Here is a 115343-nt window from a genome sequence, read left to right on the forward strand (position 1 = left end):
CGTGAACCCGCCGGACGGGTTGAAGATCGGCAGCGTGGGCCGGGCCATGGGCGACCTGGAGTGCCGGATCGACACCGACGGTGAGGTCCTGCTGCGCGGCAAGCCGGTCATGCGCGGCTACCACAACCTGCCCGAGGAGACCGCCGCCGCGTTCACCGAGGACGGCTTCTTCCGCACCGGCGACATCGGCACGCTCGACGCCGACGGCTACCTGCGCATCACCGACCGGAAGAAGGACCTGGTCAAGACGTCCGGCGGCAAGTACGTCGCGCCGTCGCACATCGAGGGCATGTTCAAGGCGGTGTGCCCGTACACCTCGCAGGCGGTGGTGATCGGGCAGGCGCGCAACTACTGCACCATGCTCGTCACGCTGGACCCGGACGCGATCAAGGGCTGGGCCGCCGGTACCTCGCTGGAGGGCAGCGACTACACCACGATCGTCACCTCACCGCAGGCGCGGGAGATGGTCGAGGGATACGTCGCCGAGCTGAACGCCAAGCTCAACCGCTGGGAGACGATCAAGAAGGTGTCGATCCTCCCTCGCGACCTCACCATCGAGGACGGCGAGGTCACGCCGTCGCTGAAGATCAAGCGCCGCAGCGTGGAGACGAACTTCGCCTCCGAGATCGACAAGATGTACGAGGGCACGCTCGCCGAGCTGTAGCCCGCACCGCCGTACCGTCGCGCCGGCCGTGCCCCACCGTCCCGGGGCACGGCCGCGCGCCGTTCACAGGTGCTGCTGCCGCCAGTGGCTCTGCTCGGCCTCGGCGGCGATCTGCTCCTCCAGCGCGAGTTCGCGTACCCGGCGCCGGTGGCCGTCCTCGCCCCGCGTCTCCCAGGCGATGCCGGCGCAGGTGAGCACCGCCAGCGCCATCAGCGCGATCAGCTCCGGGATGCGGAACACGAACGGGCCGGCCACGGCCAGCGCCGCCACCGTGACCAGCAGCCGCCAGTGGACCTCGCGCAGGGCCACCCACCAGCACCCGGCGACGCTGAGCAGGTGCAACGCGACTCCGCCGAAGAGGATCGAGCCCCAAAAGTCGCCCAGCGGCAGCCCCCAGGAGGGCGTGTTGGGCTCTACGGCCTCGGCCAGCAGGTCCTTGAGGCCGAGCGCGTAGAGGATGATCCCGGCGACCATCGGCAGGTGCAGGAACGTGTAGGCGGTGCGGGCCAGCCGCAGCCGTGCGGCCCGGTCCCGGGCGTGGTGCAGGGCCTGTTCCATCGCGAACGCCAGCGTGTCGAAGTACGCCCACCACAGCGCCGCCACGATCGTGATGCCGAGCAACGCGGCGATCACCACCGGGCCGGTGAGCGGCAGCCCGCGCTTCGGACCGAGCCCGAGCGCGATGATCGACTCGCCGAGTGCGACGAGCACGATCAGCGCGTGCCGTTCCGCCCAGTGCCCGGCCGAGAGCACCACCCACCACTGCTGGCCCAGGGTCGTCCCGGCGACGTACTCGACGACCAGCGCCGTCGTCCAGAGCGCCAGTTGCAGCCACACCGCGAACCGTTCCTCCGGCACCCGGCCGGGCAGGGTGCCGGCGACGACCAGCAGCACCGTGGCCACGATCGGGGCCACGAAGCGCAGCCGCAGCCCTCGGCGCCGGGCCGGGTCGGCGCGGTCGGCCCACGCGAACACGGTGAGCTGTGCGGTGCGGATCACGAAGTAGCACCCGGCGAAGACCAGCGGCCCGGGCAGCCAGCCGCCGCGGTTGGCGAACGCGCTGGGCACGCTGAGCACGAGCAGGAACGTCGCTGCCACGGTGACGAAGCCGACCAGCGGCAGCATCCCCTGGTCGGCGCGGAACGCGTTGCCCATCCGGGCGAAGCCGGTCCACGACCACCAGAGCAACGCCAGCACCAGCAGGAAGCGGTAGAGGTTGACCGGCGTGAGCACCGTGGCGGTGAGTGTGGTGACGCTCAGGAACGCGAAGACGAAGACCAGGTCGTAGAAGAGCTCCAGCCGGGTGGTCCGGGAGCCCGGCGCGCTGCGCCGCACCGTCCACGACCACCGGACTCCCCTCCCGTTCCCCACTCGGGCAGTCTGCGGGCACCCGCCCGTCCGGAGCCGCGCTTCGGGCCGATCACCACCGGATCGGGCAGCCGGGCCGGGTCAGGCGATGACGCTCGGCTCGCGCCACTGCGGGCGGCTGGTGCGGTCCAGGTCGTAGCGGACCGCCGCGAGCCGCCCGACCGCCTCCACCAGCTCGTCGGCGGGCAGCGTGAAGGGCAGCCGCAGGAAGCGCTCCAGCGTCCCGTCCAGGCCGAACCGGGGTCCGGGCGCCAGCCGTACGCCGACCTCCTCGGCCGCGCGGGCCAGCGCGCTGGAGATCGGACCGTCCAGCTCGGCCCAGAGCGTGACGCCGCCGCTCGGCACGCGTACCCGCCAGTCGGGCAGCCGGTCGGCGAGCGCCGCGACCAGGGCGTCCCGCTGGGCGACGAGCTGGGCCCGGCGGGCCGCCACGATGGCCGGCGCCTCGGTGAGCAGGTGCACAGCGACGAGCTGGTCGAGCACCGGGCTGGCCATGTCCACCCCGACCCGGGCCGCGGCGAGCCGCTGCACCTGGGGCGCGGAGGCGCGGACCCAGCCGATCCGCAGCCCGCCCCAGTAGGGCTTGCTCATGCCGCCGATGCTGATCACCCGGGAGTGCCTGTCGAAGACGGCCACCGGCGGCGGCAGCGTGGTGTCGTCCAGCGGCAGGTCGACGAAGGACTCGTCGACCACCAGGTCGGTGCCGGCCGCGTGGGCCGTGCCGACCAGCCGCTCGCGCAGGTCGGCGGCCATCAGGTGGCCGGTCGGGTTCTGGAACTCGGGGATCACGTACGCGAGCTTCGGCCGGGTCTGCCGGAGGCTGCCGAGCAGCAGTTCGGCGTCCCAGCCCTCGTCGGACAGGCCGTGGGTGGCGATCCGGGCCCGCCGGGCGGACAGCGCGGCCAGCGCGTTGGGGTAGGTGGGCGACTCGACGAGCACGCCGCCGCCGGGCGACAGGGCCAGCCGCAGCACCAGGTCCAGCGCGTGCTGGGTGCCGCTGGTGACCATGATCTGCTCCGGGCTGGTGGGCAGGCCCCGGTCGGTATACGCGCGGGCCACCGCCTCGCGCAGCTCGATGATGCCGGTCGGGTGGTAGCCGGCGCCGCCGAGGTAGCGGGGCAGGTCCTCGGCCGCGGCCCGGGCGGCCGGGACGAGCTGCGGTGGCGCGGACAGCGCGGCCACGCCGAGGTCGATCATGTCGCGGTCGTCCAGCGGCGTCCAGAGCCCGGTGCTGGCCACCCGGTGCCCGCCGGGCAGCATGGTCCAGCTCCCCGCGCCCCGGCGGCTGGCCAGGTGGCCACTCTCCCGCAGTTCCCGGTACGCGGCGGTGACAGTGGTCCGGCTGATCCGCAGCGCCTCGGCCAGTTCCCGCTCGGCCGGCAGGCGTACCCCGAGGGGCAGCCGCCCGTCGGCGAGCAACCCGCGGACGGCGCCGGCGAGCGCGGCGTAGTCGGGGCTGCGCCGGCGGCCCGGCAGTGCGTGCCACTGGCCGAGGAGCCGCGCCAATTGGACGCCGCGCACCTGACTGGTCATAGCCACACCCCCGAAATTGGCACGCTTGAGGACCACGATTGGCCCCTAGGGTGGCATGCATGGCACAGCTTGGCAATCTCCGGCACCGGCCGGCGCGACGGCTCACCCAGCTCTACGCCGGGCTGGTCCTCTACGGCGTGAGCATGGCGCTGATGATCCGCTCGGAGCTGGGGCTGGACCCGTGGGACGTGTTCCACCAGGGGCTGGCCCGGCAGACCGGCCTGTCCTTCGGGACCGTCACCATCGCCGTCGGCGCCCTCGTGCTGCTGCTCTGGATCCCGCTGCGGCAGCGGCCCGGCCTCGGCACGGTCAGCAACGTCGTGGTGATCGGACTGGTCGTCGACGCCACCCTGGCCGTGCTGCCGCCCGGGGAGGGCATGCCGGCCCGGGTCGCGCTGCTCGTCGCCGGGATCGTCGCCAACGGCGCCGCCACCGGCCTCTACCTGGGCGCCGGGCTCGGCCCCGGCCCGCGCGACGGGCTGATGACCGGCTTCGTCGCCCGCCACCCCCGGTTCTCGGTCCGGCTGGTCCGCACCGTCATCGAGGTCACCGTGCTGGCGCTCGGCTGGCTGCTCGGCGGCACCGTCGGCCTCGGCACCGTGGCGTACGCACTGACCATCGGCCCGCTGGCCCAGTTCTTCATCCCGGTCTTCGCGCTGCCCGCACGACCGGCGGCCGGCGCCTACGCTACGTGACCACGGCCGGGCCGACCGCCACGGCCCGGTCCGACCCGCAACGCGCTGAGCTGCGACGACACACAACCGGGAAACCAGGTGTTTCCTCCGCCGTCGCGGCCGGGCATCATTCCTGCATGGGGGAGAACGGATGGCGTTGGAGCGACGCCTGGATCTTCGTCGCGCTTGTCATCGCCAGTGGTGCCGGCCGGCACCGGCGGGCCGCCGCGACACGCCGCCCCGAAGGCGTACGGCTGGCCGACGTCCTCTCCACCGCCGACCACCTCAACCAGGCCATCCCGGAACGGCACGAGGTGGAGGGCGCGGTCCGGCGGCTGGTCGGGGCGGGCCTGGTCAGCGTCGCCGACGGCTGGTTCCGGGTCACCCCGGACGGTGAGCGGCTCTGGCGCACCCGGCCCAGCGCCGGGCTCGGCACCACTGTGGACACGGTGCAGGGCGTACTGACCCGGCGGCACCCGCCCGCCGAGTCCGAGTGGCACCTCGGCGAGGACGACCACGCCGCCGCCGTGCAGGAGTACGTGGTCCGGTCGATCCCGATGCCGCGCCGCTCCCCCGAGGGGCACTCCGGCCGGCAATGAGCGCCGGCTCAGCGCACCGGGTGCCCGGCGCCGCGCAACGCGTCCTTGACCTCGCCGACGGTGAGTTCGCCGAAGTGGAAGACGCTCGCCGCGAGCACCGCGTCCGCCCCGGCGCCGACGGCCGGCGGGAAGTGGGCCACCTCGCCCGCGCCGCCGCTGGCGATCACCGGCACGTCGACCACCTCGCGGACCGCCTGGATCAGCGGCAGGTCGAACCCGGCCTTGGTGCCGTCGGCGTCCATCGAGTTGAGCAGGATCTCGCCCGCGCCCAGCTCGGCGCCGCGCGCCGCCCACTCGACCGCGTCCAGCCCGGTGCCCCGGCGACCGCCGTGCGTGGTCACCTCGAAGCCGCTCGGCGTCGTGCCGGCCGGTGCGCGGCGCACGTCCAGCGAGAGCACCAGGACCTGCCGGCCGAACCGGTCGGCGATCTCGGCGATCAGCTCCGGCCGGGCGATGGCGGCGGTGTTCACGCCGACCTTGTCCGCCCCGGCGCGCAGCAGCGTGTCGACGTCGGCGACCCGACGGACGCCACCGCCCACGGTGAGCGGGATGAAGACCGACTCGGCGGTACGCCGCACCACGTCGAGCATGGTGCCCCGGTCGCTGGACGAGGCGGTGACGTCGAGGAAGGTCAGCTCGTCCGCGCCGGCCCGGTCGTACGCCGCCGCCAGCTCCACCGGGTCGCCGGCGTCGCGCAGGTCGAGGAAGTTGACCCCCTTGACCACGCGCCCGGCGTCCACGTCCAGACACGGGATGACCCGTACCGCCACCGTCATGCCCCGAGCCTAACGAACGCGCGGGCGGTGGTGACCCGCCGGTGAGGCCGGTCACCACCGCCCGCTGTGGTGCGCGTCCGCGCCGGTCAGAGACGGACCAGCATCTTGCCGAGGTTCTCGCCGCGCAGCAGGCCGAGGAACGCCTCGGGAGCCTGCTCGATGCCGTCGACGATCGTCTCGTCGTACGACAGCCGGCCCTCGCGCAGCCAGCCCGCCACCTCCTGCACGAACTGCTCCCGCAGGTGACCGTGGTCACCGACGAGGAAGCCGCGCAGCGTCAGCCGCTTGCCGATCACCAGCGCCAGGTTGCGCGGCGCGGCGGGCGGCTCGGTGGCGTTGTACTGCGCGATCATGCCGCAGATGGCGGCCCGGCCGTGCAGGTTCATCGCCCCGATCGCGGCCTCCAGGTGGTCGCCGCCGACGTTGTCGAAGTACACGTCGACGCCGTCCGGGGCGGCGGCCTTGAGCTGCTTGGACACCGGGCCGTCGTGGTAGTCGAAGGCGGCGTCGAAGCCCAGCGCGGTGAGCCGTTCCACCTTCGCCGGGGAGCCGGCGCTGCCGATCACCCGGCCGGCGCCGCGCAGCTTCGCGATCTGGCCGACCATGCTGCCCACCGCGCCGGCCGCGCCGGAGACGAACACGGTCTCCCCCGGCTTCATCGCCGCCACGTCCAGGAGCCCGGCGTACGCGGTCAGCCCGGTCATGCCGAGCACGCCCAGGTACGCGGTCACCGGCGCCAGGTCGGGGTCGACCTTGCGCACGCCTCGGGCGTCCACCAGCGCGTACTCGCGCCAGCCGAGCCCGTGCAGCACCGTGTCGCCGGGCTTGACGCCGCCGGCCTCGCCGGCCACGACCTCACCGATCGCGCCGCCGTCCAGCGGGGCGTCGAGCGCGAACGGCGGCACGTACGACTTGACGTCGTTCATCCGCCCGCGCATGTACGGGTCGACGGACATGAACCGGTTGCGGACCACCACCTGTCCCGGGCCCGGCGTCGGCACCTCGGTGGTGACCAGCCGGAAGTTCTCCGGCGTCGGCCAGCCCTCCGGCCGGGACGCCAGGTGGATCTCCCTGTTGACGCTCGCCTCGCTCACCAGACCTCCTCGGTTCGCACTGCGGGGCTCCGCTGCGCTGCACTCCTCGTGCTCACAGGGCCTCGCGGACCGTACGGGTCACCTCGACGTTGCCACGGGTCGCGTTGGAATAGGGGCAGACCTGGTGGGCCGCGTCAACGAGCTGCTCGGCGGCCGCGCGCTCGACCGCGGGCAGGTCCACCACGAGCGTCACGGCCAGACCGTAACCGCCGCTGCCGTTCGGGCCGATGCCCACCTCGGCCTCGACGACGGAGCCGGAGACGTCCGCCTTGGCCTGGCGGGCCACCACGCGCAGCGCGGAGTGGAAGCAGGCCGCGTAGCCGGCCGCGAAGAGCTGCTCCGGGTTGGCCGCGCCGCCGGCGCCACCCATCTCCTTCGGTACGGCGAGGTCCAGCTCGACCGTGCCGTCGGAGGTCCGGACGTGACCGTCGCGGCCGTCGCCGGTGGCGCGGGCGGAGGCGGTGTAGAGCACCTGCATGTCACTGCTCCTTCTGTCGGTGGATCGTCTCGGTGACCCGGGTGAGGATGCCGTGGAGGAAGACCAGTTCGTCCTCGGAGAGCCCGGTGGCGGTGGCCACCCGGCGCGGCACGTCACCCATCCGCTCCCGCAGCGCCCGGCCCCGGCCGGTGAGGCCCACCTCGACCCGGCGCTCATCCGCCGCCGAGCGGGTACGCACCACCAGACCGGCCGCCTCCAGCCGCTTGAGCAGCGGGGAGAGGGTGCCGGAGTCGAGCCGGAGCGCGGCGCCGAGCTCGGAGACCGTGGGGGCGTCGTCGTCGCGCTCCCAGAGCACCAGCAGCACCAGGTACTGCGGGTAGGTCAGGCCGTGCTCGTCGAGGATGGGCCGGTAGACGTCGGTCAGGGCGCGCGACGCCGCGTAGAGCGCGAAGCACACCTGCCGGCGCAGTACCAGATCATCGGTCACGCCCAGAACGGTAGCGTGCAATTAAGTTGTGCACAACTTATCGGGGCGCGGAGCGGGACGGCGCCGGTCACCCGGGCACCGGTCAGCGCTCCGGGAGGTACGCCTCCATCTCGACCTCGACCAGGAGATCCGGGTCGATCAACCCGGCCACCACCACCATCGTGGCGACCGGACGCACCGGGCCGAACACCGCGTTGTGCGCCCGGCCCACCTCGTCGGCGTAGATCCGGTCCGTCACGTACATCCGGGTCCGCACCACGTCCCCCGGCCCGGCGCCGACCTCGGCCAGCGCGTCCAGGCCGATCCGGATCGCCTGCGCGGTCTGCGCCGCCGCGTCACCCGCGTGCGCCACCCGGCCGTCCACGGTGGAGGTGCAGCCAGCGGTGATCGCCAGCGAACCGGCCCGGACCACTCGCGAGTAGCCGTACAGCGCCTCCCACGGGCCGCCCGAGCCGAGCCGGGTCACCACCCCGGCGTCGGCGGACGGCTCCGCCGTCACGCGCCGGCCCGCAGCGTCGCCAGCGCCTCGGCGACGGTGAACGCGCCCGCGTAGAGCGCCTTGCCGGCGATCACGCCCTCCACCCCCACCGGCTCCAGCGTGGCGAGCGCCCGCAGGTCGTCCAGCGTGGACACACCACCGGAGGCGATCACCGGGGCGTCGGTGCGGGCGCACACCTCACGCAGCAGGTCCAGGTTCGGCCCGCGCATCGTGCCGTCCTTGGTGATGTCGGTGACCACGTACCGCGCCGCGCCCGCGGCGTCCAGCCGGGCCAGCACCTCGTACAGGTCACCGCCGTCGCGGGTCCAGCCACGCGCCGACAGGGTACGGCCGCGCACGTCCAGCCCGATCGCCACGCGGTCGCCGTACTCGCCGCAGATCCGGTCGCACCACTGCGGGTCCTCCAGCGCGGCGGTGCCGATGTTGACCCGGGCCGCCCCGGTGCCGAGCGCCGCCCGCAGCGACTCGTCGTCGCGGATACCGCCGGACAGCTCCACCTTCACGTCCAGCTTGCCGACCACCTCGGCGAGCAGCGCGGCGTTGGAGCCCCGCCCGAACGCGGCGTCCAGGTCGACCAGGTGGATCCACTCCGCACCGTCGGACTGCCAGGCCAGAGCCGCGTCCAGCGGGTCGCCGTACGCGGTCTCGCTACCGGCGGCGCCCTGCACGAGCCGAACGGCCTGGCCGTCGGCGACGTCCACGGCGGGCAACAGGGTGAGGCTCAACGCTTCTCTCCTCGGATCCTCAACGACGGTCCAGCGCGATCACCACGATCGCGGGCAGGACCAGCAACAACAACACGACCAGCACCAGCCGCAGCGCGAGGTCGTCCACCAGACTCCAGATGGCGACCACCGCCACCGCGGTGAGCACCAGGATCGTCGCCCGCTCACGGCGGGTGTGCCGGCGCAGCCGGCCGGTACGGCCGCGCCGCAGCGGCGGCGTCAACCGGCGTACCAGGGAACGACGCCGTTCCCGGCGTGCCACCCGGCGGGCGCGGACGGCGCGCGCCCGCTCCTGCTCGGCCTCGCGCGCCGCGCGGCGGCGGGCCCGCTCCTTGCTCACGCGAACACTCGCGGACGCCCTGCCCGCGTGCCCCGGACCGGTCCGGTCACAGCGTGCCGAGCCAGTTGCGCAGCAGCGCGGCCCCGGCATCGGCGGACTTCTCCGGGTGGAACTGCGCGGCCGAGAGCGGCCCCCGCTCCACCGCCGCGACGAAGTCCGCGCCGTGGTGCGCGGTGGTCACCGTGGCGCCCGCCTCGGTCAGCGCCGCCGGGTCGGTCACCCCGTAGGAGTGGACGAAGTAGAACCGGGTGCCCTCGGGCAGCCCGGCGAACAGCGTCGAGCCGGCCGGCGGCCGCACGGTGTTCCAGCCCATGTGCGGCAGCCGCCGCGCGGGCAGCCGGGTCACCCCGCCGGGCAGCAGCCCCAGCCCCTTGGTGACCACGCCGTGCTCCTCGCCGTGCCCGAAGAGGATCTGCATGCCGACGCAGATGCCCAGCACCGGCCGCCCGGCGGCGACCCGGTCGGCGATGACCGGCCCGGCGCCCAGCGCCTCGATCCCGGCCATGCACGCGGCGAACGCACCCACGCCCGGCACCACCAGGCCGTCCGCGGACGCGGCGGCGTCCAGGTCGTCGGTGACAGTCACGTCGGCGCCGGCCCGCGCCACCGCGCGCTCGGCCGACCGCAGGTTGCCCGAGCCGTAGTCGAGCACCACCACCCGTGCCATCAGCTCTCCCCCGGCAGCAGCCAGAGCACCCCGGCGGCGGTCGCCAGCAGGGCCAGCAGGCCGGTGATCACCACGGCGGCGCGCGGCGCGCCCTGCTTGAGCAGCGACCACGTCCCGCCGACCAGCAGGCCGGCCACGATCAACAGAAGGGTGGGCAGCACCTTCATCAGAGCCGCCTTCCATTCGCGACTGCGGGACTCCGCTGCGCTGCGTTCCTCGCGCTCATCAGAGTGCGCCCTTCGTCGACGGCACCACACCAGCATTACGCGGGTCGATCGCGGTGGCCTCGCGCAGCGCGCGGGAGACGGCCTTGAACTGCGCCTCGACCACGTGGTGGGCGTCCGGGTGGCCGCCGGGCCGGGCCGCGCGCAGCACGTCCACGTGCAGCGTGATCCGGGCCGACTGGCCGAACGACTCCCAGATGTGCCGGGTCATGCTGGTCGGGTAGACCGGACCGATGTACGGGGCCAGCGCCGGCTCGTCGTGCACCACGTACGGGCGGCCGGACAGGTCGACGGCGGCCCGGACCAGCACCTCGTCCATCGGGACGGTGGCCGAGCCGTACCGCCGGATGCCGGCCTTGTCCCCCAGCGCCCGGTCGAACGCGGCGCCCAGCGCGAGCGCGGTGTCCTCCATCGTGTGGTGCGCGTCGATCTCCAGGTCGCCGACGGTGTGCACGGTCAGGTCGAAGCCGCCGTGCCGGGCGATCTGGTTGAGCATGTGGTCGTAGAAGCCGACGCCGGTCTCGATGTCGGCCTTGCCGGTGCCGTCGAGGTCGATCTCGACGAGCACCTTCGTCTCGCTTGTGACCCGCTCGATCCGGGCGATCCGGCTCATGAAACTGTCTCCATCGCGGTGAGGAAGGCGTCGGTCTCGGTCGGGGTACCGGCGGTGACGCGCAGCCAGCCGGGCAGGCCGACGTCGCGCACCAGCACGCCGGCATCGAGCAGGGTACGCCAGGCCACCGCCTGGTCCCCCTCGACGGCGAACAGCACGAAGTTGGCGTCGCTGTCGGCCACCCGGTGACCCCGGGCGCGCAGCTCGGCGACGATCCGGTCCCGCTGCCGCATGATCGCGGCCACGGTGCCGAGCAGGGCGTCCCGGTGCGCCAGCGCCGCGCGGGCGGCGGCCTGGGTGAGCGCGGACAGGTGGTACGGCAGCCGGACCAGCTGCACCGCGTCCACCACCGCCGGGTCGGCGGCCAGGTAGCCGAGCCGCCCGCCGGCGAAGCCGAACGCCTTGCTCATGGTGCGGGTCACCACCAGCCGCGGGTGACCCGGGAGCACCGCCAGCGCGCTCACCGTGCCGGGCCGGGCGAACTCGGCGTACGCCTCGTCCACGATCACCATGCCTGGCGCCTCGTCGAGCACGGCGGCGACCACGGCCGGGTCGAGCGCGGTGCCTGTCGGGTTGTTCGGCGAGCAGAGGAACACCACGTCCGGCCGGTGCTCGCGGACCTGGGCCACCGCCTCGCCGGCGGTGAGCCCGAAGTCCGCGCCGCGCCGGGCGGGCACCCACCGGGTGCCGGTGCCGAGCGCCAGCAGCGGGTGCATCGAGTACGCCGGGGTGAAGCCGAGCGCGGTGCGCCCGGGACCGGCGAACGCCTGGAGCAGCTGCTGCTGGATCTCGTTGGAGCCGTTCGCCGCCCACACGTGGTCGGCGGTGAGCCCGTGACCGAGGTACGCGGCCAGGTCGGCGCGCAGCGCCACCGCGTCCCGGTCCGGGTAGCGGTTGAGGTCGCGCAACTCGGCGGCGACCGCCTTGCCGATCGCCTCGACCACCGGCTCGGGCACCGGGTAGGAGTTCTCGTTGGTGTTCAGCCGCACCGGCACGTCGAGCTGCGGGGCGCCGTACGGCGTCCGCCCACGCAGGTCGTCGCGGATCGGCAGGTCGTCGAGCGTGGTCACGACGCGCCGCCCTCGGGGAACCGGACGCTGACCGCCTGGCCGTGCGCGGGCAGGTCCTCCACGGTCGCCAGGGTGACCACGTGCGGGGCCACCTCGCGCAGCGCGTCCTGCGTGTATTCGATCAGGTGCACGCCGCGCAGGAAGGACTGCACGGACAGGCCGGAGGAGTGCCGGGCGCAACCGCCGGTGGGCAGCACGTGGTTGGAGCCCGCGCAGTAGTCGCCGAGCGACACCGGCGACCAGGCGCCCACGAACACCGCTCCGGCGTTGCGCACCCGCAGCGCCCACTCGCGGGCGTTCTCGGTCTGGATCTCCAGGTGCTCGGCCGCGTACGCGTCGACCACCCGCAGGCCCGCCTCCAGGTCGTCGACCAGGACGACGCCGCTCTGCTCGCCGCGCAGCGCGGTGCCGATCCGCTCGGCGTGCTTGGCCGCCGGCGCCTGCCGGGCCAGCTCGGCGTCGACCGCGTCGGCCAGCGCGGTGGACGGGGTGACGAGCACGCTCGCGGCGAGCGGGTCGTGCTCGGCCTGGCTGATCAGGTCGGCGGCGACGTGCGCCGGGTCGGCCGTGTCGTCGGCCAGGATCGCGATCTCGGTCGGGCCGGCCTCGGCGTCGATGCCGACCACGCCGCGCAGCAGCCGCTTCGCGGCGGTGACCCAGATGTTGCCCGGGCCGGTGATCATGTCGACCGGCTCGCAGCGCTCGTCGCCGCCCGGGTCGACGCCCGCGCCGTACGCGAGCATGGCGACCGCCTGGGCGCCGCCGACCGCGTACACCTCGTCCACGCCGAGCAGCGCGCAGGCCGCGAGGACCCGGCGGTCCGGCAGGCCGTCGTTGTCCTTCTGCGGCGGGCTCACCACCACCAGCGAGCGCACCCCGGCCGCCTGGGCCGGGACCACGTTCATCACCACCGTCGACGGGTACATGGCCAGGCCGCCGGGGACGTACAGACCGACCCGGTCGACAGGCACCCACCGCTCGGTCACCGTGCCACCGGGCACCACAGTCGTGGTGTGGTCGGTGCGGCGCTGGTCGGCGTGGACCTTGCGGGCCCGGGTGATCGACTCCAGCAGCGCGGCGCGGACCTGCGGGTCCAGCTCGTCCTCGGCGGCGCGGATCGTCTCGGCCGGCACCCGCAGCCGCTCCGGCGAGACGCCGTCGAACCGTTCGCTCGCCTCCCGGATCGCCGGGTACCCATGGTCCCGGACCGCCTCCACGAGCGGGCGGATCCGCTCGACCGCCACGGAGACGTCGAGCTGGGCACGGGGCAGCAGGCGGCGCGGGTCACGGGTCCCGCCGCGCAGGTCGATCCGATTCAGCACGCCTGCGAGTCTAGGCCGCCGCCGGTGTCACCGGCCGGGCCCGCCCGCACGCCGGGACGGTGAGCCGGGACACGCGCGGGCGGGCGGGTTGGCGATACGCTCGATCACGTGAGCGCACGGCTGCCGGTGTTCCCGCTCGGGACCGTCCTCTTCCCCGGGCTGGTCCTTCCGCTGCACATCTTCGAGGAGCGCTACAAGGCGCTGGTGCGCCACCTCGTGGGGCTGCCCGAGGGCGCGCCGCGCGAGTTCGGCGTGGTGGCGATCCAGGCCGGCTGGGAGGTCGCGCCGGCCGGGCCGCCGGGGCGTTCCGGGCCGGCCGGCGGCGACGTCACGCTGCACGAGGTCGGCTGCACCGCCGAGCTGCGGCAGGTCACCGAGCTGGCCGATGGCGGCTTCGACATCGTCACGGTCGGGCGGCGGCGGTTCCGGGTCGCCGAGGTGGACGCCTCCGCCGAGCCGTACCTGACCGCCGAGGTGGAGTGGCTGCCCGAGCCGGACGGCCCGGACGAGGTCTCCGACCTGCTGGCGGCCCGGGTGATCTCGGTGTTCCGGCAATATCTGGGCCTGATCCGGCCGGACCAGCAGGAGATCACCGAGCAGCTGCCGGAGGATCCGACGGTCCTGTCGCACCTGGTCGCCGCGACCGCCGCGCTGACCGTCGCCGACCGGCAGCGGCTGCTCGCCGTCGACGACACGGCCGGGCGGCTGCGCGCCGAGCTGCGCCTGCTCAACCGGGAGACGGCGTTGCTGCGCCAGGTGCGCGCGGTGCCGGTGCCGCTCAGCGAGCTGGCTGGTCCCCCGGCGCCGAACTGAACCCGGGCGGGGGCGGCGGCCAGGCCGCGTCGGACTCCGGCTCCGGCCGCAGCGACGGCCACCGCGACCAGCCCGCCAGCAGCGTGTACGTGACGGCGGCGCCGAACGCGGCGAGCAGCAGGTTCCCGTGCGGCACCGGCAGCGGGCCGTACCAGTCGACGCCGCCGGCGCGCAGGTCGACGGGCTTGGTGAAGGCGGTGCCCGGCGGCGCGGTCTCCACCAGCCGCTGGAACGTCGACAGCCCGATCCGGCGGCCGACCTGCCAGGCCACCACCGCCGCGCCGAGACCGCCGAGCGTCACCGCGAGCAGGCCGGCCGGGCCGCGCCGACGCCGCAGCAGGATCCACAGGGCGATCGCGGCGAGCACGCCGAAGCCGAGCGTCAGGAGGCTGAACCAGCCGTCCGCGGCGATCGGCTGCTCCGGCTGCGTGGTCGCGTAGACCGTGCCGGCGGGGGTCTGCCGGACCGGGGTGGCGGGCGCCGCCCACGCCCACAGCAGGCCCAGCGGCGCGCCGAGCGCGGTGAGCAGCGCGACCACGCCGAGCGCGGTGAGCAGCGGGCGGCCTGATCGGGTGGCGCCGGCGCCGGGTAGCTCCGCCACCACGCCCGGGTATCCGGCGAGCGGGTCGGCGCCGGGCGCGGTGACCGGTGTGCCGGCGGGTACCGGCAGGCCGCCGGGCCAGCCGGGCGGCTGCTCGCGCTCGGGCCACGCGTCGCCGGTGCGCGCGTCGATGCCGTCGGTGCGCTCGCGCGCCCGCTCGGGCTCAGGGGTGTCCGGACTCACCCGTTGATCCTCTCAGGCCCGGGCACGGCGCGGGGCGGTGGTCGCCGCTCAGCGCGCGAACGGTTCCAGCATCACCGCTGCCGCCTTGAGCCAGGCGTTGCGGGTCTCGGCCTGGAGCTGGTGGTACTCGATCGAGGAGCCGGTCTCCAGCGCCGGGTCGTAGGGCACCACGGCGACCGCCCGGGTCCGGGTGGCGAAGTGCCGTTCCAGGTCGTCCTGCAACGAGGTACGCCCCGGCGTGGGGCAGGAGATCAGCGTGACCGCGTTGTCAACCAGCTCGCCCATGCCCACCTCGTGCAGCAGGTCGAGCATCCAGTCCGCGCTGAACGCCGCGTCCTCGCGCGGCACGGTGGTCACCACGAGCTGGTCGGCGGCCTGCATGACGGTGCGCCAGTTCGGGCTCTCCACGTTGTTGCCGGTGTCCACGCAGACCACCTCGTGGGTGCGGCGCAGCAGCTCCAGCACCCGCTTGACGGTGAACTGGTCGAGCCGCTGGGCGAAGCGCGGGCTCTCCTCGCCGGCCAGCACGTCGTACGAGCCGTCGGAGGCGTGCCGCAGGTAGTCGTCGAGGTGCGACAGCAGCGTGTTGCCCTCGAGGATCTCGATCTGCGCCAGGTCGTGGATCAGGTGCCGGATGGTGCGGGCGTGCCGGGCGCTTCCGGCCCGCAGACCGAGCGTGCCGCGCAGCTCGTTGTCGTCCCAGGCGAGCACGCCGCGGCCACGGACGCTGCCCACCGTCGCGGCGGCGAGCACCGTCGCGGTGGTCTTGTGCACCCCGCCCTTGGGGTTGGCGAAGGCGAGCACCCGCGGGGTGCCCAGCTCGCGGCGCAGCACGCTGGTCGCCCGTTCCAGTTCCGGGTCCGTCTCCGGGGCGCGCCACTGCACCTGGGCCGCGTCGACCCGGCCGGAGCGGCCCTCCAGCGGACGGCGGGGCGCGGGCACCACCGGCTCCGGGGCGGGCGGCGTGTCCGGCCGGTAGCGGCCCCGGTCGAGCAGCGCGTAGCGGGACTCGGGCGGGGGCGGCGCGGGCCGGTAGCCGCCGTCCAGAAGGGAGTACCGGGACTCCGCCGGCGCCTCGGCCCGGCCGCGCGGCTCCGGACGGGCCGGGTCGGGCCGCCAGGACGGCTCCGGGCGCGGCTCGGCGGTGAGGGGCTGCTCGGGCGCGAACGACGGGTCGGCGCGCCAGGACGGGTCGGGCGGGTAGGGCTGCCCGGCGCGCCAGGACGGCTCCGGATCGCTGCGGTACGCCGGTTCGGCCCGGTAGGCGGGCTCGCCGTCGTGCCGGGGATCGGCGCGGAAGGCCGGGTCGACCCGGAACGTGGCCTCGGCCCGGTAACCGGGCTCGGCGCCGTACGACCCGTCGGGGGCGCGGCCGACGGCGGTGGCGCGCCCGGTCCACCCGGCGCCCGCGCCACGACGGGGCAGCGGGTCGGGCGGCGGCGCCGGTTGCTCCTCGACGTGCCGGTCGGGGTCGGCGTGCTCCGCGCCGCGACCGCCGAGCCGGGCCCGGTCGAGCAGCGCCCGCCACCGCGGTGCCGGCTCGCCCTGCCGACCCCAGCCGGTCTCGCTGCCGTCCAAGGATTCGCCCTCCCCCAGCCCATCGATCTCCGCCTGACAGGCTACGAACGAAACCCTATTCGGACCACTCCCCGCGCCGCACATCGCCCGGCGGCCCGCCGCACCATGGGATCGGCCGGGTCGCCGCGTACCCCGATGTCTCAGGAGGTGGGAGCGGGATTGGGCGTCCCGGAGCCGGCGGCGGGCGCGGGGGCGGTGGGTGAAGGTCCGCTCACCGTCCGTGCGGCTTCCGACGAATCGCCCATTCCGCCTGCCTCGGCCGGTTCGGTGTCGGCCGGCGGCCGGACCACGTCGCGCTGCTCGGGCAGCGGCGGGGTGAACACGGTCCGGTCCAGGCGGCTCACCTCCGGCGCCGGGTCCACCACCCGGACGCCCGGACGCCCGGCGAGCGCGCGCAGGACGTCCGGCGCGGCGCTCACGACCGCGGCGTAGACGCAGGCGCAGCCGGTCCGGTAGGCCTCCGCCTCGCGGGCGGCGACGTCGGCGCCGCTGTCGTACACCCGGCGCAGTTCCGGATCGGCGGTGGTCGAGGCGGCCCGGGAGCGGTAGTCAGCGGCCTCCCGGTCCTTGCGCGTCGCGACGCCGGCCATGCCGGCCACCACGTCCTGCGGCAGCCGCAGCGCCGCGATCCGGACGATCTCGGTCTGCCGGCCGGGCAGCGGCACCCGCGCCACCACCGCCGAGACCCGCGTGCCGTCCAGCGCGGCGGCGGCCCGCGCCGGGGTCAGGTAGCCGTCGAACGACACCAGCGCGTAGCCGTCCGGCGCGTCGAGGCGGGCCAGTTCGTCCCCGGCGGCGCGCAGGTACGCCGGGATGCTCGCGCCGTCGGTCACGCCGACCCTCGTCACCTCGCCCACGGTGCGGTCGCTCACCGGGCGGTCCCGCCGCTGCGCCACGGCCACCACCAGCACCACGAACGCGCAGGCCAGCGCGACCCAGGTCAGCGCGGCGGACCGGGACCGGCGCGGCGGCGCGGGATCGTCGCTCACGTCAGTCGCGCAGGATCTCCAGCGCCCGGGCCAGGTCGTCCGGGTACTCGCTGACGAACGTCACCTCGTCGCCGGTGCCCGGGTGCGCGAAGCTCAGCGAGCGGGCGTGCAGCCACTGCCGGGACAGCCCCAGCCGGGCCGACAGCGTCGGGTCCGCGCCGTAGGTCAGGTCGCCCACACAGGGGTGCCGCATGCTGGAGAAATGCACCCGGATCTGGTGCGTACGCCCGGTCTCCAGCCGCACGTCGAGCAGACTGGCGGCGGGGAACGCCTCGAGCGTGTCGTAGTGGGTGATGCTCGGCTTGCCGCCGGAGACCACCGCCCAGCGGTAGTCGTGGTGCGGGTGCCTGTCGATCGGCGCGTCGATGGTGCCGCGCAGCGGATCCGGGTGGCCCTGCACCACGGCGTGGTAGCGCTTCTCCACCTCGCGGTACTTGAACGCCCGCTTCAGCGCGGTGTACGCGCGCTCGCTCTTGGCCACCGCCATGATCCCGGTGGTGCCCACGTCGAGCCGGTGCACCACGCCCTGCCGCTCGGCGGCACCGCTGGTGGAGATCCGGTGACCGATGCCGGCCAGCCCGCCGATCACTGTGGGGCCGGTCCAGCCCGGGCTCGGGTGCGCCGCCACCCCGACCGGCTTGTCGACCACCACGATGTCGTCGTCGGCGTACACCACGGTCAGGCCGGGCACGGCCTGCGGCACCACCGCGGGGGGCGCGGCCGGCGCGGGCAGCGTGACCTCCAGCCACGAGCCCGCCTTGACCTTGTGCGAGTTGGGCCGGGCCACGCCGTCGACGAGCGCGTCACCGGCGTCGATCAGGCCGGCGGCGGCGGTGCGGGAGAGCCCGAACAGGCGGGACACGGCCTGGTCCAGGCGCATGCCGTCGAGGCCGTCGGGCACGGGCAGGGAACGGGTGTCGCCGCCGGCGGCGAAGGCGGAGGTCACGCGCTCTCCCGCTGCTCGGCCGGGGCGGTGTCGTCGCGCTTCTCGTCGCGCAGCCGGGAGCCGTCGCGCTGCCGGCCGGTCAGCTCCAGGAAGACCGCGAGCACCACGCCGCACACCAGCGAGCTGTCGGCCAGGTTGAACACCGGCCAGACCTGGCCGTACGGGTCGAACAGGCTGATCATGTCGACCACGTGGCCGACGAAGTGGCCGGGCGCGCGGAAGATCCGGTCGATCAGGTTGCCCAGCGCGCCGCCCAGCACCAGGCCCAGCGACACCGCCCACGGCAGCGAGCGCAGCCGCAGCGCCATCCAGGTGATCCACCCGATCACCACGAACGTGATGATCGGGAAGACCCAGGTGTGGTCGGAGCCGATGCTCCAGGCCGCGCCGCTGTTGCGGGTGAGGCTGAAATAGACCGCGCCGCCGAGCAGCGACACCGGTTCCCGGCCGGTCAGCTCGGCGAGCGCGAGCTGCTTCGTACCAAGATCCGCCAGCAGCGAGAACAGGGACACGCCGAGCAGCAGGCCGATGGCCTTACGGCGGGGCGCGCCGGCGCCCGACTCGGTGGTGCCGGCCCCGGCGGGCGGTGCTGCGGTCATCTGCTCCCCATCGACGCTCGCGAGACGGTGCGGTCACCGTCTGCCGTACGGCCGCCGGGGAGCGGTGATCAGCGCCGCTCCTCCAGCTGCTTGCACGTCACGCAGAGGGTGGCCGACGGGAACGCGGCGAGCCGCTCCACCGGGATCGGGTTGCCGCACCGCTCGCACCAGCCGTAGCCACCCTCGTCGAGGCGCTCCAGCGCGCGCTCGACCTGCGTGATCCGTTCCTTGATGCTGTTGGCGAGAGAGATCTCCTGCTCCCGCTCGAACGTCTTGGTCCCGGTGTCGGCCTGGTCGTCCCCGGCCGAGTCGGTCAGCCGGTCGCGCTGCAGCTCGGTGATCTCGCTCAGCGTCTGATCGTACTCGGCGTTCAGCTCGTCCCGCCGTGCCGCCAGGGCGGCCCGGATCTTCTCGGTCTCCGCCGCGCTGCGGGTGGCCTTCGCCACCGGCTTGCGACCGGCGGTCCTGGTGTCGGCTGGCTTCGCCATCGTCAGCTCCCTCAGCCGCGCGGAGCGGCGGTCAGCGGTGCGTGGGCGGGACGCCGTCGTCGGCGTCGTCCGCGTACGGAAGGGTGCACGGCGAGCGGGCCCGCCGTGCACTCCGGAGGTTGGCAAGAATACGGAACGTACAGGCGTCCGACAACGTGCCGCACCGTCGTCCCACGTATCCGCCCCGGACTGCCACCAATCGGGGCAAAAGGAACGGTAGCAGATCAGCGGGCCGTCTCCTCGCCGTACTCCCCGAACCACCTCGCCAACCGGCCCCGGCGGCTCACCGCCCGCAGCCGCCGCTCGGTTTCGTCCCGTACTCCGGCGGTGGCGACGATGAGCAGGCTGTCCCCGACCTTGAGCCGGGTGTCAGCGCCCGGCACGAAACCGACCCCGTCACGCAGCACGAGCGTCACCGCGGCGCCGACCGGCAGCCGCAGCTCGTCCACGTGCACCCCGGCCAGCCGCGACCCGGCCGGCACCTCCAGCTGGAGCAGGTCGGCCCGCATCCGTTCCAGCGGGGCGGTCTCCAGCAGGATCTCGCTCGCCTCGGCCGGCGCGGTCACGCCCAGCCGCCGGGCCGCCGGCGCCAGCGTCCCGGCCTGGAGCAACGTGAAGATCACCACCAGGACGAAGACGGCGTCGAACAGGCGGTCCGCCCCCGGCACGTGCAGCGACAGCGGGATGGTCGCCAGCACGACCGGCACCGCGCCGCGCAGCCCGGCCCAGGACAGGAACACCTGCTCGCGCAGGTTCACCCGGAACGGCAGCGCGGAGACCGCCACCGACAGCGGCCGGGCGAGCAGCAGCAGCGCCAGCCCGGTGATCACGGCCGGCAGCACCGCCGAGTCCAGCCGGCTCGGCGAGACCAGCAGCCCGAGCAGCACGAACAGGCCGATCTGGGCCAGCCAGGCCAGCCCGTCGGCGAACCCGAGGATCGCCTGGCGGTGCGGCAGCCGGGAGTTGCCGAGCAGCACGCCCGCGACGTACACGGCGAGGAAACCCGAGGCGTGCAGCACCGAGCCGGCCGCGTACGCCAGCACCGTGAAGCCGACCACCGCGATCGGGTACAGGCCGGCCGACGGCAGCGCGGCCCGGCGCAGCGCGTACCGGCCGGCCAGGCCCGCGCCGACCCCGACCGCCGCGCCGGCGCTCAGCTCGTAGCCGAGCAGCAGCACCTCGTACCACCAGGGGTGGGCGGCCTCGACCCCGGCGCGGGACAGCAGCAGCACCAGCAGCACGGCCGGGGCGTCGTTCACCCCCGACTCGGCCTCCAGCGCGGCCACCAGCCGGGGCGGCAGGCGCAGCCGGCGCAGCGTGGCGAACACGGCCGCCGCGTCGGTGGAGGAGAGCACCGCGCCGTAGAGCAGCGACAGCCGCCAGTCCAGGCCGAGCAGCAGGTGCACCACCACGCCGACGACCACGATGCTGACCACGACGCCGACCGTGGACAGCGCCGCGGCCAGGCCCAGCACCGGCCGCAGCGTGCTCCACCGCGCGGTCAGCCCGCCCTCCGCGATGATCACGATGAGCGCGCAGAAGCCGAGCACCCGGGTCAGCTCGACGTCGTCGAACCGGATGCCCAGGCCGGCCTCGCCGAGCAGCACGCCGAGCGCCAGGTAGACCAGCAGGCTCGGTACGCCGAGCCGGGTGGAGAACCGCACCGCGCCCACCGCGACCAGCAGCACGGCGGCGCCCACGAGCAGCGCGGCGTCGAGCCCCGGCGTCATCGTCGGCCGGTCCGGCCGGACCTCACGCGGTGCTGCCGTCGCGCAGCCGGCGCAGCACCTCGGGCAGCCCGTCGTGCGGGCGCTCGACCAGGAACAGCTTGTCCCGGCTGGCCGCTCCGGACCGCAGCGACACGGTCGCCGGGCGGACACCGAGCGCGTCGGCGAGCGCGCGCCGGGCCGCTTCGGTGGCGCGGCCGTCCACCGCCGGCGCGTGCACGGCGACGACGAGCGCGGGACCGTACGGCCCGTCGAACCGCCCGCCCACCCGGGCGCGGGACGCCCCGGGCTTCACCCGCACCGCGACGGTGAGTGTGTCGTCCGCGATCGTCATGGTCAGCGCGGCCGGGCCTCGGCGAGCAGGGTGGTGGCGGCCTCGCAGTGCGCGCACGGGGTGAAGCCCAGCGCGACCGCCTCGGCGACCGGCAGCGGTTCGTCCTCCCGGCCCACCAGGTGCGGGCAGCCGGGCAGGTGGAAGCGGGGATGGCCGTCGACCACCAGCACGTCGCCCGGCAGCCGGACCAGCCGGGCGACGTCACCGGCGGAGAGGTACTCGGCGGGCGGGTCGCCGTCGAACGCCTCGCCCGGCGCGGGCGAGGTGGGCCGGGCGGTCTCCGGCACGCGCGGGCCGGGCGGCGAGTAGGGCACCGCGTCCGCGACCACCGGGTCCGCGTCCAGCGTCGCCGCGTCCGCCGGCGCGGCGTACCGCCCGGCGGGCTCGGCGTCGAGCGCGGACGTGTACGGCGCGGCGGCGGGCTCGGCCTCGAACGCGTGTGTGTACGGCCCGGCTTCGGCGTCGAACGCCGGCGTGTACGGCCCGGCCTCGTACGGCCCGGCGGCGGGCTCGTACGGCCCGGTGTCGAACGGCTCGGCCGGCGGCGAGTACGCGGCCGGCGGCGGGGCGTCGTCCGGCTCGGTCACCGGCGATCCGGGCGGTTGCCGCCACCCGGATCCACCGGCGCCGACCGTGGACGTGTGGTGCGGGACCGGGCTCACCGGCTCGTCCGGGGACGGGACGGTGTGCGCGGTCCGCGGTCGCGGTCCGGTCTCCCGGCCGGCCGTGGCCCTCGCCGCGGCGGCCTGGCGGGCGAACGCGACGAAGGCGACGGCGGACAGCAGGCTGGCCGCGATCGAGACGATGAGCAGGAGGCTGGATCCGCCGGCGAGCCCGGCGATCAGCAGCACGACCGCGACGAGGATGAGCAGGATGCTGGCGGCTACCACGGCTCACCCCCGGCCGCGTCGTGTCGGTCTGGGCGGTCGGTGGCCGTCACGGGGACGGCCACCGACGCGGGATCAGCGGCCGGACTCGAGCGAGCCCGCGCGGCCACCGCCGTAGGAGCCGGCGAGGCCGGCCGCGGCGAGACCGTTGCTGCCTGTGGCACGGGTGCCCTCGGCGCGGTTCATCTCGACCTCGAGGCCCTGGCCGCGACCGTCGAGGTCACGCAGCTGGCTCTCCAGGTACGCCTTGAGGCGGGTGCGGTACTCGCGCTCGAACTGCTTGAGCTCCTCGATGTGCTTCTGCAGCGCGGTGCGCTTGGCGTCCAGGCCGCCCATGGCCTCCTGGTGCCGCTGGCGGGCGTCCCGCTCCAGGGCGTCGGCCTTGGCGCGCGCCTCCCGGGTGACCTCCTCGGCCTTCGAACGGGCCTCGGAGAGCAGCTGGTCGGCCTCGCGACGGGCGTCGGAGACGTGGTCGTCGGCGGTGCGCTGGGCCATCATGAGCACCCGCAGCGCCTGCTGCTCGCCGTCACCGGTCACGCCGGCCGGGCCGCCCTGCGCGCGGACCTGCTCCAGCTCGGCCTGCATCGCGCGGGCCGCCTGCTCGGCGGCCGCCTTGTCGCGCTGCACCCGGTCGAGCTGGGCCTTGACGTCGTTGAGCTCCGCCGCGAGGCGGGCGTCACCGCCGGGGCCGGCGGGAGCGCCACCCCGACCGCCGCGCTCCACCTGGGCGCGCAGCTCGTTGTTCTCCTCGATCAGACGGGCCAGCTCGCGCTCGACCTCGTCCAGGAAGGCGTCGACCTCCTCCTCGTCATACCCCCGCTTGCCGATCGGCGGCTTTTTGAAGGCGACGTTGTGAACGTCGGCCGGGGTCAGCGGCATCGAAACTCCTCGGGTCAGTTGCGGCCGCGAAAGCGCTCTGGTCAGGCAAACGCGAAGATCAGGCGCCTAAACACGAACTCCATCAGCACGAACAGGATAACCAGGAGCACAAGGGAGGCCAGGTCGATGCTCACGGTACCAATTCGCAGTGGCGGGATCACACGCCTCAACGCTCGCAGGGGCGGATCAGTGACGCTCCACACGACTTCCAGTCCCGCCGACGCTCCCCGTCCCGGTTGCCAGCGGCGACCATAGGCCAGCACCGCCCCAAGAACAAATCGCGCCAATAGGACAATCAGGAAGATGTACAGCAGCAGGTAGAGCACCTGGAACAGGATCGACAACACGGCAGGCGACGTCCCTCGGTCGTGCGGCTCAGCTCAGGCTGAAGAAGCCGCCCTCAGCGATCTTGGCCTTGTCCTCCGCGGTGACCTGGACGTTGGCCGGTGAGAGCAGGAACACCCGGTTGGTCACGCGCTCGATCGTACCGCGCAGGCCGAACGCGAGCCCGGCGGCGAAGTCGACAAGCCGGCGGGCGTCCGCCTCGTCCATCTCGGTGAGGTTGATGATGACCGGTACGCCGTCCCGGAAGTGCTCGCCGATGGTCCGCGCCTCGCGGTACGTGGTCGGGTGCAGCGTGGTGATCTGGTAGCGCTGCTCGTCCTCCGGCGCCACGCGCTCCCGCTCGCGCGGCTGGGCCTGCGGCGCGAGGGCGAGATTGTCCCGGGTGTGGTAGGTCAGGGCACCAGACGTGTCACCGCCGGAGGACCGGGTGATCGACCGCACGCTGGACCGCTCGGCCCGCTCCGGCCGCTCGGTCTCGGCCCGGTCGACGTCGACGGCGCGGCTGGAGGCGCGCTCGGACAGCCGGCCCCGCTCGCCGAGCCGGCCGCGCGTCGTCGGCGGCTCCTCGGCCTCGTCGTCGTCCTCGTCGGCGAACTCCTCGGCGTACCGGCTCGACCGGTAGCGCGACGAGTCCCGGTAGCCACCCTTGTCGTAGCCACCGTCCTCGTACGCCCGCTCGTCGTCCTCCTCGACGAGACCGAGCCAGACCCCCGCCTTGCGCAGTGCACCCATCCCCGCGCCCTTCCGTCCGCCGTGCGGCACGCGCCCCCGTGCCGTGTCGCTTGATCACGAGTGGACGATCATGCCCACCGGACCGGATCGGCAATCCCCTGACGCGCGGTTCGCGGTCCGCCCGTCACGGCCCCCGGCTACGGGAACGCCGTCCTGAACAACACTGATGTAATTTGCTTCCGTCGTGGTGAGGCTACCGCAGCGCAGGGCGCATTCCGAGCAACGCGCTGCCGACACGGACATGTGTCGCGCCGTGCCCGATCGCGCTCTCCAGGTCGCCGCTCATCCCCGCCGACAGCACCGTCGCGCCCGGATGGTCGGCCCGCAACGCCTCCGCCACCTCGGCCAGCCGGGCGAACGCCCGGTCCGGCTCCCAGCCCAGCGGCGCCACCGCCATCAGGCCCGCCAGCCGCAGCCCGCCGGCCCCGGCCACCGCCGCGGCCACCGGGTCGAGCCCGCGCTGCGGGTCGGCCGCGCCCGGCAGCGCCCCGCCCCGGGCCGGGTCGCCGTCGATGCTCACCTGCACCAGCACGTCCAGCGGCCGGTCCCGGACCGCGCCCGCGGCGGCGTCCAGCGCGGCGGCCAGCCGGACGCTGTCCACCGACTGGACCACGTCGGCGTACCGGACCACCGAGCGGGCCTTGTTGCGCTGCAACTGGCCGATGAAGTGCCAGCGCGGCGCGGCACCGGCGTCTGCCACCGCCTCCGCCTTCGGCGCCGCCTCCTGGTCGCGGTTCTCCCCGACGTCGGTCACGCCGAGCCCGGCCAGCGCGACCACGTCCGCCGCCGGGTACGTCTTGGTCACCGCGACCAGGGTGACCTCGTCGCGCGGCCGCCCGGCGGCCGCGCAGGCGTCGGCGATGCGGGCCCGCACCCGGGCCAGCCCGGCCGCCAGCTCGGCACGCCGTTCGGGCCGCACCGCCGTCTGTGACTCCGTCATCGGCGCGGCTCAGGACCCGTTCTTGAGGAAGTCGGGCACGTCGACGTCGTCGAACAGCACCCGGCGCGACGGCTGCTGCGGCGCCGGCATGGTGGCCGGCGGGCTCACCGGAGCGTTCGGCTGGGCCGGCGGGTTCTGGTTGCTCTTGCGCGGCGGCTCGACCGCCTTGTACGCCGGCGTGCCCCCGTCGAAGCCCGCCGCGATCACGGTCACCCGCACCTCGTCGCCGAGCGCGTCGTCGATGACCGCGCCGAAGATGATGTTCGCGTCCGGGTGGGCCGCGTCGGTGACCAGCTGCGCCGCGTCGTTGATCTCGAACAGGCCGAGGTCCGACCCACCGGCGATGGAGAGCAGTACGCCGCGCGCGCCGTCCATGCTCTGCTCCAGCAGCGGGCTGGAGATGGCCGCCTCGGCCGCCTCGACGGCGCGGTTCTCGCCCCGGGCGCTGCCGATGCCCATGAGCGCGCTGCCGGCGCCGCTCATCACGCTCTTCACGTCGGCGAAGTCCAGGTTGATCAGACCCGGCGTGGTGATCAGGTCGGTGATGCCCTGGACACCGGAGAGGAGCACCTGGTCGGCGGTGCGGAACGCGTCCATCATGGAGATGTTGCGGTCGCCGAGCGCGAGCAGGCGGTCGTTCGGGATCACGATGAGCGTGTCGCACTGGTTGCGCAGCTCCTCGATGCCCGCCTCGGCCTGGACCTGCCGGCGCTTGCCCTCGAACGAGAACGGCCGGGTGACCACACCGATGGTGAGCGCGCCGAGCTTGCGGGCGATGTTCGCCACGACCGGCGCGCCGCCGGTGCCGGTGCCGCCGCCCTCGCCGCAGGTGACGAACACCATGTCGGCGCCCTTGAGGACCTCTTCGATCTCGTCGCGGTGGTCCTCGGCGGCGTTCTTGCCGACGTCCGGGTTGGCGCCCGCGCCGAGTCCCCGGGTCAGCTCCCGGCCCACGTCGAGCTTGACGTCCGCGTCGCTCATCAGCAACGCCTGCGCGTCGGTGTTGATCGCGATGAACTCGACGCCCTTGAGCCCAACCTCGATCATCCGGTTGACGGCGTTGACGCCGCCGCCCCCGATGCCGACGACCTTGATGACCGCCAGGTAGTTGTGCGGAGGTGTCATCTCCGGTCCTTTCCCTTCGAGATTGGCATGGGCCGACCCCACACGGCTTGGCCGGATCAGCGGCCGGACACTCCCCCGTGGCCTCCGACGGCTGAACCCTCACCCTCTACTAGAGGCTTAGAGTTATGTCAACCACTGATCTCTTCGGGGCAACGTATGCGCCGCCGCGCCAGGAGCCAAGGACCTGTTCCGGCGTGTCGCCGACCGAGCGACAGGGGACACAGCGCCTACCCACTGAGCCTCGGGTCACTCGAACGTGACCACGTCCGGCGCGCTGACGTCGATCCGGTCCGCCTTACGGCTCAGCAGAGCGGTCGCCACTGTCGACTTGTCGGTGCCCCGGGAGGCGTCACCCCAGAACACCTGACGCTCGCCGCGCAGCAGCAGCGTGATCCGGGCCAGGCCGGCCACGTCCACCGCTACCAGCTCCGCGCGCAGCTTCTCCCCCAGCGCCGCCAGCACCGCCAGCCCGGCCCGCGTACCCGGGTCGTCGGGGCCCGGCCGGGCCACCCGGACCTGCGGCAACCCGTCCGGCGCCCGGTCCAGGCGCTGGAAGACCACGCCCGAACCGTCGACCACCACGAAGCCGTCGCCCTGCGGCACCGCCGCCACCGCGGTGCGCTCCCGCACCCGGATCACCAGCGTGCCCGGCCACTCCCGTTCCACAGTGGCGCTCGCCACCGGCGGCAGCGTGCCGACCTTGCGCGCTGTCGCGTCCAGGTCCACCCGGGCCAGCGGCTCGTTGTCCGGCACCGCCGCGGCGTCGCGGATCTGCACCGGCGTGACCAGCCGCGCGCCGACCACCCGTACCTCGCGGACGCCGAACAGGCCGGTGCCCAGCACCGTCCACGCCACCAGGCCCGCGACGGCGAGCACCGCCGCGGCGACCGCCCACGGCAGCGCGGCGCGCATCCGCCGCTGCCGGGCCCGGGCCATGAACCGGCGGGTCGACGGCGGCACCGCGTCCGCGTTCGCCCGCACGAGCTGCCAGCGCCGGGCCGGGCTGCGCCGCCCGGCGCCGCCGTCCGGTCCGGGGGTACGGCCGCGGGCCGGACCGGGACTCATCCGGCCGGGGTCGCCGCGCCGTCCGGGTCGACGCCGGCGCCGAGCCCCGTGCCCTCGGCGGAGCGGGCGAGCAGGGCGTCGAGCAACTGGTCACCCATCAGCGAGATCGGCGGCGCGCCCATGGTCACCACCACGTCGCCGGTGCGCGCGCGCCGGGCCACCTCGGCCGGCACGTCGTCCCACGACTCGACGAACACCTTCCGCTCGGCCGGCAGCGGCACCTCCTGGATCAGCGCGGCCGAGCCCTCGCCGGGGCGGCGCGTCTCACCGGGGCCGAAGACCTCCAGCAGCACCACCTCGTCGGCGATGCCCAGCGCGGCGGCGATCTCCGCCTGGTTGTCCCGGGTCCGGTAGAGCCGGTACGGCTGGAACACCACGATCAGCCGGCCGTCCCCGGCCACCTCGCGCAGCGTCTGCAACGCCAGCGTCATCGAGGTCGGGTGGTAGGCGTACTCGTCGTAGACCAGCACGCCGTCCGCCGCGCCCTTGCGCTCGAAGCGCCGCCGCACGCCGGGGAACGCGCCGAGCGCGGCCTCCGCCGCGGCCACCGGCAGTTCCAGCAGGTACGCGGCGAGCACCGCGGCGGCGCTGTTGAGCGCCATGTGCCGGCCCGGTACGGGCAGCCGGATCTCGCCCAGCGGCCGGCCCTCGACCTCGGCCTGGTAGCGCACCCCGTGCGCGGACGAGACGACCTCGCTCATCCGCAGGTCCGCGTCGGCGGACTCGCCGTACGTCCAGACCCGGCGGCCCTCGGCGCGCAGCGTCTCGGCCAGCCGGCGCCCGCCCGCGTCGTCGGCGCAGGCGATGACGAAGCCGGCCGGGTCGGTGAGCCGGGCGAACTCGGCGAACGCCGCCTCCAGGGTGGCCAGGTCGCCGTAGGTGTTGAGGTGGTCCGCCTCGATGTTCGTGATGATCGACACGAACGGGCGGTAGATGAGGAAGGAGCGGTCGCTCTCGTCCGCCTCGACCACGAAGTGCTCGCCGGTGCCGTGGTGCGCGCCGGAACCCACCTCGGAGATCTCGCCGCCGATCACGAACGACGGGTCGGTGCCGGCCTGCTGGAGCACCATGGTGACCATCGAGGTGGTGGACGTCTTGCCGTGGGTGCCGGCCACCGCCACCGTGCGGCGGCCGGTCATCGCCGCGGCGAGCGCCTCGGAGCGGTGCAGCACCCGCAGCCCACGCCGGCGCGCCTCGACCATCTCCAGGTGGTCCTGCGGGATCGCCGAGGAGTAGACCACCGTGTCCACCCCGTCGAGGTTGGACGCCTCGTGGGTGGAGTGGATGGTGCCGCCCAGCGCCCGCAGGCCGGCCAGCGACGGCCACTCCCGCAGCTCGCTGCCGGAGACCGGCAGGCCCCGGGTGAGGAACAGCCGGGCCAGCCCGGCCATCCCGACCCCGCCCACCCCGATCAGGTGGATCCGGCCCAGGTCCTCCGCCGTCATGGTGCCGGCGGGCGTGAACTGCGCGGTGTTCATCAGACGTACCTTCCCGTCGCGGTGTCCCTCATCAGCGGGCCACCGCCTCGTAGACGAAGTTCAGCAGCGCCACGTCGCCGTCGCGGCGGCCGTACCCGGCGGCGGCGGCGCCCATCGCGTACAGCCGCTGCGGGTCGCGGATCAGCGGGATCACCGTCCGCTCCACCCAGGCCGGGGTCATCTCGGCGTCGTCGACGAGCAGACCGCCACCCGCCTCCACCACCGGCAGCGCGTTGCGCTTCTGCTCCTGGTTGCTGTGCGGGTACGGCACGTAGACGGTGGGCAGGCCGATCGCGGCCACCTCGGCGCAGGTCATCGCGCCGCCCCGGGCCAGCATCAGGTCGGCCGCGGCGTAGCCCAGCTCCATCTCGGACAGGTACGGCAGCGTGACGTACGGCACCGGCAGGTCGGTGGGCACGGAGACCGGCTCGTTACGGGCGCCGATGACGTGCAGCACCTGCACACCGTTGCGGGCCAGCTCCTTCGCCGCGCCGGAGACGGCCAGGTTGATCGAGCGGGCACCCTGCGAACCACCGGCGACGAACAGCACCGGCAGGTCGGGACGGAGTCCGAAGTGGGCGCGGGCGGCGTCACGCAGCGCGGCCCGGTCCAGCCCGGCGATGCCCCGGCGCAGCGGCACACCGACCACCCGGGCGTCGCGCAGCGCCTCGGCCTGGGCCGGCTGGTGCGGGAAGCCCACCGCGACGTTCTTGGTGAACTTCATCCCGAGCCGGTTCGCCACGCCCGGCGGCACGTTCACCTCGTGGATGACGATGGGCAGCTCCCGCCGCCACGCGGCCAGGTAACCCGGCACCGAGACGTACCCGCCGAAGCCGACCACGGCGTCGGCCTGGACCTCGTCGATCACCTTGCCCGCCGCGCGCGCCGCCTTCCACATCCGGTCCGGGGTACGCACCAGGCTCATGTTGACCGACCGGGGCAGCTGGTAGGCCGGGATCTGCCGCAGGTCGTAGCCGGCCGGCGGGATCAGCTCGTTCTCCAGCCCCTTGGGTGTGCCCAGACAGGTGATCCGGACGCTCGGGTCGTGTCGGCGCAGGCAGTCGGCGAAGGCGAGCAGCGGGTAGATGTGCCCGCCCGTACCCCCTCCGCAGAGCACCACCGAACGCAGCGGACCCATCAGCGTCTCCTCTCGCTCGCCGCGCCGGCGCGCGCCCGGTCGGACCGGGCGCCGCGCGGCGCGGCCTGGTCGTCCTGCCGCCGCTGACGGGACCGGGGCACGGACCCTCGGTCGGCCGGGGGCGGCGCCGGTCGGCGGCGCCGGCCGGGAAGCGGCGGCAACGGGGCCCACACTAGTCGGACCCATCGGGCGGGCGGACGGGCATGCAGCGCTCGCGCCGCATCCGGCTCGGCGCGGGCGAACGAGGCGAGCATGCCGATGGCGGCGAGCGTCACCACCAGGGCGCTGCCGCCGTCGGAGATGAACGGCAGCGGTACGCCGGTCAGCGGCAGCAGGCCGGTCACGCCACCGATGTTGATGACGGCCTGGCCGACCAGCCAGGCGGTCACGCCGGCGGCGGCGAGCCGGCGGAACGGGTCCTCGACCCGGCGGGCGATCCGCATGCCGGTGTACGCGAGCACGGCGAACAGCGTCAGCACCACTGTGCAGCCGACCACGCCCAGTTCCTCGGCGACGATGGCGAAGATGAAGTCGTTGTGCGCCTCGGGCAGGTAGTTCCACTTCAGCGAGCTCTGGCCCAGGCCGACGCCGAACCAGCCGCCGTTGCCGATCGCGTAGCGGGCCTGCACGAGCTGGTAGCAGTAGTCGAGCTGCTGCTCGAAGCAGGTCTTCGGGTCCGGCGGGTCGAGCCACATGGTGAGGCGGCCGAGCCGGTAGTTGTCGGCGTCCCTAGAGCCGGAGCCGGCGCCGAGGGAGGCGGCGGCCACCAGCAGGCCGACGCCGGCCAGGCCGATCGTGGACAGCGCGGCGAAGACGCGGGCCCGTACGCCCGCCGCCCAGAGCATCCCGACCACCAGCGCCAGCAGGCAGAGCATGCTGCCCAGGTCGTTGTAGCCGACGAGCACGAACAGCAGGCCCACCACCGGGAACAGCGGCGTGGCCAGTTCCTTCCACCAGCCCAGCGCGGCGCCCTTGCGGGCCAGCACGTGCGCCGCCCACAGCACCAGCGCGAACTTCGCCACCTCGACCGGTTGCAGCGAGATCGGGCCGAGGGAGAGCCACAGCAGTTCGGCCTTCAGCGGCCCGATCGAGGTCACCCCGAACAGCGAGTTCAGCGCGACGAGCAGGTTGAGCGTGAGCAGCAGCGCCACCGCCACGCCGAGCGCCGGGCGGCTGACCGCCCGGAACGTGCGCGCGGGCAGCCGCTGGCAGGCCCAGAACGCGCCGATGCCGATCACCGCGAACACGGCCTGCTTGGTCAGCGACGCGGACGCGTCGCCGCCCTCGGCGAAGTCCTTCACGCTCGTGGCGGAGAAGACCATGGTGAGGCCGATCAGCAGCAGCAGGCCGGCGCTGGACAGCAGCAGGTAGTACGAGGCCAGCGGCCGGGCCAGCAGGCCGCGCAGCGCGGCCAGGCCACCGGCCGGATCCCAGCGCGCCGCCGGCGGGTCGGCCGGTGGCGTGGCAGCCGGGGCACGGCGGGTCGGCGGGTCGCTGGTCACCTGGATGTCTCGTCCCTCCCCCACAGGCCCATCATGGCCGTTCGGCCCGCCCGCCCGTGGCGCAACCGCCCGGTCGGCGTGTCGGAACGTGAGACGGCGGGGCTCCGGTGACAATCGGGAGCCCCGCCGTGACGCGGTGGTGCGGTCAGCTGACCGCGGCGAGGAACTCGCTGTAGAACAGGCCCAGCGCGATGGCCACACCGATACCGGCGATGATCCAGAACCGGACCACGATGTTGACCTCGCTCCAGCCCGCCAGCTCGAAGTGGTGCTGCAACGGCGACATCCGGAACACGCGCTTGCCGGTGGTACGGAAGGAGATGATCTGGATGACCACGGACATCGTGATGATCACGAAGAGGCCGCCCAGGATCGGCAGCAGCAGGATGGTGCGGGTGGACATCGCCATGCCGGCGATCAGGCCGCCCAGCCCGAGCGCGCCGGTGTCGCCCATGAAGATCCGCGCCGGGGACGTGTTCCACCACAGGAAGCCCACGCAGGCGCCGGCCGCCGCGCCGGCGATCAGCGCGATCTCCAGCGGGTCGCGCACGGCGTAGCAGTACGACTCGGTGTAGTTCGGGTCGGCGCACCAGTGCCGGTACTGCCAGAACGCGATCAGCGCGTACGCCGCCAGCACCATCACCGAGGCGCCGGTGGCCAGGCCGTCCAGGCCGTCGGTGAGGTTGACGCCGTTGGTGGCCGCCATGACCACCATGATGATGACGATCACCGCGCCGATCTTGCCGATCTCCAGCGCCGGGATGTCCCGGATGAAGCTCAGCGTGGTGCTGCCCACCGTCTCGGTGTTCGTGGCGTTGCCGCCGGCGTCGGTCATGCTGGACGGGAAGTAGACGGCCACCGCGCCGAACACGGCACCGACCAGGATCTGCCCGGCCAGCTTGCCCCGCTTGTTGAGGCCGCCGCTGTGCCGCTTGCGCACCTTCAGGAAGTCGTCGATGAAGCCGACCGCGCCGGAGAACACCATCAGCCCCAGCAGCACCAGCGCCGTGATGGTCGGCTCGACCTGGGCGATCTGCGCGTCCGGCAGCGTGGTCAGGGCCAGGTGCCCGGCGACGTACGCGATGACCGTGGCCAGGATGAAGACCACGCCGCCCATCGTCGGCGTGCCCTTCTTGCCCTCGTTGCTGGCGAGCCCGAGATTCGATCGGATCGGCTGGCCGGCCTTCAGCCGGGCGAACACCTTGATCGCGATCGGGGTGCAGAACAGCGAGATCAGGAACGCGACCCCGATGGCGACGATGACCGCCCTCATGCGGCGCCGCCCTCCGTCGCACCCTCACGGGCGTCCGCGCGCAACGCGTCGGCCACCTCCCAGGTCCGGTACCGGGAGCCCTTCACCAGCACCACGTCCCCTGGACGCAGCTCGCTCCGCAGCACCTCGACGGCCGCCGCCTGATCGGTGAGCAGCACCGACTCTCCTCCCCAATTACCTACCGCTGTCGCGCCCTCGTGGATCGGCGCCGCCGGCTCGCCCACCACGAGCAGCCGGTCCACTCCCAGTTCGGCCGCGAGCCGGCCGACCTGCTGATGCCCCTGAAGTTCGAAGTCACCCAGCTCGGCCATGTAGCCGAGCACCGCGACGGTACGCCCGTCGCCGCGCATGCTGGCCAACGCCCGCAGCGCCACGCCGGTGGACGCCGGGTTGGCGTTGTACGAGTCGTCGATCACGGTCACCCCGTCGGGACGCTCGAAGACGTCCATCCGGCGGGTCGAGACCAGGCCCAGTTCGTTCAGCGCCGCCGCCAGGTCGGGCAGCGGCAGGCCCAGCTCCCGGCCGACCGCCGCGGCGGCGAGCGAGTTGGAGACCTGGTGCCGGCCGGTGAGCCCGAGCCGCACGGGCGCGCTGCCCTCCGGCGTGACCAGGGTGTACGAGGGTCGTCCCCGGCCGTCGACAGTCACGTCCACGGCCCGCACGTCGGCGCGCTCCGACTCGCCGTAGCGCACCACCCGGGCGCGGGTACGCGACGCCATCGCGTCGACCCGCGGGTCGTCGGCGTTGAGCACCGCCAGCCCGTCGTCGGGCAGCGCCTCGACCAGTTCGCCCTTGGCGAGCGCGATGGTCTCCACCGAGCCGAACTCGCCCAGGTGCGCCACGCCGACGTTGAGCACCACGGAGATCCGCGGCGGCACGACCTCGCACAGGTAGCGGACGTGCCCGACCCCGCGGGCGCCCTTCTCCATCACCAGGTAGCGGGTCTCCGGGGTGGCCTGCAACGCCGTGTACGGGTGCCCCAGTTCGTTGTTGAACGAGCCGGGCGGCGCCACCGTCGGGCCGAGCCGGACCGCGAGCTGGGCGATCAGGTCCTTGGTGGTGGTCTTGCCGGACGAGCCGGTCAGCCCGATCACCGTCAGCCCGGGCAGCCGGTCCACCACCGCGCGGGCCAGCCGGCCCATCGCGTCGAGCGCGTCGCCGACGAGCACCATCGGCACGCCCGGCACCTCCCGGGTGCCGAGCACCGCCACCGCGCCGGCCGAGATCGCGCCGGCCGCGTAGTCGTGGCCGTCCACGCGCTCGCCGGGGAAGGCCACGAACAGCCCGCCCTGGTTCACCTTGCGGGAGTCGAACTCGACGGTGCCGGTGACCCGGGCGTCCGGGTCGGCGCCGACGAGCCGGCCGTCGACGGCGGCGGCCACCTCGGCCAGCGTCAGCGGGATCACCGCTGACCCACCAGGTCACCGAAGCGGGCGCGCAGCGCCGCCGCCAGCTCCACCCGGTCGTCGAACGGCAGCACCTCGCCGCCGATCTCCTGGCCGCGTTCCTGGCCCTTACCAAGCACCGCCACCACGTCACCCGGTTCGGCCACCCGGACCGCCTCCTCGATCGCCGCCCGCCGCCCGGGCACCTCGATGACGCGGGCCGGGGTCGCGGCGGCGTACGCGCCGGCCAGCACCTCGGCCCGGATCGCGGCCGGGTCCTCGGTCCGCGGGTTGTCGTCGGTCACCAGCACCACGTCGGCGCCGCGCGCGGCCACGCCGCCCATCACCGGCCGCTTGCCCCGGTCCCGGTCGCCGCCGGCGCCCAGCACGCAGATCAGCCGGCCCTCGGTCAGGCCGCGCAGCGCGGTGAGCACCGCCTCGATCGCGTTGGCCTTGTGCGCGTAGTCGACCACCCCGCGTACCGGGGCGTCGCCGCTGACCAGTTCCAGCCGGCCGGGCACGCCACCGCAGGCGGCCACGCCGCGCGCCGCGGTCTCCGGGTCCACCCCGGCGGCGACCAGCAGGGCGACCGCCAGCAGCGCGTTCGCCACGTTGTGCCGGCCGGGCAGCGCCACGCCGGTGGGCAGCGTCAGCCCGTCCGGGCCGTGCAGCGTGAACCGCTGCGCGTACCCCTCGCCGTCGATGCCCTCGGCCCACCAGGTGGCGTCCGGGTCACCGGCCGCCGAGTAGGTGACGGTGCCCGGCTTGTACAGCGGGCGCAGCGCCGGGTCGTCGTGGTTGAGCACCTCGACCCGGCAGCGGCCGTCGAACAGCTTGGCCTTGGCCGCGAAGTAGTCCGCCTCGTCGGCGTGGAAGTCCAGGTGGTCGGAGCCGAAGTTGGTGTAGCCGCCGACGTCGAACCGGACGCCGCCGACCCGGCCCATGGCGAGGGCGTGGCTGGACACCTCCATGACCACCGTGTCCACCCCGTGCTCGCGGGCCACCGCGAGCATGGCGTGCAGGTCGGTGGCCTCCGGGGTGGTCCGGACGCTGTCGATCACCAGGTCGCCGAGGCGGGTCTCCACGGTGCCGATCAGGCCGGTGACGTGCCCGGCGGCGCGCAGCCCCGACTCGACCAGGTAGCTGGTGGAGGTCTTGCCGGCGGTGCCGGTCACCCCGATCACGGTCAGGCCGGCGGTCGGGTCGCCGTAGACGGTCGCGGCCACCTCGCCGAGCGCGTCGCGCGGGTCGTCGACGACGAGCACGGGCAGGCCGGTGCCGGCGGCGAGCGCCGCGCCGGCCGGGTCGGTCAGCAGGGCCACCGCGCCCGCCTCGGCGGCGGCCGCGGCGAACTCCGCGCCGTGGCGCCGGGCGCCGGGCAGGGCGGCGTACAGGTCGCCGGGGCGTACCTCCTGGGAGGCGTGGGTCACGCCGGTGACGGCCGGTTCGTCGGCCTCCTCCGGCGGGGTCGCCGCCACGCGGGCGGCGAGGTCGCCGAGCCGTACGGGACGCACGGTTGTGGGACGTGGATTGCCGGGCACGGCGTCAGACCCTACCCGGTCGTCCGGTTCCGACCGCACAGCCGCCCCGGTGGTTCGTCGCCACTCACCGATGATGTCCCGCCGTCCCCGCTCAGCGCGGAAAGACCTCGAACTTCGGGGACTTGTTGGTGAGCGACGGCGGCACCCGGTAGTGGCGGAGAGTGAAGCCCATCATCTCCCGGAACGCGGGCGCGGCGACCGCGCCGCCCCCGCCGCCGGGGCTCCACACGAACACCGCGACGACGTACCGGGGGTTCTCCGCCGGGGCCATGCCGATGAACGAGCCGACCTCGCCGGGCTGCTGCTTGCCGCCGTCGTAGCGCAGCCCGGTGCCGGTCTTGCCGGCCACCCGGTAGCCGGGCACGGCCGCGGCCAGCCCGGTCGCCGGGCCGTCCGGGCCGTCGACAGTGGTGACCGCCTCCATCATCTGACGCAGTGCCGCCGCGTTGGCCGGGCTGAGCACCGATCGGGTGGTGGGCGCCGCGGCGGGGCTGCGCTTGCCATCCGCGCCGATGGTCTCCTTGACCAGGTGCGGCTGCACGTACGTGCCGTTGTTGGCGATGGTGGCGTACGCGGCGGCCATCTGCAGCGGCGTGGCGTCCACGCTGTGCCCGATCGGCACCGACCCGTACGCCGAGCCGCTCCACTGGTCCGGCGGGAGCAGCCGGCCGGACGCCTCGCCGGGCATGCCCTCACCGGTCGCCGCGCCCAGCCCGAACCGCTTCTGGTAGTCGAACAGCCGGTCCTTGCCCAGCTCCTCGGCGATCTCGATGGTGCCGACGTTCGACGAGAAGGCGAGCATGCCGGGGATGCTCATGGTGCGGCCGCCGGCCGGGTGGGTGTCGCGGAAGGTGACGCCGCCCCGGACGATCGTGTCCGAGACCGGGAACCTGGTGTCCGGCGTGATCACGCCCTCCTGGAGCGCCGCGCCGTAGGTGATCGCCTTGTGGATCGAGCCGGGGTCGACCACGAACGTGGTGGCCGCGTCGTCCCGGTCCGCCGGGGAGCCGACCTTGGTGGGGTTGGCCGCGTCGTACGTCGGCTGGCTGGCCTGCGCCAGCACCTCGCCGCTCGGCACCTCGATGATCACCGCGGCGCCGACGCTGCCCTTCACCTTGGCCGTCTGCTTCGCCAGGATGCGTTGCGTCATGAACTGGAGGTCCCGGTCGACGGTGAGCTTGAGCGAGCTGCCCGGCTGCGGCTGGGTGGTGCGGCTGTAGCCGCCCGGGATGGGCGCGGCCAGGTCACCGAGGCCCACCTCGTAGGTCCGCTTGCCGGCCTGCCCGCGCAGCACGTCGTCGTACTTGGCCTCCAGCCCTTCCAGGCCGTTCATGTCCTGGCTGACGAAGCCGATCAGGTTGGCGGCCAGGTCACCGCCGGGCACCTCGCGCCGCTCGTCGCGGTGCACGTTGATGCCGGCCAGGTCGAGCGCCATGATCTTCTTCGCGGTGCCGATCTCCACGCCGCGGGCCAGGTAGACGAACTGCAACGGGGTGTCGGTGCCGGGCAGGGTGCGCTTGCGCATCTTCTCGGCCAGGTCGGACACGGGCACGCCGAGCAGCGGGGAGAGCAGGCGCGCGGTGGCGAACCGGTCCTTGACCCGGGTCGGGTCGGCGAACACGTACCGGGCCTCGACGCTGTGCGCCAGCGGCTCGCCGCCGCGGTCGAGGATCGCCCCGCGCGGGGCCGGCAGCTCGACCACGGCGAGCCGGTTGGGCAGGCCGCCGTCGGCGTACGCCGGGGTGTCCACGGTCTGGAGGTAGACCAGCCGCACGCCGATGCTGGCGAACAGCGCCAGCGCCAGCACGGTGCCGAGCCGCAGCCGCCGGCGCGGGTCGCCCAGTCGCGGCGGCCGGCGCGGCTTGCGTACCGGCCGGCGGGGTTGCGCGGCCGGGCGGCGCGGCTGGGACCGGCGGCGCGGCGGCGGCGCGTCCTCGTCGTCGTCGAACGGTTCCCGGACCGGCCGGGACGAGACGGTCCGCACCACGCCGGCCCGGCCGCCCGCGGCGGTGGACCGGCGGCCGGACCGGGCGCCGTCGGTGGCGGGCTCACGCGTGCCGGCCCGGCCGGCGCGGCCGCCGTCGAGCACCTGCAACGCGGGCCGGAACGGGTCGCCGGACCGGTTGCTCCGGGGGGTACGCCGTTGCTCGGCGCCGCCGCCCTCGCGCACGGTCCGCCCGCGCGGGGTGTACGCCCGGGCGTCGGAGATCCCGCCGAGGCCCGGCTCGCGCGGCTCCGACCCCCGCGACGATCCGCGCCGGGAGCCATTGGCGTCCCGGCGCGGATCATCCGATCTCGGCGGCATCGCTCAGCCTCCGTTGCCCTGCCGGCTGGTGACCGACGGGGCGCCCTGCGCGGGGTGCGGCACCCCGATGGTCTGGCCGTCCGGCAGCCGGATGTAGGCCGGGTCCTCGGACTCGACCAGGCCGAGCCGCCGGGCGTTGGCGGTCAGGTTGCCGGGCGCCTTCTGCTCGGCGATCTCCTTCTTCAGCTCCTGCTCGTCCACGTCCAGCTTGGCCTGCTGCTGCTGCAGCTTCTCCAGCTTGAACGCGTTCTCGTTGATCTTGGTGTTGACCGCCAGGATGCCCAGCACCCCGCCGACCACCAGCACCAGGATCAGCGCGACGAACGGCGCCCGCGGCACCCGGATCGGCGCCGGCGGGGCGACCCGCAGACGCGGCGCGGGCGCACCGGTGACCCGGGTACGCTCGGCCGGCCGCAGCGCGGCGCTGCCCTGCGTCGGAAACTCGCGCGCCCCCCGGGCGCGAGCCTGCTCCCGGCGGTCGGTCGCGGTCGTGTCCCGCGTGGTGCGCTGCGCCGCGGTCCGGCCCCCCGACCGCGGTGCGCGCTGCCCGACGGCTCCCCGGCCGTCGCGCTTCTCGACGTTCATGTCCCCTCCCCCTCCTCGTCCGTCCCGTTCGCGTCCCCCGGGGCCGACCGCGGGTCCTCGCCGGACCCCGGTGACCCCGTCCCCGGTTGGTGCATCGCCTTCACCCGGCGGCGGTACCGTTCGCGGTCGGTACGCCCCTGCCGGGCCGCCTCCGGGTCGAGCCGTTCCGCGGCCCGCAGCCGCACCGAGGCGGCACGCGGGTTCGCGGCCACCTCCGCCTCCCCGGGCAGCTCGGCGCCCCGGCTCAACAGCCGGAACGTCGGGCCCGACCCGGGCAGTTCGACCGGGAGGTCGATCGGGCCCTTACTGCGGACCCGATCGGCGAGCGCCTGCTTGGTGAGCCGGTCCTCCAGCGAGTGGTAGGACAGGACCACCATGCGGCCGCCCACGGTGAGCTTGTCCAGAGCAGCCGGCAGCGCCGTCTCCAGCGCTGCCAGTTCTCTGTTTACCTCGATCCGTAAAGCCTGAAACGTTCTCTTTGCCGGGTGTCCACCGGTTCGTCGGGCCGGTGCCGGAATGGCGTCCCGGACCAGCTCGGCCAGCCGGGCCGAGGACGTGATCCGGTCGCGCTCCCGTTCCCGGATGATCGCCGAGGCGATCTTCCCGGCGAACTTCTCCTCGCCGTACACCCGCAGCAGGCGGGCCAGGTCCGGGTGGGAGTAGGTGTTTACGACCTCTTCGGCGGTCACCCCCCGGGTCTGGTCCATCCGCATGTCCAGCGGCGCGTCCTGCGCGTACGCGAACCCGCGGTCGGGCGCGTCCAGTTGCAGGGACGAGACGCCGAGGTCGAACAGCACCCCGTCGATCGCCGGGTAACCGAGCCGGTCGAGCACCTCGGGCAGCTCGTCGTAGACGGCGTGCTCCAGGTGGATCCGGTCGGCGAACCGGGCCAGGCGGACCCGCGCGTGGGCGAGCGCCTCGGTGTCCCGGTCCAGGCCGATCAGCACCGTGTCCGGATGCGCCGAGAGCACCGCCTCGGCGTGCCCGGCCAGGCCGAGCGTGGCGTCGACGTGCACGGTGCGACCGGGCCGGCCCAGTGCGGGGGCCAGCAGCTCGAGACACCGCTCGAGCAGCACCGGCACGTGCGTGCCGCGTAGCTCCCCCATCTCGACCCCCACCCCGTTCGCCAACCGTTCCGTCACGTGTCCGTCGTCGCCACGACGCCTCGCCATACCGCCAGATCCCCATCCGCTCCCGCCCGCCGGAGGCCGCGGCCCTCCGTGTCGGATCGTGCGCCTGGCACCGGGGAAGGGGTGCCAGGAACTCGAAAGCGGCTGGAGATCTCGCAGTACGTCGGGCGCCGTCACGCCCTACAGACCGCCGGGCAGCACCCCCTCCTCGATGTCGGCGAAGTCGTCTTCGCTCTCCGCGAGGTAGGCCTCCCAGGCCGCCCTGTCCCAGATCTCCACCCGGGTGCTCGCTCCGATCACGACCAGATCCCGGTCCAGTGCCGCGTACGACCGCAGGTGACCGGGAATCGTGACCCGCCCCTGCTTGTCCGGCACCTCGTCGTGCGCGCTGGCGAAGAAGACCCGGCTGTAGGCCCGGGCCGCCTTGCTCGTCATCGGCTGCGCGCGCAACTGGTCCGCGATCCGCTGGAACTCGGGCATCGGGAAGACGTAGAGGCAGCGCTCCTGCCCTTTGGTGATCACGACACCCCCCGCCAGTTCGTCCCGGAACTTCGCCGGCAGGATCAACCGGCCTTTGTCGTCCAGGCGCGGAGTGTGGGTGCCGAGGAACATCGGCCCAACCCCCTCGCCCTGAGCGGCGTTCGCGGCGCCGCTGACCCCCCGGGCCGGTGTGGCCCTCCCGGCCTCACCATCGCGCCCCACTCTACTCCACTTCCCTCCACCTGCAACCAGAATCGCCCGCGCGGCGTGGCGTTTCCGCGCGCAAAACCGCACGTCAACGCGGGTGGGGCGGAGTGGAGGGGGTGGGGCGCGCCCCACACCGTCCGCTACCCGACATCGACCGCCGCCGTCCGGCCCCGCGCGCTCCGCCCGTCCGCCGGGCCGTCCCCGGCCGAACGGTTCGCCGTCGGCGGCGATCTGGTGGAGGTGGCGGTCCGGTAACCTCGCTCGCGTGACGGACGCGAAGATGCCCTTGCGGGCAAAGGTGGCCAGCTCCGTGTCGCGCACCGCCGCGGCGCTGTCGCGGGCCGCGGGCCGTGGCGACGGTTCGGTGATCGGCGGCTGGATCGGCCTCAAGATCGACCCGGACCTGCTCGCCCACCTCTCGGCCGGGCGGGCCATCGCCCTGGTGTCCGGCACCAACGGCAAGACCACCACCACCCGGCTCACCACCGCCGCGGTCGGCGTGCTGGGCCGGGTCGCCACCAACTCCTTCGGCGCGAACATGCCCACCGGCCACACCTCGGCGCTGGCAAAGGCCGGCAGCACGCCGTACGCGGTGCTGGAGGTGGACGAGCACTACCTCGCCCAGGTGCTGGAGGCGACCGAGCCGCACGTGGTGGCGCTGCTCAACCTCTCCCGCGACCAGCTCGACCGCGCCAAGGAGGTCGCCATGATGGCGCAGCTCTGGCGCGCCGCCCTGGTCCGGCACCCGCGGGTGCGGGTGGTCGCCAACGCCGACGACCCGATGGTGGTGTGGGCCGCCTGCCCGCCGGCCGACCCGGCCCAGGGCCACGTGCCGCCGCACGTCACCTGGTTCAGCGCCGGGCAGCGCTGGCACGACGACTCCTGGGTCTGCCCCGAGTGCGGCTCCACCATTCAGCGCTCCGGCGAGCAGTGGTGGTGCACCGGCTGCCCGCTGCGCCGCCCCGAGCCGAACTGGACGGTCGAGGACGACGGCGTGCTCGACCCCACCGGCGCCTGGCACAAGATCCGGCTCCAGCTCCCCGGCAAGGTCAACCTCGGCAACGCGGCCACCGCGCTGGCCGTCGCCGCCGAGTTCGGCGTACGCCCGGTGGACGCGGTGTCCCGGCTCGGCACCGTCACCTCGGTGGCCGGCCGCTACGCCCAGGTCGACCGCGACGGGCGCAACATCCGGCTGCTGCTGGCGAAGAACCCGGCGAGCTGGCTGGAGGCGTTCGACATGGCTGACGTCGCGCCGACACTGCTGTCCATCAACGCCCGCGACCCCGACGGGCTGGACACCTCCTGGCTGTTCGACGTGGACTTCTCCCCGCTGACCGGCCGGCAGGTGCTGATCACCGGCGACCGGGCGTACGACCTGGCGGTGCGGCTGGAGGTCAACGGGGTGCCGTTCCAGCACGTCCGCAGCTTCGACGAGGCCGTCCGCGCGGTGCCGCCGGGCCGGCTGGAGGTCATCGCCAACTACACCGCCTTCCAGGACATCCGAGCGGAGCTGGACCGTGTCAACTGAGAGCCTGCGCATCGTCTGGATCTATCCCGACCTGCTGTCCACCTACGGCGACCGGGGCAACGCGCTGATCCTGGCCCGCCGGGCCCAGCTGCGCGGCATGCCGGTCGAGGTGCTGGAGGTCCGCTCCGACCAGCGGCTGCCCGCCACCGCCGACATCTATTTGATCGGTGGCGGCGAGGACGGCCCGCAGGCGCTCGGCGCCCAGCGCCTGATCGCCGACGGCGGCCTGCACCGGGCGGTGGCCCAGGGTTCGGTGGTGTTCGGCGTCTGCGCCGGCTACCAACTGCTCGGCACCTCCTTCTTCGCCAAGGGCACCCGCTGCGCCGGCCTGGAGCTGCTCGACCTCTCCTCCGACCGCGGCCCCACCCGGGCCGTGGGCGAGCTGGCCGGCGAGGTCGACCCACGGCTGGGCATCCCGCACCTGTCCGGGTTCGAGAACCACGGCGGCCGCACCCACCTCGGCCCGGGCGTGTCCCCGCTGGCCCGGGTCACCACCGGGGTCGGCAACGACGGCGCCACCGAGGGCGCGTGGCGGGGCAAGCTGCTCGGCACCTACTCGCACGGCCCGGCGCTGGCCCGCAACCCCGACCTGGCCGACCTGCTGCTGCGCTGGGCGACCGGCATCCACCAGCTCCCCCCGCTCGACGACACCTGGGCCGACCGCCTCCGCTCCGAGCGCCGCACCGCGGTGGCCGCCGCCCCGAGGCCGTGACCGACGCCGCCCGGCCGGGGCGGCGACCGGTGGCCCGCCGGCTCGCCGGGTTGCTGCGGCAGCCCTCGGCGCGCCGGTTCGGGCTGCTCCTGCTGCTGCTCGCCGGGTTCGGCGTGACGCTGCTGCTGGTGCCCCGGCCGGACCCGGCCGACCTGCCCCGGCTCGCCGACTCGCTCGGCGATTACGGCCCGCCCGCAGCGGTGATCGGCGGCGCGCTGCTGCTGGTGGCGCTGGTGCCGCGGACGTTCGTCACGCTGGCCGCAGGCGCGATCTTCGGCCCGGTCCAGGGCGCCGCGTACGCGCTCGGCGCGGCGCTGCTCGCGGCGGCCATCGGCTTCACAGTGGGCCGGGTGCTGGGCCGCGAGTTCGTCGCCGAGCGGGTCCGCGGCCGGCTGGCCCGCCTCGACGGCTGGTTCGCCCGGCAGAGCGTCTTCGGCGTGGTCACCGTGCGGCTGCTGCCGATCGCCGGGTTCGGCCTGGTCAGCTACGGCTACGGCACCACCGCCGCCCGGATCCTGCCGTTCCTGGCCGGCAGCGTGATCGCCTCCGCCCCGACGGCCGTCGGCTACGCGGCGATCGGCGCCGCCGCGACAAGTCCCGGTTCGATCAACTGGTACGCGGCCGCGCCGGCCAGCCTCGGCCTGATCGCCAGTGTGCTGATCATCCACCGCTGGTGGCGGGCCGAGCGGCGACGCCGCGCACTCTGACCGGCGGTGGGCGTGCCCCGATGTGGACACGCCCACCGACCCGGGTCAGGCGACGACCGAGACCATCCGGCCCTTCACCACGATCACCTTGCGGGGCTCCTTGCCGCCCAGCGTGCCGGCGACCGCCTCCAGTGCGGCCGCGCGGACCACGTCCTCGGACGCGTCGGCGGGCACCTCGACCCGGCCCCGGACCTTGCCGTTGACCTGCACCGGGTACGTGACCAACTCGGCCACCAGCAGGGCCGGGTCGGCGACCGGGAAGTCCGCGTACGTCAGCGAGGTGTCGTGACCCAGCTTGCGCCACAGCTCCTCGGCCATGTGCGGGGCGAACGGGGCGACCATCAGCACCAGCGGCTCGGCCACCTCGCGCGGCGTACGCGCCAGCCGGGTCAGGCCGTTGGTCAGCTCGATCAGCTTGGCGATGGCGGTGTTGAACCGGATCCCGTCCATGTCGGCGCGGACCCCGTCGATCGCCTTGTGCAGCAGCCGCCGGGTCGCCTCGTCGGCCGGCTCGTCGGTGACGCGCAGCTCACCGGTCTGCTCGTCGACGACGGTGCGCCAGACCCGCTGCAGGAACCGGTACGAGCCGACCACGGCCCGGGTCTCCCACGGGCGGGACACCTCCAGCGGGCCCATCGACATCTCGTACACCCGGAACGTGTCGGCGCCGTACGCCGCGCACATGTCGTCCGGGGTGACCACGTTCTTCAGCGACTTGCCCATCTTGCCGTACTCGCGCCGCACCTCGGTCTCGCCGTGGAACCAGCGGCCGTCGACCTCGACGACCTCCTCGGCGGGCACGTAGGCGCCGCGCGGGTCGACGAACGCGTACGCCTGGATCATGCCCTGGTTGAACAGGCGGCGGAACGGCTCGAACGACGACACGTGGCCCAGGTCGTACAGCACCTTGTGCCAGAAGCGCGCGTACAGCAGGTGCAGCACGGCGTGCTCGGCACCGCCGACGTACAGGTCGGTGCCCCCGCAGTCGCCGTCGCGGCGCGGACCCATCCAGTACGCCTCGTTCGCCGGGTCGGCGAAGCGCTGCGAGTCCGTCGGGTCCAGGTAGCGCAGCTCGTACCAGCAGGAGCCGGCCCACTGCGGCATCACGTTGGTCTCGCGGGTGTAGCGCTTGGGCCCGTCGCCCAGGTCCAGCTCCACCTCCACCCAGTCGCGCCGCCGCGACAGCGGGGTCTCCGGGTTGCTGTCGGCGTCCTCCGGGTCGAACGTCTTCGGCGAGAAGTCCTCCACCTCGGGCAGCTCGACCGGCAGCATCGACTCCGGCAGCGCGATCGGCGCACCGGTCTCGTCGTACACGATCGGGAACGGCTCGCCCCAGTAGCGCTGCCGGGAGAACAGCCAGTCGCGCAGCCGCCAGGTGACCGCGCCGGCGCCGTGCCCGTTGGCCTCCAGCCACTCGATGATCCGGGCCTTGGCGTCGGTGACGCCCAGGCCGTCCAGGTCGATGCCGCGCTCCGGCGCGGCGCTGTTGATCGCCGGGCCGTCACCGGTGTACGCCTTGCCGTCGAAGCCCTCCGGCGGCTGCACGGTCCGCACGATCGGCAGCTCGAAGACCTCGGCGAAGTCCCAGTCCCGCTCGTCCTGCGCGGGCACCGCCATGATCGCGCCGGTGCCGTACCCGGCCAGCACGTAGTCGGCGATGAAGATCGGGATCTGCCCGCCGGTCACCGGATTGGTGGCGTAGGCGCCGACGAAGACGCCGGTCTTCTCCTTGCTGTCCGCCTGCCGCTCCACGTCCGTCTTGGCCGCGGCGGCCTTCCGGTACGCCTCGACGGCCTCACGCGGGCCGGCGTGCCCGCCGGTCCAGGCGTCCTTCGTCCCCTCCGGCCAGGCGGCCGGCGTCAGCACGTCGACCAGCTCGTGCTCGGGCGCCAGCACCATGTAGGTGGCGCCGAAGACGGTGTCCGGCCGGGTGGTGAACACCCGCACGGGGGCCGCGTCGGTCGGGAAGTCGATGTGCGCGCCGGTCGACCGGCCGATCCAGTTGCGCTGCTGCAGCTTGATCGGCTCCGGCCAGTCCAGTGTGTCCAGGTCCTCCAGCAGCCGGTCCCCGTACGCGGTGATCCGCATCATCCACTGCTTCAGGTTGCGCTTGAAGACCGGGAAGTTGCCGCGCTCGGAGCGGCCGTCGGCGGTGACCTCCTCGTTGGCCAGCACGGTGCCCAGTCCTGGGCACCAGTTCACCGGCGCCTGCGAGACGTACGCCAGGCGGTGGTCGTCGACGATGCGCCGCCGCTCCCCCACGGACAGCTCGGCCCACGGACGCCCGTCCGGGGTGGCGCGGGTGCCGCCCTCGAACTCGGCGATCAGCTCGGCGATCGGCCGGGCCTTCTTCGCGTCCGCGTCGTACCAGGAGTTGAAGACCTGCAGGAAGATCCACTGCGTCCAGCGGTAGAACTCGGTGTCGATGGTCGCCACCGACCGCCGCTCGTCGTGGCCCAGACCCAGCCGGCGCAGCTGCTCCCGGTACCGCTCGATGTTGGCCTCGGTGGTGGTCCGGGGGTGGGTGCCGGTCTGCACCGCGTACTGCTCGGCGGGCAGGCCGAACGCGTCGAAGCCCATCGCGTGCAGCACGTTGCGCCCGGCCATCCGCTGGTAGCGGGCGTAGCAGTCGGTGCCGATGTAGCCCAGCGGGTGGCCGACGTGCAGGCCGGCGCCGGACGGGTACGGGAACATGTCCAGCACGTACAGCTTCTCGGCGCCCGCGCGCGGGTGGCCCGGGTCGGCCAGCGGACCGACCGGGTTCGGCGCGTGGAAGGTGCCCTCCCGCGCCCAGGTGTCCTGCCAGCGGTGCTCGATCTCGTCGGCCAGGGCGGCGGTGTACCGGAACGGGGGGATGTCGGTCGCCGGTGCGGCTGCCTCACTCATGGCGTCTCCTCGGCGCGGATCGATTCGAAAAAATTGTGGGCGGTCTGCTGCGGGCACAAAAAAGCCCCTCGCGCAGGAGGGGCGGCCGTGCTGTCGCGCGTTCAGCGCATCAACACGGCTCGGTAAGAAGCAGGAAGAACCCGGCCATGCAGGCAGTGTACCTCGCACCCCTCGGCGGCGGCGCGCCCGTTCCACCCGCGGCGGCCGGTCCCCCGGTCCGGCGAATATTCCGGGCGTAACCGACCGACCACCTGCGGGAGTCGGCAGTAACGACAAACATGGTTAGCCTGAGATACCAATGAGATTTCTGCGGCAGACGAGGCTCGGCGTCGCGAACCCAACGGCGGGTCCAGGTGCTCTATAAAGAGCTGCCGTCCAGGCGACGAGGAGGAGGCCCGTGACACAACAGACCTGGGACGAGGTGGGCGGTCTGCTGCCGCACGACGAGTTCCGCGCCGCCAGCGAGGCCATCGTGGCCAACATCGAGCAGGTCATCGAGGGCAAGACCGCCACCGTCCGGCTCGCCCTGGCGGTGCTGCTGGCCGAGGGTCACCTGCTCATCGAGGACGTGCCCGGCGTCGGCAAGACCAAGCTCGCCAAGGCGATGGCCCGGTCCATCGACTGCTCGGTCCGGCGGATCCAGTTCACCCCCGACCTGCTTCCCAGCGACGTCACCGGCGTCAGCGTCTACAACCAGGAGACGCACGACTTCGAGTTCCGCCCCGGCGCGGTCTTCGCCAACCTGGTGGTCGGCGACGAGATCAACCGGGCCTCGCCGAAGACCCAGTCGGCGTTGCTGGAGTGCATGGAGGAGCGGCAGGTCACCGTCGACGGGGTCACCTACCAGTTGCAGACGCCGTTCATGGTGATCGCGACGCAGAACCCGATCGAGATGGAGGGCACCTACCCGCTGCCCGAGGCGCAACGCGACCGGTTCACCGCCCGCATCGCGATGGGCTACCCGGACCCGCGCGCCGAGCTGGCCATGCTCGACGGGCACGGGGGCGTCGACCCGCTGCCAGGGCTGCGGGCCGTCTCCGACGCGGCCACCGTCCGCCGGCTGATCGGCCACGTCCGGCAGGTGCACGTCGCCGACGCGGTCAAGCAGTACGCGATCGACCTGGTCACCGCCACCCGGGAGGCGCCCGACCTGCGCCTGGGCGCGTCCCCGCGGGCCACGCTCCAGCTGCTGCGCACCGCCCGCGCGGTGGCCGCGCTGGAGGGCCGCGACTACGTCCTGCCGGACGACCTCCAGGTCCTCGCGGTGCCGGTGCTGGCGCACCGGATCATCCCGACCGCGGACGCGCAGCTGGCCCGGCGTACCACCGACGCGATCGTCTCCGAGCTGGTGCACCGCCTGCCGCTCCCGCACGACCGGCAGCGCTCGCCGTACGACACCCGGCCCGGCGGCGGCGGCAACGGCCGCGGGCCGTACGAGCCGCGGAGGCCGTGACGTGCGTGACGGCCTTCGTGGGCTGACCACCCGCGGCCGCTCCTTCCTGGCGGCCGCGGTGGCCGCGGCGATCTCCGCGGGCATCCTGGGCGAGAAGGACCTGCTCCGGGTGGCGGTGCTGCTCGCCGTGCTGCCGCTGCTGGCCGCCGCGTACGTCGGACGCAGCCGGTACAAGCTGGCCTGCAACAGGTCGCTGGAGCCGCACCGGGTGCCGGTCGGCGCCAGCTCCCGGGTGGTGCTGCGGCTGCAGAACCTGTCCCGGCTGCCCACCGGCACGCTGCTGCTGGAGGACCGCCTGCCGTACGCGCTGGGCAGCCGGCCCCGGGTGGTGCTGGAGCGGCTCGGCGCGCACCAGGCCAGCTCCGTGGCGTACACGGTCCGCGCGGACGTGCGCGGCCGCTACGAGGTGGGGCCGCTGGTGATCCGGCTGACCGACCCGTTCGGCCTGTGCGAGCTGACCCGGTCGTTCCCCAGCACCGACCACCTCACGGTGATCCCGCAGGTCACCCCGCTGCCGTCGGTCCGGCTGCCCGGTGAGTACGCCGGCAGCGGCGACAGCCGGGCCCGCTCGGTGGCGGTGCACGGCGAGGACGACGCCGCCACCCGGGAGTACCGGAGGGGCGACGACCTGCGCCGGGTGCACTGGAAGTCCACCGCCCGCACCGGTGAGCTGATGGTGCGCCGCGAGGAACAGCCGTGGGAGAGCCGCGCGACGGTGGTGCTCGACACCCGCGCCGCCGCGCACCGGGGCGAGGGCCCGACGGCCAGCTTCGAGTGGGCGGTCTCGGCCGCCGCCAGCATCGCCGTGCACCTGCGCGAGGCCGGCTACAAGCTGCGGCTGGTCACCGGCAACGGCGCCGACGTCGGGGCCACCGAGGCCGGCGGCGAGGGACTGCTGCTCGACCACCTCGCCGACGTGCACCTGGACCGGCGCGGCGAGATCACCACGCTGGTGCAGCAGGTGCGGCAGCGCGCCGACGGCGGTCTGATCATCGCGCTGCTCGGCACGCTCGGCACCGCCGAGGCGGAACTGCTGGCCGGGCTGCGCGGCAACGGGGCCACCTGCGTGGCGTTCCTGCTCGACAGCAACACCTGGCTCAACCTGCCCCCGAACGCCCGGACCGAGGCGGAGCGGGCGCACGGCGCCGCCGCGCTCGCGCTGCTGCAGAGCGGCTGGCGGGTCATCGGGGTGGAGCACGGCACCCGCCTGCCGATGCTGTGGCCGCAGGCCGGGCGAGGCTCGCAGGGCTTCGCGCTGCGGGCGGCCATGGCCGAGACGGTGGCCGGCGGACGACGATGACCGGAGGGATGGTCCTGTGACCCCGCACCGCAACATCGGGTTCGTCGCCGCGGCGGCGACGCTGCTGGCGGCGGCCCCGCTGTCGGCGATCTTCGAACGCTGGACCTGGCTGATCCAGGCCGCCGTCGTGGTCGCCGTGGTGGCCGGCTCGGCCGCGTTGAGCCGGCTGGGCCGGATGCCGCTGTGGGGGCAGGTGCTGGCCATGCTGGCCGGGCTGACACTGGGCCTGACGTGGGTCTTCCCCGGCGGCACCGAACTGCTCGCGTTCGTACCGACCCCTGCGACGTTCGCCCACTTCGGCGACCTGCTGCAGACGTCGTTGCAGGACATGCGCTCGTACGGCGTGAAGGTGCCGGACGTCGACTCGCTGCTGTTCCTCGCGGTGCTCGGCATCGGCGCGGTCGCGGTGGTGGTGGACGTGCTCGCGGTCGGGTTGCGCCGTCCGGCGCTGGCCGGCCTGCCGATGCTCGCCATCTACTCGGTGCCGGTCGCGGTCTACGTCGACAGCGTCCCGGCCACCCCGTTCGTGGTCGGCGCCGCCGGTTACCTCTGGCTGCTGGTCACCGACAACGTCGACCGGGTACGCCGGTTCGGCCGCCGGTTCACCGGCGAGGGCCGTGACGTGGACGTCTGGGAGGCGTCCCCGCTCGCCGCGGCCGGACGGCGGCTCGCCGTGGTCGGCGTGATCGTGGCGGTGGCGTTGCCGCTCGCCGTGCCCGGGATGACCGGCGGGCTGCTGAACAACGTCGGCGCCGGGCCCGGCGAGGGCAACGGGCGCCCGGGCCAGGGCGGCAGCTCGGGCCGGGTCGACCTGTTCGCGGCGCTCAGCGGCCAGCTCAACCAGAGCGAGGAAATCGAGCTGGTCAAGGTCAGCACCAACGAGACCACCCCGTTCTACCTGCGCCTGGGCGTGGTGGACGACCTGCGGCCGAGCGGCTTCCAGGCACGCGTGCCGACCGGGAAGTCGGTCGCCCGTTCGCTGTCCGAGCCGCGGGAGGACGCCCCGCGCGGCGTCGACCGGCAGCGCTACCGCGCCACCGTCGAGGTGACGAAGAACCTGAACATGCCGTTGCTGCCGGTCTACACCGAGCCGGTCAAGACCGAAGACCTCAACGGCAACTGGCTGTACGACACGAACCAGCAGGTCGTCTTCTCCAACCGGGACAACGCCCGCGGCAAGAGCTACTCGTTCGACTACGTCCGGTCCACCTTCAGCCCGGCGGCGCTGCGCGCGGCCCCGCCGATGCCCTCGGACAGCATCCTGATGCGGCAGCAGACCGAGCGGCCGTCCGTCCCGGCCGTCGAGGAACTGGTCGCGCAGCTGGTCAAGGGCAAGTCGGGCGACTACGAGAAGGTCCGGGCGATCTACGACTACTTCTCCGTCGACAACGGCTTCGCCTACGCGCTGTCCACCCGCAACGGCAGCAGCGGCGAGGACATCACCGACTTCCTCGCCACCAAGGTCGGCTACTGCCAGCAGTACGCCGCGGCGATGGCCTGGCTGGTCCGGTCCGCCGGCATCCCCGCCCGGGTCGCCGTCGGGTTCACCAACGGCAGCAAGGCCGACAACGGCACGTACGTGCTGACCAACCGCAACCTGCACGCCTGGACCGAGGTCCACTTCAGCGGCATCGGCTGGGTTCCGTTCGACGCCACCCCGGCGGCGGCCGTGCCCGGCTCGGTCCGCTCGGCCTGGGCGCCGGACATCGACGCCCCCGAGGAGGTCACCCCGTCGGCCGGCAGCACCAGCGCGCCCGACGCGGCCGGCCCGTCGGCCGGGCCGAACGAGGCGGACCGGCTGGACAAGGACACCGACCAGGGCCTGACGCTGAACCAGGGCGGCCCGGCCGAGGAGAGCCCGGTCTGGCCGTGGTGGCTGGCCGGTGCGCTGGCGCTGCTGGCGCTGCTCGCCGTACCGGCCCTGCGCCGCTCCGCGCTGCGCCGCCGCCGGCGCGTCCGGGCGGTCCCGCCCGCGGCCACCGCACTGCCCGTGCCGGGTCAGCGCGGCGAGACGCGGCCGGTCGTCGTCGGCGTGGACGCCGAGGCGGCCCGCGCCGACGCGCACGCCGCCTGGGACGAACTGCTCGACACGCTCGTCGACTTCCACGTCCGGGTGGACCGCACGGAGACCCCACGGGCCACCGCCGAGCGGCTGGCCCGGGAGGCGCTCGCCGAGCGGGGAGACGCCGCGACCGGGGTACGCCTGCTCGGCCGCGCCGAGGAACGCGCCCGCTACGCCCGTGACCCGCTGACCGACGCGGAGCTGCAGCCGGCGCTGCGTACGGTCCGGGGCGCGCTGGCGGCGGGCGCTGATCGCCGTACCCGGCTGCTGGCCGCGCTGCTGCCCCCGTCGGTGCTGCAGCGTTGGCGCACCGCCCTGGCCGAGCAGTCGGCAAAGGTGGTGACCACGAGCGGCCAGGTCCGGCAGCAGATGACCCGCTGGAGCCCGCGCCGCCTCCTGGCCCACCGCCCCACCCGCTAACCCACCCGCTAACCCACCCGCCCGCCCCCTCCCGCCCCCTGCCCTCCCCGTCCCCCGCCCGCCCCCACGGCGTTGATCAAGGAGTTTGTGTCCAAATCCAGCCCCGCTGAGAACACAAACTCCTTGATCACCGCTTCTGGGCCGGGCACGCACGAGATCTTGGTACGAAATGGCCCCCATAGGGGCGCTTTCCTACCAAGATCTACGGGCTCCCGGGATATGGGCAGCGCATCCCGCCTGCCGGGCGAGCATGGCTGATCAGGTGAGCTGGGCACGCCACCCCCGCCTCGACGATCTTGCACTTTGTGCCCGGGCGAATGGGACATTCGGGGCTCCGCTCGGGCCGAAAGTGCAAGATCGCGCGGGAGGGCGGGTGTGGCTGCCTGCTGGTGAGCGGCGGGGAGGCTCGGGCGCGACGGGGAGCTGCTCTGCCGCGACCCGGGCACGGTGCGCAGCTTACGTGCGGGGCGACCCGGGCGCGGTGCGCATGCCTGGTCGTGTGGAGCGACCCGGGCATCAGGTGCTGACGGAGGCGCGGGCGGTGTGCAGAGGAGGCGGACCGCGGGGCGCGCCGAGTGGCGGGACGGTGAGTGGCGGGACGGCGGGGCGGTGGGGTCGATTGCGGGCATGACTGAGCGCGGGCCCTCGCCCGCGCTGCCCGGCGACCGGCAGCAGGACGCCCCGGCGGCGCTCGCCGGCCTGTTACGGAGGCGCCGCCGGTTTCCCGCCCGGGTCAGGGGCGGGACGCGGTCAGCGGTGGCCCTCCGGGCGCTGCCGCCAGCGGTCCTCCATCCGATCGAGGAAGGAGCCCCGGCGACCACCACCACTGCGGCCACGGGGACGACGCCGGCTCGTTGTGCCGCCGACCACGTGCAGGTCGGGCGACTGGGATCGGCGGTGCGACTGCACCGCGTAGCCCAACGAGGCCAGCATGACGACGAAACCCGCCACGGCCACCGCGGGAATCTTGATCACGGCACCGTAGATCAACAGGGCCAGACCAGCGACGACCACGCCGGCAGCGACGAGCACGCGACGCCGCGCGTGGAAACGCGGGTCGCTGGCGCGCACGGCCGAGGCGAACTTGGGGTCCTCGGCAAGCGACCGCTCGATCTGCTCGAACAGCCGCTGCTCGTGCTCCGAGAGCGGCACGGCACTCCTCCCCGGTCACGTTGGTCGGCCCGGGCGGGCCGACAGACCGTGGCAGCCAACCGGCTGCTTACCCGCAAGTCTACGAGGGCCCCCGCGCGTCGGAAAGCGGGACGACCTACGGCCGGGTCGGTTTTTCGACTTGTCGTGTATCACGGCGGCCGAGAAGACTGGCCGGACCTATGACGGACCGCCCGAATCGGGCGGCCGCCGCGTCGGCCGCCGCCTCCGCCTCGCGCCAGCCGCGTTCGGGTGCACCGAGGGTGAGCTGCTGCGGGGTCTGCCCGGCGGGGGCGAGACCTTCCATCCGGACCCCGACCAGCCGAACCGGCTCGCCCGGGGCGAGCGCGGCCCACAGTGCCCAGGCCGTGTCGAACATCTCCCGGGCGGTGTCGGTGGGCACGGCGAGCGTGCGGGAGCGGCTGATCGTCCGGAAGTCGGCGAAACGGACCTTGAGCGACACGGTACGGCCCACCTGCCCGGCCGCCCGCAGCCGAGCGCCGGCCTTGTCGGCGAGCGCGAGCAGGGACCGCCGGATCTCGTCCGGGTCGGTCACGTCGGTGTCGAACGTGACCTCAGCGCCGATCGACTTCTCCACCTGCTCGGGCGTGACGCCACGCGGGTCACGCCCCCAGGCCAGCTCGTGCAGGTGGGCGGCGGACGCCTCGCCCACCGCCCGGCGCAGCAGGCCGGCCGGCGCTTCGGCGAGGTCGCGTACGGTGCGCAGGCCGAGGCGGCGCAGCGCGTCCGCGGACCGCTCCCCCACGCCCCACAGCGCGGACACCGGCAGCGGGTGCAGGAACTCCAGCACCTGTGCGGCCGGGACCACGAGCAGGCCGTCGGGCTTGGCCCGGGTGGAGCCGAGCTTCGCCACGAACTTGCTCGGCCCCACCCCGACCGAACAGGTCAGCCGCTGTTCCTCGGCGACCCGGCGGCGGATCAGCGCGGCGATGTCGGCGGGCCGGCCGAACAGCCGTCGGGCGCCCGCCACGTCGAGGAACGCCTCGTCCAGCGACAGCGGCTCGACCAGCGGCGTGACGTCCCGGAAGATCCGCATGACCGCCCGCGACGCCTCGGTGTAGGCGGTGAAGTCGGGCGGGAGGTAGACCGCGCCGGGGCAGAGCGCGCGGGCGCGGGCGGTGGGCATCGCGCTGCGGACGCCGTACCGCCGGGCCTCGTAGCTGGCGGAGCTGACCACGCCACGCGGGCCGACGCCGCCCACCACCACCGGCCGGCCGCGCAGCTCGGGGCGGCGGCGCACCTCCACCGAGGCGTAGAACGCGTCCATGTCGACGTGCAGGATGGTGCAGCCGGTGTCGTCGGCGTCCGGCCCGAAGCGCGGGTCACCGCCTCGGGGCAACGACTGGCTGCGGCCCATGCCAGCAGGCTAGCCCGCCGGTCCGACAACCCCACCGCCCGCCGACCCCGCACGAGGCGGGGCCGACCCGCGGCCACCGGCGCACCAGCACGGACGAACCGGGGTCAGCCCCGGACCACCAGCAGCGGGACCGTCATCTCGGCGGCGGTGTCCGCGCCGTGGTACGCCACCAGCCGCGACGCCATCGGCGGTTCGGAGCGGGTGGCGACCACCGCGTACGTGTCCCGGCAGACCACCACCACGTCGCCGATCCGGGTCAGGTGTGCCTCGGGCACCGGCCCGAACCAGCCGGTCGCCACCGCCTCGGCGCTGGTCAGCACCTGCGCGGCCGGGCCCAGCACCTCGGTCCAGGCGGCCACCACGTCGGCTTCGGCGCCCGGCTCGACGTGCAGGTAGCGGACCCGGGGCTCACCGGCGACCACCCGTACCCCGGTCCGCAGCCGGGGGTCGGTGTCCAGGTCGATCCGGTGCGCGGCGGGCACGTCGAGCTGGCCGTGGTCGGCGGTGACCAGCAGCGCGGCGTCCGGCGGCAGCCCGTCGACGAGCCGGGCCAGCAGGACGTCCACCTCGGCGGCGGCGGTCCGCCAGGGCGCGGAGTCCACGCCGCTGAGGTGCCCGTGCCGGTCCAGGTCGGGGTGGTAGCCGGAGACCAGTGCGGGCCCGTCCCCGGCGGCAAGCGCCGCCAGCATCCGGGCGGCGAGCGCGTCGACGCCCGCTGCGCCCCGGTAGTCGCCGCCCCGGTTGGCGGCGAGCGTGAGGCCGCTGCCGGCGAACTCGGGACGGCTGACCACCGTCACCGCGACCCCGGCGGCGCGCGCCCGCTGGTACCAGGTGGGCACCGGCTGCCAGCTCGCCGGGTCCGGGTCGCCGGTCCAGTCGATGTGGTTGAGCACCCGGTCGGTGCCGGGCACCCGGACCGTGAAGCCGAGCACGCCGTGCGCGCCGGACCCGGTGCCGGTGCCGAGGCTGACCAGGCTGGTCGGGGTGGTGGACGGGAAGCCGGTGGTGAGCGGCCGGCCGGCGGTGGCGGTCAGGCCGGCGAGCGTCGGGGCGTACGGGGCGGCGGTGGGGATCTGGTACCAGCCGAGGCCGTCGACGAGCAGCACCGCGATCCGGCGTACCCCGGCCAGGCGCGGGGTCAGGCCGAGCCGGTCGGCCGCGCCCGGTACGCCGAGCAGCGCCAGCGCGCTGGGCAGCACGTCGGTCAGGGCGCCGCCGTCGTAGCGCGGCGCCACCCGGTCCAGCGGGCCGGGAGCCGGGCCGGGCGTCGGGCCGGAAGCCGGACCGGTCATGCCGGGCGGCGGGCGAACAGGTGCAGCTGGGCGGCGAGATCCCGGTACGGGGACCGGGCGGCGAGCGCGCGCTCCAGCTCGACCAGGGCGGCCTGCTGGCCGTCGGCCACCGCGGCCGGGAGAAGGTCGGCGAGCACGCGTACCCCGTGGATCTCCTCCACGACGAGGCCGGCGGCGGTGAGCAGCGCGCTCGCGTCGGCGGCGTCGTAGCGGCGGCGCAGCGTGTCCCGGCGGCCGGTGGTGCCGTGCGGGTCGGCGGCGAGCGCGGCGGCGGCGTCCAGTTGCCCGTTCATCGCCCGGCCGAACACGGCGGCGGCCCGGCCGGCGACGAGTACGCTCGCCGCGCCACCCGGCCGCAACGCGGTGACCAGCGCGGACATCACGGGTTCCGGGTCGTCGACCACCTCGAGGACGGAGTGACAGAGCACCAGGTCCACGGTGGCCGGTTCGACGAGTCCGGTGAGCGCGTCGGCGTCGCCCTGCGTCGCGCGTACCCGATCGGCGACCCCGGCCTCGGCGGCCCGGCGGGTCAGCGCGGCGAGCGCGTCGGGGCTGGCGTCGACCACGGTGACCCGGTGACCGGCCTCGGCGAGCGGGACGGCGAAGCCGCCGGTCCCGCCGCCGACGTCGAGCACGGAGAGTCGTTCGCCGGCCCGCCGGTCCAGCTCGGCCCGGAGCACCGACCAGATGACGGCGGTGCGGGGGGTGAGGGTTCGGATCTGCTCCACGCGCCGAGCCTAGTCACCCCCCGGCCCGGGTTCAGGACTCGCCGCCGCCGGCGGGGTCGTCCTCGGCGCGGGAGCGCTGGTGGTTGGCCACCGGGCCGTCGGTCACCTGGTATTCCCGCGGCTCGGCCTCGTGGGTGGGTGCCCAGTCGGCGCCGAGGCGGGTCCGTCGGGCGTTCGCCACGCCACCGGCGTTCGTGCGGTGAAAGGTCATCGGTTCATCCCCCATACCCCGGGTGGGCCACTCTGCCCACCCGCGTCGGGAGTCTCCCGCCTCCGGCTCGGAGAAACCGTAATGTGGATCACTCCATCAACGGAAATCCCTGGATGCCGGTGTGACGGGGGGCTCGATCGCGTCCAGCCGGTCCGCGGTGAGGTTCGTGACGCCCTCGTGCCGCTGCAGCCGGCCCCGCACCACAAGTGCTCCACTGGTGCGGGCGACTCGACGGTATCTCTGCCACAACCCCGGGGAGCAAGTGACATTGAGCATCCCGGTCTCGTCCTCCAGGTTGAGGAACGTGACGCCGCCGGCGGTCGCCGGACGCTGCCGGTGGGTGACGATCCCGCCGACCCGGATCCGCTGCCCGGGAGGCACCTGGCCGAGGCGGGCGATCGGCACCGCGCCCAGTTCGTCGAGGCGGTCCCGGATGAACCGGGCCGGGTGGCTCTCCGGGGACAGGCCGGTGGCCCAGACGTCGGCGACCAGACGGTCCACCGCGGCCATGCCGGGCAGGGTGGGCGGGTCCGCGCCGGTCACCGTGCCGGGCAGCCGGCCGGGCCGGTCCTGGGCCGCCGCGCCGGCGGCCCAGAGGGCCTGCCGCCGGGTCAGCCCGAAACAGGCGAACGCGTCGGCGGTGGCCAGCGCCTCCAGCTGCGCGGCGGTGAGACCGACGCGGCGGGCCAGGTCCGGCATGTCCCGGTACGGCCCGTGCGCGGCGCGTTCCGCCTCGATCCGCTCGGCCACGTCCTCGCCGAGGGTACGGACGCTGCCCAGCCCGAGCCGTACCGCCGGGCCGCCCAGCCCCCAGGCGTGCGGCGGCTCGCCCGGCACGCTGCCCCACCGGGTCTGCGGGGTGGACTCCAGCACCGCCTTGGCGCCGCTGGCGTTGATGTCCGGCCGGCGCACCTCGACGCCGTGCCGGCGGGCGTCGTCGGCGAGCGTCTGCGGCGAGTAGAAGCCCATCGGCTGGGCGTTGAGCAGCGCGGCCAGGAACGGGCCGGGGTGGTAGCGCTTGAGCCACGAGCTGGCGTACACCAGGTAGGCGAAGCTCATCGCGTGGCTCTCCGGGAAGCCGTAGCTGGCGAACGCGGTGAGCTTGCGGTACACGTCGTCGGCCAGTTCGCCGCTGATGCCCCGCTCGGCCATCCCGGCGTAGAGCCGGTCGGCGATCTGCGCCATCCGTTCCACCGACCGCTTCGCCCCCATGGCCCGGCGCAACTGGTCGGCGCCGGCCGCGTCGAACCCGGCCAGGTCGATGGCGAGCTGCATGAGCTGCTCCTGGAACAGCGGTACGCCGAGCGTCTTCTCCAGCGCGTTGCGCATCAGCGGGTGCGCGTACGTGACCGGCTCCTGGCCGTTCTTGCGCCTGATGTACGGGTGCACCGAGCCGCCCTGGATCGGGCCGGGCCGGATCAGCGCCACCTCCACCACCAGGTCGTAGAACTCGCGCGGCTTGAGCCGGGGCAGCGTGGCCATCTGGGCGCGGCTCTCCACCTGGAACACGCCCACCGAGTCGGCCCGGCAGAGCATGTCGTAGACCTCGGGGTCGTCCAGGTCCATGTCGCCGAGGTCGAGGCTGGAGCCGATCAGGTCGTAGCCGTAGTGCAGCGCCGAGAGCATGCCGAGACCGAGCAGGTCGAACTTGACCAGGCCGACGGCCGCGCAGTCGTCCTTGTCCCACTGGAGCACGCTGCGGCCGGGCATCCGGCCCCACTCCACCGGGCACACCTCGATCACCGGCCGGTCGCAGATCACCATGCCGCCGGAGTGGATGCCCAGGTGCCGGGGGAACGTCTGCAGCTCGTTGGCGTACGCGACCACCTGCTCGGGGATGTCCGCCACGTCGACCGCGGCGACCGAGCCCCACCTGTCGATCTGCTTGCTCCAGGCGTCCTGCTGGCCGGGTGAGAAGCCGAACGCCTTCGCCACGTCCCGCACCGCCGACCGGGGCCGGTACGAGATGACGTTGGCGACCTGGGCGGTGTGCTCCCGGCCGTAGCGGGCGTAGACGTGCTGGATCACCTCCTCCCGGCGGTCGGACTCGATGTCCACGTCGATGTCGGGCGGGCCGTCGCGTTCCGGGGCGAGGAACCGCTCGAACAGCAGCCGGTGCCGGACCGCGTCCACGTTGGTGATGCGCAGCGCGTAGCAGACCGCCGAGTTGGCCGCCGAGCCCCGGCCCTGGCAGTAGATGTCCTGCGCGCGGCAGAACGCGACGATGTCGTAGACCACCAGGAAGTAGCCGGGGAAACCGAGGTCTTCGATCATCCGCAGCTCGTGTTCCAGCTGCGCGTACGCCTCCGGGTGCGCCTCGGGCGGGCCGTAGCGCTCGCGGGCGCCGTCCATGGTCAGCCGGCGCAGCCAGCTCATCTCGGTGTGCCCGGGCGGCACCGGGTACGCCGGCAGCCTCGGTGCCACGAGCTGAAGGTCGAAGGCGAGTTCCGCGCCGTACTCGGCGGCCCGTGCCACAGCGCCCGGGTACGCGGCGAACCGCGCCGCCATCTCCGCGCCGCTGCGCAGGTGGGCGGTGGCCGCGGCGGGCAGCCAGCCGTCGATCTCGTCGAGGCTGCGCCGGGCCCGGACCGCGGCGACGGTGGTGGCCAGCCGACGCCGTCCCGGGGTGGCGTAGTGCACGTTGTTCGTGGCGACGGTGGGCAGCCCGGCCGCGGCGGCCAGGTCGGCGAGCGCGTCGTTGCGGTCGGCGTCGACCGGGTGGCCGTGGTCGGTCAGCTCCACCGCCACCGTCTCCGCGCCGAACAGCGCGGTGAGCCGGTCCAGTTCCCGGGCCGCCGCGTCGACGCCCTCGGTGAGCAGCGCCGCGGGCACGTGCCCCTTGCGGCAGCCGGTGAGCACCAGCACGTGATCGCGCAACTCGTCGGCGATCTCCTCCAGCTCGCCGTAGACCGGGCGGCCCTTCTCCCCGCCGCGTAGCTGGGCCCGGGAGATGGTGGCGGCCAGGCGCGCGTACCCCTCGTGGCCGTGCGCGAGCACCAGCAGGTGCCGGCCGAGCGGGTCCGGTTCGCCGTTCTGCGGGCCGGGCAGCCCGAGGGACAGCTCCGCGCCGAAGATCGTCGGCAGCCGCAGCGCGCGGGCCGCCTCGGCGAAGCGCACCACGCCGTAGAAACCGTCGTGGTCGGTGACGGCGAGCGCGGTGAGCCCGAGCCGGGCCGCCTCCTCGGCCAGTTCCTCCGGGTGGCTGGCCCCGTCGAGGAAGCTGAAGTTGGAGTGCGCGTGCAGCTCCGCGTACGGCACCACGCCGTCCGGGCGGGCCAGCTCCGGCGGCCGGTATTCCTGCCGCTTGCGGCTCCAGGCCGGGGAGTCGCCGCCGTCGGCGTCGACAGCGAGCGGGTCGACCACGTGCAGGTGCCGCTCGCCCTTGGCCCGCCCGGAGAGCACCTGCTCCAGCTTTGACCACGGCATCTTCGGGTTGTGGAAGCTCATCGGCCTCGCCCGGCACCCGACCGCCCGAGATCTTGGTACGAAACGGCCCCCCGAGGGACACTTTCGTACCAAGATCTCTCCCGGCGCTCAGTCATAGATCGCCTCCACCAGCCACTGCCCGCCCTCGACCGCGAGCAGCAGGGCGGCGCCGTCGGCCAGGCACACCTGGAACCGGGCCCGGCGGCGCGCCTCGGCCGGCGCCCACCAGCGCTCGTCCACCGGCCACGGGCCGGCCCAGCCGGTGATCTCGGCCGGGCGCCCGTCGCCGACGGTGAGCCGGGCCGGCGCCGCGCTGACCGCCAGCCGCGCGCTCACCACGACCGGTTCCCCGGCCGCGTCGCGCACGTCGGCCGGCAACGGGGTGGGGAGCACCACGGCCGGTGACGGCGGCGGAATCCGCCCCGGCCACGGCGGCTCGGCCACCGCCCGGCCCCGCCCGGCCCGCCGCCCCGCACCACCCCCAGCCGGTACGACGACCGAGGCGGACGCGGCACCCGGAGCGGGAGCGGCGGGCGGCAGGGGTGGCGGGCCGGGACGTGCGGGCACCCGCTCGTCGCCCCACGGGACCAGGCGCACCTGGTCGGCCGGGGACCGCCCGCCGCCGAGCACGGCGGTGACCACCGCCTCGGGACCGAGGATGCCCTGCACCCGGCTCAGCGCGCGGTGCGCCCGCTCCCGCTCCTCACCGGTCTCCCCCCACAGCCCGGGTTGCAGGCCCGCCTGGGCGAGCACCCCGTCGGGCACCAGCCGCAACCGGACGATCCCGGCGGTGGGCCGGGCCGGACGCGCCCCGCCCCGGCCGTTGCTGCCGGAGAGCCAGCCGTCGAGCTGCCATCGGACCCGGTCGGCGATGGCCGCGGCGGTGAGCAGACCGTCGTGCCGCCAGACCCGGTGCAGCTCCTGACCGTGCGCGGTGACCGCCTCGATGCCGAGGCGGGTGCAGGCCAGGCCGTAGCCGGCCAGCCGCTCGTGCAGCCGCTCGGCGAGCATGCGGGCGGCGAACGCGGCGGCGTCGACCCGGTCGACCGGCTCGTCGTAGTCGGCGGTGACGGTCAGGTCGGCGGGCGGCTGCCGGACCGCCAGCGGACGGTCGTCCCGGCCACCGGCGAGCCGGTGCGCCAGCGCCCCGTCGAAACCGAACCGGGCCAGCACGTCCCCGGCCGGCAGCGCCGCGAAGTCGCCGAGGGTACGGACGCCGAGCCGGCGCAGCAGGTCGGCCAGCGCGGGCCGGCCGAGCGCCTCGACCGGCCGGGCGGCCAGGAACTCGCGGGTGCCGCCGGGGACCACGATCCGGCCCTCCCGGGCGGCCAGCCCGGCCGCGAACACCCCGTCGGCGATGCCGGCCTGGCTCTCCACCGCACAGCTCTGCGCGACGTGCTCCACGACCCGCTCGGCCGCCGCCTCCTCGCCGCCGAGGTAGCGGCTCGGCCCCCGGGCCGCCGTGGCGCAGGCGCCGGGCCGGATCACCTCGACGCCGGCGACCACCTCCTCCACGGCGGCCACCACCGGCTCGAACGCGCGCACGTCCCGCCCGGGGTCGTGGTCGACCACCGTCAGGTGCGGGCAGCGCCCCTGCGCCTCGCGGCGGCGCAACCCGCGCCGGATGCCCTCGGCGCGGGCCCGCTCGGAGCAGGCGATCACCCGGTTGGCGTGCAGCACCACGACCGGGTCGGTGGCGGGCACCCCGTCGACGATCTCGGCGGCGAGGACCGGCCAGTCCGGGCACCAGAGCAGCAGCGTCCGCTGCGGTTCGCCGCTCACGCCGGACCGGCCGCGGCGAGCGTACGGGCGGGTGGGGCGACCACGCGCAGCCGGCGCGACGGCGCGGCGGGCGGGACGCCGAGCCCGGCCGAGCGGGGGATCACCCGGGTCAGCTCGTCGCCGGGCAGCCACACCTTGATCTCCTTGGGGCGGGCGGCGGCACCCCGGCCCCGGGCCGAGACGGTCACCTCACGGCGGCGCAGCCGCCCGCGACCGGCGCCGAGCCCCTGCCAGACGCCCCGGACCACCTGGAGCGTGACGTCCGCGCCGTCCCACCGCCCGTACGGGACGAGCACGCTTCCGCGCTGCCGGGCGCGGGCGGCCAGCCGGGTGGCGACCGAGGCGGAGACGGTGGCCGGCACGGCGGTGACCACCACGTCGACCCCGTCGATGAGCGCGGCGACCACTGTGGGCCACTCCGGCCCGGGGTCGGGCACCAGGGCCAGCCGGTCCAGGGCGATGCCCGCCTCGGCGGCGGCGCCGGCCCCGAAGGTGGGTACACCCACCACCGCGCACCACGAGCCGGCCCGGGACGCCTCGGCGAGCAGCGCGAGGATCAGCGAGGTGGCGCCGCTGCGCCGGGGCTGGCCGGCGCCGACCGCGACGGTGCTGCCACGCCGCAGGCCGCGGTTGGGCAGCAGCCCGGTCAGTTCGGCCCGGACGGGCAGCACCCGGTGACCGCCGGCCGGGTCGGGCGCGCTCGCCGGACGGACCAGATCGGCCAGGGCGGCGGAACCGACCACCATGCGGCCCGCCATCGGACCAACCCCCCGTCGTGTTTCGCCACGGGCCCGCCCGTGGATGGTGCTGTGGATCGTGTCGTGCGCGGCACGCGTGTGCCGAGGGTGCGGCGCCCGGCCACCCGGGGTCCCGCCGGTGGTGGCCGGGCGCCACGAATCAGGCGGCGGCTGCTCCGGGCCGGGGCGGGGAGTCGGAGGCGCCGAGCCGCAGCGGGCGGGGCAGTCCGTCGAGCGCCGGCTGGTGGGCCAGGCCGAGCGCGGTCTCCACCACCGTCACGAACTCCTCGGCGGCGCGCAGCAGGTCGTCGGCCTCGCGGGCGGTGACCACGCGGGGGATGCCGGCCTCGGCGGCGGCCCGCTTGCTCGCGCCGGCGGCGAAGTAGGCGGCCCACTCGTCCAGCTCGGGGGCGACGGTGACGAGCAGCACCCAGACGCTGGTGATCCGGTGCCGGCGGGTGGGCGCGGGACGGGCCCGGGCGGCGAGCACGGCGGCGGCGGCGCGCAGCGCCGCGAGGTGGGCGGCGGCGTACCGGAGGCCGTCGGGTCGGGTGCGGGCGGCCTCGGCCAGCCCGTCGCGGGCCACCGCGAGCAACTGGGCGGGGGTGCGGTGCGGCAGCACGTGCGCGGGCACCGTGGGCGCCTGGGCCGGACTGGTCGGCATGGGTCTCTCCTCCGCGTGTGGCCGGGGCGGGCGGTCGCGCGACGGGGAACGTCGCCCGGTCGCCCGGAGCGGTCGGTGCGGAGGAAGACGCACCTTTCAGGTGGCGGCCGGCCGGATGTGGACGCTTCCCCACACCCACACCCGGCCGGCGTGCCGGCGGGTCCGTCGCCCGCCGCCCGGGGGTCGTGGGCGGCGGGCGACGACCTGCCTGACGGGCCCGGACTCGCGACTGTCCGAGACCCGGTGCGGCCCGCGGTGCCGCACCTCCCGGAAGCCGGTGCCGCGAAACACCGCTTCCGGAGCGTTCGACGAGTGCGCGACCGGCTCGAAGCGGAGCGGGCCAGCCGGGGAGCTGAGCCGCTTGCCGCTCAAGCCGAATCGAACACTCGTTCTAACTACCCTGACAGTACACCTCCCCACCGACGAAAACGCAACGTGTGACGCGCCGGGGACGCACGGGAGGGCGACGGCCCCCGGCGGGGCCGTCCCGGGGTGGGGGAAGAATGGGTACATGCAGCCACACCCGAACGTGCAGGCGGTGCAGCGCGCGCTCGACGACGCGGGCGCGCGGAACGGATCGGGCGAGGCCAGCCTCGTCCGACTGCTGCCCGACGCGGTGCACACCGCCGCCGCGGCGGCCGAGGCGCTCGGTGTCGCCGTCGGCGCCATCGCCAACTCGCTGATCTTCGACGCGGACGACGCGCCGCTGCTGGTGCTCACCTCCGGCGCGCACCGGGTGGACACCGCCGGGCTGGCCGCCACGCTGGGCGTGACCCACCTGCGCCGGGCCACCCCGGAGTTCGTCAAGCGGCACACCGGGCAGGTGATCGGCGGCGTCGCACCGGTCGGCCACCCCGCTCCGCTGCGCACCGTCGTGGACACCGCACTGGCCGGGTACGACGAGGTGTGGGCCGCCGGCGGCGTACCCCGGGCGGTGTTCCCCACCACGTACGCGGAACTGCTGCGGATCACCGCCGGCACCCCGGCCGAGGTGGCGTGAACCCCGGACTCGTCACGCTGCACGTGTGGCGTGTGCCCCGCCGGGCCGTACCCGGTGTGCTGGGCCGGATGGCCACCCACCCGGCCCGGCTGCGCCGCCTGCCCGGCGTCCGCTTCGCCAAGCTGCTCGGCACCGGGACCGGCACCGGCTTCGGCCCCGGCGACGCCGACCTGACCCGGTGGGCCGCGCTCGTGGTGTGGGACTCCCCCGCCGACGCGGCCGGCTTCGACGCCTCCCCGGTCGCCCGCTCCTGGGCCCGGATCGCCCGCGCCGCGGTACGGGTCGACCTGCGCCCGCTGACCAGCCGCGGCCGGTGGTCCGGCCGGGAGCCGTTCGGCGCGCCGCCGGGTGGGCGGGTCACCGGGCCGGTGCTGGCGCTGACCCGGGCCCGGCTGCGGACCCGCCGGGCGGCCACGTTCTGGCGGGCGATCCCGCCGGTCGCCGGCGCGCTGCACGCCGCGCCCGGACTGCTCGCCCGGTTCGGCGTCGGTGAGGCGCCGCTGGGCTGGCAGGGCACGGTGAGCGTGTGGCGCGAACCGGCGGACCTGGTCGCGTTCGCGTACCGTTCCCCGGAGCACCGCGCCGCGATCACCCGCACCCCCACCGAGGGCTGGTACGCGGAGGAACTGTTCGCGCGGTTCGCGGTGGGCGACGTGGTCGGCGACCGTACGGTGCTGGGCTGGGCCGCCGAGGGCGCCCCGGAGACGGCGAGAGGGCACGCATGAGGCTGGTGCGGTGGACACCGGACGACCTGGTCCGGCGGCTGGACGACGTGGTGGCCGTCTACGGCGAGGCGATGGGCTACCGGCCCGACCTGCTGGAGGCCCGCCGCGGCTACATCGCCACCCACGTGCGACGGCCCGGCTTCCGCGCCGTCGCCAGCCTGACCAGCGAGGGACACCTGGCCGGTTTCGGGTACGGCTACCGGGGCGCCACCGGGCAGTGGTGGCACGACCAGGTGCACCGGGCGCTGAACGCGCAGGCCCGGCAGCGCTGGCTGGCCCACCCGTTCGAGGTGGTCGAGCTGCACGTCCGCCCGCCCGCGCAGGGGCACGGCCTGGGCGCCCGCCAGTTGCGCGCGCTGCTCGCCGTGGCCGAGGGCGACACCACGCTGCTGTCCACGCCGGAGGCCGACGAGGAGAAGTCCCGGGCCTGGCGGCTGTACCGCCGATTCGGCTTCGTCGACGTCCTGCGGCACTTCCACTTCCCCGGCGACGAGCGGCCGTTCGGCGTGCTCGGCCGGGACCTGCCACTGCCCCCGCCGGACGGGTCATGAGCGCGAGGAGTGAGCCGGTCCTGCGAGCACCGCAGCCGCGAACCGGAAGCGTCGTGAGGGCCCGGCTGCCCTGGGCGCTGCTGGCCGTGCTGGTGCTCGCCCAGATCTGCTACCCGCTCACCGGCGGCGCGACCCGGGCCGGGCTCACGGTGGCCACAGTGGTGCTCGGCTGGCTGCTCTCGGTCGGCCACGCGCTGCTCACCCGGGGCGTCCGCACCGCCGCCGCGCTGGTCGCTGTCGTCACCGGCGGCGGGTTCGCGGTGGAGGCGATCGGCGTGGCCACCGGATTCCCGTTCGGCAGCTACGACTACTCCGGCGAGCTGGGCCCGAAGCTGGCCGGGGTACCGCTGATCATCCCGCTCGCCTGGACCTGGATGGCCTGGCCGGCCTGGCTCACCGCGATCCGGCTGGTCCGTTCCCGGGCCGCCCGGATCGCGCTCTCGGCGGTCGGGCTGGCCGCCTGGGACCTGTTCCTCGACCCGCAGATGGTGGCCGAGGGCTACTGGACCTGGCTCGACGCCACCCCGGCACTGCCCGGGCTGCCCGGCATCCCGGTCAGCAACTACCTGGGCTGGCTGGGCTTCGCGGTACTGCTCGCCGTCGCGCTGCGCCCGCTCGCCGGGCCGTCGGCGGACCGGGTCGACGGCCGCGACGCCCCGATGTTCGCGCTCTACCTCTGGACGTACGCCTCCAGCGTGCTGGCGCACGCGGTGTTCCTGCGGCTGCCCGCGTCGGCGCTGTGGGGCGCGGCCGGGATGGCGGTGGCGGCGGTGCCGCTGGCGGTGACGCTGTGGCGGGCCCGCCGGCGTGGCCGGGCCGGCACGCCGGAGCCGGCGCCGCGCGTCGACGCCCCGGCATGATCGCCGCCCTCGCGCTGGCCGTGGCGGTCGCCGCGCTCACCGGGCACACGCTCGTCAACGCGTTCGCCTGGCTGCGCCGCCCGGCCGCCGGCCCGGCCGAGGTGACCGAGCCGGTGGCGGTGCTGCTGCCGCTGCGCGACGAGGCCGAACGGGTCACCCCGTGCCTGCGCGCGCTGCTGGCCCAGCGCGGCGTGCCGGACCTGCGGATCGTGGTGCTCGACGACGGCTCGACCGACGGCACCGCCGACGTGGTCCGCGCGGTGGCAGGCGACGACCCCCGCCTCACGCTGCTCACCGGCGTCGCCCCGCCGCCGGGCTGGCTGGGCAAGCCGCACGCCTGCTGGCAGCTCGCCACCCGGACCGCCCCGGAACCGGCGGTGCTGGCCTTCGTCGACGCGGACGTGGTGCTCACCCCGGACGCGGTGGCGGCGGCGGTGACCGAGTTGCGCGCGGCCGACGCGGCGCTGCTGTCGCCGTACCCCCGGATCGTGGTGCGGACGGCGGCGGACCGGCTGGTGCAGCCGTTGTTGCAGTGGTTGTGGCTGACGTTCCTGCCACTGCGCGCGATGGAACGCTCGCGGCGGCCGTCGCTGGCCGCGGCGGGCGGGCAGTTCCTGGTCGTGGACCGGGCCGGCTACCTGCGGGCCGGCGGGCACGCGGCGGTGCCCGACAAGGTGCTGGAGGACATCGAGCTGGCCCGGGCGGTGAAGCGGGCCGGCGGGCGGATCGCGCTCGCCGACGGGTCCCGGCTGGCGTCCTGCCGGATGTACGACACCTGGCCGCAGCTGCGCGACGGCTACACGAAGTCGCTGTGGGCGACGTTCGGGCACCCCGCCGCCGCGGCGGCCGTGCTGGCGCTGCTGGTCGCGCTCTACGTCGCGCCGCCGCTGCTGGCCGCCGGGGCGCTGCTCGCCGGCGCGCCGGCGGTGGCCGCCGTGGCGTTCCTGGCCTACCTGGCCGGGGTCGCCGGGCGGGTGGTCAGCGCCCGCGCCACCGGCGGGCGGGCGTGGCCCGACGCGCTGGGCCACCCCGTGTCGGTCGTGGTCCTCGGTTGGCTGACCGTCCGGTCGTACCATCTGCGGAAGCGACACCGGCTCACCTGGCGGGGTCGCCCGGTCACCTAGGAGGGGCACGCCATGGCGCGCATCGTGGTCATCGGCGCCGGGGTGGGCGGGCTCGCCACCGCCGCCCGGCTCGCGGTCACCGGGCACGAGGTCACCGTCCTCGAACGGGCCGGCACGGTCGGGGGGAAGCTCGGCCGGTACGCCCACCACACCCCGGAGGGGGTGTGGCACTTCGACACCGGGCCGAGCCTGTTCACCCTGCCGCAGGTCTTCCACGACCTGTTCGAGGCGACCGGGGCGAAGCTCGACGAATACCTCGACCTGGTCCCGCTGGACCCGATCGTGCGACACGTCTTCCCCGGCGGCGGGCAGGCGCTCGACTCCTGCGCCGACCCGGACGAGTTCGCCGCCCGGATCGGCGCCGCGTTCGGGGACCGGTCCGCCGCCGACTGGCGCGGGCTGTGGCGGCGCGCCGGCCGGGTGTGGGCGGCCTCGCACCGGGACATCCTGCGCCGTACCGTCGACTCGCCCCGCGACCTGGCCGCGCTGGCCTGGCGGCTGGGCGACCTGGCCGCCATCGGCCCCGGCCGCAGCCTGCGCGGGCTGGGCCGCCGTCACCTGTCCGACCCGCGGATGCGGATGCTGCTGGACCGGTACGCCACGTACACCGGCGCCGACCCGCGCCGCGCCCCGGCCGCGCTCGTCGCCGTCCCCTACGCCGAGCTGGCGTACGGCGGCTGGTACCTGCGCGGCGGGCTGGGCACGCTCGCCGACGCGCTGCTGTCGCGCTGCCTGGACCTGGGCGTGGTGATGCGCACCGACGCCACAGTCACCCGGATCGACGCCGCGGGCGGGCGGGTGCACGGGGTACGCGTGGCGGGGATGGCCGCGCCGGTTCCGGCTGACGTGGTGGTGGCGAACGTGGACGCGCTCACCCTCTACCGGGACCTGCTGCCCGACCCGCGCCGGCTGGCCGCGCTCACCGACCGCAGCCTGGCCGGGTTCGTGCTGCTGCTGGGCGTACGCGGCGACTCCGGGCTGGCCCACCACACCGTGTTCTTCCCCCGCGACTACGACGCCGAGTTCGACGCCGTGTTCGGCGACCCGGGTCGCGGGGTGCGGGCCCGGCCGGCGCCCGACCCGACCGTGTTCGTCACCGCCGCCGACGACCCGGCGGTCCGCCCGGACGGCCACGAGGCGTGGTTCGTGCTCGTCAACGCGCCCCGGCACGGCACCGCCGCGAGCGCGGTGAACTGGCGGCGGCCGGGCCTGGCCGAGGCGTACGCGGACCGGATCCTGGACGTGCTGGCCGAGCGCGGCGCCGACGTGCGGGACCGGCTGGTGTTCCGGGAGATCCGTACCCCGGCCGACCTGGACGCGGCCACCGGCGCGCCGGGCGGGGCGATCTACGGCACCGCGGGCGGGCTGCTGCGCCCGGCCAACCGGGGCCCGGTCGCCGGGCTCTGGCTGGTCGGCGGCTCCAGTCACCCGGGCGGCGGGCTGCCCATGGTCACGTTGTCCGCGGAGATCGTCGCCGAGGCGGTCGGCCCGGCCTGGTGAGGTGTCGCTGACCGCCGCAGGGGCGCGCGGCGGTCAGCCGGCGTCGACCAGGGCGCGGCGGACGGCGGAGAGCAACTGGCCGAGGCCGAACCCGGCGAGCAGCACCCAGACAGTGGTGGCCATGGTGATGGTGCCGGCGGTCAGGTCGGCGTCGATCAGCCCGGTGAGCCCGGCGACCAGCAGCCCGACCAGCGCCACGCAGACCCGGGTGGGCCGCTCCCCCACCGTCACCGCGCCGATCTCCCGCATCCCCGCCGAGACCGCGCGCGCCCGCACGTACTCGTGCAGCCAGGACAGCCCACCGGCCGCCGCGACCAGCGCGCCCGGCGCGCCGAGCAGCCAGAACGCGACCAGCCAGGCCACCTCGCCGAGCCGGTCGGCGACCGAGTCGTACACGTAGCCCAGCCGCGTGGTGCGGCCGGTCGCGACCGCCACCGCGCCGTCGACGCTGTCGGCCACCGCCGCCAGCAGCACGAACAACGCGCCCAGGAACGGTCCGTTGCCGGGCCGCTCCACGAACAGGGGTACGCAGAAGCAGAGCAGCACCCCGAACACGGTCACCGGGGTGGGGCCGACGCGCAGCCGGCCCAGCACGTAGCCCACGTGGTAGGCGAAGCGCAGCCAGGCACGCACCACCGGCGCGGCGGTACGCGGATCGAAGCCGCCGTGCAGCCGCGCCCACGCGGTCGCGTACTGGTCCCAGTTCAGCTGTGTGCCCACCACGGATCAACCGTAGAAGCACGGCGCGGGGTTCGTGTGGCGGGTGGTCACACCCGTGCGGCGGCGCGCAGCCGCTGCCACACCTCCCGGGTCGCAGTGGACCGGTTGAGGGTGATGAAGTGGATCCCCGGCACGCCCTCGTCGAGCAGCTTCTCGCACATCTCGCTCGCCTGTTCGACGCCGAGGCGGCGTACCGCCTCCGGGTCGTCGGCCACCCGCTCGAACCGCTCGGCCAGCGCGGGCGGGAACGGCGCGCCGGACAGCTGTACCGAGCGTTCGATGGTGCCGATCTGGGTCACCGGCATCACCCCGGCCAGGATCGGGGTGTCGCAGCCCGCGGCGGCCACCCGGTCGCGCAGGCGCAGGTAGTCGTCGGCGTCGAAGAACATCTGGGTGATCGCGAACTCCGCGCCGGCCCGGCACTTGCGGACGAAGTGCGCGGTGTCGCTGTCCACGTCCGGCGAGCGCGGGTGCTTGTACGGGAACGCGGCCACGCCGACGCTGAAGTCGCCGCTGTCGCGGACCAGCCGGACCAGGTCCTCGGCGTACCGGACGCCCTCGGGGTGGGCGATCCACTCGCCGCCCGGGTCGCCCGGCGGGTCGCCCCGCACGGCCAGCACGTTGCGCACCCCGACCGAGGCCAGCCGGCCGATCACGTGCCGCAGCTCGGCGACCGAGTGGTTCACCGCGGTCAGGTGCGCCATCGGCAGCAGCGTCGTCTCGGTGGCGATCCGTTCGGTCACCGCCACCGTGGTGTCGCGGGTCGAGCCGCCCGCGCCGTAGGTGATCGACACGAACGAGGGCCGCAGCGACTCCAGCTCACGGATGGCCTGCCAGAGCAGCTTCTCCCCGGCCGGTGTCTTCGGCGGGAAGAACTCGAAGGAGAACGTGGGGCGGCCGTCACGGATCAGCTCCCCGATGGCCGGCTGGGGATTGGGAAGGACCGAGGGAAGACCGAGCGCCACGGACCGACTGTAACCGGGACGGCACGCCGCATCGGGAATCTTCCCAGCCCGCGAACACCTGTCCCGGCGCGACGTCGTACCCCGGGGGTAGAAATGCGGCAGCGCGGTGGGGCGGCCGACGGCCGTTCCGGGGGCCCGCGCGGGGGTCGCCACGACGGCGACGCGCCGGCGCCACCACTGGCCGGGCGTCCGCGTCGCCATCCGCGCCGTCGCCCCGGAGGTTCCGATGATCCCGTCCCCGCCGCCGGGCCCGCGCCTGCTCGGGCCGCTGCTGGCCGAGTTGCGGGCCGCCCGTGGCTGGAGCCAGCAGCGGCTGGCCGACGAGCTCTGCGCCGCCTCGGGCGTGCCCACGCTGACCCGCAACGAGGTGTCCCGCTGGGAGCGCCAGCTGCGGCTTCCCGGCGACTTCTGGTCCGCCTGGCTGGCGACTGTCCTGGGGGTGCCGGGCGACGTGCTGGCCGGGGCCGCCGCCCGCAGCCGCCGGCTGGGCGTGGCGCCCGCGATCGTCGACCCGGCCGGCTCCCGCGCCCGGCTGGCCCTGCTCACGCTCGCGTACCGCTGGGCGGCCGACCCGGGCGGCCGCACGCTGGCCGCTCCGTTCGCCGCCGCGCCGCCGCGGCACGGCCGTCCCGGGCGGGACGACGGGCGCCCGCCGGCGGACGAGACCTTGTCGCTCGGCGTCCCGCGCGGGCCGGACGAGCCCGCCGGTCGTGGTCACCCGGCGGATCGGGTGACGCTCGCCACGCTGCGGCGCTGGGACGACCTGCTCGGCGGCGGCGACCTCGCCGGGCACGGCGCCCGGCGGCTGCGGCACGCGGTCCGCGGCTACCGGCGCGCCGGGCCCGCCGGCCGGCGCGCGATGCTGCCCGCGCTCGCCGAGTCGGCGCAGCTCGCCGGCTGGCTGGCCGCCGACGCCGGCGACCCCGGCGGTGGCCTGGTCGCGTACCGGCTGGCGCTGCGGGCGGCGGTGGCCGCCGGGCAGCCGCCGCTGGCCGGGCACGTGCTCGCGTCGGCCAGTCACCTGCTGGCCGACGCCGGCGACCCGGCCGGCGCGCTGGTCCTGGCCCGGATCGGGTACGCCGCCGCCCGCGTCACCGCCACGCCCGGTCTGCGGGCGCTGCTGCTGCACCGGGTGGCGCTCGCCGCCGCGCTCGCCGGGCGTCCCCGCGCCGCCGATCAGGCGCTGGCCGGGGCGGATCGGGCGGGCACGCCGGAGCCCGGCCGGGAGCCGCCCTGGCTCTACTGGCTCGACGCGGCCGAACTGGCGGCGATGACCGGGCGCACGCTCGTCGCGCTGGACCGCCCGGCCGCCGCCGTACCGCTGCTGACGCCGGTGGTGGGCGCGCCGGGCCGCCCGCGCCGGTCGGCCGTCTACGGCGGCTGGCTGGCCCGCGGCCACCTGGGCCTGGGCACGGTGCCCGAGGCGTGCGCGGTGGCCGGCGAGGCGCTGCTCGACGCGGTCCGGTCCGGGTCCGCCCGGGCCGTGGGCCAGCTCACCGCGTTCCGTCGCGGCCTGGCGCACGCGCCGCCCGTGCCGGCCACCCGGGGGTACGCGCGACTGGTCACCGCGGCCCGCCCGTACCTGCCGTCCGGCGTGCCGCGCCACCTGCGCGACCGTCCGGGCAGGTGAGCCACGAGGCACGCCGGGACGCCGGGCACGGCGCGAACGGGTGTGAACCGCTAGCGTCGTGGCGTGACCCACGCTGCTCCCGTTTCCCCCGTCGACCGTGCCGGCCTGCGCCAGCGGATCGACAAGGCGCTCACCGAGTTCCTCGCCGGCCAGCGCGGCTGGCTGACCGCCGTCGACGACGGCCTGCTGCCCGTCGCCGAGGCGATCGAGGCGTTCGTGCTGGGCGGCGGCAAGCGGCTGCGCCCGGCGTTCGGCTACTGGGGTTACCGGGGCGCCGGCGGGGTCGACTCCGACCAGGTCGTCGCCACCCTGGCGGCGCTGGAGTTCGTGCAGGCCAGCGCGCTGATCCACGACGACCTGATGGACCGGTCGGACACCCGGCGGGGCGAGCCGGCGATGCACAGGCGGTTCGCCGCCCGGCACCGTACGGCCGGCTGGGGCGGCGACGCGGACTCCTTCGGCGACGCCGCGGCGATCCTGCTGGGCGACCTGTGCCTGGTCTGGTCCGACGAGCTGCTGCACTCCTCCGGTCTGCCGCCGGCCACCGTGGCCCGGGCCCGGCCGGTCTTCGACGAGATGCGCACCGAGGTGACCGTCGGGCAGTACCTGGACGTGCTGACCCAGGCCACCGGGGACACCTCGCTGGACCGGGCCGCGAAGGTGGCCCGGTACAAGTCGGCGAAGTACACGGTCGAACGTCCGCTGCTGCTGGGCGCCGCGCTGGCCGGCGCGCCGCCCGAGGTGCACGCCGCCTACTCGGCGTACGGGCTGCCGCTGGGTGAGGCGTTCCAGCTCCGCGACGACGTGCTGGGGGTGTTCGGCGACCCGGAGCGCACCGGCAAGCCGGCCGGCGACGACCTGCGCGAGGGCAAGCGGACGTACCTGGTGGCGGCGGCCCTGGAGACGCTCGACCCGGCCGGCCGGGAGGCGCTGCTGGCCGGGCTCGGCGTACCGGACCTGGACGCGGCCGGGGTGGACCGGCTGCGCGAGCTGATCACCAGCAGCGGCGCGCTGGAGCGGGCCGAGCGGCACATCGCCGCGCTCACCGATAGCGCCCTGGCCGCGCTCACCGCTGTCGACCTGGACACCGAGGCCCGCCAGGCCCTGGTCGACCTGGCCATCGCCGCCACCCGCCGCCCCGCCTGACCCCTGTCATGTGGCGTGGCGTCGATCATGAAGTTGGCGGCGAAGTCGATCTCCGATCGTGCCGCCAACTTCATGATCGACGAAGACGGGAGGGTGGGAGGGTTAGAAGGCGACGGCCTGGGCTCGGCGTTTGACCTCGCGGGCCAGGTCGCCGCCGAGGGCTACGGCGGGGGTACCGGGAAGACTGGGGTCCTCCCGGTAGAGCCAGCGCAGCGCCTCCTCGTCGTCGTACCCGGCGTCGGCGAGCAGGTTGAGCACGCCGGGCAGATGCTTGAGCACGGTGCGGTTGGCCACCAGGTCGGCCGGGATCCGGCGGACGCCGTCGCGGCGCACCGCGATCAGTTCGCGGTCGCGGATCATCTGGTGCACCTTGCTGATCGACAGGTCCAGGCGCTCGGCCACGTCGGGCAGCGTCAGCCAGCCGGCCGGGTCGGCCGGTCCGGCCAGGTCGGGGCCGGTCTCGGCGGGTACGGAATCGGTCACCCGACCACCCTGCCACGTGCCCGCCGGGCGCGGCGCGCGGCACCCCGCACCGTGGCGGTCCCCCCGTGTCGCAACCCGGCGGTAGCATCCTGTTCTACCTTCACCCTTCCGACACATAGACTGCCTGCCGATGGACACACAGGTCGCCGACACGTTGCTGGGCTCGCTGATCGAGGGGCGCTACCGCATTCGCGGGCGCGTCGCCCGTGGCGGCATGGCGACCGTGTACACCGCCACCGACGAGCGCCTGGAGCGCACCGTGGCGGTCAAGATCATTCACCCGACCCAGGCGCCGCAGGCCCGGGCCCGGATGGCCGGCTTCGTCGAACGCTTCACCGACGAGGCGAAGACGATCGCCCGGCTCACCCACCCGAACGTGGTGGCGGTCTACGACCAGGGCATCCACGCCGGCCTGCCGTACCTGGTGATGGAGTACGTCCGCGGCCGCACGCTGCGCGACGTGCTCGCCGAACGCCGCCGGCTGAACCCGGACGAGGCACTCGCGATCACCGAGCAGATGCTCGCCGCGCTCGCCGCCGCCCACCGGGCCGGCCTGGTGCACCGCGACGTCAAGCCGGAGAACGTGCTGGTCGCCGAGGTGCCCACCGGCGGCAGCCGCAACCTGGTCGACAGCGTGGTCAAGGTGGCCGACTTCGGGCTGGCCCGGGCCGTCGAGGCCAGCGCCGAGGACGAGAACGGCAACCAGCTCATGGCGACCGTGGCGTACGTGGCGCCGGAGCTGGTCACCCAGGGCCACGCGGACCCGCGCACCGACGTCTACTCGGCCGGCATCGTGCTGTTCGAGATGCTCACCGGCCGGGTGCCCTACGACGGCGACCGTCCGGTGGAGGTCGCGTGGCAGCACGTCGACCGGGACGTACCGGCGCCGTCGACGCTGGTGCCGACGCTGCCGCCGGCCCTCGACGCGCTCGTCGCCCGGGCCACCCGGCGGGATCCGGCCGGCCGCCCGGCCGACGCCGCGGCGCTGCTGAGCGAGGTGCAGGCGGTCCGCGACCAGCTGGGCGACCCGCAGGCGCACACCACCGTGCTGCCGCAGCTCAGTGACGACACCGCGGTCCTGAGCCAGCCGACCCAGATGGTGGCCGCGCTCCAGCCGGTCGAGCGCCCGGCGTGGGCCCGGCTGCCCGAGAGCGGTGCCGCGCAGCGCCCGCACCGGCGCCGCGCCGTCGAGGAGGACGTTCCGGGGACCGGGTTCGCCGCCCTGCGTACCCGGATCATGGGCTCGCCGCGCGGACGGCTGGCCGTCGCCGCGGTGGTCGTGGTGCTCGGCCTGGTCGCCGCCGGGGGTGGCTGGTGGTTCGGCGTGGGCCGCTACACGGTCGCGCCGCAGCTGGTGAGCCTGACCAAGGCCGACGCGGAGGCGCGGGCCGAGCGCGGCGGCTTCACGCTGCGGTACGCCGCACCGCGCTACGACGAGAACGTCCCCAAGGACATGGTGCTCGGGCAGGATCCCGGCTCGGCCGCGCGGATCGTCAAGGGCGGCACGATCACGCTGACCCTGTCGCTCGGTCCGGAGCGGCTGCCGGTGCCGGACGTGGTGGGCAAGGACTACGCGCTGGCCCAGGCCGAGCTGGAGGGCGTCAACCTGGTCGTGGCCAAGGGCTCCTCCCGGTACGACGACGCCCTGCCGGCGGGTGTGGTGCTGGCCACCGACCCGAAGGTGGGCACAGTGGTCAAGCCCGGGGCGAAGGTGACGGTGATCCTCAGCAAGGGTCGCGCGCCGGTGACGGTGCCCAACCTGGTCGGCAAGAGCCTCACCGAGGCGCGCACCATCCTCGCGCAGCTCGGGCTGAAGCCGGTGGAGAACGTCAAGGACTCCGACAAGCCGAAGGACGAGATCCTCGGCCAGAGCCCGGCCGACGGCACCGGCGTGGAGAAGGGCACCCAGGTCAAGCTGGAGATCAGCAAGGGCCCGCCGCAGGTGGCCGTGCCCCGGGTGATCGACATGCCCTGCCAGCAGGCCAAGCAGACGCTGGAGAGCCAGGGCTTCCCGGTCAACGTCCAGCTCAACCCGAACGGCATCGTCCGGATCCAGAACCCGGCCGAGAACACGCCGGTGCCGCCGGGTACGACGATCACGGTGACGTGCCTGTGAGCGGATGTGACGGCCGCCGCCGGGTGGGGTCGCACACCCCCACCTCCGGCGGCCTGGCCCGGGCGGCCCTGCCGTACGCGGACGCGGCCGGGTCCGAGGTGGTGCAGGTCTACGTCTCGAACTCGCGGGGCTGGGCGCTGCCAGCCGGCGACCCGGCGCAGGACGCGTCGTTCCGCGACGGGTGCGGCGAGCGCGGCCTGCCCGTGTTCATCCACGCGTCGCTGCTGGTGAACCTCGGCTCCCCCACCCCGGCGACCGTGACCCGGTCGGCCGAGACCCTGGCGCACGCGCTGCGCCGGGGCCGGGCGATCGGCGCCGAGGGTGTGGTGTTCCACGCCGGCAGCGCCGTCGACGCCGGTCACGCCGAGGCGGCCCTGCGGCAGGTCCGGGAGGCGCTGCTCCCGCTGCTCGACGAGGTCGCGGCCACCGGCGGGCCGATGCTGCTGGTCGAGCCGAGCGCCGGGGGCGGCCGGTCACTGGCGTCCCGGGTCGAACACCTCGGCCCCTACCTGGACGCGGTCGACCGGCACCCGATGCTCGGGGTCTGCTTCGACACCTGTCACGCCTGGGCGGCCGGTCACGACCTGGCCGCCGAGGGCGGCATGACCGCCACGCTCGACACGCTGGTCGCCACTGTGGGCGCGGACCGGCTGCGGCTGGTGCACGCGAACGACTCGAAGGACCTGTGCGGTTCCACCCGGGACCGGCACGAGAACATCGGCAAGGGCACCATCGGTGAGCCGGCGTTCGCCGAGCTGATGCGGCATCCGGCAACGGCCGGCGTGCCCGTGCTGGTGGAGACCCCCACGGAGAAGCACGTCGGCCACGCCGCCGACATAGCCACCCTGAAGCGCCTCCACCCCTGACGGTCCCGCACCCGGGCCCTCTCTCCCCCGCATGACCGCAGTGATCAAGGAGTTTGTGTCCCGCCACGGCGCGGATTAGGACACGAACTCCTTGATCAACGAGGCAAGGGTGAGGCGGTGAGGCGCGGTCAGGCGCGCAGGGCGGTGTTCAGGACGGTGGCGGCGCGGTCGATCTGCGCGTCGGTGACATCCAGGTGGGTGACCAGCCGGGCGGTACGCGGGCCGAGCACCGAGATCAGCAGCCCCTCCGCCCGCGCGGCCGCCGCCAGCGCGTGCGCGTCCAGCGGGTGCTTGGTCAGGTCCAGCGGCACGATGTTGGTCCGCACCGCCGTCGCGAGCACCCCGTGCGGTGCGACCGCCTCGGCCAGCCGGGCCGCCTTCACGTGGTCGTCGGCGAGCCGCCCGACGTGGTGCGCCAGCGCGTACCGGCCGGCCGCGGCCAGGATGCCGACCTGCCGCATGCCGCCGCCCATCCGCTTGCGCAGGAACCGCGCCCGGGCGATCTTCTCCGCGCTGCCCACCACGAGCGAGCCGACCGGCGCGCCGAGGCCCTTGGAGAGGCACACCGAGAGCGTGTCGAACAGCACGCCGTACTCGGCCAGCGGCACCCCGTCGGCCACGTGCGCGTGCCAGATCCGCGCGCCGTCGCAGTGCAGGGCCACCCCGTGCTCGTCGGCGACCTCACGCATCCGCCGCAGCGTCGGCAGCGGGATCACCCCGCCGCCGCCCCGGTTGTGGGTCTGCTCCACGGCGATCGCCCGCGTGGGCACCGCGAAGTAGCCGTCCGGCCGGATCATCCCGGCCACCACGTCGGGGTCCAGCTCCGCGCCCACCGCGGGCCAGGTCCGCGAGGAGATCCCGCCGTACGCGGCGGCGGCACCGACCTCGTACGTGACCACGTGCGCGTCGGCGTCGCAGAGCAGCTCGTCGCCGGGCGGTACGTGCAACTGGAGCGCGATCTGGTTGGCCATCGAGCCGCTCGGGGCGAACAGCGCCGCCTCGTGGCCGAACAGCGCGGCCACCTCGGTCTCCAGCGCGGTGACCGTCGGGTCCTCGCCGTAGACGTCGTCGCCCACCTCGGCGGCGGTCATCGCCGCCCGCATCCCCGGCGTCGGCCGGGTCACGGTGTCCGTCCGCAGATCGATCAGTTCGGGGCTCGCAAGCTCACTCCTCGCGTCAGCCACTGTGCCTCCTTCGGCTGCCGACTGCGGGGCTCGCAAGCTCACTCCTCGCGTCAGCCACGGAGCATCTCCGCCACCAGGAACGCCAACTCCAGCGACTGCTGGGTGTTCAGCCGGGGGTCGCAGGCGGTCTCGTACCGGTCGGGCAGGTCGAGGTCCTCGATGCCCTGGGCGCCGCCGAGGCACTCGGTGACGTCCTCGCCGGTCAGCTCGACGTGCAGCCCACCCGGGTGGGTGTCCAGGCCGCGGTGCACCTCGAAGTAGCCGAGCACCTCGTCCACGATCCGGTCGAAGTGCCGGGTCTTGTAGCCGTTCGAGGACTCGTGCGTGTTGCCGTGCATCGGGTCGCACTGCCAGACGACCTTGGCGCCGGCGGCGGTGACCTTGGCGACGATCGGGGGCAGCGCGTCCCGGACCCGGTGGTTGCCCATCCGGCTGATCAGCGTGAGCCGGCCGGGGATGTTGTCCGGGTTGAGCTTCTCGCAGAGCTCGATCGCCTCGTCGGGGGTGGTCGTCGGGCCGAGCTTGACGCCGATCGGGTTGGCGATGCGGGAGATGAAGTCGATGTGCGCGCCGTCGATCTGCCGGGTCCGCTCACCGATCCAGAGGAAGTGCCCGGACAGGCCGTACGCCTTGCCGTTGGAGATCCGGGTCAGCGCCCGGTCGTACTCCAGCGCCAGCGCCTCGTGCGAGCAGTGCAGCGTGACGGTGCGCAGCGCCTCGTCGTCGGTCATCCCGCAGGCCCGGATGAAGGCCAGCGCCCTGTCGATCTCGCGGGCGATCGCGTCGTAGCGCTCGCCGGCCGGGGACCGCCGGACGAAGTCCTTGTTCCAGTCGTGCACGGCGTGCAGGTCGGCCAGCCCGCCGGCCAGGTACGCCCGGAGCATGTTCATCGCGGCGGCCGAGTTGGCGTACGCCCGGATCATGCGCTGCGGGTCGGCGACCCGCGCCTCCGGCGTGGCCTCCAGGGAATTGATCATGTCGCCGCGGTAGGCGGGCAGCCCTCGGGCGTCGGTCGGCAGGGACCGGGGCTTGGTGTACTGGCCGGCGACCCGGGCGACCTTGACCACCGGCAGCGACGCGCCGTAGGTGAGCACGATGGCCATCTGGAGCAGCGTGCGGGCGTTGGCGAGCAGGTGGCTCTCGGTGTTGTCGGCGAAGGTCTCCGCGCAGTCACCGCCCTGGAGCAGGAACGCCTTGCCTTCGCAGACCAGCGCGAGCCGCTGCCGCAACTGGTCGACCTCGTAGGGCGCGACCACCGACGGCACCGTGTCCAGCACCCGGCAGACCTCGGCGACCTGGGCCGGGTCGTCCCAGGGCGGGGTCTGCGCGCGTGGCAGCTCCCGCCATCGGTCGAGGCCGAGGGCCGCGTCCTCGGCGGAGTCGGCGGTCGGGCGGCTGGTCTGCAGACCAGGGCTGCCCACGGCGGGGTGACTCAGCTGATGCCACTCATGGCGCATGAAGGAAAGCGTACGGCGACCGTCGCGATCACTCGCCGCCGAGGGGGATGGTTCCGGTCACTGGGAGGGCACCGGCGAGGGCGGCCGCGCCGGCGGCGGCCCTGCCGGGTCGGCGCTCGGCTCGACCGCGCGCTCGCCGGGCGCCTCGCCGGAGATGCACCAGTCCGCCCCGTTACGGGTGACGGTGAACAGCAGCGACCGGGCGGCCTTGCGTGAGCCGGCGGCAACGGTGATCGAGGCGCTGACCTCCTGGCCGTTCGGACCGGAGCGGACCTCGGTGATCGTCGCCTCGGGCACCGTGAAGTGGTCGGCGAAGTCGCCGTTCGGACCGGTGGCGGCGGAGTCGAAGGCGGCGTGCATGGGCGCGCAGAGCTGGCTGCGGCCGGCGGCGGCGTCGCGGGCGGTGAGCGCGTCCAGGTACGCCTGCACGCGCTCGCGGCTCTTGGCCGCCGCCTCCTCGGCCGGCGCCTTCCCGCTGGGCGGGGTGTCTCCGCCGTCCTGGCCGCCCGAGCCGCAGGCGGCCAGCGCCGCGGGCAGGAGCGCGAGGAGGGCGAGCCCGGCGAACCGGTCCCGGTGGCTGCGACCCATCTGTCCTCCCGTCGCGTGGACTCGTCGAGCGGCGAGTGTGCCACACCCGGCCCGCGCGGCCGGGTGACTCCCCATCCTGACCCGGATCGGCGCGCTCGGCCAGGACGGCACGCGGGCGGGGAGGGGCCGGTGCGGCCCCTCCCCGCCGGGTGGGTGGTGCGTCGGCACTCGGCTCAGCCGAGACCGCCCTTGATGGCGCCGATCAGCTCACCGTTGCTGGTGTCACCGGAGAGCTCCCAGAAGAACGCGCCACCGAGGCCCTGGCTGTTGGCGTAGCTCATCTTCCCGCCGATGGTCGACGGGGTGTCGTAGCTCCACCAGTTGCTGCCGCACTTGGCGTACGCCGTGCCGCCGACGGTGCCGGTGGCCGGGCAGCTGTTCTTGAGCACCTTGTAGTCCTCGATGCCGGCCTCGTAGGTGCCCGGCGCCGCGCCGGTGGCGCTGCCGCCGGGTGCGGCCTGGGTCACGCCGGTCCAGCCGCGTCCGTAGAACCCGACTCCGAGCAGCAGCTTGCTGGACGGTACGCCCTTGGACTTGAGCTTCTGGATCGCCGCGTCCGACCAGAAGCCCTGCTGCGGGATGCCGGCGTAGGAGTAGAGCGGCGAGTGCGGCGCGGTCGGCCCCTGCGCGTTGAAGGCGCCGAAGTAGTCGTACGTCATCGGCATCAGCCAGTTGAGGTTGTTCGCGGCGCCGGCGTAGTCGGTGGCGTCGATCTTGCCGCCGTTGCTGCCGTCGGCGGTGATCGCCGCGGTGACCAGGAAGCTGGAGCCGAACTTGCTCCGCAGGGCCGAGACCACGTTCTTGAACGCGTTCGGGCCGCTGCTGTCGCACTGGAGGCCGCAGGCGTTCGGGTACTCCCAGTCGACGTCGATGCCGTCGAAGACGTCCGCCCAGCGCGGGTCCTTGACCAGCGAGTAGCAGGAGTCGGCGAACGCGGCCGGGTTCTGCGCGGCCTGGGTGAAGCCGCCGGACCAGGTCCAGCCGCCGAAGGACCAGAGCACCTTCAGGTTCGGGTACATCTTCTTCAGCTTGCGCAGCTGGTTGAAGCTGCCGCGCAGCGGCTGGTCCCAGGTGTCGGCGACGCCGTCGACGCTGTCCGCCGCGGTGTACGCCTTCTCGTAGTCGGCGTAGCTGTCCCCGATGCTGCAGCGGCCGCCGGTGGTGTTGCCGAAGGCGTACAGGATGTGGGTCAGCTTGGCGGCCGAGCCGCTCGTGTGGATGTTCTTGACGTGGTAGTTGCGGGCGTAGACGCCCCACTCGGCGAAGTAGCCGACGACCTTCTTGCCGCCGGGCGGCGGCGTGGTGGGCGGCTGCGTGGTGGGCGGTGCCGTCGTCGGCGGCGCCGTGGTGGGCGGCGCGGTGGTCGGCGGCGCGGTGGTCGGCGGCGCCGTGGTCGGGGCGGTGGTCGTCGGCGTGCCGCCGCCGGTGCAGGAGCCGCCGTTGATCGTGCAGCTCACCGGCGCCTTGTACGCGCCGGTGCCGTTGTAGCCCCAGCTGAAGCTGGCGCCGGGGGCGAGCGTCGACGCCCAGCTCTTGTTGACCGCCACGTAGCGGTCACCGCTGCGGGTGATGTCGGCGTCCCAGGAGCTGCTGATCGAGGTGCCGGAGGGCAGCGTGAACTCGATGCGCCAGCCGTTGACGGTGGAGCTGGTGCCGTTGGTGACTGTCACCCGTCCCTCGTGGCCGGTCCCCCAGTCCTGCACCTTGGCGAACGTGGCGGTGACGCTGCCGGCAGCCGACGCGGTGGTCATGGGCACCGCGGCGACCGCGAGCGCGACCACGGCGCCGGTGGCCCACAGGGCCCGGCGGAGCGATCTCTTCATACGGCGTCCCTCCAATAGTTAGGAAACTTTCCAAATTGATTGCTGAGACGCTACTCACGCCGTCACCACTTAGTCAAGATGTCGATGCATCGATTTCACGGGTGGCGCGGGACGGTGGGCGCGAAGGCCCGTAGCCTCGTCCCATGACCGTTTTCGACGTCCAGATCGACGCCCTCACCGGCGGCCCGGCCGACCTCGGCAGCTACCGCGGCCGCGCCCTGCTCGTGGTCAATGTGGCCTCCCGCTGCGGCCTCACCCCGCAGTACGCGGGCCTTCAGGAACTCGCCGACACGTACGCCGGACGCGGGCTGACCGTGCTCGGCGTGCCGTGCAACCAGTTCGCCGGCCAGGAGCCGGGCAGCGCCGCCGAGATCGGGGAGTTCTGCCAGGTCAACTACGGCGTGACGTTCCCGCTGACGGAGAAGGTCGACGTCAACGGGCCGGACCGGCACCCGCTCTACGCGGAGCTGGTGTCCACGCCGGACGCCGAGGGGCACACCGGTGACGTGCGCTGGAACTTCGAGAAGTTCCTCGTCGCGCCGGACGGCACGGTGGCCGCCCGGTTCGGCCCGCAGGTCACGCCCGAGGACCCCGAGCTGCGCGCGGCGATCGAGAAGGTCCTGCCGGCCTGACGGGCGCGCCCGCCGCCGGGCACGGCGCAGCGGCACGCCCCCGAGGGAGGCGTGCCGCTGCCGTGGACCGGGTCAGCCGGCGGCGGCCCGGAAGACCGGGTAGTAGCCGCCGGACTGCCCCGCGGCCGTCGGGTGGTACGACTTGCTCAGGCTCAGCACGTTCAGCGCGTGCAGCCACTTGGTCCCGTAGCTGCACAGCTGGTGGCCGACGAAGATGGAACGCACGTCGGCGAAGGTGAAGCCGGCCGAGACGGCGGCCGTACGGGTGATGTCGTCGAGCAGGTTGATACCTTCGTTGATCTTCGCCCGGGACGTCGCGCTGAGCCCGACGCAGGTGGTGCCGAGCTGGTAGAAGACCGGGTAGCCGACCACCACGACGCGGGCCGAGGGCGAGCGGCTCTTGATGCCGTTGTAGACGTTGGCGAGGCGGCCCGGCATCGAGGTGCGGGCCACGTTCATGGCGGACTGCACGGCCGCCACGCACTGGGTCTCCCCCTGGAGCACGCAGGTGCTCATGATGTTGGCGAAGCCGACGTCGTTGCCGCCCACCGTGACGCTGACCAGCGTGGTGGTCGAGGAGAGCGCGGAGAGCTGGCTGTTGATGACGTCCGCCGTGGTGGCGCCGGAGCAGGCGACCGAACGGTACGACGCGGGCTTGATGTTGGTGTTGTAGAGCGCCGGATAGGCGTTCGTACTGCGTAGGCAGTTTCCGCTCTCGGACGTGTAGCTGTCGGCGCCGACGCCGGAGGCGTACGAGTCGCCGAGCGCGACGTAGCGGTCGGACGGGGCCGCCTGGGCGGGGGCGGCCAGAGACAGAGTGACCCCGACCGAGGCGGCCAGGGCCAGGGCGAGGGTGGCAAGACGGGATCTCCGCACGTCGCACTCCTGGGGGCGTGAAGTGGTGGTGAGAGATAGATATCAATAAGATCACAGCGCATGGAAGATCACCGATTTGCGGGCCGGCGCGCATAGCGACTTACGCCTACAAATCGTTGCCGGTTTCGCGGACCGGGATGAAGGATTGTTCCGCCGGGAACGTCAGGCGCATCGGCGGGCCGGCAGGGCGGTCAGGCAGGCTCGGCTGTGTCCGCGCCACCGGTACGCCGGATCGGTGCTGACGTTGGAGACGCCGACGACCCGCTCGTGCCGGCGAGCATCAGCCCGCGCAGCCGGACCAGCTCGTCGGCGTCGGACGGCACCGCCCGGCGCGCGTCACCCACGGGCCGGCTCAGACCGGACGGCGGCCGGCGAACCCGCACTCGACCCGGTGGTACCACCGGATGTCGGTGTCCCCCTCCAGCCAGCACCAGAGCACCGCCCGGCCGTCACGCTCACCAGGGAAGTCGAGCAGTACCGGGGCGATCCCCTTGACCGCGATGTCGTGCTGGTGGAACTCGTCCACCACCACGTGCAGCCGCGCCTCCAGGGCCTTCACCTCGGCGAGCCCGCCGAGCGCGCTGACGCCGTGGTCGGCCAAATCGACACGCAGCTCGGCCAGGTCGGCCCGCAGCCGGATCAGCTCGTCGACGCGCGGCCGCAGCGTGGCCACCAGGTGTCGCGCCTGGGCGAGAGTGAACACCGGGCCAGTATGCGGCACGACCGCCCACCAGACCGACGACGTCTCGGGCTGTGTCACGGCCGGGTCCAGTCCGATGCCGATGCGACCCAGGTCCGGCCACCGGCACGCCCGGAGAAGACAGGATCAGCGAGCGCACAGGTACGGGCCAGCACATCGTCGAAGCTCGGCGGGAGCCGATCATCGAGCCGATGCTTGCGACGCCAGACCGCCCACCGCCCCTGCGCGATCGCCGCGTAGCCGTCGAGCACCTGAGTCAGGGGACCGAGCGGCACGGCTCGGTACGCGGCCACGCGCTGCACAGCTGTGACCATCTCGTCGCCGTCGACATCGTGGCCGCCGGACAACAGATAGACGTCGGCGAAGTCTCGCCAGCGTGTGTTCGCCACGCCGCGCTGCAACGCCGTCACCAGCTTCTCCGCGTACACCATGGGCAGCGGATAGCCGGTCACCACGATCTCGCCGTCGAGCAGGCGCGGCAGTTTGACCGGCTGCGGGTCCGGCCAGATCGGGTCGCCGACATTGACATCGATGTGCAGGGCCAGACGGGCAGCGGCGAGACGGCCGGTGAGGTTGACCCGTACACCGCTGTAGGCGTCGTCGTCCCTGATGGTTTCCGCCGTCGCGCCGGCGGCGTCAAGCGTCAACCCGTCGTCGACGTCCAGGACGGCGATGCTACGGACGATGTCGAGCACGTGATCGGCATCGTTGGAGATCCACCGTCCTTGGAGATCCACATCCCGGGTCGGCCTGCGGGCGGCGTACGCAGCGAGCAGGACACCACCCTTGAGGACGAGCTTGTTCGCGTACGGCGACTGGGCCAGACGGGCGAGAAAACCCTCCAGCGCGTAGACCTGGTGCAGCTCGTCCGTGGGACGGCCGGTGCGCCTCGCGAGCCGTTGCAGGTCGAGGTACGCGCGGCCGCCCACGCTGGCCCGGGTCGGGCGCACTGTCACAGCAGGATCTCCAATGCCTCTCGGAGCGGTCGTTCGGCCTTGGGAAAGTGTCGCGCCATCGCAAGCAGGTTGGCCGGTGCCGCGCCGCGACCTCCCAGCCAACGCCGCAAAGCCGTGTACGCCAGATCCCTCCCCTCCCGGTGCCGGAGGCGAAACGCGTCGACGATGCTCCGCTCGGGGCCGTAGATGCCGATGGAGGTCTCGGCATCGAGTGGCAGATGGCTGCGTCCGAGCTCGAAGGTGGACGGATCGAACACGTGCCAGGCGACCGGCGCGACGGTCGTGGGCCGATGGCGCCCGCGCGGCAGCGCGACGTCGATGCGGGAGGGGATCTCATCGGTGAGGCCGTGATGAGCCAGGGCGCTGGTCAGGCACAGGGTGGAAAGCGGAGCGCGGCTCGCGAGTTCGATGAGATCGATGTCGGCGGCCTCAGCGTCGTGGCGCCGGTAGAGCCCGCGGCCCAGGGATTCGATCAGACCTTCGTCACGAAGCCGATACAGCCGCCATCGCGTCAGACCGGCACCGAGAGCCTCGGAGTAGCTGAAGGTCGCCGGCAACGACCCCGGCAACGAATCAGCCTCCGTCTCTCGCTCCACCGGAGCAATGCTACACAGGTAACGGGGTGATGTAATGAATTCCTCCGGCATCAGCGCCGGGGCCGTTGTCAGGATTGGACGCGTTCCGCCTCCTGCACGAACGTGTCGCTCCGGCGGGCGCCCATCCGGTCCAGCTCGTCCAGCACCGCCCCCACCCCGTCCGCACCCACCAACACGGTGACGCGCAGCCGGGCCGACAGCGGCTGGTCCTGCCAGTAGCCACGCGGCAGCAGGCTCGCCTGCGGCGTCGTGGTCGCCACGGCGGCGTCGCTGACGATGACCGAGAGCGCGCCCGCGCGCAGCAGCGCGTCGCGCAGGTCGGCGCTGTTCGCGGCCGGGTCCGGTTCCAGCAGCGCGGTGATGACCCGTACCCGCTGGCCGTGCGGCACGGACGGCTCGCCGGCCGGCGCCGCGGCGGTACGGCGCCGGGGCGCGCCCGGCGCGGTCAGGCTGGTGACGCCGCCCAGGTGGTACGCGTCGGCGCCCTGCTGCGCCTGGTCCAGGCGTTCCTGGTCGGCCGGCGGCACACGCAGGCCGATGAGCGCCTGCACCCCGGCGGCGATCAGCCAGGTCAGGACGAAGGAGAACGCGACCACGCTCACCACGCCGACGAGCTGGCGCCACAGCAGGCCGCCTCCGCCGCCGAGGAACAGCCCGTCGGCGCCGAGCGGGTTGACCCCGCGGTTGCCGAACAGGCCGAGCAGGAGCGTGCCGAGCATGCCGCCGACGAAGTGCACGGCGAGCACGTCGAGCGCGTCGTCGAGGCGCAGCAGGTACTTCAGTTTCAGCGCGAAGTGGCAGACCAGGCCGGCCAGCGCGCCGATCGCGACGGCCGAGGCCGCGTTGACGTACCCGGCGGTCGGGGTGACCGTCGCGAGCCCCGCCACCGCGCCGGAGACCGCGCCCACGACGGTGCTGTGTCCGTCGGTGACGCGTTCCAGCGCCAGCCAGACGAGCATCGCCGCGGCGGCGGCCAGGTGTGTGTTGAGGACGGCCTGGGCGGCCAGGCCGTTGGCCTGGAGGCCGTCGCCGCCGTTGAAGCCGAACCAGCCGAACCAGAGGATGCCAGCGCCGACGATGGTCAGCGGGATCGAGTTCGGTGGTGCGGCGGTGTGCGGCCAGTCCCGTCGTCGGCCGACGACGAGCAGGACGGCGAGGACGGCGGCGCCGGCGCTGGCGTGCACGACGAGCCCGCCGGCCCAGTCCTGGGTGCCGAACTTGGCGAGCCATCCGCCGGGGTGCCAGAGCCAGTGCGCGATCGGCGCGTAGACCACTACCGACCAGACCGCGAGGAACAGCACCCAGCCGCCGAAGCGCAGCCGGCTGGCGGTGGCGCCGGTGACGAGCGCGGGTGTGATCACCGCGAACATCATCTGGAACAGCACGAACGCCAGCGTCGGGATGGTGATCCGGCCGTCGACGACGTGCAGGTTGGGTGCGGGCGGCACCTTCAGGTCGGTGAGCCCGAACAGTTCCAGGTTGCCGAAGAGTCCGCTGCCGGCGTCGTCGCCGAAGGCGATGGTGTAGCCGACGAGCACCCAGGTCAGGCTGACCACGCCCAGCGCGATCATGTTCTGTTGCAGCATCGCCAGGACGTTGCGGGTGCGGACCATGCCGCCGTAGAACGCGGCGAGCCCCGGTGTCATGAACAGGACGAGGCCGGCGCAGACGAGCACCCAGGCGGTGTCACCCGCGTTCGGAGCGGACACGGTTTCCCTCCTTCTCTCGCAGGTGGACGGAGTCGCGGACGGTGTGCATCACGGTGTCCTTGACCCGTTCGTGGTTGGGCACCGGTGCGAAGTGCCGGTCCGGCAGCAGCAACAGCCAGGTGGCGATGTTGAACGGCCCGGTCAGCACCGGGATGCCGAGCGGAGTGAGCATGGTGGTCAGCGCCATCTGCACGAACAGCGTCAGCGCGATGCCGAACAGCGTGTAGACGGTGACCAGCGCGCCGGGACGGTGCGCCACGGCGCCCACCACGATCGCGGTCAGCACCGCGTTGAAGGCGAACAACCCCTTGTCCAGGGACGCGCCGTCGGCGCCGAACCAGAGCGCCAGCAGTGTCGCGCCGACGGCGCCGATCACCGCGAACAGCGCCGACCACCGGGAGTTGATCAGCAGGGCGACGAGGATGAGCAGGCCGGTGACCCAGCTCTCGATCAGGTAGACCTGGGACACGCCCTTGAAGAACGTCGGAACGAGGCCCCAGTCGAACGTGCCGCCAGCCGGCGATCCCTCACCGGGGAACGTCGGCGTCAGCTTGGTGAGCACCGTGAACCTGTCGAACTGGTACGCCGCCATCAGCAGGAACCACGTCGTGAGCACGAACGGGAACGTGTAGGCGGTCAGGTTCCAGCGTTTGAAGACGGCGTTGAGGGCGAGCGTGACCACCACCGTGCCGATCGCGCCGAGCACGAGGTAGAGCCACATCAGCGGACGCTGGTCGAGGAACGTGGGCACCGCGAGGCCGGTCAGCAGCGGGCTGAAGCCGAACAGACCCTTGCGCCAGCTGGACATGTCGACCCGTAGCGCCAGCGCGGTCGCGGTGCCCACGACCAGGCCGAGCACGCCGCCGCCGAACACCCGGGGCGCCCCGTTCTCGAACGCGCCCCAGGCGAGCGCGATCAGGATGAGCAGGCCGCTGAGCGGATTGTTCTGGAGCACCACCTGCGCGGCGCCGCGCAGGCAGGAGTCGACGAACCGGACCAGTGGGTTCCGGTCGGCCAGGTGGCGCCAGCCTCGTCCGATGTCGGCCATGTCGCTGTTCTCCTCGCCTCAACGCCAGCTGAAGACCGGCGGGAAGGTGCAGCCGGTCACCTCTTCGCGGGCGGCGACGCAGAACGCGCGTACCGCGGCGCGGACCGGTTCGGTCTCCTGACCCAGCACCTTGAACACCAGTCCGGCGTCGTTCGGCAGCCGGCTCACAGCGGTGGCCAGCGGCGTCTGCTCGTCCCACACCGGCGTCGCGGTCCGCTCGAAGACCCGGGCCGCCCGGCCCGGGTCGGTGAGCAGCACGACGTTGCCGAAGACGTGGAAGCGGTCCATCATGCCGATCCGCGTCACCGGGAACCGGCCGGGAGTGATGACGAACTTCTCCACGAACAGCGGGCGTCCGTCGGGCCGCTGCGCCCGCAGCGTGGTGGAGAACAGGTCGTACGCGAAGATCTCGCCGTCGCGGTAGTACTTGCGGCCGGGCTGGAGCACCTCGGCGTACAGCATGGTGGCGGTCTCCGGCAGCCGGACCACGGTGTCGGAGACGAACCGGCTGCGCCGGAACGGGATCACCGGTTCGGGCAGGAACTCCAGGTAGGCGTCCTCGGCCAGGGTGAAGCTCTGGGTCTGGGTGCCGTAGTTGGCGTCCATCTCCTGGATCTTGGTGGCGGCCTGGGTGACCAGGTGCGCCTGCGCGCCCGGTCCCAGGTCGACGTCCATCCGCAGCCGGTCGCCCTGGAGCACGCCGCCGGAGGTGGTGAGGATCATGACGCAGGGCAGGCCCGGCATCTCCTCGTCCCAGTACAGCGCGCGCTGCACCAGCAGCGGGGACTGCCGGAAGACGTCGCGCATGATGGTCCGGTCCTCACGCCGCTCGAACCCCAGCCGGAGGATGCCCACCTTGCCGTTCGCGGCGGCCGGCAACTGCGCCGGCTGGTCCTGGTACGGCGCGAGTTCCCGGACGGAGTCCAGAGTGGTCATGCGAGGACTTCGGCGTCGAACAGCGCGTTGCGGCGGACCAGATCCACCAGGTCGTCGATACCCTCGCCGGTCTTGCAGTTGGTGAACACGAACGGCTTGCCGCCGCGCATCAGCTCGGCGTCGCGGCCCATCACGTCCAGGTCGGCGTCGACGTACGGGGCCAGGTCGGTCTTGTTGATCACGAGGATGTCGGACTTGGAGATACCCGGGCCGTTCTTGCGCGGGATCTTGTCACCGGCCGCCACGTCGATCACGTAGATGAAGTAGTCGACGAGCGCAGGGCTGAAGGTGAGCGTGAGGTTGTCGCCGCCGCTCTCGATGAGCACGACGTCGCTGTCCGGGAACCGCGCCTCCATGTCCTCGACCGCGGCGAGGTTCATGCTGGGGTCCTCGCGAACGGCGGTGTGCGGGCAGGCGCCGGTCTCCACGCCGACGATGCGTTCCTCCACCAGCACGCCGGTCAGGGCGCGGCGGACGTGCTTGGCGTCCTCGGTGGTGACCACGTCGTTGGTGATGACGAGGATGCGCAGGCCCTGCTCGACCAGGCGGGGCACGACGGCCTCGATGATGGCCGTCTTGCCGCTGCCCACGGGGCCGCCGACGCCGATCCGACTCGCTGATTTCATTTCGAAGAGCCCTTCAGGTGGTGAGCGGGAGCGCTCAGCTCATGAACATCCGTACGTGTGCGTGCTGGTGCGCGCCGGCCAGCACGTCGAGGTGCGGCGCGAAGCTCTGCATGTCGTCGAGCCCGGCGGTCCGCACCTCCTCGTAGTCCTCGCCGACCCGCTCGTTGACCGCGAAGAGAATCGACTGGGTGTCGAGGTGGTCCACCCGCATCAGCCGGACCGCCGCGCCGAGCACCATGGAGGCCGCGCCGTACTGGTGGGCGGCGAACGCGTCCGCCTCCCCCACGCCGAGTTCGGCGAAGAGCACGCCGAGCGCGACCGGGTAGGTGACCGGGACGCCGGCGCCGCTCTCCGCGACGCGCTTGCGCAGCAGGGACTCCCCCACCACCCGTTCGGCGGCCTCGGCCAGCTTGCGCCCCATGCGGACCGTCATGGTCCGCGTCTCCTCATTGATCTTGCGCAGGTGTACGGCCTCGTCGGCCGCCCGGATCCGGTCGAGGTCGCCGGCGCGGGCGGCGCGGTGCGCCACGAGCAGCGCCACCCCGTCACCGGTGGCGGCCGCGCGGGTGACGGTACGCACGAACTCCTGCAACGTGGCCCGGTCGTGCACCGCGCCCTGCTCGACCGCCGTCTCCAGCCCGTTGGAGAAGGAGAAGGCGCCGACCGGGAAGACCGAGTCGCCGAACTGGAGCAGCTTCAGGGCCTCGGTCACCGTGGACACCCCGGCCCTCAGTTCAGGTCGGCGGGCAGGTGCGTGTGCGGGGTCGAGTCGGCCCCGCCGAACAGCCGCCGCGACTCGTGCGGGGCCAGGTACGCGATGATCTCGGTGCCGGGGATGAACTCGTGGGTGAGACCGGTGAACGCGTGGGTCCGCATCACCGAGTCCATGACCTTGCGGTCCACAGTCAGCGGGACGTACATCTTGGTGCCCTTCACCACCGCCGGCCAGTGCTGGTTGCCGATCGCGTGGCCGAGTTCGACGGCCGAGCGGATCACCATGTCCAGGGACTCCCCGTGCAGCGTGTCGAGGTGCACGACCATCACCTCGCCGAGCGCGATCCGGGCCACCACCGCGGTCGCTGTGGCGTCGTCCCACGCGAGCACGTCGCCGTCGCGCAGCCGTACGCCGCGGGCCAGGGACAGCGCCAGTTCGGTGCCGAGGCTCGTGGTCCGGCGCAGCCGGCTCTTCTGGGCGTCCCACTGGTCGAGGACCAGGTCGTCGACCTTGGCCTCCCGGAGCCGCTCGGTCCAGGCCGGCTCGTTCACGTTGCCGAGTACCGTTTCGACGAGCATGTGTTCTCCTTTCACGCGACCCCGCCGCCGGCCCGGCCGGGGGCGGGTGCCGCGCCGGGTCAGCTGAAGAAGTAGAGCTGGCTGAGGGGGAGGTTCTTGGCCGCCGGCACTGTCGCGTGCACGCCGTCCATCTTCACGGCGAAGGTCTCCGGGTCGACTTCGAGCTTCGGCGTACGGTCGTTGCGCACCATGTCGCGCTTGGTCAGGTTGCGGCAGCCGTAGACCGGCATGACCTGCCGTTGCAGGCCGAGCTGTTCGGCCACACCCGCCTCGTGCGCGGCCCGGGACACGAACGTCACGCAGTTCTTGGCGACCTGGGAACCGGTGGCGCCGAACATGGGCCGGTAGTAGACCGGCTGCGGGGTGGGCAGCGACGCGTTCGGGTCGCCCATGATCGACCAGGCGATCATGCCGCCCTTGAGCACCATCTTCGGCTTCGTGCCGAAGAACGCGGGCTCCCAGAGCACCAGGTCGGCGAGCTTGCCCGGGCTGACCGAGCCGATGACGTGCGAGACGCCCTGGGTGATGGCCGGGTTGATGGTCATCTTGGCGACGTAGCGCAGGACGCGGAAGTTGTCGTTGGCGTCGGAGTCCTCGGCCAGCTTGCCGCGGACGTTCTTCATCTGCCCGGCGAGCTGGACGGTCCGCAGCCAGGTCTCCCCCACCCGGCCCATGGCCTGCGAGTCGCTCTGCATCATCGAGATGACGCCCTCGTCGAGGAGCACGTCCTCGGCGGCGATGGTCTCGGTGCGGATCCGGCTCTCCACGAAGGCGACGTCCGAGGGCACCTTCGGGTTGAAGTTGTGACAGACCATGATCATGTCGTACAGCTCGGACTGGCTGTTGATGCCGTACGGCACCGTCGGCGTGGTCGAGGCGGGCAGCACGTTCATCTGGCCGGCGACCTTGATGATGTCCGGCGCGTGCCCGCCGCCGGCGCCCTCGGTGTGGAAGGTGTGGATGGTCCGGCCCTCGAAGGCGGCGATGCTGTCCTCGATGTAGCCGCTCTCGTTGAGCGTGTCGGTGTGGATGCTGATCTGGACGTCGTACTCGTCGGCGACGGCGAGGCAGGACCGGATCACCGCGGGCGGCGCACCCCAGTCCTCGTGGATCTTGAAGCTGGGCACCCCGGCCATGATCTGCTCGACGAGCGGCGCCCGGCCGCTGCTGTTGCCCTTGCCCAGCAGGCCGATGTTGATCGGCAGGTTCTCGAACGACCGCATCATGTTGTGGATGTTCCAGGGACCGGGCGTGATGGTGACGCCGTTGGTGCTGTCGGTCGGCCCGGTGCCGCCGCCCCACAGGGTGGTGACGCCGTTGCTGAGCGCCGCGTACACCTGCTGCGGGGTGACCAGGTGGACGTGCGCGTCGATGCCGCCGGCGGTCAGGATCAGGTGCTCGCCGGAGATCGCGTCGGTGCCCGGACCGGTCACCAGGCCCGGGGTCACCCCGTCCATGATGTTGGGGTTGCCGGCCTTGCCGATCCCGGCGATCCTGCCGTCCTTGATCCCCACGTCCGCCTTGACCACGCCGAGCAGCGCGTCCACGACGGTCACGTTGGTGATCACCAGGTCCACCACGCCCTCGGCGCTCGTGGCCTGACTGGCGCTGCCCATGCCGTCGCGCAGGGTCTTGCCGCCGCCGTACATGACCTCGTCACCGAGGACCCGCAGGTCCTTCTCGATCTCGATGTAGAGGTCGGTGTCACCCAGCCGGATCTGGTCGCCCGTGGTCGGGCCGTACATTCCGGCGTATTCCTGCCGTGAGATCTGACTCATGCGTTATCGCTCCAGCTCTGGCGCGTCTGAGAGTGGCCGGGCTACTTGCCCTTGCCCTTGCCTTGGTCCTGGCCCTTGCCCTGGTCCTGCTGCTGCGACGTGGTCTTGAAGCCGCGCGTCTGGGCCTGGTGGAGCGCCTCTTCCCGGTCCGGCCGGTAGCCGGGGATCGGTCCGTCGCCGGTCCAGCCCTGGACCAGGCCGTTGAAGCCGTACACCCGCTGGGAACCCCCGTACGGGACGAGCTGGACGGTCTTGCGGTCGCCGGGCTCGAACCGGATCGAGGTCGTGGCCGGGATGTTCAGCCGTTTGCCGAACGCCGACGGGCGGTCGAACTCCAGGAAGCGGTTGGCCTCGAAGAAGTGGAAGTGGGAGCCGACCTGGATGGGCCGGTCACCGGTGTTGTGCACGACCACCTCGGTCACCGGCCGCCCGGCGTTGAGTTCCAGAGGTTGGTCGCTGAGCTTGTAGCCGCCGATGGGCCGAAGGTGCTTGGAGTTCGGTCCCGGGTGTTGCTTCGCCATGTCGCCCCCGCTCTGCCGGAGACCGCGGCCTCCGGTCGCTGCTCTACTGGATGGGTGAGTGGACGGTGATCAGCCGTGACCCGTCGGTGAAGACCGCTTCGACCTGGAGCATCGGGATCATGTCCGCCACGCCGGGGATCACGTCGTCGGCAGTGAGCACGTGGCTCGCGTCGTTCATGACCTCCTCGACGGTCTTGCCCTCGCGCGCGCCTTCGAGCGCCGCGGCGCAGATGACCGCCACGGCCTCGGGGTGGTTGAGCTTGACCCCGCGCGCCTTGCGGGCGTTCGCGACCATCGCCAACGAGTGGATCGTCAGCTTGTCGAATTCCTTCGGCGTGAGATGCACTTCGCGATCCCTTCGTCCGCACCTTCTGTACGGTTTCAGCTATTCCGTCACGGTAGGAGCGCTTTGGTCCGCTCGCAGTCGTTCCGGGAGATTTCAGGAACCGGTGTGCGCCCGCTCGCGCCGGCCGTAGTCGGCGACCCACATCTGCTGGATCTGCTCCAGCGTCCGGCCCTTGGTCTCCGGCAGGTAGCGCCGGACGAACAGGAAGCCGAGCACGCACAGCCCGGCGAAGAGCGCGAACACGCCCGACCGGCCGAGCGCGTCGAGCAGGCTCAGGAAGAACTGCGTGATCAGGTACTCGGTGCCCCAGTGGGTCGCGGACGCGATCGCCACGCACCGGCCGCGGATCGGACCGGGATAGATCTCGTTGATCACGGTCCACGCGCCCGGGCCGATCGACACCGCGTAGAACGCGACGAAGAAGACCACGCCGACCAGCAGGAACATGCCCGAGGTGGTGATCCGGCCGTCGCCGCGCCCGCCGCCCGCACCGAGGAAGCTGACGCTCACCACGGCGAGCGAGACCGCCATCCCGGCCAGGCCGACAAGCAGCAGCGGCCGGCGGCCGACGCGGTCGAGCAGGCCCACGGCGACGAGCGCGAACGCCGCGTCCACCGCGCCGATCGCCCAGGTGGTCGCGGAGAGCTGCGCCTCCGGGGTACGGAATCCAGCCGCCGAGAAGATCGAGTCGGCGTAGTAGATGATGCCGTTGATCCCTGTCGTCTGCTGGAACAGCGCCAGCCCGACGCCCAGCGCGAGCGGACGCCGCCACTGCGGTGACAGCAGCTCCCGCCAGCTCGCCCTGCGGCCGTGCAGACTCTTCTCGATCTCGCCGAGGCGCTGCTCCACCCGCTGTTCGGGAACGGTCCGGCACAGCGACTCCCGGGCCCGGCGCCGGTCGCCCCGCTTGAGGTACCAGACCGCCGAGTCCGGCACCACCACTGTCACCAGGATCAGCGCCACGCCCAGCACGACCGCCGCGCCGAGCAGGTAGCGCCACGACTCGCCGCCGGTGAACAGCTCGTCCGCCAGATAGCCGATGAAGATCGCGAAGGTGGTCGAGAACTGATAGACCGCGAGCAGGCCGCCGCGGATCCGTTCCGGCGCCGCCTCGGCCGCGAACATGGGCCCGGCGACCGAGGCCACGCCGATGCCCACGCCGAGCAGCAGCCGCGCGCCGAGCAGCGCGCCGATGGTCGGCGCCGCGGCCTGCACGATCGTGCCGACGACGTACGCCCCGGCGGCGACCCACAGCGCGCCCCGCCGGCCGATCCGGTCGGCGAGGTGGCCACCGGCGAGCGCGCCGGCCAGCGCGCCGAGCGTCACCCAGCTCGCCGCCACCTCCACCTCGAAGGTGTCCACGTCGAACGTGTGCCGGATGTCGTGCAGCGCGCCGCTGATGACGCCCTGGTTGTAGCCGAAGAACGCGCCGGAGAGGACGACGATCGACACGATCGCCACGAGGTTGTGGCGGGGCGGTCGACCGGCCGCGCGTCCGCTCGCCGCCATGTCACCCCGTCCGCCGGCGACCGCCCACCGAAACGGCCGAAAACCTACATATCCGACATATAGTAGGTTCGCCGGAGCGGTCCGACAGCGGAACTCCCGGACGCTGCCGTGGTCGCTCCAGCACACGGACGGGGGAAGGGTGAACCGGTCGACGCCGTACGGCCCCGCGGACTCCTACCGCGAGTTCCGCCACCCGCTCGCGGCGCTCGTACTCGCCGTCGTCACCGCCGGCGCGCTGGACGCCTTCGCGTTCCTGCGGTACGGCGCGTTCGTCGCCAACCAGTCCGGAAACGCCATCTTCCTCGGCATGGGACCGGCCGGCAGGCATCCCACGTGGCCGGTCTCCGCGGCCTCGATCGTCGCGTTCGCCACCGCCGCCGGACTGGTCGACCTGCTCCGCCGCCGCACCCGGCCGGAGGCTGCGCCGCTCGTCGACATCGCGGTCACCGAGGCCGCCATGATCGTCTGGGCCGTGCTCAACCTGGCGCTCGCGTACGGCCGGGACGGGACCGCCGCGCGGGTGCTGCTCGCCGCCGCGGGCGCGGTCGCCATGGGCAGCCTCACCACCCTGGCGAGCCGGACCGCGGGCATCGCGACGCCGATCACGTACCAGTCGGACACCACGACCAAGACCGGTGAGCGGGCCGCCCGCTGGCTGCTCGGCCCCACCGCCGGCCGGGGCCGGGCCCGGCGGGGCACCCTGCTCGGGCTGCTCGCCCTGGTCAGCTACAGCGTCGGCGGCGCGGTCGGCACGCTCGCCCAGCACCGGCCCCGCTGGGTGCCGCTGTGGGGGACGCTCGCGCTGGCCGTGCTGATCCTGCTGCTCCGCCGGCACCGGCGGCCGGGACCGGCGTCGCGGCCCGGCTGAGCGTCAGTCCGCCTGGGCGGCGAGTTCCCGCGCCCGGTCCCGGGCCGCCTCCAGCGCCGCCAGCATGGCCGCGCGTACGCCGTGGTTCTCCAGCTCGCGGATCGCCGAGATGGTGGTGCCCGCGGGCGAGGTGACCGCCTCGCGCAGCTTCACCGGGTGCTCCCCGGAGTCACGCAGCATCACCGCCGAGCCGATCGCGGTCTGCACGATCAGCTCGTGCGCCACCTGACGCGGCAGGCCGAGCAGGATGCCCGCGTCGATCATCGCCTCGACCAGCAGGTAGAAGTAGGCCGGACCGGATCCGGAGAGCGCGGTGACCGCGTCCTGCTGCGACTCGGGCACCCGAACGGTGGCGCCGAGCGGGGAGAACATCTCCTCCGCCAGCGCCAGGTGCTCGCCGGTGGCGTACGCGCCCGCCGAGATCGCGCTCATCGCCTCGTCGACGAGCGCCGGGGTGTTCGTCATCACCCGGACCACGGGGGTGCCCTCGGGCAGCCGGCGGTTGAAGAACGCGGTCGGCAGACCGGCGCAGAGCGAGATGACCAGCTTGTCGGCCGGCACCTTCGGGCCGATCTCGTCCAGCAGCGCGGCGGCGTCCTGCGGCTTGACCGACACGGCCAGCACCTCGGCCTCGGTCACCGCGGTGAGGTTGTCCACCACCCGTACGCCGTAGCGGTCGGCCAGTTCCCGCGCCCGCGCCGGCCGCCGCGCGGTGGCGAGCAGCCGCTCCACCGGCCAGCCGGAACGCAGCAGCCCGGAGAGCATCAGCTCACCGATCTTGCCGGCGCCGATCACCGCGACCGTGTGCACCTCGCGTGCCATCAGCCGTACCCCTTCCCGGGTCACGTGGGCACGGCGTGGCGGGCCGGGTCGCCGGCCCGCCACGCCCGTGCGCCGTCGATCAGCTGCCGAAGAAGACCTCGGCCTCGGCGTACCGCTCCAGCGGCACGGTCTTCAGCTCGCGGGTGGCGTCGGCGAGCGGGACGCGGACGATGTCCGTGCTCTGCATCGCGACCATCTTGCCCCAGTCGCCCTCGTGCGCGGCGTCGATCGCGTGCAGGCCGAGCCGGGTGGCCAGCACCCGGTCGAACGCGGTCGGCGTGCCACCGCGCTGGATGTGGCCGAGCACCACGGTGCGGGCCTCCTTGCCGGTCTTCGCCTCCAGCTGCTCGGCCAGCCACTGGCCGATGCCGCCGAGACGGACGTGACCGAACGCGTCCAGCTCCTGGTTGTGCAGCACCATCTGGCCGTCGAGCGGCTGGGCGCCCTCGGCGACCACGACGATCGGGGCGTACTGGTGCTGGAAGCGCTTCTCGACGTAGCCGGCGACCTGCTCGACGTCGAACTGCCGCTCCGGCAGCAGGATCACGTTGGCGCCACCGGCGAGACCGGCGTGCAGGGCGATCCAGCCGGCGTGCCGGCCCATGACCTCGACCACCAGGGTGCGGTGGTGGCTCTCCGCTGTGGTGTGCAGCCGGTCGATCGCCTCCATGGCGATGTTGACGGCGGTGTCGAAGCCGAACGTGTAGTCGGTCGCACCGAGGTCGTTGTCGATCGTCTTCGGCACACCGATGACGTTGACGCCCAGCTCGTGCAGCTTGGTGGCGACGCCGAGCGTGTCCTCGCCGCCGATCGCGATCAGCGCGTCCACGCCCTGGGCGGCGAGGTTGTCCTTGATCCGCTCCACGCCGTTCTCGATCTTGAACGGGTTGGTGCGGGACGAGCCGAGGATGGTGCCGCCGCGCGGCAGGATGCCACGCACCTCGGCGATGCCGAGCGGCTTGGTCAGGCCCTCGAGCGGGCCCTTCCAGCCGTCCCGGAAGCCCACGAACTCGTGACCGTAGGTGGCGACGCCCTTGCGGACCACCGCCCGAATCACCGCGTTGAGACCTGGGCAGTCGCCGCCGCCGGTGAGCACGCCGATACGCATGATCTGCTCATCCTCCTGGAGCATCAGGTGAAGCCCGGATAAGCCCCAGGATATGTGTCAGATCAGACCATCGGCGCCGTTGCCGGCCCGGGGCGGGCCGTCACTGCGCACTGTAGTCGGCGCAGGTGTACGTCGACACCGCACCCCGGGCCGTTCCGGACGGCGGACGGGCTACCCGTCAGTAGCTGACCTCGTGGTTCTCCCCCGCCTTCGGCGGCTTGCCGGTCACCGCCGCCTTGGCGAAGCCGAGCAGGTTGACCACGGTGCTGCCGGGCGAGTCCCAGTACTCCGCCGACCCGGCGTGCACCTTGATCAACGTGATCCCGGGCGTGTCCAGCCCGTCCGGGAACCACGCCTTCAGCACCGGGCTCCACAGCTCCTTCGCCCGGTCCGGGTCCCACTCCTCGGTGGCGGTGCCGGCCACCGACACCCAGGCGTGGTGGCGCTGGTCGGAGAAACCGACGTTCACCTGCGGGTTGACCCGGATCTGCCGCACCTTCGCCGAGTCGGCGTAGGCGAAGAACCACAGGTCGCCGTCGAAGTCCGCCTCCTGCAACCCCATCGGGCGGCTGATCAGACGCCCGTCCACGCCGGTGGTGGTGAGCAGGCAGATCCGGGCGTCCCTGATCAGCTCGGTGACCCGGCGGCGGGCGTCCGCGGCATTGGTCGGCTCATGGCTCATGGGGCACTCCTGTCTCGGATCGGCGTAGATGCCGCTCCCGTGCCCTGGGCGGAACCGGTCAAACCTCCCGCGCCGTCATCGCCCGCCACCGCGCCAGGTTGTGCCGCGCGTCGACGAGCGCGTCGTGCCGGTCGGCCTCGGCGTCCGGCAGCCGGGGGCGGCCCCGGTCGTCCCAGAGCTGGCGCAGCTCCTTGGTGAAGCGGGGGATCTCCCGGGGCAGCGCCGGCATCGCGCCCCAGAGCTGGGCCAGCACGACGTGGTCGTACGCGGCGTACCAGGCCCACAGCTCCAGCTGCTCGCCCGGCCGGTCCCGCACCGGCTCCAGCAGGAACTCGTGCAGGTCGTCGCGGATGCGCTCCCGGGAGCGCCAGGCCCGGTCGGCCGGCGACGGGAGCTTGTCCAGCACGTTGCGCCGCACCCAGGGCACCGCCCGGGAGTCGTCGAACTCGGTGGAGACCGCGTAGAACTCGCGGCCGTACTCGTCGACGACGCCGATCGACACCAGGTCGACGATGCGGCCGTCCTCGATGAATTCGCAGTCGTAGAAATAGCGGTAGACCATCGCCCCCATCCTCGCCCATCACCGGCACGCACCGGTCGCCGGGGCGTCCGCCGAGGTCGGCGGGCGTGCCGGCGGCGGCCGGGCATGGTCACGGAAGTGTTTCCGGGGGTGTACAGCACGCGACGAGAGCGTCATGATCTGATGTGTACCGCCGTCGGGCGCCGAACCGGTTGAGCTGCCTCGTACCGGGAATGACAGCTTCACCCGGTGTGCGAGTCGTGACTTCTGACCGGGGAGGGGTTGAGCCGTGGAGTCTCGCCTGCCGGAGCCGGGTGACGCGCTCACGGGTGTGGAGATGTTCGCCGGGCTCGAGCCGGAGGTGCGGCAGCGTGTCATCGCCGCGGCCGTACCGCGCACGTACCGCAAGGGCCAGCTGCTCTTCGTCGAGAACGACCCCGGCGAGTCGCTGATCGTGCTGCGCCGGGGCGCGGTGGCGGTGTTCCGCACCGCCCCGACCGGCGAACGCGCGGTGCTGTCGGTGATCCGACCCCCGGACGTGCTCGGCGAGGTGTCCCTGTTGGACGCCTCCACCCGCTCGGCGTCGGCCGAGGCGATCGAGGACTGCGCCGCGCTGGCGTTGTCCCGGCCCGCGTTCATGGAGCTGGTGCACTCCAACCCGCGCATCCTGGACGCGGTGATGCGCTCGCTGGGCCAGCTGATCCGCCGGCTCACCGAGCAGAACGCCGACCACGTCTTCCTCGACCTGCCCGGCCGGGTGGCCAAGACGCTGGTCCGGCTCGCCGGCGAGAGCCAGGCCCCGATGATCACCATCGAGCTGAACCAGAGCCAGCTCGCCGAGATGGCGGGCGGTTCCCGGCAGAGCGTCAACCAGGCCATCGGCTCGTTCGCCAGCCGGGGCTGGCTGCGCACCGAGGGACGCCGCATCGTGGTCACCGACGTGGCCGCGCTGCGCCGCCGGGCCGGCATGAACGACCGCTGACACGACGACGGCGGGGGCCGGCGGTCGTCCCGCCGGCCCCCGCCGCGTTCGTCGTACGCCGGTCAGTCGTCCTTGGTGTCGGCCGGGGGCGAGCTCGGACCCGGGCCGATCTTCGACGGGTCGGTCTTCTTCGGCGGGGTCGTCGTGGTGGTCGTGGTCTCGGTCGATCCGCTACCCGCGGGCTGCTCCACCATGCCTTTTTCCTCCAGTTCGGCGAGGGTTACGGCGTCCACGTCGACCGTGTCGCCGACGGCCCACACCGTCCCCCGTGGATCGGTCCATGAGGCGGACAGCCGGACGTGCACGGCAAACTCCCTGTCGACGGGACTTCCTGCTAGGGGAGACTAGACCCGGCCGAACAGCCGTGACGTCCCGCCGACCCGTCGGGTACCCGACTGCGCGGCCGCGCGGGACACTGGGGACCTCACGCGTACGGAGCCGGACATCGACCTCACCTGTGGACACTGCGCCCGGACCGCCGGGCCGGACGACCGTTTCTGCGGTGGGTGCGGTCGCCCGCTGGCAGCTTCCTGCCCGGGCTGCGGCCACGCCAACGACACCGGCGCCAACTTCTGCACCAACTGCGGTCAGCCGCTGCGCGACCACGCGGTCACCGTGCAGGAGGACCGCCGCCAGGTGAGCGTGCTCTTCATCGACATCGTCGACTTCACGACGTACGCCGAGCGGGCCGACCCGGAGCAGGCCCGCAGCCTGCAGCAGGTCTACTTCGCCACGGTGCGCCGGCTGGTGCACCAGTACGGCGGCGTGGTGGAGAAGTACATCGGCGACGCGGTCATGGCGCTGTTCGGCGCGCCGGTCGCCACCGACAACGACGCGCTGCGCTGCGTACGCGCCGGGCTGGAGCTGCAACGCAGCCTGGCCCGGCAGCCGGCCGGCCCGCACCCGCCGCTCGGGTTCCGGGTCGGCATCGCCACCGGCGAGGCCCTGGTCGACCTGGCCGCGGCGCGCGACGGCGGCCAGGCGTTCGTCACCGGCGACGTGGTGAACACCGCCAGCCGGTTGCAGGGGCTGGCCCCGGTCGGCGGCGTGGTGGTCGACGAGAGCACCTGGGCGGCCACCCGGCGCGAGATGGAGTACGACGACCAGCCGCCGGTGACGTTGCGCGGCCGCTCGGCGGTGAGCCGGATCTGGCTGGCCGTGCGGGCGCGGCCCCGGCGCGACGGGCAGACCGCCGAGCTGACCCCGATGGTCGACCGGGACCACGAGCGGGGCCTGCTGGTCAGCGCGCTGCACCGCACGCTCACCGAGCGCACCTCGCAGCTGCTCACCGTTTTCGGCCCGGCCGGGGTGGGCAAGAGCCGGCTGCTGCGCGAGCTGGCCCGGCACGCCGCCAGCCTGCCCGGCACCCGGGTCACCTGGCTGACCGGTCAGTGCCCGCCGTTCGGCGAGAACGTCACCTACGCGGCACTGGCCGACATCGTCCGGAGCTGGGCCGGGCTGACCGGAGCGGACGACCCGGCCGCCAGCCGGGACCGGCTGCGCGAGCGACTGGGCCGCCTCGCCGACCCGCACGCGGTACGGCTGGCCGAGGCGCTCGGCCCGCTCGTCGGCGTCTCCGGGGAACGGCTCACCTCGGCCGAGACCGAGGCGGCGTGGCGGCGGTTCCTGCTCACCCTGGCCGCGACCGGTCCCACGGTGCTCGTCTTCGAGGACATGCACTGGGCCGACGAGGCGATGCTGTCCTTCGTCGAGCAGCTCGGCGCGGCGGCCCGCAACGTGCCGCTGCTCGTCGTCGCGACCGCCCGGCCGGAGCTGCGCGAGCGGCACCCGGCCTGGACCGGCACGATCAGCGGGGCGATGTCCATCTCGGTGCCGCCGATGCACGACGGCGACATCGACACGCTCTACTCGCTGCTGCTCGGTCAGGCCACGCTGCCGCAGGAGGCGCGCGCGCCGCTGATCGAGTTCGCCGACGGCAACCCGCTCTACGCCCAGGAGTACGCGCGGATGCTGCTCGACGGCGGGCTGGCCGAGCGGGCGGCCGGGCTGGCGCTCGTCGACCCGGCCGGCGGCGCCGGGATGCCGCGTACCGTGCAGGCGGTCATCGCCAACCGGCTGGACCTGCTCGACCCGGCCGACCGCGCGGTGCTCCAGGCCGCGTCGGTGGTCGGCGTGCAGTTCTGGGCCGCTCCGGTGGCGCTGGCGCTCGGCCGCCCGGTGGAGTGGGTCGAGCGCGCGCTGCACCACCTCCAGCGGCGTGACCTCGTCTACGAGCTGCCCGTCTCGACCATGCCCGGTCAGGCGGAGTACCGCTTCCGGCACGTGCTGGTCCGGGACGTCTGCTATCAGCGGCTGCCCCGGGCCGAGCGGGTCGCCCGGCACCAGCGCACCGCCGACTGGCTGGAGCAGCTCGCCGACGGCCGGCAGCACGACCTGGCCGAGGTGCTGGCCAACCACAGGTGGGCGGCGCACGAGATCGCCCGTACCGTCGGGCTGGACCAGGCACCGCACGCCGCCGCGACCCGGTCCGCGCTGCACCGGGCCGCGCGCCGGGCGTACGACCTGCACGCGCTGGAGACCGCCGCCACGCTCGTGGACCGCGCGTTGAGCGTGGAGTGCGGCCCGGACCCGGCACTCGAACTGTTCCGGGCCGAGCTGGCGTTCTACCGGGACCGTGACGGCTTCCTCGACGGCGGCGGGACGGCGCTGCTCACCACCCTGGCCGACCGGCTGACCGGCGCCGGTGACCGGCCCGGCGCGGCGAAGGCGTGGCGGCTGCTGGCCACGGCGGCCTTCGCGCGGGCCGACCGTTCGGAGCTGATGCGCTGCCTGGACCGGGCGATCGGGCTGCACGCCACGCTGCCGGACAGCGAGGACAAGGTGGGCGTGCTGCTGGAGCTGGCCCGGGCGCACATGCTCGACGCGGAGACCGAGCCGGCGTGCGTGGCCGCGCGTACCGCCGCCGAGCTGGCCGAGCGGCTGGGGCTGCGCGAGGCCCGGGCGAACGCGCGCATCACGCTCGCCGTGGTCCGCTACCAGGCCGGCGCCGAGGAGGCGTACGCCGAACTGGCCGAGGTGACCGAGGAGTGCCGGGTGGAGCGGCTGACCAGCCGACGCCGCGCGGTGCACAACCTGGCCTGGGTGCTGCAGGAGGAGGGTGACCTGACCGGCTCGGCCCGGCTGGTCGACGAGCAGCGCTCACTGGACCTGGCCGGCGAGCACGCCCTGACGGTGAGCTTCAGCGACCAGTGGGCCCGGTCGTACTACAGCGGGGACTGGACGTCGGCGCTGCGGATGGCCGAGGGGTCGACGCGGCGCCCGACCGACGAGTGGGACCTGCACATCGTGGCCGTGTCCGGCTGGATCCGGGCGCTCGGCGACGACCCGGCCGGCCCGGGCACCGGCGAGGACCTGGTGGACCAGGCGCTCGTGGCGGCCCGACGCAGCGGCTTCCAGCGCGTGCTGCGCTCCACGCTGGCGCACGCCGCGCTCTGCCGCGCGGTGCAGGGCCGCCGGGACGAGGCGGTGGCGCTGCTGTCCGAGCTGGACGAGGACTGGCGGCAGACCCGGATGATCCCGTTCGCCGAGTGGGTGCCGGCGGTCGGCCACGTCGCCGCGCTGCTCGGCGGCGACGCCGCGGTGCTGGTGCGCGACCTGCTGGCACGCTCGCCGCGGACCACCCGCTGGGCGCGGGCCGCCGGGCGGTCGGCCGAGGCGGCGCTGGCCCGGGGCGACGGCGACGCCGCGCGGGCGGGCCGGCTGCTCACCACCGCGGCCGAGGGGTACGCGGAGATGACCGACGTCACCGACCAGATGATCGCGTCCGCGCTGGCGGTGGGGCCGTTGACCGAGGCGGATCCGCCGGCCGCGGCGGCGACGCTGGACCGGGTACGCGCGTTCGCCGGCCGGCACGCCGCCACCGGGCTGCTCCGGATCGCCGGGGTGGGCTGAGGGTCAGGCCGGGAGCGGCTGCCGTGCCGGGGCGCTCTTGGCCTTCTGCGCGTACGTGTCGACGTACTCGCGGCCGGACAGCTCCATCAGCTCGTACATGATCTCGTCGGTGACCGCCCGCTCGACGAACCGGTCGCCGGCCATCCCGGCGTAGCGGGAGAAGTCCAGCGGCGGGCCGAAGCGGATCCGCACCCGGCCCGGGTTCGGGATGATCTGGCCGGTGGGCTGGATCGCGTCGGAGTTGAGCATGGCCATCGGCACGACCGGGGCGCCGCTCTCCAGCGCCAGCCGGGCCACGCCGGTCTTGCCCCGGTAGAGCCGGCCGTCCGGCGAGCGGGTGCCCTCGGGGTAGATCCCGGCGATGCCGCCGGCGCGCAGCACGGAGAGCTGGGTGTCGAGGGCGGCGCGGGCGGCCCGCCCGCCGGAGCGGTCGACCGGGATGGTGCCGGAGCCGACGAAGAACATCTTGGTGAGCCGGCCCTTGAGGCCCTTACCGGTGAAGTATTCGGCTTTCGCGATGAAGGTGACTTTTCGCTTGACGATCAGCGGTGTGAAGATCGAATCCGAGAAGGAGAGGTGGTTGCTCGCCAGGATCACCGGGCCGGTGGCCGGAACGTGCTCCAGCCCTTCCACCTGCGGACGGAAGATCAGCCTCAGCAGCGGGCCGAGAACGACGTACTTCAGCAGCCAGTACAGCACCGGCGTCCTTCCCGTGTCGGTGGCGGCGGACGGGTCGCCGCGTGGCCCCGCGGGCGCCGGTGGCGTCCACGGGAGTCCGGGAAGAGGGTACGAACGACGAGCGGCACGCCACAACGCACTCCCGGAACCGGGTGCCGACGTGTCACGATTCAGGGCACGGGCAGGGATCGGCGAAGGGGGTGTCCGGTGTCAGGGGGCGGGCCCCGTCGGGGACGACGGGACAACGGGCTCGACGCGGCCGAGTACGCGGTCGCGGGCGACGTCGATCCACGCGTCGGCGAGCACCTGCTCGACGTGCTCGCCGCCGGTGGCATCGCGGCCTACCTCCAGCCCTCGGCCGACCTGAACCCGGTGACCCGCACCACCACCGTTCCGGCCCGCCCGGTCGACCGGCTCTACGTCGACAGGTCGCACCTGACCACCGCCCGCGACTACCTGACCCAGCTCGCCGACGAGGGCGCGGGTGACCCGCCGCGCGCCGACGAGCCGGACATCGAGGCCGAGTGGGCGAAGATCGTCGCCGGTTTCCACACCGCGCCGAGCGCCGGCAGCCACCCCTGGCCCGCCGCCGAGGACGTGGACGACCCACCGGCGCCGGGCACCGCAGCGGGCGGCCGGGCCGAGGAGCCCGCCGGCCCGACCGCCACCGACGTGTGCCGGCTGCCGTACGCCGCGGACGTCTCCGGCGTCTCGCTCAGCCGGGACCGCCACGACGAGCCCTCGCTGCTCGACGGCCTGGACACGTTCGGGGCGAACCTGCCCGACGAGGCGTCGGACGAGGATCACTACACCCCGCCTCCGCCGCCCCCGCTGCCCCGCTTCTCCAAGTACGCGGTGCTCGGCGTGGCCTGCATCGTGCTCGGCTTCCTGCTGTTCCTGTCCCCCACCGTGGTGTCGCTGGTCGACCCGTCGGTGGTCACGCTGCTCGGCTTCACCGGCATCTTGGCCGGTTTCGTGATGCTGATCTGGCGGCTGCGTCCGGGCGACCGGGACGACCACGACCCGGACGACGGCGCGGTCGTCTGACACCCGTCGCCGGGCGCTGCCCGGATGCCGGGACGCCGCCCGCCCTGGGCCGGGGCGTAACAAGCGTGTAACTTACAGTCAGTAGGAATAGGCTGAACGTCACGTCCCGCACCGGCTGTCCGGCTTGCGTCTCCTTCCGGGTCGCCGGTCCCCTGCTGAGCGGATTGCCCGAGATGCGACAGAGCCCCCTCGTGGTGGTGGCCAACCGCCTCCCCATCGACGACAGCGTGGCGCCCGACGGCGCCTTCGAGTGGCGCCGCAGCCCCGGCGGCCTGGTGAGCGCCCTGCACCCGCTGCTCCGGCAGACACCCGCCACCTGGGTGGGCTGGGCCGGCGGCACCGGTCCCGCGCCCGAGCTGCCGGATGTGGACGGCGTGCGCATGCACACCGTGCCGCTGAGCGCCGAGGACTTCCGCGACCACTACGAGGGCTTCGCCAACGCCACCCTCTGGCCGCTCTACCACGACGCCGTGGAGCAGCCGGAGTACCACCGCCGCTGGTGGGAGGCGTACCAGCGGGTCAACCAGCGGTTCGCCGAGGCCGCGGCCCAGGTGGCCGAGCCGGGCGGCCTGGTCTGGGTGCAGGACTACCACCTCCAGCTGGTGCCGGGCCTGCTCCGCGACCTGCGCCCCGACCTGCGGATCGGGTTCTTCCTGCACGTGCCGTTCCCGCCACCGGAACTGTTCATGCAGCTGCCCCGCCGGGCCGAGCTGCTGCGCGGCATGCTCGGCGCCGACCTGGTCGGCTTCCAGCGCGCCCAGGCAGCGCACAACTTCGCCCAGCTCGCCGCCAAGGTGCTCGGCCTGCCCGCCACCGACCGGCGGATCGGCGTGGACGGCCGGGTGGTGCGCATCGGCGCCTTCCCGGTCGCGATCGACACCGCCGAGGTGTCCGCGCTCGCCGCCCGCCCCGAGGTCGCCGAGCGGGCCCGCCGGCTGCGGCAGGACCTCGGCCGGCCCGAGCACGTGATCCTCAGCGTCGACCGGATGGACTACACGAAGGGCATCGAGCAGCGCCTCAAGGCGTACCGGGAGCTGCTCGCCAACGGCGACATCAAGGTCCGCGACACGGTGCTGGTCCAGGTGGCGGTGCCCAGCCGCGACCGGGTGGCGCAGTACCAGATCCTGCGCGACCGGGTGGAGCACCAGGTCGGCCGGATCAACGGTGAGTTCGGCCGGGTCGGCGAACCGGCGATCCACTACCTCACCCAGCCGTTCGACCGCGCCGAACTGGTGGCGCTCTACCGGGTCGCGGACGTGATGGCGGTGACGCCGCTGCGCGACGGCATGAACCTGGTCGCCAAGGAGTACGTGGCGGCCCGCGTCGACGGCACCGGCGCGCTGCTGCTGAGCGAGTTCGCCGGCGCCGCCTCCGAACTGGAGCAGGCGTACCTGGTCAACCCGCACGACCTCGACGGCCTCAAACAGGGGCTGCTGGCCGCGCTGCGCGCCGGCCCGGAGGACGTCGAGACCCGGATGCGCGCGATGCGCGACCACCTGGCCCACAACGACATCCACGCCTGGGCGGCGTCCTACCTCAGCGCGCTGGAGGAGAGCGGAACGCTCGTCGGCCGCCGCCCCGCCGCCAGGTGACCGGAGCCCCGGCGCTCACCCATGGGCGGGCGCCGGGTCCTTGTCCAGCCAGTCCAGGATCGCGTCGATCGGCTCCCGCCAGCGGGCGTCGAGCATCAGGTCGTGCCCCATGCCGGGGAACAGCAGCGGCGCCGAGGCGTACCGCCGGGCGGCCCTGGTCAGCGCCGTCGCCGGCAGCACCCGGTCGTCCGGGCTGCCGAGCACCAGCACCGGCGGGCGGCCCACCGCCGGCTCCGGGGACCGGCCGGTCAGCAGCTGCCACTGCGCCCGCCGCCCGGCCCGGCCCAGCCGGGCCAGGTGCCGCCGCGCGTCGGCGTCCGGCAGCTCCCGGCTGAACAACTGCCGCCGGTTGAGCCGCAGCCCGGCACCGAACACCGCCGGCACCGTGCCGACCGGGTTGCGCCGCAACGCCGTGCCGAACGTCGCCCAGCCGCCGAGCACCGGCGCCACCAGCACCGCGGCCCGCGCCGGGTAGCGGGCCATCGCGTGCGCCACGACCCGGGCGCCGGCGCCGTGCCCCACCAGCACCGCCTGCCGCGGCAGGCTCGCCGCCACCTGCGTCACGTCATGGGTGTACGACCGCAGCGTCGCCTCCGGCGCCGGCTCGCTCTCGCCGTGCCCGCGCAGGCTCAGCGCGTACGCCGGGAAGCCGCGACCGGCGGCGTGCCCCAGCCAGTGCTCGGCGAACGCCCACGCGCCGTGCCCGAACCCGGGCACGAACAGCAGCGGCGGCTTCGCCTCCTCCCGCTCCGGCAGGGCGGCGAGCACCTCCCGGCGGGCGGGCCGTTCCGGCCGGGCCCACTCCCAGGACCGGACCACCCGCACCCGCTCGGCCGTCATTTGGTGCCCTCCAGCTCGTGCAGCGCCCGCTGGAGCGCGCGCAGGTAGTCGGCGTGCCCGACCTCGAACCAGTGCCGGGTGCTGTCCTTGACCTTCGCCGAGTACCGCTCGCCCAGACCCTCCCGGACCTTGCGGTCGAACGCGGCGGCCCGCTCCGGCCGGGTGGCGCGCAGCGTGAGCAGCCGGGCGAACAGCACGCTCTGCCAGTGCGAGATCGGGAAGATGCCGGAGTCCGGCTGCACCAGGCCGACCACGGCGAGAGTGGGATGACCGGCGGTGAACGCGTTGAGCCACAGCCGGGGCCGCCCGGAGCCGTCCTCGTCGCCGAGCACCCGGCCCTTGAGGAACTCGAAGCGCGGCAGGTAGCCGGTGGCGAAGACGACCAGTTCCGGGTCGATCCGCCGGCCGTCGGTCAGCTCCACCGCGCGGTCGTCGAACCGGGCCACGTCCGGCACCGGCGTGATCTCGCCGTGGCCGACGTAGTAGACGAGCTGGCTGTTGGCGATCGGGTGCGTCTCGTAGACCCGGTGGTCCGGCTTGGGCATGCCGAACCGGGTCAGGTCGCCGACGGTCAGCCGCAGCGTCCAGTGGTAGAGCCACTGCCGTACGCGCAGCGGCACCCGCAGCGCCAGCAGCGTGTCGTTGACCTGGTCGGCGGGGCGGCCGAGGACGTACTTCGGGGCGTACCAGTAGCCACGGCGGGTGGAGTGCCAGCAGTGCGACGCCTGCTGCGCCGCCTCGACCGCGATGTCGCAGCCGGTGTTGCCGGCGCCGACCACGAGCACCCGCTTGCCGCGCAGCTGCGCCGGGTCCTTGTAGGACGAGGCGTGCATGACCTCGCCGCGGAACTCCTCCAGCCCCTCGTAGCGGGGCAGCTTCGGCGACCAGTTGTGGCCGTTGGCGAGCACCACCGCGGCGTACCGGGAGGTGCGCTCGGGGCCGTAGCCGCCGGTGCTGCGCGTCGTCACGTCCCAGCGGTCCCCCTCGACCGGCTCGATGCGGACCACCTCGGTGCCGAACCAGACGTGCTGGCGCAGGTCGAAGTGGTCGGCGTACCGCTCGAAGTAGGACAGCAGCTGGCTGTGGTGCGGGTAGTCCGGCCAGTCGTCGGGCATCGGGAAGTCGGGGAACTGGGTGAACGGCCGGGACGAGATCAGGTGCGTGCTGCCGTACACCGGGCTGCGGTCGTGCCGCCAGTTCCAGGCGCCGCCGACGCCCGTCTCCCGCTCGTAGCAGTCCACGCCGAAGCCGGCCTCGCGGAGGTTCTTCACGGCGGTCAGGCCGCTGGCGCCGGCGCCGATGACGCAGACCGTGTCACCCCGGTCGGAGACCGGGCGGTCGTCGCGGACCGGGACGTCCGTCCGGTCCGGATCGGGGCGGCCGAGGTCGGTGGAGGAGGACACCGGGAATTCTCCTTTGTGCGGCACGCGTGCCGGGTCGGAGCGAAATCCTGCCGAGAATGCCCGCCGTTGTCCAGCCACCGGATCCGGCGCCGCCCACCCGCCCGGTCCTCCTGACGCAGCGTCACCGCCGGTTCGGTCACCGAGCGTGAGTGGACCGGCCGCGCCGGAGGCGTACACTCTTTCGCCCTTTGCTCTGCAGCCACGGACGCAGCGCCGCCGGGAGCTGCGCCGATGTCTCACGGCCGTCCGCCCGGGACGCGGCCCGCCGGTCACGGCGGGTAGCTGATGCGTATATGGCGGCAGAGCAAAGGCGGCGAAGCGGTTGGCTCGCCGGCCGCCGGCACCTGACGGTGCGTCACGGCCCGGCGGTCCGTGCCGGTCAGGCGGTGGGCAGCAGCAGGTCGACCAGGACCGGGAAGTGGTCGCTGGCCCGGCGGGCCGCCGGGGTGTCCACCACGTCGTAGTCGACCACGGTGATCCGGGGGTCGACGAACAGCGCGTCGATGCGGCGGCGCGGGTCGGCGCAGGAGAACGTGTGCCGGTCGGCGCGGTCGGCGGCGAGCGCCGTGTCGGTCAGTCCCTCGGCGAGCGTCTGCCAGGCCGGCCCGTCCGGGCCCTCGTTGACGTCGGCGCCGGCCACCACGGGCAGCGTGGAGGCGTCCAGCTCGCGCTTGAACGCCGCCGCCTGGGCCGGCCGCTCGGCCGGGTCGGTGGACAGGTGCGAGCCGGCCAGCAGCACGTCGACGCCGCCCACCCGGCAGTGCGCGTACGCGGCGCCGCGCATGTGCCGTCCCGGCGTCAGCGGGTACCGCTGGCAGCTGGTGTCGACGACCCGCAGCCGCAGGCTGGTCAGCAGCACGTTGCCCAGCGACGGCAGGCCACCGGCCGCCACCACCATGCCGAACGACTCGGCCAGCGCGGCGGTCTTCTGCCGCCACCGGAACCGGCGCGGTCCCTCCTGGACGATCACCACGTCCGGCGCGGCCGCACGGACCACCTCGGCCAGCGCGGCGGTGTCGTCGCGCTGGCTGTGGATGTTGTACGACACGACACGCAGCGGCACACCCGCGTCAGTCATGTCAGATCCGCCGGGCCAGGTCGGCGGCGCCGATCACGCCGGCGGTGTTGCCCAGCTCGGCCGGGCGGACCTCGGCGACGGGCAGGCGGCTGCGCTGGGCCAGCGCGTCGGCGAACGACCGCCGGGTGGGGCCGAGCAGCAGGTCACCGGCGTCGATCACGCCGCCGCCCACCACCAGCACCTGCGGGTCGAGGATCTGCGCCATGTCGGCGAGGCTGGTGCCGAGCCAGCGGCCGACCTGGGCGAACGCCTCGGTGGAGACCGGGTCGCCGCCCTTCGCGGCGGCGGTCACCATCGGGCCGGTGATCGTCTCGGCCTCGCCCCCGGCCAGCTCCAGCAACGCGGCCGCGCGGTGCGGCTCCTGCCGGGCGGCGGCGCGGGCGAAGCGGACCAGGGCGCTGCCGCTGGCGTACTGCTCGATGCAGCCCAGCCGGCCGCAGCCGCACTGGTGGCCGTCCGGCACGGTGAGCATGTGGCCCAGTTCGGCGGCGATGCCGTTGGCGCCGCGGACCAGGCCACCGCCGAGCACGATGCCGCCGCCGACGCCGGTGCCGATGGTGAACATGACCATCGAGTCGTCGGCGTCGCGGGCCGCGCCGTAGCGGAACTCCGCCCAGGCGGCCACGTTCCCGTCGTTCTCCACGATCACCGGCAGGCCGGTGGCGTCGCCGACGTACGTGCGCAGCGGCTCGTCCCGCCAGGCCAGGTTCGGGGCGAACAGCACGGTGGAGCGGGAGGCGTCGATCCAGCCGGCGGCGCCGATGCCGACCGCCTCCACGGCGTGACCGGCGGCCAGTTCGGTGACCACCTCGATGATGACGTCGCGGGTCTTGGCCACGTCGTCGGCGGGGGTGTCCCGTCGCGTCTGCACGAGTACCGTGCCGGCGTCGTCCACGACACCGCCGGCCACCTTCGTGCCACCGACGTCGACTCCGATGGTCAGCGTCACCGCTGCCACTCCCCTCTGCTGTGCTGCCCGGGGACCGGCCGAACCGGCCGTACGGTCCCGGGATGTCCGGTGGTCAGGCCCCGTCGCCTGGTGCGTCCGCGCCCACCTCTCCGGACGCCCGCGAGGCGGGCACCACGGGACGGCCGGCCGGTGTCCGGCTCGTGTCCGGCTCCGGCGGCCCGGCGGCGTCGGCGGTGGCACCCGAATCGGCCGCGCCCTCCCCACGGGTGGCGGCGGACCACACGTCCTGCTCGGGTGCCGGCTGAGAATCATGCCCGGTACGGGTCGCCTCGCGCCACACGTGGTCCCCGGATCCGTCCGGCGCGGCGGTGCCGTCGTCGGCGGTCCGCGCCGGCTCGGCGGGGGTGAACGCGCGCAGCAGGCTCGCCACCCCGGCCGCCAGGTCCCCGGCGCCGGTGGCGAGCCGCTCGGCGAATTCCGGACTCGGGTCGCGCAACGCGGCGATACCGCGACAGACGGGACAGACACAGCATTCCGGCGAGCCGGTGGCGAAACCGGCGGGCGCGGGCGTCTCCGGAGCGGGGCCGGCGCCGGGCGGGGTGTGACCGAGGACACCGGAGAGGATCCCACCGAGCGGACCCCAGGCACCGGAGCCGGGTGCGGCGGCGGCCATCCTCGCGCCGGCGAGCAGGGTGGCGACGAGGCGCTCGGCCTCTTCCCGGGCCGAACCCGGATCAGTGGTGCCCATGGTTCGGCTCCTCCAGCGTGACTACCGGGACGACGGTCGGATCATTGCGCCGCACCGGGTGCTTCTACCCGGCGCTTGAGCTGCTTCAACGCCGCGTCCATGATCATTTTCTCGGCCTTGCGGCGGAACATGCCGAGCATCGCCACGGACAGCTCCACCTCAAGGGTGTACGTCACCGTGGTCGTCCCGTCCGGGTTGCCCACCAGGTCGTACGACCCGCGCTGGGAGCGCTGCATCTTCGACGGGGCGACCAGGTGCCACTCGATCCGGGAGATGTCCTCGGCGTACTCGTAGGCCAGCACGTACTCGTCGGCCATCACGCCCGCGTCGAGCGTGAACCGGACCTGGCTGGCGTAACCGTCCTCGTACTCCTCGATCACCTCGGCCCGGCGAACCGCCTCGGCCCACTCGGGATAACTCGGGAAGTCGCAGATGACGGCCGCCACCCGGTCCGGTGACGCGCCGATGATGATCGACTGGGTGGAGGAGTCCGCCATGGGGGGAGGCTACCCGGCCACCTCCCGGCCGGTCCCGCTCCACCCGCCGGACGGCGTCCCACCAGCCGGGCGGGCAACCTCCCTGGCAGACCCCCCGGGGTGTGCGGGTAGGTTTCGACAGAGCCGACCAGGCCGGCCCCCGCCGGTAGAGCACGAGGGAGTGCAGGTGCGCGAGTTCTCCGTCCCGCCGATCGTCACCGTCGGCGACGCGGCCAACCTGACCGACCCGGTCTGGGAAAACGCCGAGGTCGCCCCGGACACCGTGCAGTTCGTCCGCCCCGGCGCGGGAACGGACGCGCGCGAGGATGTCACCTGCCGCCAGTTCCGCGACGAGGTCGTGGCGGTGGCGCAGGGCCTGATCGCCGCCGGCGTCTCCCCCGGCGACCGGGTCGGCCTGATGAGCCGCACCCGCTACGAGTGGACCCTGTTCGACTACGCGATCTGGGCGGCCGGCGCGGTCACCGTGCCGATCTACGAGACGTCCAGCGCCGAGCAGGCCGCCTGGATCCTCGGCGACTCCGGCGCCGTCGCCGTCGTGGTGGAGAGCACCGCGCACGCCACCATGGTCGCCGGCGTCCGGGACCGCCTGCCCGAGTTGCGCGAGGTCTGGCAGATCGACCTGGGCGCCGTCGACGACCTGGTCGCCGCCGGCGCGTCGGTGGACCGGGCCGAGGTGGAGACCCGCCGCTCGCTGCTCAAGGCCGACGACGTCGCCACGATCATCTACACCAGCGGCACCACCGGCCGGCCCAAGGGCTGCGTGCTGACCCACCGCAACATCTACTCCGACATCGCCAACGCGGTGCCGGTGCTGCCGAACCTGTTCCGCCAGGGCGCCTCCACCCTGCTGTTCCTGCCGCTCGCGCACGCCTTCGCCCGGCTCATCCAGGTCGGCGTGGTGCACGCCCGGGCCACGATGGCGCACTGCGCGGACACCAAGAACCTGGTCGCCGAGCTGCAGGACTTCAAGCCGACGTTCGTGCTCTCCGTACCCCGGGTCTTCGAGAAGGTCTACAACGGCGCGCGGCAGAAGGCCGAGGCCGAGGGCAAGGGCAAGATCTTCGACCGCGCGGAGAAGGTCGCCATCGCGTGGAGCGAGGCGCAGGAGCTGCCCGGCGGTCCCGGCCTGGGCCTGCGCGCCCAGCACGCCCTCTTCGACAAGCTGGTCTACCGCAAGCTGCGGGCGGCGATGGGCGGCCGGTGCCGCGACGCCATCTCCGGCGGCGCGCCGCTGGGCGCGCGGCTCGGGCACTTCTTCCGCGGCGTCGGGGTGACCATCTGCGAGGGGTACGGCCTCACCGAGACCTCGCCGGCCGCCGCCGCCAACCTGCCCACCGGAACCCGGATCGGCACCGTCGGCCGCCCGCTGCCCGGCGTCACCATCCGGATCGACGACGACGGCGAGGTCCTCATCGCCGGCGACATCGTCTTCCAGGGCTACTGGCACAACGACGCGGCCACCGCCGAGGCGATCACCACCGACGGCTGGTTCCGCACCGGCGACCTCGGGCACCTGGACGACGACGGCTACCTGAGCATCACCGGCCGCAAGAAGGAGATCATCGTGACCGCCGGCGGCAAGAACGTCGCCCCGGCGGTGCTGGAGGACCAGGTACGGGCGCACCCGCTGATCAGCCAGTGCGTGGTGGTCGGCGACCGGCAGCCGTTCATCGCCGCGCTGGTCACCATCGACGAGGAGGCGCTGCCGAAGTGGCTGGCCGGGCAGGGGCGCCCGGAGACCACGAGCATGGCCGAGCTGCGCGACGACGCGGCGCTGCGCGCCGAGGTGCAGTCCGCGGTCGACCAGGCCAACCAGGCGGTCTCCAAGGCCGAGGCGATCAAGGTGTTCCGGATCCTGCCGCAGGACTTCACCGAGACCACCGGCGAGCTGACCCCGTCGCTGAAGGTCAAGCGTCAGGTCGTGCACAAGACGTACGCCTCGGAGATCGCCGAGATCTACCGGGGCTGACTACCATCCGTCACGTGCCCGCCTCCACATCCCGCCAGCCGTCGACGCAACCCCTCGCGGCGGCGGCTCGCGCGGTCCTCCTCGCGCTGGTCGCCGCCCTGACCCTGTTCGCCACCCGCGACGCCACCCAGCTCTGGTGGATCGCGCTGCTGGGCGTCGCCGGCCTGCCCGCCGTGCTCGCCCCCCAACACCGGCTGCTCGCCCCGATCAGCCGCTTCGCCGAGGTGCTGGTGCTCGGGCTGGCCGCCAGCCAGGTCGCCGCCGACACCCACCTGTCCGGCGTGACCGGCGGGGTGGGGGCCTCGGCGGTGCTGCCGTACCTCGCCGTGCCGGTCACCGTGACCGCGCTGAGCCGCCGGTTCCGCGAGGGCGCCGCGCTGCTCGCGGTGGCGGCGGCGACGCTGCTGGCCAGCGCCGCGTTCACCCAGGTGGACGGCGGGCCGCAGCTCGGCCAGGTCGGCTACCTCGCGGTCTGCGCGCAGTGGCTGATCCTCGCCGGGCTCGGCCTCTACACCGCCGGCACGCTCCAGCGCGTCATGCGGGTGCGCGGCGAGGGCAAACCCCAGCCGTACGCCGAGGCGACCCGCCTGCTCACCCAGCTGCGTACGGTCGCCCGCCAGCTGCCCGGCGCCACCCTGG

At 73.9% G+C, this 115343-nt stretch carries 109 protein-coding genes and 1 pseudogene (2 of these 110 only partly in view); 28 read left to right on the forward strand and 82 right to left on the reverse strand.

Annotated elements, in window-relative coordinates; translation table 11 throughout:
• Positions 1–664, forward strand: partial view of an AMP-dependent synthetase/ligase gene (locus tag CLT75_RS15270; protein ID WP_135241257.1) — the end only. It extends 1163 nt beyond the left edge of the window; the window shows 664 of its 1827 coding nt (coding positions 1164–1827); its start codon lies off the left edge, out of view; the stop codon is at positions 662–664.
• 63 nt (positions 665–727) lie between these two features.
• Here CLT75_RS15270 and CLT75_RS15275 read toward each other — a convergent pair whose 3' ends face one another.
• Both CLT75_RS15275 and yczR read right to left on the reverse strand, forming a co-directional pair.
• Complete coding sequence (locus CLT75_RS15275; protein WP_486485185.1) at positions 728–2035, reverse strand: low temperature requirement protein A; 1308 nt, start codon at positions 2033–2035, stop codon at positions 728–730.
• 78 nt (positions 2036–2113) lie between these two features.
• Positions 2114–3565 (reverse strand): MocR-like transcription factor YczR, encoded by a 1452-nt coding sequence (yczR, locus tag CLT75_RS15280; protein WP_135241258.1) that lies wholly within the window; start codon positions 3563–3565, stop codon positions 2114–2116.
• 59 nt (positions 3566–3624) lie between these two features.
• On the opposite strand from yczR, the gene yczE reads away from it, so the two are divergent.
• Positions 3625–4260: a membrane protein YczE gene (yczE, locus tag CLT75_RS15285; RefSeq protein ID WP_135241259.1), complete on the forward strand. Its 636-nt coding sequence runs from the start codon at positions 3625–3627 to the stop codon at positions 4258–4260.
• A gap of 116 nt (positions 4261–4376) precedes the next feature.
• Positions 4377–4838 carry a hypothetical protein gene (locus CLT75_RS15290; protein WP_135241260.1) on the forward strand — a complete coding sequence of 154 codons (462 nt, stop codon included), beginning with the start codon at positions 4377–4379 and terminating at the stop codon, positions 4836–4838.
• An 8-nt stretch (positions 4839–4846) separates the two neighbouring features.
• Here the strand turns inward: CLT75_RS15290 and hisF are convergent, their stop codons facing one another.
• The 12 genes from hisF to hisD form a co-directional block, all read right to left on the reverse strand.
• The gene (gene hisF, locus CLT75_RS15295) at positions 4847–5614 is read right to left on the reverse strand and encodes an imidazole glycerol phosphate synthase subunit HisF (RefSeq protein ID WP_135241261.1); all 768 of its coding nucleotides are present in this window, start codon (positions 5612–5614) and stop codon (positions 4847–4849) included.
• A gap of 86 nt (positions 5615–5700) precedes the next feature.
• Positions 5701–6708, reverse strand: coding sequence for an MDR family NADP-dependent oxidoreductase (locus tag CLT75_RS15300; RefSeq protein ID WP_135241262.1), 1008 nt, complete (start codon positions 6706–6708; stop codon positions 5701–5703).
• A gap of 52 nt (positions 6709–6760) precedes the next feature.
• Positions 6761–7186, reverse strand: a complete 426-nt coding sequence (locus CLT75_RS15305; protein WP_013287575.1) for an organic hydroperoxide resistance protein — start codon at positions 7184–7186, stop codon at positions 6761–6763.
• Position 7187: 1 nt separating this feature from the next.
• Positions 7188–7634, reverse strand: coding sequence for a MarR family transcriptional regulator (locus tag CLT75_RS15310; protein ID WP_135241263.1), 447 nt, complete (start codon positions 7632–7634; stop codon positions 7188–7190).
• A gap of 82 nt (positions 7635–7716) precedes the next feature.
• Positions 7717–8133, reverse strand: coding sequence for a Rid family hydrolase (locus tag CLT75_RS15315; protein WP_135241264.1), 417 nt, complete (start codon positions 8131–8133; stop codon positions 7717–7719).
• On the reverse strand, positions 8130–8858 hold the full coding sequence (gene priA / locus CLT75_RS15320; RefSeq protein ID WP_018785235.1) for a bifunctional 1-(5-phosphoribosyl)-5-((5-phosphoribosylamino)methylideneamino)imidazole-4-carboxamide isomerase/phosphoribosylanthranilate isomerase PriA: 729 nt from the start codon (positions 8856–8858) through the stop codon (positions 8130–8132). Before priA ends, CLT75_RS15315 begins: the two co-directional genes overlap by 4 nt.
• 19 nt (positions 8859–8877) lie before the next feature.
• Complete coding sequence (locus tag CLT75_RS15325) at positions 8878–9198, reverse strand: hypothetical protein (protein WP_135241265.1); 321 nt, start codon at positions 9196–9198, stop codon at positions 8878–8880.
• Positions 9199–9244: 46 nt separating this feature from the next.
• Complete coding sequence (gene hisH, locus CLT75_RS15330) at positions 9245–9865, reverse strand: imidazole glycerol phosphate synthase subunit HisH (protein ID WP_135241266.1); 621 nt, start codon at positions 9863–9865, stop codon at positions 9245–9247.
• Positions 9865–10032, reverse strand: coding sequence for a hypothetical protein (locus CLT75_RS32670; RefSeq protein ID WP_167796924.1), 168 nt, complete (start codon positions 10030–10032; stop codon positions 9865–9867). The genes hisH and CLT75_RS32670 overlap by 1 nt, the downstream gene beginning before the upstream one ends.
• 58 nt (positions 10033–10090) lie before the next feature.
• Positions 10091–10702, reverse strand: a complete 612-nt coding sequence (gene hisB / locus CLT75_RS15335; protein WP_135241267.1) for an imidazoleglycerol-phosphate dehydratase HisB — start codon at positions 10700–10702, stop codon at positions 10091–10093.
• Positions 10699–11772, reverse strand: coding sequence for a histidinol-phosphate transaminase (locus CLT75_RS15340; protein ID WP_135241268.1), 1074 nt, complete (start codon positions 11770–11772; stop codon positions 10699–10701). Before CLT75_RS15340 ends, hisB begins: the two co-directional genes overlap by 4 nt.
• Positions 11769–13094 carry a histidinol dehydrogenase gene (gene hisD, locus CLT75_RS15345; RefSeq protein ID WP_135241269.1) on the reverse strand — a complete coding sequence of 442 codons (1326 nt, stop codon included), beginning with the start codon at positions 13092–13094 and terminating at the stop codon, positions 11769–11771. Before hisD ends, CLT75_RS15340 begins: the two co-directional genes overlap by 4 nt.
• A gap of 108 nt (positions 13095–13202) precedes the next feature.
• Between hisD and CLT75_RS15350 the strand changes: the two genes are divergently transcribed.
• Positions 13203–13907, forward strand: coding sequence for an LON peptidase substrate-binding domain-containing protein (locus CLT75_RS15350; RefSeq protein WP_135241270.1), 705 nt, complete (start codon positions 13203–13205; stop codon positions 13905–13907).
• Here CLT75_RS15350 and CLT75_RS15355 read toward each other — a convergent pair.
• The 25 genes and pseudogenes from CLT75_RS15355 to mraZ all read right to left on the reverse strand — a co-directional run bounded on the left by CLT75_RS15355 (position 13873) and on the right by mraZ (position 40274).
• Positions 13873–14691, reverse strand: a complete 819-nt coding sequence (locus CLT75_RS15355; RefSeq protein WP_135241271.1) for a DUF2567 domain-containing protein — start codon at positions 14689–14691, stop codon at positions 13873–13875. The two genes, CLT75_RS15350 and CLT75_RS15355, sit on opposite strands and share 35 nt — an antisense overlap.
• Before the next feature lie 48 nt (positions 14692–14739).
• Positions 14740–16269, reverse strand: coding sequence for an ATPase (locus CLT75_RS15360; RefSeq protein ID WP_135241272.1), 1530 nt, complete (start codon positions 16267–16269; stop codon positions 14740–14742).
• Between the two features lie 140 nt (positions 16270–16409).
• On the reverse strand, positions 16410–17258 hold the full coding sequence (locus CLT75_RS15365) for a hypothetical protein (RefSeq protein WP_135241273.1): 849 nt from the start codon (positions 17256–17258) through the stop codon (positions 16410–16412).
• 1 nt (position 17259) lies between these two features.
• A complete protein-coding gene (locus CLT75_RS15370) occupies positions 17260–18204 on the reverse strand; it encodes an RluA family pseudouridine synthase (protein ID WP_135241274.1) in 945 nt (314 codons plus the stop codon).
• Positions 18201–18803, reverse strand: coding sequence for a signal peptidase II (gene lspA / locus CLT75_RS15375; RefSeq protein WP_135241275.1), 603 nt, complete (start codon positions 18801–18803; stop codon positions 18201–18203). Before lspA ends, CLT75_RS15370 begins: the two co-directional genes overlap by 4 nt.
• A gap of 68 nt (positions 18804–18871) precedes the next feature.
• On the reverse strand, positions 18872–19291 hold the full coding sequence (locus CLT75_RS15380; protein ID WP_018785248.1) for a TraR/DksA family transcriptional regulator: 420 nt from the start codon (positions 19289–19291) through the stop codon (positions 18872–18874).
• Positions 19292–19515: 224 nt separating this feature from the next.
• Positions 19516–21021, reverse strand: coding sequence for a potassium/proton antiporter (locus tag CLT75_RS15385; RefSeq protein WP_135241276.1), 1506 nt, complete (start codon positions 21019–21021; stop codon positions 19516–19518).
• Between the two features lie 22 nt (positions 21022–21043).
• Positions 21044–21352, reverse strand: coding sequence for a DUF167 domain-containing protein (locus tag CLT75_RS15390; RefSeq protein ID WP_091420767.1), 309 nt, complete (start codon positions 21350–21352; stop codon positions 21044–21046).
• Between the two features lie 542 nt (positions 21353–21894).
• A pseudogene (locus tag CLT75_RS33300) lies at positions 21895–22242 on the reverse strand (hypothetical protein); the annotation flags it as partial.
• 72 nt (positions 22243–22314) lie between these two features.
• Positions 22315–23118 (reverse strand): DivIVA domain-containing protein, encoded by an 804-nt coding sequence (locus CLT75_RS15400; protein WP_135241278.1) that lies wholly within the window; start codon positions 23116–23118, stop codon positions 22315–22317.
• Between the two features lie 41 nt (positions 23119–23159).
• Entirely contained in the window at positions 23160–23465 is a 306-nt protein-coding gene (locus CLT75_RS15405) for a YggT family protein (protein WP_013287596.1), read from the reverse strand.
• Positions 23466–23493: 28 nt separating this feature from the next.
• Complete coding sequence (locus CLT75_RS15410) at positions 23494–24195, reverse strand: cell division protein SepF (RefSeq protein WP_135241279.1); 702 nt, start codon at positions 24193–24195, stop codon at positions 23494–23496.
• A 193-nt stretch (positions 24196–24388) separates the two neighbouring features.
• Entirely contained in the window at positions 24389–25135 is a 747-nt protein-coding gene (locus tag CLT75_RS15415; RefSeq protein WP_135241280.1) for a YggS family pyridoxal phosphate-dependent enzyme, read from the reverse strand.
• 9 nt (positions 25136–25144) lie between these two features.
• On the reverse strand, positions 25145–26260 hold the full coding sequence (ftsZ, locus tag CLT75_RS15420; RefSeq protein ID WP_135241281.1) for a cell division protein FtsZ: 1116 nt from the start codon (positions 26258–26260) through the stop codon (positions 25145–25147).
• A gap of 246 nt (positions 26261–26506) precedes the next feature.
• Positions 26507–27325, reverse strand: coding sequence for a cell division protein FtsQ/DivIB (locus tag CLT75_RS15425; RefSeq protein ID WP_135241282.1), 819 nt, complete (start codon positions 27323–27325; stop codon positions 26507–26509).
• Positions 27322–28803 carry a UDP-N-acetylmuramate--L-alanine ligase gene (gene murC / locus CLT75_RS15430; RefSeq protein WP_135241283.1) on the reverse strand — a complete coding sequence of 494 codons (1482 nt, stop codon included), beginning with the start codon at positions 28801–28803 and terminating at the stop codon, positions 27322–27324. Before murC ends, CLT75_RS15425 begins: the two co-directional genes overlap by 4 nt.
• Before the next feature lie 31 nt (positions 28804–28834).
• Positions 28835–29941, reverse strand: a complete 1107-nt coding sequence (gene murG / locus CLT75_RS15435) for an undecaprenyldiphospho-muramoylpentapeptide beta-N-acetylglucosaminyltransferase (protein ID WP_135241284.1) — start codon at positions 29939–29941, stop codon at positions 28835–28837.
• Positions 29941–31356 carry an FtsW/RodA/SpoVE family cell cycle protein gene (locus CLT75_RS15440; RefSeq protein ID WP_194801304.1) on the reverse strand — a complete coding sequence of 472 codons (1416 nt, stop codon included), beginning with the start codon at positions 31354–31356 and terminating at the stop codon, positions 29941–29943. Before CLT75_RS15440 ends, murG begins: the two co-directional genes overlap by 1 nt.
• A 232-nt stretch (positions 31357–31588) precedes the next feature.
• Entirely contained in the window at positions 31589–32716 is a 1128-nt protein-coding gene (gene mraY / locus CLT75_RS15445; protein ID WP_091420798.1) for a phospho-N-acetylmuramoyl-pentapeptide-transferase, read from the reverse strand.
• On the reverse strand, positions 32713–34122 hold the full coding sequence (locus tag CLT75_RS15450; protein ID WP_135241285.1) for a UDP-N-acetylmuramoyl-tripeptide--D-alanyl-D-alanine ligase: 1410 nt from the start codon (positions 34120–34122) through the stop codon (positions 32713–32715). Before CLT75_RS15450 ends, mraY begins: the two co-directional genes overlap by 4 nt.
• Entirely contained in the window at positions 34119–35681 is a 1563-nt protein-coding gene (locus tag CLT75_RS15455; RefSeq protein ID WP_209310330.1) for a UDP-N-acetylmuramoyl-L-alanyl-D-glutamate--2,6-diaminopimelate ligase, read from the reverse strand. The genes CLT75_RS15450 and CLT75_RS15455 overlap by 4 nt, the downstream gene beginning before the upstream one ends.
• A 52-nt stretch (positions 35682–35733) precedes the next feature.
• Positions 35734–37947, reverse strand: coding sequence for a peptidoglycan D,D-transpeptidase FtsI family protein (locus tag CLT75_RS15460; RefSeq protein ID WP_135241287.1), 2214 nt, complete (start codon positions 37945–37947; stop codon positions 35734–35736).
• Between the two features lie 3 nt (positions 37948–37950).
• Positions 37951–38532, reverse strand: a complete 582-nt coding sequence (ftsL, locus tag CLT75_RS15465) for a cell division protein FtsL (protein WP_135241288.1) — start codon at positions 38530–38532, stop codon at positions 37951–37953.
• On the reverse strand, positions 38529–39638 hold the full coding sequence (rsmH, locus tag CLT75_RS15470) for a 16S rRNA (cytosine(1402)-N(4))-methyltransferase RsmH (protein ID WP_135244026.1): 1110 nt from the start codon (positions 39636–39638) through the stop codon (positions 38529–38531). The genes ftsL and rsmH overlap by 4 nt, the downstream gene beginning before the upstream one ends.
• Positions 39639–39842: 204 nt before the next feature.
• Positions 39843–40274, reverse strand: coding sequence for a division/cell wall cluster transcriptional repressor MraZ (mraZ, locus tag CLT75_RS15475; protein WP_073831045.1), 432 nt, complete (start codon positions 40272–40274; stop codon positions 39843–39845).
• Positions 40275–40629: 355 nt separating this feature from the next.
• Between mraZ and CLT75_RS15480 the strand changes: the two genes are divergently transcribed.
• Genes CLT75_RS15480 through CLT75_RS15490 form a run of 3 tightly spaced genes read left to right on the forward strand, consistent with a single transcriptional unit; the run spans position 40630 to position 43296 of the window.
• On the forward strand, positions 40630–41877 hold the full coding sequence (locus tag CLT75_RS15480; RefSeq protein WP_135244027.1) for a MurT ligase domain-containing protein: 1248 nt from the start codon (positions 40630–40632) through the stop codon (positions 41875–41877).
• Positions 41867–42589, forward strand: a complete 723-nt coding sequence (locus tag CLT75_RS15485) for a type 1 glutamine amidotransferase (protein WP_091420812.1) — start codon at positions 41867–41869, stop codon at positions 42587–42589. Before CLT75_RS15480 ends, CLT75_RS15485 begins: the two co-directional genes overlap by 11 nt.
• A 29-nt stretch (positions 42590–42618) precedes the next feature.
• Entirely contained in the window at positions 42619–43296 is a 678-nt protein-coding gene (locus CLT75_RS15490) for a TVP38/TMEM64 family protein (protein ID WP_486485348.1), read from the forward strand.
• Between the two features lie 45 nt (positions 43297–43341).
• On the opposite strand, the gene leuS is transcribed toward CLT75_RS15490, so the two are convergent.
• Complete coding sequence (gene leuS, locus CLT75_RS15495) at positions 43342–46182, reverse strand: leucine--tRNA ligase (RefSeq protein WP_135241290.1); 2841 nt, start codon at positions 46180–46182, stop codon at positions 43342–43344.
• 397 nt (positions 46183–46579) lie between these two features.
• On the opposite strand from leuS, the gene CLT75_RS15500 reads away from it, so the two are divergent.
• From CLT75_RS15500 to CLT75_RS15510, 3 genes are read left to right on the forward strand one after another with little or no spacing between them, the layout of a single operon-like run.
• The gene (locus tag CLT75_RS15500; protein ID WP_135241291.1) at positions 46580–47635 is read left to right on the forward strand and encodes an AAA family ATPase; all 1056 of its coding nucleotides are present in this window, start codon (positions 46580–46582) and stop codon (positions 47633–47635) included.
• 1 nt (position 47636) lies between these two features.
• Positions 47637–48935 carry a DUF58 domain-containing protein gene (locus CLT75_RS15505; protein WP_135241292.1) on the forward strand — a complete coding sequence of 433 codons (1299 nt, stop codon included), beginning with the start codon at positions 47637–47639 and terminating at the stop codon, positions 48933–48935.
• A gap of 16 nt (positions 48936–48951) precedes the next feature.
• Positions 48952–51417, forward strand: coding sequence for a transglutaminase TgpA family protein (locus CLT75_RS15510; RefSeq protein WP_135241293.1), 2466 nt, complete (start codon positions 48952–48954; stop codon positions 51415–51417).
• A gap of 750 nt (positions 51418–52167) precedes the next feature.
• Here the strand turns inward: CLT75_RS15510 and CLT75_RS15515 are convergent.
• From CLT75_RS15515 to CLT75_RS15555, 9 genes are all read right to left on the reverse strand, one after another.
• Positions 52168–52569: a DUF3040 domain-containing protein gene (locus tag CLT75_RS15515; protein WP_128139017.1), complete on the reverse strand. Its 402-nt coding sequence runs from the start codon at positions 52567–52569 to the stop codon at positions 52168–52170.
• A gap of 115 nt (positions 52570–52684) precedes the next feature.
• Positions 52685–53944: a DNA polymerase IV gene (locus tag CLT75_RS15520; protein WP_135241294.1), complete on the reverse strand. Its 1260-nt coding sequence runs from the start codon at positions 53942–53944 to the stop codon at positions 52685–52687.
• 104 nt (positions 53945–54048) lie between these two features.
• On the reverse strand, positions 54049–55236 hold the full coding sequence (locus CLT75_RS15525) for an alkaline phosphatase family protein (protein WP_135241295.1): 1188 nt from the start codon (positions 55234–55236) through the stop codon (positions 54049–54051).
• Positions 55233–55964: a methyltransferase domain-containing protein gene (locus CLT75_RS15530; RefSeq protein ID WP_135241296.1), complete on the reverse strand. Its 732-nt coding sequence runs from the start codon at positions 55962–55964 to the stop codon at positions 55233–55235. Before CLT75_RS15530 ends, CLT75_RS15525 begins: the two co-directional genes overlap by 4 nt.
• A 31-nt stretch (positions 55965–55995) precedes the next feature.
• Positions 55996–56175, reverse strand: a complete 180-nt coding sequence (locus tag CLT75_RS15535) for a hypothetical protein (protein ID WP_013287622.1) — start codon at positions 56173–56175, stop codon at positions 55996–55998.
• Positions 56176–56271: 96 nt separating this feature from the next.
• Positions 56272–59622 (reverse strand): error-prone DNA polymerase, encoded by a 3351-nt coding sequence (locus CLT75_RS15540; RefSeq protein ID WP_135241297.1) that lies wholly within the window; start codon positions 59620–59622, stop codon positions 56272–56274.
• A gap of 87 nt (positions 59623–59709) precedes the next feature.
• Positions 59710–61383 (reverse strand): Y-family DNA polymerase, encoded by a 1674-nt coding sequence (locus tag CLT75_RS15545; protein WP_135241298.1) that lies wholly within the window; start codon positions 61381–61383, stop codon positions 59710–59712.
• Positions 61380–62141, reverse strand: a complete 762-nt coding sequence (locus tag CLT75_RS15550; RefSeq protein WP_135241299.1) for a hypothetical protein — start codon at positions 62139–62141, stop codon at positions 61380–61382. Before CLT75_RS15550 ends, CLT75_RS15545 begins: the two co-directional genes overlap by 4 nt.
• Before the next feature lie 139 nt (positions 62142–62280).
• A complete protein-coding gene (locus tag CLT75_RS15555) occupies positions 62281–62784 on the reverse strand; it encodes an SAV_6107 family HEPN domain-containing protein (RefSeq protein WP_135241300.1) in 504 nt (167 codons plus the stop codon).
• A 511-nt stretch (positions 62785–63295) separates the two neighbouring features.
• On the opposite strand from CLT75_RS15555, the gene CLT75_RS15560 reads away from it, so the two are divergent.
• Genes CLT75_RS15560 through CLT75_RS15585 form a run of 6 tightly spaced genes read left to right on the forward strand, consistent with a single transcriptional unit; the run spans position 63296 to position 68544 of the window.
• Entirely contained in the window at positions 63296–63784 is a 489-nt protein-coding gene (locus CLT75_RS15560) for a YbaK/EbsC family protein (protein WP_135241301.1), read from the forward strand.
• Complete coding sequence (locus CLT75_RS15565; protein WP_135241302.1) at positions 63781–64509, forward strand: monooxygenase; 729 nt, start codon at positions 63781–63783, stop codon at positions 64507–64509. The genes CLT75_RS15560 and CLT75_RS15565 overlap by 4 nt, the downstream gene beginning before the upstream one ends.
• Positions 64506–65060, forward strand: coding sequence for a GNAT family N-acetyltransferase (locus tag CLT75_RS15570; RefSeq protein ID WP_135241303.1), 555 nt, complete (start codon positions 64506–64508; stop codon positions 65058–65060). The genes CLT75_RS15565 and CLT75_RS15570 overlap by 4 nt, the downstream gene beginning before the upstream one ends.
• A gap of 20 nt (positions 65061–65080) precedes the next feature.
• On the forward strand, positions 65081–65920 hold the full coding sequence (locus CLT75_RS15575) for a carotenoid biosynthesis protein (protein ID WP_486485349.1): 840 nt from the start codon (positions 65081–65083) through the stop codon (positions 65918–65920).
• Entirely contained in the window at positions 65917–67044 is a 1128-nt protein-coding gene (locus tag CLT75_RS15580; protein ID WP_135241305.1) for a glycosyltransferase family A protein, read from the forward strand. Before CLT75_RS15575 ends, CLT75_RS15580 begins: the two co-directional genes overlap by 4 nt.
• Positions 67045–67056: 12 nt before the next feature.
• Complete coding sequence (locus CLT75_RS15585) at positions 67057–68544, forward strand: phytoene desaturase family protein (protein ID WP_135241306.1); 1488 nt, start codon at positions 67057–67059, stop codon at positions 68542–68544.
• Between the two features lie 33 nt (positions 68545–68577).
• Here CLT75_RS15585 and CLT75_RS15590 read toward each other — a convergent pair whose 3' ends face one another.
• Together CLT75_RS15590 and metF are read right to left on the reverse strand one after the other, a co-directional pair.
• On the reverse strand, positions 68578–69267 hold the full coding sequence (locus CLT75_RS15590) for a CDP-alcohol phosphatidyltransferase family protein (protein ID WP_013287633.1): 690 nt from the start codon (positions 69265–69267) through the stop codon (positions 68578–68580).
• Between the two features lie 44 nt (positions 69268–69311).
• Positions 69312–70229 (reverse strand): methylenetetrahydrofolate reductase [NAD(P)H], encoded by a 918-nt coding sequence (gene metF, locus CLT75_RS15595; protein WP_135241307.1) that lies wholly within the window; start codon positions 70227–70229, stop codon positions 69312–69314.
• 226 nt (positions 70230–70455) lie between these two features.
• Here metF and CLT75_RS15600 point away from each other — a divergent pair, with 226 nt between their 5' ends.
• On the forward strand, positions 70456–71859 hold the full coding sequence (locus CLT75_RS15600; RefSeq protein ID WP_135241308.1) for a helix-turn-helix domain-containing protein: 1404 nt from the start codon (positions 70456–70458) through the stop codon (positions 71857–71859).
• Between the two features lie 63 nt (positions 71860–71922).
• The gene (locus CLT75_RS15605) at positions 71923–73005 is read left to right on the forward strand and encodes a polyprenyl synthetase family protein (RefSeq protein ID WP_135241309.1); all 1083 of its coding nucleotides are present in this window, start codon (positions 71923–71925) and stop codon (positions 73003–73005) included.
• Positions 73006–73107: 102 nt separating this feature from the next.
• Here CLT75_RS15605 and CLT75_RS15610 read toward each other — a convergent pair whose 3' ends face one another.
• On the reverse strand, positions 73108–73488 hold the full coding sequence (locus tag CLT75_RS15610) for an Rv2175c family DNA-binding protein (RefSeq protein ID WP_135241310.1): 381 nt from the start codon (positions 73486–73488) through the stop codon (positions 73108–73110).
• A gap of 130 nt (positions 73489–73618) precedes the next feature.
• Here CLT75_RS15610 and pknB point away from each other — a divergent pair, with 130 nt between their 5' ends.
• Complete coding sequence (pknB, locus tag CLT75_RS15615; RefSeq protein ID WP_135241311.1) at positions 73619–75604, forward strand: Stk1 family PASTA domain-containing Ser/Thr kinase; 1986 nt, start codon at positions 73619–73621, stop codon at positions 75602–75604.
• Positions 75601–76470, forward strand: coding sequence for a deoxyribonuclease IV (locus CLT75_RS15620; protein WP_209310332.1), 870 nt, complete (start codon positions 75601–75603; stop codon positions 76468–76470). Before pknB ends, CLT75_RS15620 begins: the two co-directional genes overlap by 4 nt.
• A gap of 128 nt (positions 76471–76598) precedes the next feature.
• On the opposite strand, the gene CLT75_RS15625 is transcribed toward CLT75_RS15620, so the two are convergent.
• The 4 genes from CLT75_RS15625 to CLT75_RS15640 all read right to left on the reverse strand — a co-directional run bounded on the left by CLT75_RS15625 (position 76599) and on the right by CLT75_RS15640 (position 81522).
• On the reverse strand, positions 76599–77618 hold the full coding sequence (locus CLT75_RS15625) for a GntG family PLP-dependent aldolase (RefSeq protein ID WP_135244029.1): 1020 nt from the start codon (positions 77616–77618) through the stop codon (positions 76599–76601).
• An 86-nt stretch (positions 77619–77704) separates the two neighbouring features.
• Positions 77705–79111, reverse strand: a complete 1407-nt coding sequence (locus CLT75_RS15630; protein WP_013475760.1) for a class II 3-deoxy-7-phosphoheptulonate synthase — start codon at positions 79109–79111, stop codon at positions 77705–77707.
• Positions 79112–79168: 57 nt separating this feature from the next.
• Positions 79169–79699, reverse strand: a complete 531-nt coding sequence (locus CLT75_RS15635) for a hypothetical protein (protein ID WP_135241312.1) — start codon at positions 79697–79699, stop codon at positions 79169–79171.
• A 173-nt stretch (positions 79700–79872) separates the two neighbouring features.
• A complete protein-coding gene (locus CLT75_RS15640) occupies positions 79873–81522 on the reverse strand; it encodes a glycosyl hydrolase family 18 protein (RefSeq protein ID WP_135241313.1) in 1650 nt (549 codons plus the stop codon).
• A gap of 143 nt (positions 81523–81665) precedes the next feature.
• Between CLT75_RS15640 and CLT75_RS15645 the strand changes: the two genes are divergently transcribed.
• Positions 81666–82154 carry a glutathione peroxidase gene (locus CLT75_RS15645; RefSeq protein WP_135241314.1) on the forward strand — a complete coding sequence of 163 codons (489 nt, stop codon included), beginning with the start codon at positions 81666–81668 and terminating at the stop codon, positions 82152–82154.
• A 72-nt stretch (positions 82155–82226) separates the two neighbouring features.
• Here CLT75_RS15645 and CLT75_RS15650 read toward each other — a convergent pair whose 3' ends face one another.
• The 14 genes from CLT75_RS15650 to CLT75_RS15715 form a co-directional block, all read right to left on the reverse strand.
• On the reverse strand, positions 82227–83030 hold the full coding sequence (locus CLT75_RS15650) for an SGNH/GDSL hydrolase family protein (RefSeq protein ID WP_135241315.1): 804 nt from the start codon (positions 83028–83030) through the stop codon (positions 82227–82229).
• A gap of 352 nt (positions 83031–83382) precedes the next feature.
• Positions 83383–83733 (reverse strand): DUF2203 domain-containing protein, encoded by a 351-nt coding sequence (locus tag CLT75_RS15655; RefSeq protein ID WP_018785307.1) that lies wholly within the window; start codon positions 83731–83733, stop codon positions 83383–83385.
• A 53-nt stretch (positions 83734–83786) separates the two neighbouring features.
• On the reverse strand, positions 83787–84659 hold the full coding sequence (locus CLT75_RS15660; protein WP_135244030.1) for a nucleotidyl transferase AbiEii/AbiGii toxin family protein: 873 nt from the start codon (positions 84657–84659) through the stop codon (positions 83787–83789).
• Positions 84660–84682: 23 nt separating this feature from the next.
• Entirely contained in the window at positions 84683–85282 is a 600-nt protein-coding gene (locus tag CLT75_RS15665; RefSeq protein ID WP_486485186.1) for a type IV toxin-antitoxin system AbiEi family antitoxin domain-containing protein, read from the reverse strand.
• 68 nt (positions 85283–85350) lie between these two features.
• Complete coding sequence (locus CLT75_RS15670; protein ID WP_135241316.1) at positions 85351–86991, reverse strand: ammonium transporter; 1641 nt, start codon at positions 86989–86991, stop codon at positions 85351–85353.
• Positions 86969–88039 carry an urea transporter gene (yut, locus tag CLT75_RS15675; protein WP_135241317.1) on the reverse strand — a complete coding sequence of 357 codons (1071 nt, stop codon included), beginning with the start codon at positions 88037–88039 and terminating at the stop codon, positions 86969–86971. The genes CLT75_RS15670 and yut overlap by 23 nt, the downstream gene beginning before the upstream one ends.
• 18 nt (positions 88040–88057) lie before the next feature.
• On the reverse strand, positions 88058–88975 hold the full coding sequence (locus CLT75_RS15680) for an urease accessory protein UreD (protein ID WP_135241318.1): 918 nt from the start codon (positions 88973–88975) through the stop codon (positions 88058–88060).
• Entirely contained in the window at positions 88972–89601 is a 630-nt protein-coding gene (gene ureG / locus CLT75_RS15685; RefSeq protein ID WP_135241319.1) for an urease accessory protein UreG, read from the reverse strand. The genes CLT75_RS15680 and ureG overlap by 4 nt, the downstream gene beginning before the upstream one ends.
• Before the next feature lie 34 nt (positions 89602–89635).
• On the reverse strand, positions 89636–90313 hold the full coding sequence (locus CLT75_RS15690) for an urease accessory protein UreF (protein ID WP_244933245.1): 678 nt from the start codon (positions 90311–90313) through the stop codon (positions 89636–89638).
• A gap of 17 nt (positions 90314–90330) precedes the next feature.
• Entirely contained in the window at positions 90331–90894 is a 564-nt protein-coding gene (locus CLT75_RS15695; RefSeq protein WP_013475749.1) for an urease accessory protein UreE, read from the reverse strand.
• A 59-nt stretch (positions 90895–90953) separates the two neighbouring features.
• Positions 90954–92672: an urease subunit alpha gene (locus CLT75_RS15700; protein WP_013475748.1), complete on the reverse strand. Its 1719-nt coding sequence runs from the start codon at positions 92670–92672 to the stop codon at positions 90954–90956.
• Between the two features lie 41 nt (positions 92673–92713).
• On the reverse strand, positions 92714–93193 hold the full coding sequence (locus CLT75_RS15705) for an urease subunit beta (RefSeq protein ID WP_135241320.1): 480 nt from the start codon (positions 93191–93193) through the stop codon (positions 92714–92716).
• A gap of 43 nt (positions 93194–93236) precedes the next feature.
• Entirely contained in the window at positions 93237–93539 is a 303-nt protein-coding gene (locus CLT75_RS15710; protein ID WP_013287657.1) for an urease subunit gamma, read from the reverse strand.
• 93 nt (positions 93540–93632) lie between these two features.
• The gene (locus tag CLT75_RS15715) at positions 93633–95048 is read right to left on the reverse strand and encodes a sugar porter family MFS transporter (protein ID WP_135241321.1); all 1416 of its coding nucleotides are present in this window, start codon (positions 95046–95048) and stop codon (positions 93633–93635) included.
• Between the two features lie 139 nt (positions 95049–95187).
• Here CLT75_RS15715 and CLT75_RS15720 point away from each other — a divergent pair, with 139 nt between their 5' ends.
• Positions 95188–95916 carry a YoaK family protein gene (locus CLT75_RS15720; RefSeq protein ID WP_209310333.1) on the forward strand — a complete coding sequence of 243 codons (729 nt, stop codon included), beginning with the start codon at positions 95188–95190 and terminating at the stop codon, positions 95914–95916.
• A 3-nt stretch (positions 95917–95919) separates the two neighbouring features.
• On the opposite strand, the gene proC is transcribed toward CLT75_RS15720, so the two are convergent.
• The 4 genes from proC to CLT75_RS15740 form a co-directional block, all read right to left on the reverse strand.
• Positions 95920–96738 carry a pyrroline-5-carboxylate reductase gene (gene proC, locus CLT75_RS15725; protein ID WP_013287660.1) on the reverse strand — a complete coding sequence of 273 codons (819 nt, stop codon included), beginning with the start codon at positions 96736–96738 and terminating at the stop codon, positions 95920–95922.
• 79 nt (positions 96739–96817) lie between these two features.
• Positions 96818–97846, reverse strand: coding sequence for a 6-phosphofructokinase (locus CLT75_RS15730; RefSeq protein WP_030273929.1), 1029 nt, complete (start codon positions 97844–97846; stop codon positions 96818–96820).
• A 178-nt stretch (positions 97847–98024) separates the two neighbouring features.
• Entirely contained in the window at positions 98025–98528 is a 504-nt protein-coding gene (locus CLT75_RS15735; protein WP_135241322.1) for a pyridoxamine 5'-phosphate oxidase family protein, read from the reverse strand.
• A 58-nt stretch (positions 98529–98586) separates the two neighbouring features.
• Positions 98587–99090 carry a polyadenylate-specific 3'-exoribonuclease AS gene (locus CLT75_RS15740; RefSeq protein ID WP_091420952.1) on the reverse strand — a complete coding sequence of 168 codons (504 nt, stop codon included), beginning with the start codon at positions 99088–99090 and terminating at the stop codon, positions 98587–98589.
• Positions 99091–99337: 247 nt separating this feature from the next.
• On the opposite strand from CLT75_RS15740, the gene CLT75_RS15745 reads away from it, so the two are divergent.
• On the forward strand, positions 99338–100030 hold the full coding sequence (locus tag CLT75_RS15745) for a Crp/Fnr family transcriptional regulator (RefSeq protein WP_013287664.1): 693 nt from the start codon (positions 99338–99340) through the stop codon (positions 100028–100030).
• A gap of 62 nt (positions 100031–100092) precedes the next feature.
• On the opposite strand, the gene CLT75_RS15750 is transcribed toward CLT75_RS15745, so the two are convergent.
• A complete protein-coding gene (locus CLT75_RS15750; protein ID WP_135241323.1) occupies positions 100093–100335 on the reverse strand; it encodes a hypothetical protein in 243 nt (80 codons plus the stop codon).
• Positions 100336–100474: 139 nt separating this feature from the next.
• Here CLT75_RS15750 and CLT75_RS15755 point away from each other — a divergent pair, with 139 nt between their 5' ends.
• Positions 100475–103942, forward strand: a complete 3468-nt coding sequence (locus tag CLT75_RS15755; RefSeq protein ID WP_135241324.1) for an adenylate/guanylate cyclase domain-containing protein — start codon at positions 100475–100477, stop codon at positions 103940–103942.
• Positions 103943–103945: 3 nt separating this feature from the next.
• Here CLT75_RS15755 and CLT75_RS15760 read toward each other — a convergent pair whose 3' ends face one another.
• On the reverse strand, positions 103946–104641 hold the full coding sequence (locus tag CLT75_RS15760) for a lysophospholipid acyltransferase family protein (protein WP_135241325.1): 696 nt from the start codon (positions 104639–104641) through the stop codon (positions 103946–103948).
• Between the two features lie 186 nt (positions 104642–104827).
• On the opposite strand from CLT75_RS15760, the gene CLT75_RS15765 reads away from it, so the two are divergent.
• Both CLT75_RS15765 and CLT75_RS15770 read left to right on the forward strand, forming a co-directional pair.
• Complete coding sequence (locus CLT75_RS15765; RefSeq protein WP_135241326.1) at positions 104828–105667, forward strand: DUF308 domain-containing protein; 840 nt, start codon at positions 104828–104830, stop codon at positions 105665–105667.
• 173 nt (positions 105668–105840) lie between these two features.
• Positions 105841–107259 (forward strand): trehalose-6-phosphate synthase, encoded by a 1419-nt coding sequence (locus tag CLT75_RS15770; protein WP_135241327.1) that lies wholly within the window; start codon positions 105841–105843, stop codon positions 107257–107259.
• Positions 107260–107274: 15 nt separating this feature from the next.
• Here CLT75_RS15770 and CLT75_RS15775 read toward each other — a convergent pair whose 3' ends face one another.
• From CLT75_RS15775 to CLT75_RS15800, 6 genes are all read right to left on the reverse strand, one after another.
• Entirely contained in the window at positions 107275–108099 is an 825-nt protein-coding gene (locus tag CLT75_RS15775) for an alpha/beta fold hydrolase (protein WP_135241328.1), read from the reverse strand.
• On the reverse strand, positions 108096–109502 hold the full coding sequence (locus CLT75_RS15780; protein WP_135241329.1) for an NAD(P)-binding domain-containing protein: 1407 nt from the start codon (positions 109500–109502) through the stop codon (positions 108096–108098). Before CLT75_RS15780 ends, CLT75_RS15775 begins: the two co-directional genes overlap by 4 nt.
• A gap of 379 nt (positions 109503–109881) precedes the next feature.
• On the reverse strand, positions 109882–110580 hold the full coding sequence (locus tag CLT75_RS15785) for an endonuclease/exonuclease/phosphatase family protein (protein ID WP_135241330.1): 699 nt from the start codon (positions 110578–110580) through the stop codon (positions 109882–109884).
• A 1-nt stretch (position 110581) separates the two neighbouring features.
• Positions 110582–111529, reverse strand: coding sequence for an ROK family glucokinase (locus CLT75_RS15790; protein WP_013287673.1), 948 nt, complete (start codon positions 111527–111529; stop codon positions 110582–110584).
• Between the two features lie 73 nt (positions 111530–111602).
• Positions 111603–112238 (reverse strand): hypothetical protein, encoded by a 636-nt coding sequence (locus CLT75_RS15795; RefSeq protein ID WP_135241331.1) that lies wholly within the window; start codon positions 112236–112238, stop codon positions 111603–111605.
• A gap of 41 nt (positions 112239–112279) precedes the next feature.
• Complete coding sequence (locus CLT75_RS15800; protein WP_135241332.1) at positions 112280–112735, reverse strand: SRPBCC family protein; 456 nt, start codon at positions 112733–112735, stop codon at positions 112280–112282.
• Between the two features lie 166 nt (positions 112736–112901).
• Here CLT75_RS15800 and CLT75_RS15805 point away from each other — a divergent pair, with 166 nt between their 5' ends.
• Together CLT75_RS15805 and CLT75_RS15810 are read left to right on the forward strand one after the other, a co-directional pair.
• Positions 112902–114704, forward strand: a complete 1803-nt coding sequence (locus CLT75_RS15805; RefSeq protein ID WP_135241333.1) for an AMP-dependent synthetase/ligase — start codon at positions 112902–112904, stop codon at positions 114702–114704.
• A gap of 14 nt (positions 114705–114718) precedes the next feature.
• Positions 114719–115343, forward strand: partial view of a sensor histidine kinase gene (locus CLT75_RS15810; protein ID WP_135241334.1) — the 5' end (the start) only. The gene runs 1070 nt beyond the window's last position; the window shows 625 of its 1695 coding nt (coding positions 1–625); it begins with the start codon at positions 114719–114721; the stop codon falls past the right edge of the window.

The organism is Micromonospora sp. CNZ285, from assembly GCF_004637285.1.

What these genes read in the sequence shown, in the direction of transcription:
- yczR (WP_135241258.1), bottom strand. Translation starts at nt 3,565, where the DNA reads ATGACCAGTCAGGTGCGCGGCGTCCAATTGGCGCGGCTCCTCGGCCAG.
- yczE (WP_135241259.1), top strand. Translation starts at nt 3,625, where the DNA reads ATGGCACAGCTTGGCAATCTCCGGCACCGGCCGGCGCGACGGCTCACC.
- CLT75_RS15290 (WP_135241260.1), top strand. Translation starts at nt 4,377, where the DNA reads ATGGGGGAGAACGGATGGCGTTGGAGCGACGCCTGGATCTTCGTCGCG.
- hisF (WP_135241261.1), bottom strand. Translation starts at nt 5,614, where the DNA reads ATGACGGTGGCGGTACGGGTCATCCCGTGTCTGGACGTGGACGCCGGG.
- CLT75_RS15305 (WP_013287575.1), bottom strand. Translation starts at nt 7,186, where the DNA reads ATGCAGGTGCTCTACACCGCCTCCGCCCGCGCCACCGGCGACGGCCGC.
- hisH (WP_135241266.1), bottom strand. Translation starts at nt 9,865, where the DNA reads ATGGCACGGGTGGTGGTGCTCGACTACGGCTCGGGCAACCTGCGGTCG.
- CLT75_RS32670 (WP_167796924.1), bottom strand. Translation starts at nt 10,032, where the DNA reads ATGAAGGTGCTGCCCACCCTTCTGTTGATCGTGGCCGGCCTGCTGGTC.
- hisB (WP_135241267.1), bottom strand. Translation starts at nt 10,702, where the DNA reads ATGAGCCGGATCGCCCGGATCGAGCGGGTCACAAGCGAGACGAAGGTG.
- lspA (WP_135241275.1), bottom strand. Translation starts at nt 18,803, where the DNA reads ATGACCGCAGCACCGCCCGCCGGGGCCGGCACCACCGAGTCGGGCGCC.
- CLT75_RS15380 (WP_018785248.1), bottom strand. Translation starts at nt 19,291, where the DNA reads ATGGCGAAGCCAGCCGACACCAGGACCGCCGGTCGCAAGCCGGTGGCG.
- CLT75_RS15385 (WP_135241276.1), bottom strand. Translation starts at nt 21,021, where the DNA reads ATGACGCCGGGGCTCGACGCCGCGCTGCTCGTGGGCGCCGCCGTGCTG.
- CLT75_RS15390 (WP_091420767.1), bottom strand. Translation starts at nt 21,352, where the DNA reads ATGACGATCGCGGACGACACACTCACCGTCGCGGTGCGGGTGAAGCCC.
- CLT75_RS15400 (WP_135241278.1), bottom strand. Translation starts at nt 23,118, where the DNA reads ATGCCGCTGACCCCGGCCGACGTTCACAACGTCGCCTTCAAAAAGCCG.
- CLT75_RS15410 (WP_135241279.1), bottom strand. Translation starts at nt 24,195, where the DNA reads ATGGGTGCACTGCGCAAGGCGGGGGTCTGGCTCGGTCTCGTCGAGGAG.
- CLT75_RS15415 (WP_135241280.1), bottom strand. Translation starts at nt 25,135, where the DNA reads ATGACGGAGTCACAGACGGCGGTGCGGCCCGAACGGCGTGCCGAGCTG.
- ftsZ (WP_135241281.1), bottom strand. Translation starts at nt 26,260, where the DNA reads ATGACACCTCCGCACAACTACCTGGCGGTCATCAAGGTCGTCGGCATC.
- CLT75_RS15425 (WP_135241282.1), bottom strand. Translation starts at nt 27,325, where the DNA reads ATGAGTCCCGGTCCGGCCCGCGGCCGTACCCCCGGACCGGACGGCGGC.
- murC (WP_135241283.1), bottom strand. Translation starts at nt 28,803, where the DNA reads ATGAACACCGCGCAGTTCACGCCCGCCGGCACCATGACGGCGGAGGAC.
- murG (WP_135241284.1), bottom strand. Translation starts at nt 29,941, where the DNA reads ATGGGTCCGCTGCGTTCGGTGGTGCTCTGCGGAGGGGGTACGGGCGGG.
- mraY (WP_091420798.1), bottom strand. Translation starts at nt 32,716, where the DNA reads ATGAGGGCGGTCATCGTCGCCATCGGGGTCGCGTTCCTGATCTCGCTG.
- CLT75_RS15460 (WP_135241287.1), bottom strand. Translation starts at nt 37,947, where the DNA reads ATGCCGCCGAGATCGGATGATCCGCGCCGGGACGCCAATGGCTCCCGG.
- ftsL (WP_135241288.1), bottom strand. Translation starts at nt 38,532, where the DNA reads ATGAACGTCGAGAAGCGCGACGGCCGGGGAGCCGTCGGGCAGCGCGCA.
- rsmH (WP_135244026.1), bottom strand. Translation starts at nt 39,638, where the DNA reads ATGGGGGAGCTACGCGGCACGCACGTGCCGGTGCTGCTCGAGCGGTGT.
- mraZ (WP_073831045.1), bottom strand. Translation starts at nt 40,274, where the DNA reads ATGTTCCTCGGCACCCACACTCCGCGCCTGGACGACAAAGGCCGGTTG.
- CLT75_RS15480 (WP_135244027.1), top strand. Translation starts at nt 40,630, where the DNA reads ATGCCCTTGCGGGCAAAGGTGGCCAGCTCCGTGTCGCGCACCGCCGCG.
- leuS (WP_135241290.1), bottom strand. Translation starts at nt 46,182, where the DNA reads ATGAGTGAGGCAGCCGCACCGGCGACCGACATCCCCCCGTTCCGGTAC.
- CLT75_RS15520 (WP_135241294.1), bottom strand. Translation starts at nt 53,944, where the DNA reads ATGGGCCGCAGCCAGTCGTTGCCCCGAGGCGGTGACCCGCGCTTCGGG.
- CLT75_RS15525 (WP_135241295.1), bottom strand. Translation starts at nt 55,236, where the DNA reads ATGACCGGTCCGGCTTCCGGCCCGACGCCCGGCCCGGCTCCCGGCCCG.
- CLT75_RS15535 (WP_013287622.1), bottom strand. Translation starts at nt 56,175, where the DNA reads ATGACCTTTCACCGCACGAACGCCGGTGGCGTGGCGAACGCCCGACGG.
- CLT75_RS15540 (WP_135241297.1), bottom strand. Translation starts at nt 59,622, where the DNA reads ATGAGCTTCCACAACCCGAAGATGCCGTGGTCAAAGCTGGAGCAGGTG.
- CLT75_RS15550 (WP_135241299.1), bottom strand. Translation starts at nt 62,141, where the DNA reads ATGGCGGGCCGCATGGTGGTCGGTTCCGCCGCCCTGGCCGATCTGGTC.
- CLT75_RS15555 (WP_135241300.1), bottom strand. Translation starts at nt 62,784, where the DNA reads ATGCCGACCAGTCCGGCCCAGGCGCCCACGGTGCCCGCGCACGTGCTG.
- CLT75_RS15560 (WP_135241301.1), top strand. Translation starts at nt 63,296, where the DNA reads ATGCAGCCACACCCGAACGTGCAGGCGGTGCAGCGCGCGCTCGACGAC.
- CLT75_RS15570 (WP_135241303.1), top strand. Translation starts at nt 64,506, where the DNA reads ATGAGGCTGGTGCGGTGGACACCGGACGACCTGGTCCGGCGGCTGGAC.
- CLT75_RS15580 (WP_135241305.1), top strand. Translation starts at nt 65,917, where the DNA reads ATGATCGCCGCCCTCGCGCTGGCCGTGGCGGTCGCCGCGCTCACCGGG.
- CLT75_RS15585 (WP_135241306.1), top strand. Translation starts at nt 67,057, where the DNA reads ATGGCGCGCATCGTGGTCATCGGCGCCGGGGTGGGCGGGCTCGCCACC.
- CLT75_RS15600 (WP_135241308.1), top strand. Translation starts at nt 70,456, where the DNA reads ATGATCCCGTCCCCGCCGCCGGGCCCGCGCCTGCTCGGGCCGCTGCTG.
- pknB (WP_135241311.1), top strand. Translation starts at nt 73,619, where the DNA reads ATGGACACACAGGTCGCCGACACGTTGCTGGGCTCGCTGATCGAGGGG.
- CLT75_RS15630 (WP_013475760.1), bottom strand. Translation starts at nt 79,111, where the DNA reads ATGCGCCATGAGTGGCATCAGCTGAGTCACCCCGCCGTGGGCAGCCCT.
- CLT75_RS15635 (WP_135241312.1), bottom strand. Translation starts at nt 79,699, where the DNA reads ATGGGTCGCAGCCACCGGGACCGGTTCGCCGGGCTCGCCCTCCTCGCG.
- CLT75_RS15640 (WP_135241313.1), bottom strand. Translation starts at nt 81,522, where the DNA reads ATGAAGAGATCGCTCCGCCGGGCCCTGTGGGCCACCGGCGCCGTGGTC.
- CLT75_RS15645 (WP_135241314.1), top strand. Translation starts at nt 81,666, where the DNA reads ATGACCGTTTTCGACGTCCAGATCGACGCCCTCACCGGCGGCCCGGCC.
- yut (WP_135241317.1), bottom strand. Translation starts at nt 88,039, where the DNA reads ATGGCCGACATCGGACGAGGCTGGCGCCACCTGGCCGACCGGAACCCA.
- CLT75_RS15680 (WP_135241318.1), bottom strand. Translation starts at nt 88,975, where the DNA reads ATGACCACTCTGGACTCCGTCCGGGAACTCGCGCCGTACCAGGACCAG.
- ureG (WP_135241319.1), bottom strand. Translation starts at nt 89,601, where the DNA reads ATGAAATCAGCGAGTCGGATCGGCGTCGGCGGCCCCGTGGGCAGCGGC.
- CLT75_RS15695 (WP_013475749.1), bottom strand. Translation starts at nt 90,894, where the DNA reads ATGCTCGTCGAAACGGTACTCGGCAACGTGAACGAGCCGGCCTGGACC.
- CLT75_RS15700 (WP_013475748.1), bottom strand. Translation starts at nt 92,672, where the DNA reads ATGAGTCAGATCTCACGGCAGGAATACGCCGGAATGTACGGCCCGACC.
- CLT75_RS15705 (WP_135241320.1), bottom strand. Translation starts at nt 93,193, where the DNA reads ATGGCGAAGCAACACCCGGGACCGAACTCCAAGCACCTTCGGCCCATC.
- CLT75_RS15715 (WP_135241321.1), bottom strand. Translation starts at nt 95,048, where the DNA reads ATGGCGGCGAGCGGACGCGCGGCCGGTCGACCGCCCCGCCACAACCTC.
- proC (WP_013287660.1), bottom strand. Translation starts at nt 96,738, where the DNA reads ATGGCACGCGAGGTGCACACGGTCGCGGTGATCGGCGCCGGCAAGATC.
- CLT75_RS15730 (WP_030273929.1), bottom strand. Translation starts at nt 97,846, where the DNA reads ATGCGTATCGGCGTGCTCACCGGCGGCGGCGACTGCCCAGGTCTCAAC.
- CLT75_RS15735 (WP_135241322.1), bottom strand. Translation starts at nt 98,528, where the DNA reads ATGAGCCATGAGCCGACCAATGCCGCGGACGCCCGCCGCCGGGTCACC.
- CLT75_RS15740 (WP_091420952.1), bottom strand. Translation starts at nt 99,090, where the DNA reads ATGGTCTACCGCTATTTCTACGACTGCGAATTCATCGAGGACGGCCGC.
- CLT75_RS15770 (WP_135241327.1), top strand. Translation starts at nt 105,841, where the DNA reads ATGCGACAGAGCCCCCTCGTGGTGGTGGCCAACCGCCTCCCCATCGAC.
- CLT75_RS15775 (WP_135241328.1), bottom strand. Translation starts at nt 108,099, where the DNA reads ATGACGGCCGAGCGGGTGCGGGTGGTCCGGTCCTGGGAGTGGGCCCGG.
- CLT75_RS15785 (WP_135241330.1), bottom strand. Translation starts at nt 110,580, where the DNA reads ATGACTGACGCGGGTGTGCCGCTGCGTGTCGTGTCGTACAACATCCAC.
- CLT75_RS15795 (WP_135241331.1), bottom strand. Translation starts at nt 112,238, where the DNA reads ATGGGCACCACTGATCCGGGTTCGGCCCGGGAAGAGGCCGAGCGCCTC.
- CLT75_RS15800 (WP_135241332.1), bottom strand. Translation starts at nt 112,735, where the DNA reads ATGGCGGACTCCTCCACCCAGTCGATCATCATCGGCGCGTCACCGGAC.